At 72.0% G+C, this 113,860-nt stretch carries 97 protein-coding genes and 1 tRNA gene (1 of these 98 only partly in view); 42 read left to right on the top strand and 56 right to left on the bottom strand.

The features are described from left to right. Together ACIPK4_RS11885 and ACIPK4_RS11880 are read right to left on the bottom strand one after the other, a co-directional pair. Positions 1–1,113, bottom strand: partial view of an alkaline phosphatase PhoX gene (locus tag ACIPK4_RS11885; protein ID WP_402311379.1) — the 5' portion only. It extends 327 nt beyond the left edge of the window; 1,113 of the gene's 1,440 nt are visible here — the first part of the coding sequence; the start codon lies at positions 1,111–1,113; the stop codon falls past the left edge of the window. A gap of 313 nt (positions 1,114–1,426) precedes the next feature. Then, complete coding sequence (locus tag ACIPK4_RS11880; RefSeq protein WP_402311378.1) at positions 1,427–2,944, bottom strand: hypothetical protein; 1,518 nt, start codon at positions 2,942–2,944, stop codon at positions 1,427–1,429. 319 nt (positions 2,945–3,263) lie between these two features. Here ACIPK4_RS11880 and ACIPK4_RS11875 point away from each other — a divergent pair, with 319 nt between their 5' ends. From ACIPK4_RS11875 to ACIPK4_RS11865, 3 genes are all read left to right on the top strand, one after another. Further along, positions 3,264–5,105, top strand: a complete 1,842-nt coding sequence (locus tag ACIPK4_RS11875; RefSeq protein WP_402311375.1) for an endonuclease/exonuclease/phosphatase family protein — start codon at positions 3,264–3,266, stop codon at positions 5,103–5,105. Between the two features lie 70 nt (positions 5,106–5,175). Further along, positions 5,176–5,619 carry a GNAT family N-acetyltransferase gene (locus ACIPK4_RS11870; protein ID WP_402311372.1) on the top strand — a complete coding sequence of 148 codons (444 nt, stop codon included), beginning with the start codon at positions 5,176–5,178 and terminating at the stop codon, positions 5,617–5,619. Positions 5,620–5,776: 157 nt separating this feature from the next. After that, a complete protein-coding gene (locus tag ACIPK4_RS11865) occupies positions 5,777–6,031 on the top strand; it encodes a hypothetical protein (protein ID WP_054222724.1) in 255 nt (84 codons plus the stop codon). A gap of 148 nt (positions 6,032–6,179) precedes the next feature. Here the strand turns inward: ACIPK4_RS11865 and dapD are convergent, their stop codons facing one another. Next, positions 6,180–7,160 (bottom strand): 2,3,4,5-tetrahydropyridine-2,6-dicarboxylate N-succinyltransferase, encoded by a 981-nt coding sequence (gene dapD / locus ACIPK4_RS11860; protein ID WP_054222725.1) that lies wholly within the window; start codon positions 7,158–7,160, stop codon positions 6,180–6,182. 9 nt (positions 7,161–7,169) lie between these two features. Then, positions 7,170–8,408: an MFS transporter gene (locus tag ACIPK4_RS11855; protein WP_402311808.1), complete on the bottom strand. Its 1,239-nt coding sequence runs from the start codon at positions 8,406–8,408 to the stop codon at positions 7,170–7,172. A 103-nt stretch (positions 8,409–8,511) separates the two neighbouring features. On the opposite strand from ACIPK4_RS11855, the gene ACIPK4_RS11850 reads away from it, so the two are divergent. Then, positions 8,512–9,387, top strand: coding sequence for a winged helix-turn-helix transcriptional regulator (locus tag ACIPK4_RS11850; RefSeq protein WP_402311369.1), 876 nt, complete (start codon positions 8,512–8,514; stop codon positions 9,385–9,387). 199 nt (positions 9,388–9,586) lie between these two features. Here ACIPK4_RS11850 and ACIPK4_RS11845 read toward each other — a convergent pair whose 3' ends face one another. The 9 genes from ACIPK4_RS11845 to ACIPK4_RS11805 all read right to left on the bottom strand — a co-directional run bounded on the left by ACIPK4_RS11845 (position 9,587) and on the right by ACIPK4_RS11805 (position 17,795). Continuing rightward, positions 9,587–10,957 carry a DUF3616 domain-containing protein gene (locus ACIPK4_RS11845; RefSeq protein ID WP_054222727.1) on the bottom strand — a complete coding sequence of 457 codons (1,371 nt, stop codon included), beginning with the start codon at positions 10,955–10,957 and terminating at the stop codon, positions 9,587–9,589. Between the two features lie 232 nt (positions 10,958–11,189). Beyond that, positions 11,190–11,537 carry a metal-sulfur cluster assembly factor gene (locus tag ACIPK4_RS11840; RefSeq protein WP_030160393.1) on the bottom strand — a complete coding sequence of 116 codons (348 nt, stop codon included), beginning with the start codon at positions 11,535–11,537 and terminating at the stop codon, positions 11,190–11,192. Continuing rightward, positions 11,534–11,998: a Fe-S cluster assembly sulfur transfer protein SufU gene (sufU, locus tag ACIPK4_RS11835; RefSeq protein ID WP_030160391.1), complete on the bottom strand. Its 465-nt coding sequence runs from the start codon at positions 11,996–11,998 to the stop codon at positions 11,534–11,536. Before sufU ends, ACIPK4_RS11840 begins: the two co-directional genes overlap by 4 nt. A gap of 22 nt (positions 11,999–12,020) precedes the next feature. Then, a complete protein-coding gene (locus ACIPK4_RS11830; protein ID WP_376191814.1) occupies positions 12,021–13,277 on the bottom strand; it encodes a cysteine desulfurase in 1,257 nt (418 codons plus the stop codon). Next, positions 13,274–14,038, bottom strand: a complete 765-nt coding sequence (sufC, locus tag ACIPK4_RS11825; RefSeq protein WP_053785807.1) for a Fe-S cluster assembly ATPase SufC — start codon at positions 14,036–14,038, stop codon at positions 13,274–13,276. Before sufC ends, ACIPK4_RS11830 begins: the two co-directional genes overlap by 4 nt. Positions 14,039–14,045: 7 nt before the next feature. After that, the gene (locus tag ACIPK4_RS11820; RefSeq protein WP_402311364.1) at positions 14,046–14,363 is read right to left on the bottom strand and encodes a bifunctional 3-phenylpropionate/cinnamic acid dioxygenase ferredoxin subunit; all 318 of its coding nucleotides are present in this window, start codon (positions 14,361–14,363) and stop codon (positions 14,046–14,048) included. Beyond that, positions 14,363–15,541, bottom strand: a complete 1,179-nt coding sequence (sufD, locus tag ACIPK4_RS11815; protein ID WP_054222731.1) for a Fe-S cluster assembly protein SufD — start codon at positions 15,539–15,541, stop codon at positions 14,363–14,365. The genes ACIPK4_RS11820 and sufD overlap by 1 nt, the downstream gene beginning before the upstream one ends. Positions 15,542–15,621: 80 nt before the next feature. Then, complete coding sequence (gene sufB / locus ACIPK4_RS11810) at positions 15,622–17,037, bottom strand: Fe-S cluster assembly protein SufB (RefSeq protein ID WP_376191812.1); 1,416 nt, start codon at positions 17,035–17,037, stop codon at positions 15,622–15,624. Then, a complete protein-coding gene (locus ACIPK4_RS11805; protein WP_402311361.1) occupies positions 17,034–17,795 on the bottom strand; it encodes a helix-turn-helix transcriptional regulator in 762 nt (253 codons plus the stop codon). The genes sufB and ACIPK4_RS11805 overlap by 4 nt, the downstream gene beginning before the upstream one ends. A gap of 206 nt (positions 17,796–18,001) precedes the next feature. Here ACIPK4_RS11805 and ACIPK4_RS11800 point away from each other — a divergent pair, with 206 nt between their 5' ends. The 4 genes from ACIPK4_RS11800 to ACIPK4_RS11785 all read left to right on the top strand — a co-directional run bounded on the left by ACIPK4_RS11800 (position 18,002) and on the right by ACIPK4_RS11785 (position 21,932). Beyond that, on the top strand, positions 18,002–18,928 hold the full coding sequence (locus tag ACIPK4_RS11800) for an ABC transporter ATP-binding protein (RefSeq protein ID WP_402311358.1): 927 nt from the start codon (positions 18,002–18,004) through the stop codon (positions 18,926–18,928). Next, positions 18,925–19,692: an ABC transporter permease gene (locus ACIPK4_RS11795; RefSeq protein WP_402311355.1), complete on the top strand. Its 768-nt coding sequence runs from the start codon at positions 18,925–18,927 to the stop codon at positions 19,690–19,692. Before ACIPK4_RS11800 ends, ACIPK4_RS11795 begins: the two co-directional genes overlap by 4 nt. Before the next feature lie 85 nt (positions 19,693–19,777). After that, positions 19,778–20,938, top strand: a complete 1,161-nt coding sequence (locus ACIPK4_RS11790) for a hypothetical protein (protein WP_402311353.1) — start codon at positions 19,778–19,780, stop codon at positions 20,936–20,938. Positions 20,939–20,942: 4 nt separating this feature from the next. Next, the gene (locus tag ACIPK4_RS11785; protein ID WP_402311351.1) at positions 20,943–21,932 is read left to right on the top strand and encodes a heme A synthase; all 990 of its coding nucleotides are present in this window, start codon (positions 20,943–20,945) and stop codon (positions 21,930–21,932) included. 80 nt (positions 21,933–22,012) lie between these two features. Here the strand turns inward: ACIPK4_RS11785 and ACIPK4_RS11780 are convergent, their stop codons facing one another. The 3 genes from ACIPK4_RS11780 to ACIPK4_RS11770 form a co-directional block, all read right to left on the bottom strand. Next, positions 22,013–23,140 carry an amidohydrolase family protein gene (locus ACIPK4_RS11780; RefSeq protein ID WP_402311348.1) on the bottom strand — a complete coding sequence of 376 codons (1,128 nt, stop codon included), beginning with the start codon at positions 23,138–23,140 and terminating at the stop codon, positions 22,013–22,015. A 160-nt stretch (positions 23,141–23,300) separates the two neighbouring features. Next, on the bottom strand, positions 23,301–23,645 hold the full coding sequence (locus tag ACIPK4_RS11775) for a hypothetical protein (protein WP_376191795.1): 345 nt from the start codon (positions 23,643–23,645) through the stop codon (positions 23,301–23,303). 39 nt (positions 23,646–23,684) lie between these two features. Continuing rightward, a complete protein-coding gene (locus tag ACIPK4_RS11770; protein WP_082410379.1) occupies positions 23,685–24,632 on the bottom strand; it encodes a heme o synthase in 948 nt (315 codons plus the stop codon). Between the two features lie 254 nt (positions 24,633–24,886). On the opposite strand from ACIPK4_RS11770, the gene tkt reads away from it, so the two are divergent. The 5 genes from tkt to pgl all read left to right on the top strand — a co-directional run bounded on the left by tkt (position 24,887) and on the right by pgl (position 31,634). Further along, positions 24,887–26,974, top strand: coding sequence for a transketolase (tkt, locus tag ACIPK4_RS11765; RefSeq protein WP_402311345.1), 2,088 nt, complete (start codon positions 24,887–24,889; stop codon positions 26,972–26,974). 35 nt (positions 26,975–27,009) lie between these two features. Beyond that, positions 27,010–28,128 (top strand): transaldolase, encoded by a 1,119-nt coding sequence (gene tal, locus ACIPK4_RS11760; RefSeq protein ID WP_054222740.1) that lies wholly within the window; start codon positions 27,010–27,012, stop codon positions 28,126–28,128. A 5-nt stretch (positions 28,129–28,133) separates the two neighbouring features. Continuing rightward, positions 28,134–29,660, top strand: a complete 1,527-nt coding sequence (gene zwf / locus ACIPK4_RS11755) for a glucose-6-phosphate dehydrogenase (protein ID WP_054222741.1) — start codon at positions 28,134–28,136, stop codon at positions 29,658–29,660. Further along, entirely contained in the window at positions 29,657–30,751 is a 1,095-nt protein-coding gene (gene opcA, locus ACIPK4_RS11750) for a glucose-6-phosphate dehydrogenase assembly protein OpcA (RefSeq protein ID WP_402311341.1), read from the top strand. Before zwf ends, opcA begins: the two co-directional genes overlap by 4 nt. 100 nt (positions 30,752–30,851) lie before the next feature. Further along, on the top strand, positions 30,852–31,634 hold the full coding sequence (pgl, locus tag ACIPK4_RS11745; protein WP_376191787.1) for a 6-phosphogluconolactonase: 783 nt from the start codon (positions 30,852–30,854) through the stop codon (positions 31,632–31,634). Positions 31,635–31,712: 78 nt separating this feature from the next. Here the strand turns inward: pgl and pgi are convergent, their stop codons facing one another. The 13 genes from pgi to ACIPK4_RS11680 all read right to left on the bottom strand — a co-directional run bounded on the left by pgi (position 31,713) and on the right by ACIPK4_RS11680 (position 48,446). Beyond that, positions 31,713–33,368: a glucose-6-phosphate isomerase gene (gene pgi, locus ACIPK4_RS11740; protein ID WP_402311806.1), complete on the bottom strand. Its 1,656-nt coding sequence runs from the start codon at positions 33,366–33,368 to the stop codon at positions 31,713–31,715. 152 nt (positions 33,369–33,520) lie between these two features. Further along, entirely contained in the window at positions 33,521–33,856 is a 336-nt protein-coding gene (locus ACIPK4_RS11735) for an RNA polymerase-binding protein RbpA (RefSeq protein WP_007263454.1), read from the bottom strand. Positions 33,857–34,043: 187 nt separating this feature from the next. After that, positions 34,044–34,265 (bottom strand): preprotein translocase subunit SecG, encoded by a 222-nt coding sequence (gene secG, locus ACIPK4_RS11730; RefSeq protein ID WP_054222744.1) that lies wholly within the window; start codon positions 34,263–34,265, stop codon positions 34,044–34,046. A gap of 151 nt (positions 34,266–34,416) precedes the next feature. After that, complete coding sequence (gene tpiA, locus ACIPK4_RS11725) at positions 34,417–35,193, bottom strand: triose-phosphate isomerase (protein WP_376191784.1); 777 nt, start codon at positions 35,191–35,193, stop codon at positions 34,417–34,419. 6 nt (positions 35,194–35,199) lie between these two features. Further along, positions 35,200–36,411 carry a phosphoglycerate kinase gene (locus tag ACIPK4_RS11720; protein WP_402311337.1) on the bottom strand — a complete coding sequence of 404 codons (1,212 nt, stop codon included), beginning with the start codon at positions 36,409–36,411 and terminating at the stop codon, positions 35,200–35,202. Between the two features lie 144 nt (positions 36,412–36,555). After that, on the bottom strand, positions 36,556–37,563 hold the full coding sequence (gene gap / locus ACIPK4_RS11715) for a type I glyceraldehyde-3-phosphate dehydrogenase (protein ID WP_054222747.1): 1,008 nt from the start codon (positions 37,561–37,563) through the stop codon (positions 36,556–36,558). A 231-nt stretch (positions 37,564–37,794) separates the two neighbouring features. Then, complete coding sequence (locus tag ACIPK4_RS11710) at positions 37,795–40,749, bottom strand: M14 family zinc carboxypeptidase (RefSeq protein WP_402311334.1); 2,955 nt, start codon at positions 40,747–40,749, stop codon at positions 37,795–37,797. Positions 40,750–40,928: 179 nt separating this feature from the next. Continuing rightward, positions 40,929–41,918 carry a DNA-binding protein WhiA gene (whiA, locus tag ACIPK4_RS11705; RefSeq protein WP_030160342.1) on the bottom strand — a complete coding sequence of 330 codons (990 nt, stop codon included), beginning with the start codon at positions 41,916–41,918 and terminating at the stop codon, positions 40,929–40,931. Continuing rightward, on the bottom strand, positions 41,909–42,979 hold the full coding sequence (gene yvcK / locus ACIPK4_RS11700; protein ID WP_054222750.1) for a uridine diphosphate-N-acetylglucosamine-binding protein YvcK: 1,071 nt from the start codon (positions 42,977–42,979) through the stop codon (positions 41,909–41,911). The genes whiA and yvcK overlap by 10 nt, the downstream gene beginning before the upstream one ends. Next, the gene (gene rapZ / locus ACIPK4_RS11695; protein ID WP_402311332.1) at positions 42,976–43,959 is read right to left on the bottom strand and encodes an RNase adapter RapZ; all 984 of its coding nucleotides are present in this window, start codon (positions 43,957–43,959) and stop codon (positions 42,976–42,978) included. The genes yvcK and rapZ overlap by 4 nt, the downstream gene beginning before the upstream one ends. Continuing rightward, positions 43,956–46,010 carry an excinuclease ABC subunit UvrC gene (uvrC, locus tag ACIPK4_RS11690; RefSeq protein WP_402311330.1) on the bottom strand — a complete coding sequence of 685 codons (2,055 nt, stop codon included), beginning with the start codon at positions 46,008–46,010 and terminating at the stop codon, positions 43,956–43,958. Before uvrC ends, rapZ begins: the two co-directional genes overlap by 4 nt. A 976-nt stretch (positions 46,011–46,986) precedes the next feature. Further along, on the bottom strand, positions 46,987–47,784 hold the full coding sequence (locus ACIPK4_RS11685) for a hypothetical protein (protein ID WP_402311328.1): 798 nt from the start codon (positions 47,782–47,784) through the stop codon (positions 46,987–46,989). Then, the gene (locus tag ACIPK4_RS11680) at positions 47,781–48,446 is read right to left on the bottom strand and encodes a papain-like cysteine protease family protein (protein WP_402311326.1); all 666 of its coding nucleotides are present in this window, start codon (positions 48,444–48,446) and stop codon (positions 47,781–47,783) included. The genes ACIPK4_RS11685 and ACIPK4_RS11680 overlap by 4 nt, the downstream gene beginning before the upstream one ends. A 249-nt stretch (positions 48,447–48,695) precedes the next feature. Here ACIPK4_RS11680 and ACIPK4_RS11675 point away from each other — a divergent pair, with 249 nt between their 5' ends. Next, the gene (locus ACIPK4_RS11675) at positions 48,696–49,670 is read left to right on the top strand and encodes a hypothetical protein (protein ID WP_402311324.1); all 975 of its coding nucleotides are present in this window, start codon (positions 48,696–48,698) and stop codon (positions 49,668–49,670) included. A gap of 22 nt (positions 49,671–49,692) precedes the next feature. On the opposite strand, the gene ACIPK4_RS11670 is transcribed toward ACIPK4_RS11675, so the two are convergent. Beyond that, positions 49,693–50,124 carry a Rieske (2Fe-2S) protein gene (locus ACIPK4_RS11670; RefSeq protein WP_402311321.1) on the bottom strand — a complete coding sequence of 144 codons (432 nt, stop codon included), beginning with the start codon at positions 50,122–50,124 and terminating at the stop codon, positions 49,693–49,695. Between the two features lie 212 nt (positions 50,125–50,336). Here ACIPK4_RS11670 and ACIPK4_RS11665 point away from each other — a divergent pair, with 212 nt between their 5' ends. Continuing rightward, positions 50,337–51,233, top strand: coding sequence for a carbohydrate kinase (locus ACIPK4_RS11665; RefSeq protein ID WP_402311803.1), 897 nt, complete (start codon positions 50,337–50,339; stop codon positions 51,231–51,233). On the opposite strand, the gene ACIPK4_RS11660 is transcribed toward ACIPK4_RS11665, so the two are convergent. Continuing rightward, complete coding sequence (locus ACIPK4_RS11660; RefSeq protein ID WP_402311319.1) at positions 51,223–51,828, bottom strand: TetR/AcrR family transcriptional regulator; 606 nt, start codon at positions 51,826–51,828, stop codon at positions 51,223–51,225. The genes ACIPK4_RS11665 and ACIPK4_RS11660 overlap by 11 nt on opposite strands. A 24-nt stretch (positions 51,829–51,852) precedes the next feature. Here ACIPK4_RS11660 and ACIPK4_RS11655 point away from each other — a divergent pair, with 24 nt between their 5' ends. After that, positions 51,853–52,542 carry an NAD(P)-dependent oxidoreductase gene (locus ACIPK4_RS11655; protein WP_402311316.1) on the top strand — a complete coding sequence of 230 codons (690 nt, stop codon included), beginning with the start codon at positions 51,853–51,855 and terminating at the stop codon, positions 52,540–52,542. A 62-nt stretch (positions 52,543–52,604) separates the two neighbouring features. On the opposite strand, the gene uvrA is transcribed toward ACIPK4_RS11655, so the two are convergent. Continuing rightward, on the bottom strand, positions 52,605–55,601 hold the full coding sequence (uvrA, locus tag ACIPK4_RS11650) for an excinuclease ABC subunit UvrA (protein ID WP_402311313.1): 2,997 nt from the start codon (positions 55,599–55,601) through the stop codon (positions 52,605–52,607). A gap of 188 nt (positions 55,602–55,789) precedes the next feature. Between uvrA and ACIPK4_RS11645 the strand changes: the two genes are divergently transcribed. From ACIPK4_RS11645 to ACIPK4_RS11635, 3 genes are all read left to right on the top strand, one after another. Continuing rightward, positions 55,790–56,488, top strand: a complete 699-nt coding sequence (locus ACIPK4_RS11645; protein ID WP_402311311.1) for a maleylpyruvate isomerase family mycothiol-dependent enzyme — start codon at positions 55,790–55,792, stop codon at positions 56,486–56,488. 9 nt (positions 56,489–56,497) lie between these two features. After that, positions 56,498–57,154, top strand: a complete 657-nt coding sequence (locus ACIPK4_RS11640; RefSeq protein WP_054221147.1) for an MBL fold metallo-hydrolase — start codon at positions 56,498–56,500, stop codon at positions 57,152–57,154. Positions 57,155–57,314: 160 nt separating this feature from the next. Beyond that, complete coding sequence (locus tag ACIPK4_RS11635; RefSeq protein ID WP_402311801.1) at positions 57,315–58,649, top strand: MFS transporter; 1,335 nt, start codon at positions 57,315–57,317, stop codon at positions 58,647–58,649. Positions 58,650–58,712: 63 nt separating this feature from the next. Here ACIPK4_RS11635 and ACIPK4_RS11630 read toward each other — a convergent pair whose 3' ends face one another. From ACIPK4_RS11630 to uvrB, 4 genes are all read right to left on the bottom strand, one after another. Then, entirely contained in the window at positions 58,713–59,696 is a 984-nt protein-coding gene (locus ACIPK4_RS11630) for a TerC family protein (protein ID WP_402311307.1), read from the bottom strand. Between the two features lie 239 nt (positions 59,697–59,935). Continuing rightward, positions 59,936–61,933: a TerD family protein gene (locus ACIPK4_RS11625; RefSeq protein WP_402311304.1), complete on the bottom strand. Its 1,998-nt coding sequence runs from the start codon at positions 61,931–61,933 to the stop codon at positions 59,936–59,938. A 105-nt stretch (positions 61,934–62,038) separates the two neighbouring features. After that, complete coding sequence (locus ACIPK4_RS11620; RefSeq protein WP_376195941.1) at positions 62,039–62,617, bottom strand: TerD family protein; 579 nt, start codon at positions 62,615–62,617, stop codon at positions 62,039–62,041. Between the two features lie 86 nt (positions 62,618–62,703). Next, a complete protein-coding gene (gene uvrB, locus ACIPK4_RS11615) occupies positions 62,704–64,872 on the bottom strand; it encodes an excinuclease ABC subunit UvrB (protein WP_402311302.1) in 2,169 nt (722 codons plus the stop codon). 246 nt (positions 64,873–65,118) lie between these two features. Between uvrB and ACIPK4_RS11610 the strand changes: the two genes are divergently transcribed. From ACIPK4_RS11610 to ACIPK4_RS11600, 3 genes are all read left to right on the top strand, one after another. Continuing rightward, positions 65,119–66,066: a glycerophosphodiester phosphodiesterase family protein gene (locus ACIPK4_RS11610; RefSeq protein ID WP_402311299.1), complete on the top strand. Its 948-nt coding sequence runs from the start codon at positions 65,119–65,121 to the stop codon at positions 66,064–66,066. A 53-nt stretch (positions 66,067–66,119) separates the two neighbouring features. Continuing rightward, positions 66,120–66,683: a methylated-DNA--[protein]-cysteine S-methyltransferase gene (locus ACIPK4_RS11605; protein WP_402311297.1), complete on the top strand. Its 564-nt coding sequence runs from the start codon at positions 66,120–66,122 to the stop codon at positions 66,681–66,683. A 386-nt stretch (positions 66,684–67,069) separates the two neighbouring features. Further along, positions 67,070–68,368: an MFS transporter gene (locus ACIPK4_RS11600; protein ID WP_402311294.1), complete on the top strand. Its 1,299-nt coding sequence runs from the start codon at positions 67,070–67,072 to the stop codon at positions 68,366–68,368. On the opposite strand, the gene ACIPK4_RS11595 is transcribed toward ACIPK4_RS11600, so the two are convergent. Further along, positions 68,358–68,720, bottom strand: coding sequence for a cupin domain-containing protein (locus ACIPK4_RS11595; protein ID WP_402311291.1), 363 nt, complete (start codon positions 68,718–68,720; stop codon positions 68,358–68,360). The genes ACIPK4_RS11600 and ACIPK4_RS11595 overlap by 11 nt on opposite strands. A gap of 186 nt (positions 68,721–68,906) precedes the next feature. On the opposite strand from ACIPK4_RS11595, the gene ACIPK4_RS11590 reads away from it, so the two are divergent. Continuing rightward, positions 68,907–69,833: a pseudouridine-5'-phosphate glycosidase gene (locus ACIPK4_RS11590; protein ID WP_402311289.1), complete on the top strand. Its 927-nt coding sequence runs from the start codon at positions 68,907–68,909 to the stop codon at positions 69,831–69,833. Continuing rightward, positions 69,830–70,729 (top strand): carbohydrate kinase family protein, encoded by a 900-nt coding sequence (locus tag ACIPK4_RS11585; RefSeq protein ID WP_402311287.1) that lies wholly within the window; start codon positions 69,830–69,832, stop codon positions 70,727–70,729. The genes ACIPK4_RS11590 and ACIPK4_RS11585 overlap by 4 nt, the downstream gene beginning before the upstream one ends. Positions 70,730–70,757: 28 nt before the next feature. Here the strand turns inward: ACIPK4_RS11585 and ACIPK4_RS11580 are convergent, their stop codons facing one another. Both ACIPK4_RS11580 and ACIPK4_RS11575 read right to left on the bottom strand, forming a co-directional pair. After that, the gene (locus ACIPK4_RS11580; RefSeq protein WP_402311285.1) at positions 70,758–71,423 is read right to left on the bottom strand and encodes a hypothetical protein; all 666 of its coding nucleotides are present in this window, start codon (positions 71,421–71,423) and stop codon (positions 70,758–70,760) included. A 165-nt stretch (positions 71,424–71,588) separates the two neighbouring features. After that, the gene (locus ACIPK4_RS11575; protein WP_402311283.1) at positions 71,589–72,242 is read right to left on the bottom strand and encodes a uridine kinase; all 654 of its coding nucleotides are present in this window, start codon (positions 72,240–72,242) and stop codon (positions 71,589–71,591) included. 91 nt (positions 72,243–72,333) lie between these two features. Here ACIPK4_RS11575 and ACIPK4_RS11570 point away from each other — a divergent pair, with 91 nt between their 5' ends. After that, positions 72,334–73,779 carry a WGR domain-containing protein gene (locus tag ACIPK4_RS11570; RefSeq protein ID WP_402311281.1) on the top strand — a complete coding sequence of 482 codons (1,446 nt, stop codon included), beginning with the start codon at positions 72,334–72,336 and terminating at the stop codon, positions 73,777–73,779. A 10-nt stretch (positions 73,780–73,789) separates the two neighbouring features. On the opposite strand, the gene ACIPK4_RS11565 is transcribed toward ACIPK4_RS11570, so the two are convergent. Further along, complete coding sequence (locus tag ACIPK4_RS11565) at positions 73,790–74,227, bottom strand: cupin domain-containing protein (RefSeq protein WP_402311280.1); 438 nt, start codon at positions 74,225–74,227, stop codon at positions 73,790–73,792. A 151-nt stretch (positions 74,228–74,378) separates the two neighbouring features. Here ACIPK4_RS11565 and ACIPK4_RS11560 point away from each other — a divergent pair, with 151 nt between their 5' ends. Next, complete coding sequence (locus ACIPK4_RS11560; protein WP_402311278.1) at positions 74,379–75,086, top strand: DUF2293 domain-containing protein; 708 nt, start codon at positions 74,379–74,381, stop codon at positions 75,084–75,086. A gap of 11 nt (positions 75,087–75,097) precedes the next feature. Here ACIPK4_RS11560 and ACIPK4_RS11555 read toward each other — a convergent pair whose 3' ends face one another. Then, on the bottom strand, positions 75,098–75,838 hold the full coding sequence (locus tag ACIPK4_RS11555) for a chaplin (RefSeq protein WP_402311276.1): 741 nt from the start codon (positions 75,836–75,838) through the stop codon (positions 75,098–75,100). Between the two features lie 127 nt (positions 75,839–75,965). Here ACIPK4_RS11555 and ACIPK4_RS11550 point away from each other — a divergent pair, with 127 nt between their 5' ends. Further along, entirely contained in the window at positions 75,966–76,514 is a 549-nt protein-coding gene (locus tag ACIPK4_RS11550) for a hypothetical protein (RefSeq protein WP_054222791.1), read from the top strand. Here ACIPK4_RS11550 and ACIPK4_RS11545 read toward each other — a convergent pair. Both ACIPK4_RS11545 and ACIPK4_RS11540 read right to left on the bottom strand, forming a co-directional pair. After that, complete coding sequence (locus ACIPK4_RS11545; RefSeq protein ID WP_402311274.1) at positions 76,495–77,700, bottom strand: SWIM zinc finger family protein; 1,206 nt, start codon at positions 77,698–77,700, stop codon at positions 76,495–76,497. The genes ACIPK4_RS11550 and ACIPK4_RS11545 overlap by 20 nt on opposite strands. Continuing rightward, positions 77,697–80,504, bottom strand: coding sequence for an SNF2-related protein (locus ACIPK4_RS11540; RefSeq protein WP_402311797.1), 2,808 nt, complete (start codon positions 80,502–80,504; stop codon positions 77,697–77,699). Before ACIPK4_RS11540 ends, ACIPK4_RS11545 begins: the two co-directional genes overlap by 4 nt. A gap of 268 nt (positions 80,505–80,772) precedes the next feature. Here ACIPK4_RS11540 and ACIPK4_RS11535 point away from each other — a divergent pair, with 268 nt between their 5' ends. Further along, positions 80,773–81,033 (top strand): DUF6343 family protein, encoded by a 261-nt coding sequence (locus ACIPK4_RS11535; protein WP_376195955.1) that lies wholly within the window; start codon positions 80,773–80,775, stop codon positions 81,031–81,033. 31 nt (positions 81,034–81,064) lie between these two features. Here the strand turns inward: ACIPK4_RS11535 and ACIPK4_RS11530 are convergent, their stop codons facing one another. The 4 genes from ACIPK4_RS11530 to rpsA form a co-directional block, all read right to left on the bottom strand. After that, positions 81,065–81,469, bottom strand: a complete 405-nt coding sequence (locus ACIPK4_RS11530; protein WP_402311270.1) for a tetratricopeptide repeat protein — start codon at positions 81,467–81,469, stop codon at positions 81,065–81,067. Positions 81,470–81,535: 66 nt separating this feature from the next. After that, the gene (coaE, locus tag ACIPK4_RS11525; RefSeq protein WP_402311268.1) at positions 81,536–82,225 is read right to left on the bottom strand and encodes a dephospho-CoA kinase; all 690 of its coding nucleotides are present in this window, start codon (positions 82,223–82,225) and stop codon (positions 81,536–81,538) included. Between the two features lie 81 nt (positions 82,226–82,306). After that, positions 82,307–83,245 (bottom strand): PAC2 family protein, encoded by a 939-nt coding sequence (locus tag ACIPK4_RS11520; RefSeq protein WP_402311266.1) that lies wholly within the window; start codon positions 83,243–83,245, stop codon positions 82,307–82,309. A gap of 228 nt (positions 83,246–83,473) precedes the next feature. Continuing rightward, on the bottom strand, positions 83,474–84,982 hold the full coding sequence (rpsA, locus tag ACIPK4_RS11515; RefSeq protein ID WP_030292147.1) for a 30S ribosomal protein S1: 1,509 nt from the start codon (positions 84,980–84,982) through the stop codon (positions 83,474–83,476). A 357-nt stretch (positions 84,983–85,339) separates the two neighbouring features. Between rpsA and ACIPK4_RS11510 the strand changes: the two genes are divergently transcribed. Both ACIPK4_RS11510 and ACIPK4_RS11505 read left to right on the top strand, forming a co-directional pair. Next, positions 85,340–86,188: a class I SAM-dependent methyltransferase gene (locus ACIPK4_RS11510; protein ID WP_402311263.1), complete on the top strand. Its 849-nt coding sequence runs from the start codon at positions 85,340–85,342 to the stop codon at positions 86,186–86,188. 7 nt (positions 86,189–86,195) lie between these two features. After that, the gene (locus ACIPK4_RS11505) at positions 86,196–88,919 is read left to right on the top strand and encodes an ATP-dependent RNA helicase (protein WP_402311261.1); all 2,724 of its coding nucleotides are present in this window, start codon (positions 86,196–86,198) and stop codon (positions 88,917–88,919) included. Here the strand turns inward: ACIPK4_RS11505 and ACIPK4_RS11500 are convergent. Then, positions 88,909–89,889, bottom strand: a complete 981-nt coding sequence (locus ACIPK4_RS11500; RefSeq protein ID WP_402311258.1) for a DUF3068 domain-containing protein — start codon at positions 89,887–89,889, stop codon at positions 88,909–88,911. The genes ACIPK4_RS11505 and ACIPK4_RS11500 overlap by 11 nt on opposite strands. A 13-nt stretch (positions 89,890–89,902) precedes the next feature. Next, positions 89,903–90,043 carry an SPW_0924 family protein gene (locus tag ACIPK4_RS11495; protein ID WP_376195961.1) on the bottom strand — a complete coding sequence of 47 codons (141 nt, stop codon included), beginning with the start codon at positions 90,041–90,043 and terminating at the stop codon, positions 89,903–89,905. 184 nt (positions 90,044–90,227) lie between these two features. Between ACIPK4_RS11495 and ACIPK4_RS11490 the strand changes: the two genes are divergently transcribed. Next, positions 90,228–91,100: a DUF4184 family protein gene (locus ACIPK4_RS11490; protein WP_402311255.1), complete on the top strand. Its 873-nt coding sequence runs from the start codon at positions 90,228–90,230 to the stop codon at positions 91,098–91,100. Positions 91,101–91,139: 39 nt separating this feature from the next. Here ACIPK4_RS11490 and polA read toward each other — a convergent pair whose 3' ends face one another. Beyond that, entirely contained in the window at positions 91,140–93,860 is a 2,721-nt protein-coding gene (polA, locus tag ACIPK4_RS11485; protein WP_402311252.1) for a DNA polymerase I, read from the bottom strand. Positions 93,861–93,993: 133 nt separating this feature from the next. Here polA and ACIPK4_RS11480 point away from each other — a divergent pair, with 133 nt between their 5' ends. The 8 genes from ACIPK4_RS11480 to ACIPK4_RS11445 all read left to right on the top strand — a co-directional run bounded on the left by ACIPK4_RS11480 (position 93,994) and on the right by ACIPK4_RS11445 (position 103,891). Continuing rightward, complete coding sequence (locus ACIPK4_RS11480) at positions 93,994–96,264, top strand: FdhF/YdeP family oxidoreductase (RefSeq protein WP_402311249.1); 2,271 nt, start codon at positions 93,994–93,996, stop codon at positions 96,262–96,264. Between the two features lie 54 nt (positions 96,265–96,318). Then, positions 96,319–96,792, top strand: a complete 474-nt coding sequence (locus tag ACIPK4_RS11475) for a hotdog fold thioesterase (protein ID WP_327282902.1) — start codon at positions 96,319–96,321, stop codon at positions 96,790–96,792. Positions 96,793–97,060: 268 nt separating this feature from the next. Then, positions 97,061–97,471, top strand: a complete 411-nt coding sequence (locus ACIPK4_RS11470; protein WP_402311246.1) for a hypothetical protein — start codon at positions 97,061–97,063, stop codon at positions 97,469–97,471. A gap of 533 nt (positions 97,472–98,004) precedes the next feature. After that, positions 98,005–99,240: a branched-chain amino acid ABC transporter substrate-binding protein gene (locus tag ACIPK4_RS11465; protein WP_376195966.1), complete on the top strand. Its 1,236-nt coding sequence runs from the start codon at positions 98,005–98,007 to the stop codon at positions 99,238–99,240. Positions 99,241–99,376: 136 nt separating this feature from the next. Next, on the top strand, positions 99,377–100,309 hold the full coding sequence (locus ACIPK4_RS11460; protein ID WP_054220619.1) for a branched-chain amino acid ABC transporter permease: 933 nt from the start codon (positions 99,377–99,379) through the stop codon (positions 100,307–100,309). A 5-nt stretch (positions 100,310–100,314) separates the two neighbouring features. After that, a complete protein-coding gene (locus tag ACIPK4_RS11455; RefSeq protein WP_376203373.1) occupies positions 100,315–102,039 on the top strand; it encodes a branched-chain amino acid ABC transporter permease in 1,725 nt (574 codons plus the stop codon). Between the two features lie 5 nt (positions 102,040–102,044). Further along, on the top strand, positions 102,045–103,178 hold the full coding sequence (locus tag ACIPK4_RS11450; RefSeq protein ID WP_402311795.1) for an ABC transporter ATP-binding protein: 1,134 nt from the start codon (positions 102,045–102,047) through the stop codon (positions 103,176–103,178). Continuing rightward, complete coding sequence (locus tag ACIPK4_RS11445) at positions 103,175–103,891, top strand: ABC transporter ATP-binding protein (protein WP_054220621.1); 717 nt, start codon at positions 103,175–103,177, stop codon at positions 103,889–103,891. Before ACIPK4_RS11450 ends, ACIPK4_RS11445 begins: the two co-directional genes overlap by 4 nt. A 73-nt stretch (positions 103,892–103,964) precedes the next feature. Here ACIPK4_RS11445 and ACIPK4_RS11440 read toward each other — a convergent pair whose 3' ends face one another. Continuing rightward, a complete protein-coding gene (locus tag ACIPK4_RS11440; protein ID WP_054220622.1) occupies positions 103,965–104,615 on the bottom strand; it encodes an ANTAR domain-containing response regulator in 651 nt (216 codons plus the stop codon). A 99-nt stretch (positions 104,616–104,714) separates the two neighbouring features. Here ACIPK4_RS11440 and ACIPK4_RS11435 point away from each other — a divergent pair. After that, positions 104,715–104,789 (top strand) — tRNA-Leu (locus ACIPK4_RS11435). A 109-nt stretch (positions 104,790–104,898) separates the two neighbouring features. Next, positions 104,899–105,648 carry a transcriptional regulator gene (locus ACIPK4_RS11430; protein ID WP_402311240.1) on the top strand — a complete coding sequence of 250 codons (750 nt, stop codon included), beginning with the start codon at positions 104,899–104,901 and terminating at the stop codon, positions 105,646–105,648. Positions 105,649–105,718: 70 nt separating this feature from the next. On the opposite strand, the gene pyk is transcribed toward ACIPK4_RS11430, so the two are convergent. The 3 genes from pyk to ACIPK4_RS11415 all read right to left on the bottom strand — a co-directional run bounded on the left by pyk (position 105,719) and on the right by ACIPK4_RS11415 (position 108,510). Continuing rightward, positions 105,719–107,146, bottom strand: a complete 1,428-nt coding sequence (gene pyk, locus ACIPK4_RS11425; protein WP_376203367.1) for a pyruvate kinase — start codon at positions 107,144–107,146, stop codon at positions 105,719–105,721. A 150-nt stretch (positions 107,147–107,296) separates the two neighbouring features. Further along, positions 107,297–107,809 (bottom strand): GNAT family N-acetyltransferase, encoded by a 513-nt coding sequence (locus ACIPK4_RS11420; protein ID WP_402311237.1) that lies wholly within the window; start codon positions 107,807–107,809, stop codon positions 107,297–107,299. Continuing rightward, positions 107,806–108,510 (bottom strand): SIMPL domain-containing protein, encoded by a 705-nt coding sequence (locus ACIPK4_RS11415; protein WP_402311234.1) that lies wholly within the window; start codon positions 108,508–108,510, stop codon positions 107,806–107,808. The genes ACIPK4_RS11420 and ACIPK4_RS11415 overlap by 4 nt, the downstream gene beginning before the upstream one ends. A 155-nt stretch (positions 108,511–108,665) precedes the next feature. Here ACIPK4_RS11415 and ACIPK4_RS11410 point away from each other — a divergent pair, with 155 nt between their 5' ends. Beyond that, a complete protein-coding gene (locus ACIPK4_RS11410; RefSeq protein WP_402311231.1) occupies positions 108,666–110,483 on the top strand; it encodes a bifunctional metallophosphatase/5'-nucleotidase in 1,818 nt (605 codons plus the stop codon). Positions 110,484–110,663: 180 nt separating this feature from the next. Here the strand turns inward: ACIPK4_RS11410 and ACIPK4_RS11405 are convergent, their stop codons facing one another. Both ACIPK4_RS11405 and ACIPK4_RS11400 read right to left on the bottom strand, forming a co-directional pair. Next, positions 110,664–112,073, bottom strand: a complete 1,410-nt coding sequence (locus tag ACIPK4_RS11405; RefSeq protein ID WP_402311228.1) for a lysine N(6)-hydroxylase/L-ornithine N(5)-oxygenase family protein — start codon at positions 112,071–112,073, stop codon at positions 110,664–110,666. Beyond that, positions 112,070–113,467 carry a pyridoxal phosphate-dependent decarboxylase family protein gene (locus tag ACIPK4_RS11400; protein WP_402311225.1) on the bottom strand — a complete coding sequence of 466 codons (1,398 nt, stop codon included), beginning with the start codon at positions 113,465–113,467 and terminating at the stop codon, positions 112,070–112,072. The genes ACIPK4_RS11405 and ACIPK4_RS11400 overlap by 4 nt, the downstream gene beginning before the upstream one ends. Between the last annotated feature and the right edge of the window lie 393 nt (positions 113,468–113,860).

The raw sequence follows: 113,860 nt of genomic DNA, 5'->3' as shown, positions 1-113,860 counted from the left end.
CGTGCGCCGCTTCGGGTCGTAGAACCACACCTGGCCGTCGTGGGCGGTGCCGGGGCTCTCCTCACGCGCGTACGAGGAGACGAAGTACGCGCCGCCGTCGGCCCACCACATGCCCTCCAGCTTGCGGGCGCGGGTCACCGTGCCGTCCGCGAACTGCCTGCGCACCGACACCGTCCGCGCGTCGCGGTCCGGCACGCTCACCCAGTCGACGCCGTAGACCGTGCCGATCCGCGTCGCGCGCGAGAGGTCGTCCACGAAGCGGCCCGCGCTGTCGAAGCACTTGGCGGCGGCCAGCACGCCGGCGTCGGCCGCGAGGGTGCGGAGCTTGCCGCGTCCGTGGCGGAAGCCGCTCGGCGGGGTCCAGCGGTAGAACAGCCCGTTGGGGCCGGAGGCGTCCTCGGTCAGGTAGGCGTGGCCCTGGCGCGGGTCGATGACGACCGCCTCGTGGGCGTAACGGCCGAAGGCCTTGACCGGCTTCGGATCGAGGTTGGCGCGCCGGTCGTGCGGGTCGACCTCGAACACGTACCCGTGGTCCTTGGTCATCCCGTTCTTGCCGGCCAGGTCCTCGGTCTCCTCGCAGGTTAGCCAGGTGTCCCAGGGGGTGGCGCCGCCCGCGCAGTTGGTTGACGTACCGGCGACGCCCACCCATTCGGCGACCTCTCCGCCGCGGCGGACCTCGACGACCGTGCAGCCGCCGGCCGCGGCCGGGTCGTAGACGAGGCCCTCGGTCAGCGGGACGGGGTGGGCCCAGTTGGCCCGCCTGCCCTTGAGCTCGTGGTTGTTGACGAGGAGGGTGACCCCGCGGTGGCCCTCGAAGGCGGCCGTGCCGTCGTGGTTGGACGGGGTGGACTCGCCGGAGTCGAGGCGGGTGACACCGCTGTGGGTGATCACACGGTAGCTGAACCCGGCGGGGAGGGCGAGCAGTCCGGCCGGGTCCGGGACAAGCGGCCCGTACCCGGGCTCGCAGGGCCGGCCGTGCTCGTCGCGCAGGGTGCTGTCGTCGGCCGCCAGTGCTCCCGGGGCGGTGGCGAGGGCGCCGACCGTCCCGGTGAGCGCCACTCCCGCGCCGGCGATGACGGTGCGGGCGGTGAAGTCTCTACGGCTGAGCGGCATCGGGTCTCCAGGGGTGGGGAGGTGGTGCGCCTGTCGTGCGGTCGTCGGCGCACACGCTCCCGCCCGCACGTGAACGGCGGCTGAACTACCCGGGACGGGGAGCGGACCCCTTGCCGGTGGCCGCAATGGCCAACTCCGGCTCAGGAACGGCGCGTTCCGGGCTCCGCTCCCCCCGAGCCCCCTCGCCGATCGCCGCCCCGGTCCCCGCCGCCCCACCGGCACCGTGCGGCGCCCGGCCACCGGCACCGTGCGGTGCCCGGCCGCCGGCAGCGTACGGCGCCCCGGCCACCGGCACCGCGGGGTCTCCCCAGCGTCAGCCCTGTCGCGAACGTGCCTTGAAGGCGGCCTTCCGGGCCTCCTTGGCCGCCTTCCTGTCCGGGTGCATCCGGCCCATCGCCTCCAGCACGGACACCGTCGCCGGGTGCTCCACCCGCCAGACCTGGTCGAAGAACCCCGCGTGGTGGGCGGTCAGCGACTGCATCAGCAGCGGCAGTTCCTCCGTCTCCCCGTCCGCGGCGAGCTGCGCCGCGATCGTGTCGACGGTCAGCCAGAACACCATGGCCCCGTCCGGCGCCGGTACGTCGGCCACCCCGCGCTCGGCGAGCCACACCCGGGCGAGCCCGCCCAGCTCCGGGTCGTCCAGCACCGCCCGGACCGCCGGCTCGGCCTCCGGGCCGGCCGGTGCGAGGGCCTGCTGGCAGCGCAGCCGGCGCAACGGGCCGCCCTCGTCGGCGCCCCGGGCGGCGGCCAGCAGCTCGGCGACCGCGACCGGCACTTCGCGGCCCGCGAGCCACTGCTCGATCTCGGCCTGGGCCGCGCCCTCGGGGTAGCCGGAGACGGCGTCGAGCAGGGCGTCCGCGCCCTTGTCGGCCAGTTCACCCACGGCGGGGGCGGCGACCCCGGCCTCCAGCATGCGGGCGCGGATCCCGTACAGGCCGAGCGGGGTCAGCCGCACCATCCCGTACCGGGAGACGTCCTCGTCGTCGAGGGCGCCGGCCACCGGACCGGCCGCGAGCTCCTCGTCGTCGGCCTCCGCCATGAGCGCCTCGTCGACGGGCCGGAACTCGACGAGCCCGATCGGCTCCAGCTGCCGGAACTGGTCGTCGAGGCGCATCATCGCGTCCGAGACCTGCTCCAGCACGGCGTCGGTGGGATCGCGCATGTCCTCGGGGACGACCATCGAGGCGGCGAGCACGGGCAGCGGGACCGGCCCGTCCGATGCGCCGTGTTCGGAGACGGAGAGCAGGTAGAGGTTGGCGAGGACCCCGTCGAGGAAGTCCGCCTCGCGGCCGGGATTCCAGTCGAGCCGGTCGAAGTCGATCTCACCGCCCGCGTCCAACGCGTCGACGAGGTCATCCAGATCGGGCACGGCCGCGTCGGCGAGCACGGTGTCGAGGGCCGCCAGCCACAGGTCGAGCACGTCACCGGGCGCGCCGCCGGTCACCAGCGCCAGGTCCTCGCCGGGCACGGCGGTGCCGGACTCCTCCTCGGCGCCCCCACCGCCATCACCGCCGTCACCCCGGTCACCCCCGTCACCCCCGTCATCGGGTTCGGTCACGTCGACGAGGCCGGTGTCCACGGCGACCCGCCAGGCCTGGCTCGCGAGCACCGGCCCCTCCTCGTCGGCGGGGTCGAGTCCGAGCACGGCGGCGGCCTCGGGCAGCTGGACGGCGGCGAGTTCGCCGCCGACGCCGACGCGGGTGTCCGGTCCGGCCCAGCGGGCCAGCCGTACGGCGCGGGCGAACAGCGGGGCGGCAAGGGCCTCGCGGGCCAGTTCCGCATCGGAGGGCAGCCGTACCGGCGGCAGCGTGGGGTGCGGCTCTGCGGACATGGGGCGGTCTCCTCGCGGACGCGGTGGGGCGGCGGGCACGGCGCCCGTCGGGCGGCCGTCCGGCGAACCAGAGTAGACGCATTTCGGGCGCGCCCGGTGGGCCATCTCCTTTGGTTCATCCCACAGTCAGCCGCCGTATGCCCTGGAGACCTTGACAACTTCCCTGGTCACACAGGAAATTGACGCGCGTAGATCTATGGGGAACCGGCGGGACTCCTGCGGATCTCCTGCGGCTCAGCCGTGGAACCTCCGTACGAATCCGGCCAAAACCACGCATCACCCTTCGTTTTCCTTCCTCCACACACCGGAGTTCCTGACCATGCGCTCCTCGCATCCCCGTTCCGCCGCCGTCTCGGCACTCGTCGCCACCGCCCTGGCCACCGGTCTGCTGGCGGGCACCGCCGACGCGGCCGAAGGCGCCGCGTCCGCCGATCCGATACGCATCCACGACATCCAGGGCACCACCCGGATATCCCCGCTCAACGGCAAGCAGGTGGCCGATGTCGCGGGCATCGTGACGGGTGTGCGCACCTACGGCTCGCGCGGCTTCTGGATGCAGGACCCGGACGCCGACGACAACGACGCGACCAGTGAGGGCATCTTCGTCTTCACCAGCTCCGTCCCGACCGTGGCCGTCGGCGACGCCGTCAAGGTCTCCGGTCTGGTCGGCGAGTACACCCCCGGGGGCGTCTCCTCCGGCAACCAGTCGGTCACCCAGATCTCCAAGCCCGCCGTGACCGTGCTCTCCTCGGGCAACGCGCTGCCCGAGGCCACCGCGATCAACGAGTACAACGTGCCCGCCGCGTACGCCCCGGCGGGCGACCCGGCCGCCGCGAACAGCATCAACGGCCTGACGCTGGAGCCCTCGCGCTACGCCCTGGACTTCTACGAGTCCCTCGAGGGCATGAACGTGAAGATCGGCACCTCGCGGGTGGTCGGCGCCACGGACCCGCACGCGGAGCTGTGGGTCACAGTGAAGGGCTGGGAGAACACCGCCAAGCGCGGCGGCACGCTCTACGGTTCGTACGAGTCCCAGAACACCGGCCGGCTCCAGATCCAGCAGCTCGCGCCGCTCGCGCAGCAGCCCTTCCCGGTGGCGAACGTCGGCGACAAGCTGACCGGCACCACCGAGGGCCCGCTGGACTTCAACCAGTTCGGCGGCTACACGCTGGTGGCCCGCACCCTCGGCACGGTCACGGCGGGCACCCTCGCCCCCGAGAAGACCAAGGCCCAGGCGCCCGGCGAGCTCGCGGTGGCCACGTACAACGTGGAGAACCTCGACCCGACCGACCCCCAGGAGAAGTTCGACAACCTGGCCAAGGCGGTCGTCGAGAACCTCGCCTCGCCCGACATCGTGGCCCTGGAGGAGATCCAGGACAACAACGGCGCCAAGAACGACGGCACCGTCTCGGCCGAGGAGACCATCAAGAAGTTCACCGCGGCCATCGTGGCGGCGGGCGGCCCGGCCTACGAGTGGCGGACCATCAACCCCGAGAACAACAAGGACGGCGGCGAGCCCGGCGGCAACATCCGCCAGGTGTTCCTCTTCAACCCCGCCCGCGTCTCCTTCACCGACCGCGCCGCGGGCGACTCGCTGACCGCGACCGGCGTGACCAAGGAGAACGGCAAGGCCGCCCTGACCCACTCCCCCGGCCGGATCGACCCGGCCAACCCGGCGTGGGCCGACAGCCGCAAGCCGCTGGCCGGCGAGTTCGTCTTCCGCGGCCGCACGGTCTTCGTCATCGCCAACCACTTCGGCTCCAAGGGCGGCGACGAGGGCCTGACCTCGGTCCACCAGCCCCCGGTCCGCTCCTCGGAGGCCAAGCGGCTGCTCCAGGCGCAGGCGGTGAACTCCTTCGTCAAGGACCTCCTCGCGGCCGACAAGAACGCGGACGTCCTCGCCGTCGGCGACATCAACGACTTCGAGTTCTCGGGCACCGCGAAGGCGCTGGAGGACGGCGGGGCGCTGTACTCCGCGATCAAGTCGCTGCCGAAGGCGGAGCGCTACTCGTACGTGTACCAGGGCAACGCACAGGTGCTGGACCAGATCCTGACCAGCCCGGCGATCAAGAACTTCACGTACGACAGCGTGCACATCAACGCGGAGTTCTCGGCGCAGAACAGCGACCACGACCCGCAGGTGCTGCGCTTCCGCCCGTGACCCCGGCGCGGACCTGAGTCACAGGGGGCCCGGACGCGTCTGCTCCGGGCCCCCTGCCACACTTCCGGTCATGATCTTCCGTATCGCCACCCGTGATGACCTGCCCGTCGTACTGGGCCTGCTGGCGGACGCCGGCGAGGAGCGGGCCGAGGTCACCGAGGCGCACGAACGGGCCTTCGCCGCCATCGAGGCGGACCCCCGCAACGAGATGCTGGTCCTCGCCGAGGCCGGGACGGGGACGGTACTGGGCTGCCTGCAGCTGACGTACGTCCCCGGCCTCGGCCAGGGCGGATGCGAACGGGCGCTGGTCGAGGCGGTACGGGTGCGCGCCGACCGGCGGGGCGGCGGGCTCGGCGCGGAGCTGATGCGGCTCGCGGTGGTGCGGGCGCGCGGGCGCGGCTGCGGGCTGGTGCAGCTGACCAGCAACAAGCAGCGGGCGGACGCCCACCGCTTCTACGAGCGGCTGGGCTTCGCGCGCAGTCACGAGGGGTTCAAGCTGCGTCTGGAGCAGTGAGCGAGTGGGCGCCCGCGCCGCGCGGGGGCCTCTGGGGGGAAGTCGGGGACTTTCGGCCCTGGCGTGACGCTCGCCACATCGTGACCCATTCGACCCGGGTTGTGGTGTTGAGTGTCCCCACGCTCCACCATGTCCCCCCGCGCCCCCGGAGGACCGCGTGTTCGCCTCGCTCTCCCTCGCCCAGGAAATTGGCCTCGCCGTCCTGCTCGTGGCCGCCGCCGTGTGGGTGCTCGGCTTCGGCCACATGCTGTGGGACTCCCGCTTCCACCACGCGGAGCCCGGCGCTCACGAGGGCATCGCGGTGATCCCGGCCCAGCGCAGCGCGGCGACGCACCCGATGGAGTCGGTCGAACTGACCGAGGCCGAGGAAGAGGCCTTCGCGGGTCTGATCCGCAGCCTCCCCCTCCACTGACCCGCCCGCCTCCGGCGGCGCCCTCCCCCGCTCGGGGCGGGAGGACGTCCCCGGACGCGGCACGGGAGAGGCACGACGCCCTCACCGCCCCCTGTCGGGGCCGGTGAGGGCGTCGTGGCGTGCCGGGCCGCCGGTCCGGTCACGGCCGTCAGTTGTGGCTGTGCAGGACCTCGTTCAGGCCGCCCCAGACCGCGTTGTTCGGGCGGGCCTCGACCGTGCCGGTGACCGAGTTGCGGCGGAAGAGGATGTTGCTCGCGCCGGAGAGCTCCAGGGCCTTGACGATCTGGCCGTCCGGGAGGGTGACGCGGGTGCCCGCGGTCACGTACAGGCCGGCCTCGACGATGCACTCGTCGCCCAGGGCGATGCCCACGCCCGCCTCGGCGCCGATCAGGCAGCGCTCGCCGATCGAGATGATCTGCTTGCCGCCGCCCGAGAGGGTGCCCATCGTGGAGGCGCCGCCGCCGATGTCGGAGCCGTTGCCGATCACGACGCCCGCCGAGATGCGGCCCTCGATCATGGAGGTGCCGAGGGTGCCGGCGTTGAAGTTGACGAAGCCCTCGTGCATGACGGTGGTGCCCTCGGCGAGGTGCGCGCCCAGGCGGACCCGGTCCGCGTCGGCGATGCGCACGCCCTTGGGGGCGACGTAGTCCGTCATCCGCGGGAACTTGTCGATCGAGGTGACCTGGAGGTACAGGCCCTCGGCGCGCGCGTTCAGCCGTACGGTCTCCACCTGGTCGACGGCGACCGGGCCCAGCGAGGTCCAGGCGACGTTGGCCAGCAGCCCGAAGACGCCGTCCAGGCTCTGGCCGTGCGGCTTGACCAGGCGGTGGCTGAGCAGGTGCAGGCGCAGGTACGCGTCGTGCGCGTCCAGCGGCTTGTCCTCCAGGGAGGAGATCACGGTGCGGACGGCTACGACCTCGACGTCGCGGACCGCGTCCAGGCGGATCGCCTTGGCCGCGGCGGCACCCAGGAGCTGCACGGCCTGGTCGGCGGTGAGGCGCTCGGTGCCGGCCGGGCCGGGCTCGGCGACCAGCTCGGGGGCGGGGAACCAGGTGTCGAGGACGGTGCCGTCGGCGGCGATGGTGGCAAGTCCGGCGGCGACGGCGCCGGTGGTACGCGTAGCAGTCATGCCCGAAACCTAACCGGCGACGGCCCGAGGGTGCGAACCGGTCTCATGTGCCGGTCGTGCAGCGTGTCGCGCCGCGCGGCCTGCCTCGCGCCGCGCCGCGTACAGCACGGCCGCGCCCGCGCCCGCCGCCAGTGCGGCGCACAGCGGCCACAGCAGCCCCGGCGCGGCCGTGTAGAGGGCTCCGCCGAGCGGCGGCCCCAGGACGACGCCGCTGACCGAGACCCCGGCGTACAGGCTCTGGAACCGTCCCATGGCGTGCTCGGGCGCCTGGTCGGCGACGTACGCGGTGGCGGTGGTCTTGTACAGGATCTCGCCGAGGCTGAGCAGCACCATCATGGCGGCGGCGCTCTCGATCCCGACCCCGGCCAGCAGGGCCGCGTACCCGGCGCCGACCAGGAGGAGGCCGGCCCCGACGACGGGCAGCGGCGGCCGGGCGCGCAGCGCGACGGCCGCCGGGAGCTCCAGCAGCAGGATGACGGCGCCGTTGAGGGCGATGACGAGTCCGAACGAGCGGGTGTCGAACCCGTGGTCGGCGAGGAAGACGGGGAACGTGCCGTACTGCTGGCGGTAGACGAGGTCGGTGACCAGGATCGCGCCGAGCAGGACGAGAACGGCCGGGCGGGCCCGGAGCTCCTCCCACACGCCGCGGCCCAGACCCCCGTCCGGGGCCGCGGCGGTGCGTGAGGCGCCGCGGGCCGGGACGACCCGCGCGGTCCAGAGGGCGAAGAACAGGGTGCCGAGGCCGTCGCCGACGAAGAGCCAGTCGTACGAGAGCCCGGTCGCGATCAGGGCCCCGAGGGGCGGGCCGAGGGTGAAGCCGCCGTTGGAGACGCAGCGGACCACCGCGAAGGCCTGCCGGCGGGCCCCCTCGGGAACGGTGACGGCGACCAGCGCCGAGTTGGCGGCCCGGACCACGCCGGAGGCGTACTGGGCCAGCGGCAGGGCCGCGTAGAGCGCGGCGGTGGGCAGCAGCGGGAACGACATCAGGGCGAGGCCGCCTGCGGTGGACGCGGCGAGCAGCACCCGGCGGTGGCCGAAGCGGTCGCCGTACCAGCCGCCTGTGAGGTTCCCGGCGACGAGGCCGACGCCGCCGATGCCGGTGACCAGGCCCGCCTGGGCGGTGCCGAGGCCGCGCGGGCCGGTCAGGTACAGGAAGACGAAGACGAACGTGAAGCTGACGACGGCGTTGACGAACACCCCGGCCGCCAGCAGCCACACCACTCTGGGCACGTCCTTGAGGCCCTGCACCACGCCACCCACTCCCCCGCGGTTCCCCGGAAATCAGTAAGTTCCTTTTGGGAACGGACTATGTCAGCATGACAGCCTTGGGTCAACGGACAAAGGAGCCCCCATGGCCCAGCGCACACCCCTCGACGACGCGGACTGCGCCATCGCCCAGGCCCTCGACGTGGTCGGCGACTGGTGGACGCTGCTGATCGTGCGCGACGCGGCGCGCGGCGTGCACCGCTTCGACGCGTTCCAGCGCGAGCTGGGCCTGTCCCGCAAGGTGCTGGCCGAGCGGCTGAAGCTGCTGGTCGAAGCCGGGGTGCTGACGCGAGAGCCGTACCAGGAGCGTCCGGTACGGCACGAGTACCGGCTGACCCCGCGCGGGCGGGGGCTGCTGCCGGTCCTGGTGGCCCTCCAGGACTGGGGAGACACCTGGGTCCTGGGAGAGGGAGAGATGACGGCGACGACGCAGGAGGCCTCGCGGGAGGCGGAGCGGGTGCACGCGCTGCGCGGGACGCGGCTGCCGGAGCTGGTGCTGCCGGACCGGTTCGGGGAGGTCCGGGATCCCGTGGCGGACACGCCGTTCACGGTCCTGTACTGCTTCCCCGGTGCGTACGCCCGGGCCGCGTCCTATCCGCCGGGGTGGGCCGGGATCCCGGGGGCGAAGGGCTGCACCTTCGAGTCGTGCACGTACCGGGACCAGCTGGCGGAGTTCACGGCGGCGGGGGCGACGGTGCACGGGGTGTCGACCCAGCGGCCCGACGAGCAGCGGGAGTTCGCCGAGGCGGAGGGGCTGAGGTTCCCGCTCCTGTCGGACGCGGACCTCGCGCTGACCTCGGCGCTGCGGCTGCCGACGTTCCGGGCGGCGGGGGTGAGCCGGCTGAAGCGGTTGACGCTGGTGGTGGACCGCGAGCGCACCGTGCGCGAGGTGATCTACCCGATCCCGGACATCGAGGCGAGCGTCACGGCGGCCCTGACCGCGGTCCGCGCGGGCGCCTGACCCCGGCCGACGGGGCGGCGCCCGCCCGGGCCGGGGCCGCCGCCCGCGTCGGGGACCGGCGGGATCGCCGGGTCCGGCGGGGCAGGCCCGCCAGCCTCGACCGTGAACAGCGTGCCGATCGCGGCGGGGGCGGCCGTGCCGGCCCCGGCCCGCCCGTACGCAACTGCCGTGCGGCCTCGTCCCGGGGCCGGGGCCCGGGTCAGTTCAGCGTGAACCAGGCCGTCCGCGCCTTCTTCCACTCCGGGTGCGTGAGGTCCTTGGCGTCGACCCCGTCGCCGTACAGGTCCGCGGACCCGCTGTCCGTGATCAGCTGGACCCGCGCCCCCGCCACCGACAGGTCCGGCACGTCCACGACGGCCTCCCAGCCGCCCGGGTCCGCCGTCGGCAGGTCGGCCCGCTTGACCGGGGCGTGTCCCGCGACGCCGTCCCACTGGTAGAGCGCGTACGGGTCCGAGTTGTCGTCCGCGGCCCAGGAGCCGGCCAGGATCAGGTACTGGTTCGCCGCGTTCTTGCGGATGTCACGGATCGCCAGCCCGCCCAGGTCGAGCTCGATGCCCGCCCCGAAGGTGGCCTTGGTCCCGCTGGAGAGGACCTTGTCGAAGTTGGTCACCGGCACGATCAGCGCCTTGCCGCCCGGCACCGCCGGGGCCAGCGGGGCACGGAAGCCCAGGTAGGCGGTGGTGGTCGAGCCCGGGGCGAACTCCAGGCCCTCCACGTTGAAGCCGTCGATCTGCTTGGGGGCCTCGCCGGCGGCCGTGCCCGCCGCGAAGCCGTAGCGGTTGCCGTTCGCCGTGTCCCAGGCCACCAGGTCGTCGCGGAGCCTCTTGTACGAGCGCCCGTACGCGAGCTGCGTGGCGGATCCGGAGCCGCTGACGGTGGTGGTGAAGACCGTGTTCCGGGGCGCCTTGTACTCGCCGTCCTTGTTGTTGCCGAGCGAGCCCGTCCAGTAGATGGTGTTGCCGATCAGGGTCGCCCCCTCGATGTCCACCTCCTTGGTGACACCGAGCTGCGAGCTGAAGTCCCAGGTGCGGACCGGGGCGGCCGAGTGCGTGCGGTCGTACAGGCGCAGCACGTTGTTCTCGTCGTCGGCGACGACGGTGTAGCCGCCGCCGACGTCCACGGCGGCCGAGGAGTCCGAGGCTCCGGAGAAGTAGCGGGCGTCGGCCGGGTTCTGCACGGCGGCCGAGGCGGCGTAGGAGAGGGTCTTGGTGGCGCTCTTGCCGCCCAGCCCGGTCACCTTGACGGTGAGGTCGGTGTAGCCGCGGCCCCGCGCGGTGACGGCCAGCTGCCGCACCGCCCCGGTCCCGGTGACGCTCACGTCTGCGGTCCCGGCGACCGAGGCCCTGCTCGACGCGGACGCGCTGACGGTCAGCGCGGACGCGTCGGCGCCGCTCTGCCCCACGGTCACGTTCACCACGGGGTCCCCGACCGCGCCGACGGCGCCGGACAGGTACGACGCGGACAGGCCGATGGTCGGCGTCCCGTACGTCACCGCCTGGGCGGGTGCGACGGTGACCGTCCCGGCGACGACGAGCGCCGCGAGCCCTGCGATGCCAAGCTGCTTCTTCATCGGTGTCCCCACGAGTCGGGCCGAGCGCGATCCACGCGTCACGCCGTGACGGCCGTCGAGCAGGTTCGGCCACCGTGGCCAACTTCCGGTGCACTCCAATCGTCCACCGGACGAACACGCAGGGCCTCCCGGAAGCCGCGGGGCCGCGCCCCCGCGGAGGCGGCGGAGGCCCGCCGGGACACGCGAAGGGCCCCCGGCGCGGTGCCGGGGGCCCTTCGTGAAGCGATACGGCTCAGACGTTGAAGCCGAGTGCGCGCAGCTGCTCGCGGCCGTCGTCCGTGATCTTGTCCGGGCCCCACGGCGGCATCCAGACCCAGTTGATCCGGAGCTCGCTCACGATGCCGTCCGTCGCCGACTTCGCCTGGTCCTCGATGACGTCGGTCAGCGGGCAGGCCGCCGAGGTGAGCGTCATGTCGAGGGTCGCGATGTTCGCGTCGTCGATGTGGATGCCGTAGATCAGGCCCAGGTTGACGACGTCGATCCCCAGCTCGGGGTCGACCACGTCGTAGAGGGCCTCGCGGACCTCCTCCTCGGTGGCCGGCTTGATCGACGCCTCGGCGGGCGTCGCGTTCTCGGTCATGCCGTCTTCCTCTCCGCGGCGTCGCCCAGTGCCTGGGCGGTCGCGTCCTTCCAGGCCATCCAGCTCAGCAGAGCACACTTCACGCGAGCCGGGTACTTGGAGACGCCGACGAACGCGACCGCGTCCTCCAGCACCTCCTCCATGGCCTCGTCGGGCTCGATCTTGCCCTTCGACTGCATCATCTCCAGGAACACGCCCTGGATCTTCTGCGCCTCGGCCAGCTCCTTGCCGACGAGCAGCTCGTTCAGCACGGACGCGCTGGCCTGGCTGATGGAGCAGCCCTGGCCCTCGTACGAGACGTCGGTGAGCGTCTCGCCGTCGTACTTCACGCGCAGCGTGATCTCGTCGCCGCACGTCGGGTTGACGTGGTGCACCTCGGCGTCGCCGTCGCGCAGGCCACGCCCGTGCGGGTGCTTGTAGTGGTCCAGGATCAGTTCCTGGTACATCGAATCCAGCTTCACTGCGTCGTCCTCGCCGCCCTCGTCAGCCGAAGAAGTTCCGTACGTGCTCCAGCCCGTCGATCAGCGCGTCGACGTCGGCCGGAGAGGAGTACAGGTAGAAAGACGCTCGCGTGGTCGCGGGAATTCCGTAGCGCAGGCAGACCGGGCGCGCGCAGTGGTGTCCCACGCGGACCGCGATGCCCTGCTCGTCCAGGACCTGGCCCACGTCGTGGGGGTGGATGTCACCGAGCGTGAAGGAGATCGCGGCGCCGCGGTCCTCGGCCGTCATCGGGCCGATGATCCGCAGGTCGGGGACCTCCAGCAGGCGCTTGACCGCGTACTCGGTGATCGCGTGCTCGTGCGCGGCGATCTTGTCCATGCCGATGGCGCTGAGGTAGTCCACGGCCGCGCCGAGGCCGACGGCCTGGGCGATCGGGGGCGTACCCGCCTCGAACTTGTGGGGCGCCGGGGCGTACGTCGAGGCGTGCATCGACACGGTCTCGATCATCTCGCCGCCGCCGAGGAACGGGGGCAGGTCCTCCAGGAGCTCCTGGCGGCCCCAGAGCACGCCGATGCCGGTCGGGCCGCACATCTTGTGGCCGGTGAAGGCCACGAAGTCGGCGCCGAGCGCCTGCACGTCGAGCGGCATGTGCGGAGCGGCCTGCGAGGCGTCGATCAGCACCAGCGCGCCGACCTCCTGCGCGCGCCGGACGATCGCCTCGACCGGGTTGATCGTGCCCATGATGTTGGAGACCAGCGTGAAGGAGACGATCTTCGTCTTCTCCGTGATGACCTCTTCGATGTCGGACAGGTCGAGCCGGCCGTCGTCGGTCAGGCCGAACCACTTCAGCTTCGCGCCGGTGCGCTGCGAGAGCAGCTGCCACGGGACGATGTTGGAGTGGTGCTCCATCTCCGTGATGGCGATCTCGGTCTCGCGGTCGACCCGGTAGGGCTCGTCCGCCCAGCCGAGCATGTTCGCCACGAGGTTGAGCGATTCCGAGGCGTTCTTGGTGAAGATCACCTCGTCGCGGCTCGGCGCGTTGATGAAGGCGGCGACCTTGTCGCGGGCGCCCTCGTACAGCGCCGTGGCCTCCTCGGCGAGCACGTGCACGCCGCGGTGGACGTTGGCGTTGTGCTGCTCGTAGTACTCGTTCAGCGCGTCGAGCACCTGGCGCGGCTTCTGCGAAGTCGCCGCGTTGTCCAGGTAAACGATCTTCTTCCCGTCGTGGACCACGCGATCCAGAAGGGGGAAGTCCTTGCGGATCGCCTCGATGTCGAGGAGGCCAGGCAGCTGTGTCACGCGGTTGCGCCACCCTTCACGTACTTGTCGTAGCCCTCGGCCTCCAGCTGGTCCGCCAGCTCGGCGCCACCGGACTCGGCGATGCGGCCGTTCGCGAACACGTGCACGAAGTCGGGCTTGATGTAGCGCAGGATGCGCGTGTAGTGGGTGATCAGCAGCGTGCCGACCTCACCGGTCTCACGGACGCGGTTGACGCCCTCGGAGACGATGCGCAGGGCGTCGACGTCCAGGCCGGAGTCGGTCTCGTCGAGGATCGCGATCTTCGGCTTGAGGAGCTCCAGCTGGAGGATCTCGTGGCGCTTCTTCTCACCGCCGGAGAAGCCCTCGTTGACGTTGCGCTCGGCGAAGGCCGGGTCCATCTGGAGCTGCTCCATCGCGGACTTGACCTCCTTCACCCAGGTGCGCAGCTTCGGGGCCTCGCCGCGGATGGCGGTGGCCGACGTACGCAGGAAGTTGGAGACCGAGACGCCGGGGACCTCGACCGGGTACTGCATGGCGAGGAAGACGCCGGCACGGGCGCGCTCGTCGACGGACATCTCCAGGACGTCCTCGCCGTCGAGGGTCACGGTGCCACCGGTGATGGTGTACTTCGGGTGACCGGCGAGCGAGTACGCCAGGGTGGACTTGCCGGAGCCGTTGGGGCCCATGATGGCGTGCGTCTCACCCTGCTTGACGGTGAGGTCGACACCCTTGAGGATCTCGCGGGCGCCGTTCTCGGCCTCGACGGAGACGTGCAGGTCGTGGATTTCAAGCGTTGCCATGGATGCCTCAGGACTCCTGGGTGAGGGAGACGAGCACGTCGTCCCCTTCGATCTTTACGGGGTATACGGGGACGGGGCGGGTCGCGGGCAGACCGGAGGGCTTGCCGGTGCGCAGGTCGAACGAGGACCCGTGCAGCCAGCACTCGATCATGCAGTCCTCGACCTCGCCCTCCGAGAGCGAGACGTTCGCGTGCGAGCAGATGTCGTTGATCGCGAACACCTCCCCCTCGGTGGAGACGATGGACACCGGCGTGCCGTCGAGTTCCACCCGCTTGGGGGTGTTGTCCTCCAGCTCACTCAGCGCACAGGCCTTGACGTAGGTCATCAGACGGACGCCTCGAGCTCGGTCTCGATCTTGGCGAGCAGGCGCTCCTCGATGTCGTCGACACCGATCTGCTGGACGAGCTCGGCGAAGAAGCCGCGCACGACCAGACGGCGGGCCTCGTCGGCCGGGATGCCACGGGCCTGCAGGTAGAAGAGCTGCTCGTCGTCGAAGCGGCCGGTCGCGGAGGCGTGGCCGGCGCCGACGATCTCGCCGGTCTCGATCTCCAGGTTCGGCACCGAGTCGACCCGCGCGCCGTCCGTGAGGACGAGGTTGCGGTTCATCTCGTAGGTGTCGGTGCCCTCGGCGCTCTTCTCGATGAGGACGTCGCCGATCCACACGGCGTGGGCGCCTTCGCCCTGCAGCGCACCCTTGTAGACCACGTGGGACTTGCAGTGCGGGGCGTCGTGCGTGACCAGGAGGCGGTGCTCCTGGTGCTGGTCGGCGTCCGTGAAGTACAGGCCGAGGAGCTCGGCCTCGCCGCCGGGGCCCGCGTAGCTGACCCGCGGGTGCAGGCGTACCACGTCACCGCCGAAGGTGACCACGATCGACTTGTAGGTCGCGTCGCGGCCGACCAGGGCGTTGTGCTGGGAGCAGTGGACGGCGGTGTCGTCCCAGTCCTGCACGGACACGACGGTGAGCTTGGCGCCGTCGCCGACGAGGAAGTCGACGTTGGCGGCGCGCACGCCGTCACCGGTGTGGTCGATGACGATGACGGCCTCGGCGAAGGCCTGGACGTCGAAGACGGTGTGGCCGAAGGTCGTGCCGCCCTCGCCGTGCAGCGAGACGCGCACCGGCTCGGTCAGGACGGTCTCCTTGGGCACGGTGACGACCGTGGCCTTGGCGAAGGACGAGAACGCCTGGGCGGCGATCCGGTCCACCGGGGTGCCGGCCTTGCCGATGCGCGCGTCGTCGCGCTCCACCGACTCGACGGTGACGCCCTCGGGCGCGTCGATCTGGGCCTTCATGGTGCCGTTGGCGACCGCGGTGCCGTCGTGCAGACCACGCAGGCGCGCCAGCGGGGTGAACCGCCACTCCTCCTCGCGGCCGTGGGGGACGGGGAAGTCCGCCACGTCGAAGGACGGGGGTGCGCTCATCCGGGTGGCGACGGTGGACTCGGCGGCCACCGCGATCGCGCCGGCGGTGGTCGAACCCGCCGGAATGTTCTGAGCCTCAGCCATGGCTGTCGTGTTGCTCGCTCTCTTAAAAAGCAGTGCCTGCGTCGAAGAATGTGCTGCGTGAGCCGTGGGGCCGGCCGGGACTAGCCGACCGAGCCCTCCATCTGCAGCTCGATCAGCCGGTTGAGCTCCAGGGCGTACTCCATGGGCAGCTCGCGCGCGATGGGCTCGACGAAGCCGCGCACGATCATGGCCATGGCCTCGAACTCGGTCAGACCGCGGCTCATCAGGTAGAAGAGCTGGTCGTCGGAGACCTTGGAGACCGTGGCCTCGTGGCCCATGGAGACGTCGTCCTCGCGGACGTCCACGTACGGGTACGTGTCCGAACGGGAGATCGTGTCGACCAGCAGCGCGTCGCAGAGCACGTTCGACTTGGAGCCGTGGGCACCCTCGCCGATCTCGACCAGGCCGCGGTACGAGGTGCGGCCGCCGCCCCGCGCCACCGACTTGGAGACGATGTTGGAGGAGGTGTTCGGCGCCATGTGGACCATCTTGGAGCCGGCGTCCTGGTGCTGGCCCTCGCCCGCGAAGGCGATGGACAGGGTCTCGCCCTTGGCGTGCTCGCCCATCAGGTAGACGGCCGGGTACTTCATGGTGACCTTGGAACCGATGTTGCCGTCGATCCACTCCATGGTCGCGCCCTCGTACGCCACGGCGCGCTTGGTGACCAGGTTGTAGACGTTGTTCGACCAGTTCTGGATCGTCGTGTAGCGGCAGCGGCCGCCCTTCTTCACGATGATCTCGACCACGGCGCTGTGCAGCGAGTCCGAGGAGTAGATCGGGGCGGTGCAGCCCTCGACGTAGTGGACGTACGCGTCCTCGTCGACGATGATCAGCGTCCGCTCGAACTGGCCCATGTTCTCCGTGTTGATGCGGAAGTAGGCCTGGAGCGGGATGTCGACCTTGACGCCCTTGGGCACGTAGATGAACGAGCCGCCCGACCACACGGCGGTGTTCAGCGACGCGAACTTGTTGTCGCCGACGGGGATGACCGTGCCGAAGTACTCCTGGAAGAGCTCCGGGTGCTCCTTGAGCGCGGTGTCCGTGTCGAGGAAGATGACGCCCTGTTCCTCCAGGTCCTCGCGGATCTGGTGGTAGACGACCTCGGACTCGTACTGGGCGGCGACACCGGCGACGAGGCGCTGCTTCTCCGCCTCCGGGATGCCGAGCTTGTCGTACGTGTTCTTGATGTCCTGCGGCAGGTCCTCCCACGAAGCGGCCTGCTTCTCGGTGGAACGCACGAAGTACTTGATGTTGTCGAAGTCGATGCCGGAGAGGTCCGAGCCCCAGGTCGGCATGGGCTTCTTGTCGAAGAGCTTCAGGCCCTTGAGGCGGAGCTTCAGCATCCACTCGGGCTCGTTCTTCTTGGCCGAGATGTCGCGGACCACGTCCTCGGACAGGCCTCGCTTGGCAACCGCGCCGGCCTCGTCGGAGTCGGCCCAGCCGTACTCGTAATTGCCCAGACCCTCGAGCTCAGGGTGAGCAGTCTCCGTGGTCATGCGGGGTTCCTCCCGGCCGTGCGTGCAGATGCTGATGTGTCGGTCTGTGTGGTGCCCGCGCCTCGCGGGATGAACGTGGTGCACACCCCGTCGCCGTGGGCGATCGTGGCGAGGCGCTGCACATGCGTCCCGAGCAGGCGGGAGAAGACCTCGGTCTCCGCCTCGCAGAGCTGCGGGAACTGCTCGGCGACATGGGCGACCGGGCAGTGGTGCTGGCAGAGCTGTTCACCGCTGTGCGGACCGGGAGCGCTCTTCGCCGTAGCAGCGTACCCGTCCGCGCTCAACGCCTTGGCGAGGGCCTCGGTGCGCTCCTCGGGGGCGGCGGCGTCCAGGCTTTCCCGGTAGGTCTCGGCCTGTGCGTCCATCCGCGCCCTGGCGAAGGCGGCTACGGCCGCCTCCCCCTGCTCTCCTCCGCCGGCGGCCTGCGCGATCCAGCGCAGTGCGTCCGCGGCGAGGGAGTCGTAGGACTGGTCGAACGCGTCGCGGCCGCAGTCGGTCAGCGCGAAGACCTTGGCGGGCCGCCCCCGGGTGCGCGTGCCGTACACGCGCTGCTCACGCGGTTCGACCACGTCGTCGGCGACGAGCGTGTCGAGGTGGCGGCGGACGGCGGCCTGGGTGAGGCCGAGACGCGCGGCGAGGTCGGCGACGGTGGACGGACCGTGGTCCAGGATGGAACGCGCGACCCGGTTGCGGGTTGACCGCTCCCCGGTAGCGAGTTCCCCCTGGGGGGCCTCGATCATCCGTTCGCCGTATTTCACAACGCCATTGTTGCGTAATTAGTCGAGCCCCGACAAGCCGTGACGGACGCCACGCCTGGTGTCCTCCATCACTAAGGGTTACCTAACCTATCTACGGAGAGTGAGGGCGGGCCCGGACGCACCGGCCTGGCCAGCGGTGATGCACGGGCGGGGGAACCTCGCCCCGGCACCCCTGAGTGGCCCTACCGCTCCGTAGACTCACCCGCATGAGCAATGACCCCGCCGTGGCGATCCGCGGACTGGTGAAGCGGTACGGCCCCAAGACCGCCGTGGACGGACTGGACCTCACCGTCCGCAAGGCCTCGGTCACCGCCGTCCTCGGTCCCAACGGCGCGGGCAAGACGACCACCGTGGAAACCTGCGAGGGCTACCGCCGCCCCGACGCCGGCACCGTCCGCGTCCTCGGGCTCGACCCGGTCACCCAGGCCGAGGCGCTGCGCCCGCGGATAGGCGTCATGCTCCAGTCCGGCGGGGTCTACTCCGGCGCCCGCGCCGTCGAGATGCTGCGCCACATGGCCAGGCTGTACTCCGACCCCCTCGACGTGGACGCCCTGGTGGAACGGCTCGGACTGGGCGGCTGCGGCCGCACCCCCTACCGTCGCCTCTCCGGCGGCCAGCAGCAGCGTCTGGCGCTGGCCATGGCCGTGGTCGGCCGCCCCGAGCTGGTCTTCCTGGACGAGCCGACCGCGGGGCTGGACCCGCAGGCCCGCCGGGCGACCTGGGACCTCGTACGGGAACTGCGCGCCGACGGGGTCTCCGTCGTCCTCACCACCCACCACATGGACGAGGCCGAGCAGCTCGCGGACGAGGTCGCCATCGTGGACACGGGCCGGGTCATCGCCCACGGCAGCCCCGAGCAGCTGTGCCGCGGCGGCGCCGAGAACACCCTGCGCTTCACCGGCCGGCCCGCCCTCGACCTCGGCTCGCTGCTCAAGGCGCTGCCCGACGGCACCGAGGCCGCCGAGCTCACCGCCGGCGTGTACCGGGTCACCGGTTCCGTCGACCCGCAGCTGCTGGCCACCGTCGCCTCCTGGTGCGCGCAGAACGGGGTGATGCCGAACAGCCTCTCGGTGGAGCGGCACACCCTCGAAGACGTCTTTCTCGAGCTGACGGGCAAGGAGCTGCGCGCATGAGTGCCGGTACGTTCACCCCCAACCCGGGGGCCGCTCCCGTGTCCCGCATGATCCTGGCGCAGGCCGGGCTGGAGACCCGGATGCTGCTGCGCAACGGGGAGCAGCTGCTGCTGACCGTGATCATCCCGGCGCTGCTGCTGGTGCTGTTCTCCGCCGTCGACATCGTGGACACGGGAGCGGGCAGGTCCGTCGACTTCCTCGCGCCCGGCGTCCTGGCGCTCGCGGTGATGTCCACCGCCTTCACCGGGCAGGCCATCGCCACCGGCTTCGACCGCCGCTACGGGGTGCTCAAGCGGCTCGGCGCCTCGCCGCTGCCGCGCTGGGCGCTGATGGCCGCCAAGACGCTGTCCGTGCTGGTGACCGAGGTGCTCCAGATCGCACTGCTGACGGTGATCGCCTTCGCGCTGGGCTGGTCCCCGCAGGGGAACCCGCTGTCGGTCGCCGCCCTGGTCCTGCTCGGCACCGCCGCGTTCTCCGGGCTCGGGCTGCTGATGGCGGGCACCTTGCGGGCCGAGGCCACGCTGGCCGCCGCCAACCTGGTGTTCCTGCTGCTGCTGGTCGGCGGCGGGGTGATCGTACCGATGGAGAAGTTCCCCGGAGCCGTGCAGTCAGCGCTCGGGCTGCTGCCGATCTCGGCGCTGTCCGACGGGCTGCGCGAGGTGCTCCAGCACGGCGCCGCGCTGCCGTGGGGGGACGTGGCGGTGCTCGCCGCGTGGGCCGTCCTCGGACTGGGCGCGGCCGCGAGGCTCTTCCGCTGGGAGTGAATCCCCTCTCCCGGACGTTGATCCGGCTGGAGGATGGGCGCCGCCCCGCGGGGGCGGGGCACACCACGACTGCCGGGGGGCGGACATGGCGCAGCGGGAAGACGTTCTACGGCTGGACGGGCAATGGGCGAGGATCCGGTCGGGGGCCGATCGGGCGGCGCCCGCAGAGGCCGAGGCGCTGCTCACGGAGCTGATCGGCGCCCTGCGCGAGCCGGCGCGGACCGATCCGGAGTGTGCGGCGCGGCTCGGCCTGCGCCTGGGGGATCTGGCGGCCCGCCGGTTCGCCGGCGGTGACCGGGCGGGTGCGCTGGCGGCCGTCGAGGAGGGGCTGCGGCATGCGCAGCAGGCGGCGGGGCACGCGCCCGAGTACGCCCGCTGGTACGCCCGGGGCCTGATCAACCAGGGGGTCTGGCTGTCCTGGCCGCTCAGCGACGGGGACCGGCTGCCCCGCCACCCGCTCGGCCCCGCGGCCGAGACCGGCCCGAGCGCCATGGAGCGGGCGGCGGGCGAGCGCGCCCGTGACCTGACCCGGGCGGCCGTCGAGGTGTGGGCGGCCCTGGACCAGCGCGATCCGGTCAACCGGCGCGGTCTCGCCCAGGCGAAGGTGTTCCTCGGCGACCGCCTCGCGGAGCTGGGCGCCGGCGAGGAGGCGGTGGCGTGGGCGGTGGACGCGGAGGGCGGGTTCCGCCAGTTGCTGCTCGCGGCCCCCGGCCCCGAGGAGGCCCAGGAGGCGGAGGAGGCCCTCGACCACATCGGCCGCCAGCTCGAACTGCGGCTGCGCCACCTGTCCTTCGACTCCCTGGTGAGCCTGCGCGGGCGGGGGCTGCTGCCCGAATCCCTGCTGCCCCGGGCGGTGGTGGCGGCCCGGATCCAGGGAGTGGCCGAGCCCGAGATCGCGGCGCGGCTGCACCTCGACGCCGAACAGGTGCGCACGATGCTGGAGGTCACGCCCTGGCGTGCGGTGTGGCGCTTCGAGGTGCGCGGTCCTGACGGACTGTGGAACGTACAAGGACATCCCTGGCACAGCGCGGCAGATGTGAGGAACAGGACAGCGCAGGACGTAGGGGACGAATTGCTCCGCGGGTTCGCGGCATCCCCGGACTACCCGGGCGTCGGCGTTCCTTGGCGGGTCCGCGTGTGGTGGCACGAGGAAGGGGACCCGGCCGGGGCCCGGTTCAGCCGGGTCGTCGGGCCCGACACCTCGGCGGGCCGCGCGGCGGGCGGTTCCACGGGGACCCCCTCGTGAAAGTTTGCACAAGGCTCCGCGTACGATAAGGGCCGTGTTGACCCCTCTCGCTTACATCGCCAGCCGCTGGACCCCGTCACCCCGGATCGTCCGGCGGGCCGCGTTCGCCGCGCTCGTCATGAGCGTGGTCATCGTCGTCACGGGCGGTGCGGTGCGGCTGACCGGATCCGGTCTCGGCTGTGACACCTGGCCCAAGTGCACCGACGACAGCCTGATCGTGACCCCGGAGCAGGGCTTCCACGGGGCGGTCGAGTTCGGCAACCGGATGCTGACGTACGTGCTCTGCGCGGCCGTCGGCTGGGGCATCGTCGCGGCCCGCTCGGCCAAGCCCTGGCGCCGCTCGCTGACGAAGCTCGGCTGGCTCCAGTTCTTCATCGTGATGGGCAACGCGGTCCTCGGCGGCATCACCGTCCTGACGGGGCTCAACCCGTACAGCGTCGCCGGGCACTTCCTCCTCGCCACCTCCCTGATCACCGTCACCACGGTCACCTGGCAGCGCACCCGTGAAGGTGACACCGCTCCGCGGCCGCGCGTCCCCGGTCCCGTGCGCAAGCTCTCGTGGGCCCTGCTCGCGACCACCCTGGTGCTGATCGCGGCGGGCACGGTGGTCACCGGTTCGGGTCCGCATGCCGGCGACCGCAGCGAGATCAAGCGCATGCCGTTCGACTGGTCGGCCACCGCCCACGTCCACGCCGTGTCCGCCTGGGTGGTGTGCGCGCTCGCCGTCGCCATGTGGCTGGTGCTGCGCGTGGTGGACGCCCCGGTCGACGCCCGGTCCCGCGCGCGTGACCTGCTGATCGTGCTGCTCGCCCAGGGCGGCATCGGCTACGTGCAGTACTTCACCCACGTGCCCGAGGCCCTGGTCGCCACCCACATGCTCGGCTCCTGCCTGGTGTGGATCGCCGTGCTCCGCGTGGCGCTGAGCCTGCGGGAGCGGCCCGCCGCGCAGGCGGAGATCCCGGCGCAGGGCGACCCGCAGCTCTCCTCCGTCTGATCCGACCGATCCGACCGACCCGTCTGATCAGACCGATCCGCCGGGGCCCCGGGCCCCGGCGCGGGCCGGCCCGCTCCCGCTCAGCCGCGCCCGTCCAGCCGGTAGACCCGGCGGGCGTTGCCCGACGCGATCATGGCCGCCACCCGTTCGGCGTCCCGCCAGGACCAGGCGCCCTCGCCGACCCAGCCGCCCAGCACCCGGCCCAGTGCCTCCCGGAACGCCAGGGCGCCCACCGCGTGCAGCTCGGGCAGCCGGCGCCCGCCGCTGGAGAACAGCAGCTTGCCGAAGGGGGCGACCTCCAGCACCTCGGCCAGCACCCCCGCCGCCCGTGCGCCGCTCTGCCCGAGCGCCGCGCCCAGATCGGCGTGGACGTGCGGGAAGGCCGCCGCCAGCTGGGCGGCGTGCCGGTGGTACGGGTAGCCGCCCAGCAGCACCAGCCTGGTCCCCAGCCCCGCGGTGGCCCGTACGAACTCCGTCAGCAGTGCCGGATCGCCCTGCTCCGGCCGCTGCCCCGGCTCCCCCGCGCCCGCCCCGGTGTGCAGCTGGAGCGGCAGCCCCGTCGCCACGGCGCTCCACAGCAGGTGCCGCAGGAGTACGGGGTCCCGTACGGCCCCGCCCTTGGGGCGCTGGGCCAGCCACCGCCCGGCAGCCCCGCGCACCTCGCCCGGGCCCGGCGGCTCGGGGGCCCGCCCGAGCACGGCGGGATATCCGGCGTCCGCCCCGCAGGTGAAGGCCACGGCCGCGACGGCGGCGTGGTGGACGGCCTCGGCGAGATTGGCGAGGAAGGCTGCGACGGTGCCGGAGGTGTCGGCGACCTGCTCGGCCAGCAGTTCCAGCCGGACCACCTCGAAGGCGTCGGCGTCCCCCGCGAGCGCCAGCTCCTTGGGGAGGGTGAGGTCGCCGGGCACGCCCGTGTCGACCAGGTAGACGGCGACCCCGGAGCCGCGCAGCAGCCTGCGCCCGGCCTCGACGACACCCAGTTCGCGCCGCCGGGCCAGGTAGCGGGCGGGGGCGCAGTGGGGCTCCAGTCCGAGGAGCGGCGGGCACCAGCGGCGCACCGCGAACCCGGTCTGGGTGTCGAAGAAGGTGGTTCCTGCGGCGGGCGGGCCCGCCGAGCTGATCAGCTGGGCCTCGAAGGTGCCGAGGCCCAGCTCCGTGCGGAGCACTCCGTGGCAGTACTGGTCCACCAGGGGCGGCGTTTCGATCATCCGGGCATCCCGTTGCGGACGTGAGGAAGGGGCTTCCACACGTCCTAACGGGTGAGCGGGGTGTGAGGTGTTGCTCGCGCTGTTGACCGAGAGGCCACCTGGGGAGCGTCCGGGGGGTCTTCGGGCGGCGGCCGCTGGAGGGCGCAGCCCCCCGCCGGGCTCAGGCCGCCGGGTTCGACGCCCCGCCGAGCTGGATGCCGGCCATGCGCGACCACTCGTAGGGGCCGGTCTTCACGCGCGCGGCGAACTCGCCGTCGAACTCCTCGTGGAGGGTCAGACCGGCCTTCTCCGCGGCCAGCTCGGCCACCGCGTGGGTCGGGGCCACCAGGTCGCCCCAGCCGCCGTCGGTGCCGACGAGGACGATCCGGGTGCCCGCCTGGCCGATGTGCGCGATCTGGCCCTCGGCGCCGCCGTGCTCCTTGGCGAACGCGCCGATCTGCTTGGCCAGCTTCGCGGCCTTCCGGTCCTGCTTCTTGTCTGCGGTGTCCGCGGTGGTGTCTGCCATGGACAGCATGCTACCGGCGGGTAATGAGCGGAGGAAGTATCAGCGGAGGAAGGGATCCACGGCCACAGCGACGAACAGCAGCGACACGTAGGTGATGGACCAGTGGAACAGGCGCATCTCCTTGAGCTTCGCGCCCGTCACGCCCGCCTTGGCCCGCGCGTGGAGCGCGTGCGCCTCCCACAGCCACCAGCCGCCCGCCGCCAGCGCGACCGCCGTGTAGAACCAGCCGGTGTACCCCAGCGGGGTGAGCAGCAGCGAGACGGCCACCATCACCCAGCTGTAGAGGACGATCTGGCGCGCCACGGCCTTGTTGCCGGCCACGACCGGCAGCATCGGCACGCCGACGCGCGCGTAGTCCTCCTTCACCTTCATGGACAGCGGCCAGTAGTGCGGCGGCGTCCAGAAGAAGATGACCAGGAAGAGGATGACGGCGGCCCAGGAGACCTCGTTCTTGACGGCGGACCAGCCGATGAGCACCGGCATGCAGCCGGCGATGCCGCCCCAGACGATGTTCTGCGCGGTGCGCCGCTTCAGCAGCATCGTGTAGACGACGACATAGAAGAGGAGCGCGCCGAGCGCGAGGGCGGCCGACAGCCAGTTGACGAGCAGGCCGAAGAACAGCGTGGAGACCACCGCGAGGGTGATTCCGAAGGCCAGGCACTCGCGCGGGCTGACCATGCCGGTCACCAGCGGTCGCTGCGAGGTCCGGTCCATCAACGCGTCGATGTCGCGGTCGATGTACATGTTCAGCGCGTTGGCACCGCCTGCTGACAAGTACCCGCCGAAGCAGGTCGCGAGGACCAGCCACAGCGACGGCACGCCCTGCTCCGCGAGGAACATCACCGGCACTGTGGTGATCAGCAGAAGTTCGATGATCCGCGGCTTGGTCAAAGCCACGAAAGCCATGACCCGGGCCCCGAACGGCCGGTGACCGGGGCTCGTCCCGAGCACCCCCGCTGGACGGGATTCGACGGCCGTCACGCACACCCCTGACAGAGAAACCAGCAAGCTCCGGACATAAAGGTCCGCTGAAGGCTCGCACGTACCACGCCACTCTAGACGTTGCACTTACGTCGCCCCGCGCGGGGGTCGCCTCGTGTTGGTCCGATCGGACCGCCGACGTTGTGACGGACTGCAGGCACTCGAATAGCTGCATGCCGTCACGGGGGTAGGCTCGGAATCGCGCCGGTGCACCGTTCGTCACCGGGTAACAGACATGTGGAGAGGAGCCCTGACCCACGGTGAGCACCAAGCCGACGACCACAGAGCTCGACTGGACCGACCTCGACCAGCGGGCCGTCGACACCGCCCGCATCCTGGCCGCCGACGCGGTCCAGAAGGTCGGTAACGGCCACCCCGGTACGGCGATGAGCCTGGCCCCCGCCGCGTACACCCTCTTCCAGAAGGTGATGCGGCACGACCCCGCGGATCCCGAGTGGGTGGGCCGCGACCGTTTCGTGCTTTCCGCGGGGCACTCGTCCCTCACCCTCTACACCCAGCTCTACCTCGGCGGCTTCGGCCTGGAGCTGGCCGACCTGGAGGCCTTCCGCACCTGGGGTTCCAAGACCCCCGGCCACCCGGAGTACGGCCACACGGCCGGCGTCGAGACCACCACCGGCCCGCTGGGCCAGGGCATCGCCAACGCGGTGGGCATGGCCATGGCCGCCCGCTACGAGCGCGGCCTGTTCGACCCGGAGGCCGCCCCGGGCACCTCCCCGTTCGACCACATGGTCTACGCGATCGCGGGTGACGGCTGCCTCCAGGAGGGCATCTCCCACGAGGCGTCCGCCCTGGCCGGCCACCAGAAGCTCGGCAACCTGGTGCTGCTGTGGGACGACAACCACATCTCCATCGAGGGTGACACCGAGACGGCCGTCTCCGAGGACACCCTCAAGCGTTACGAGGCGTACGGCTGGCACGTCCAGCGCGTCGCGCAGCAGCCGAACGGCGACCTCGACCCGAAGGCGCTGTTCGAGGCCCTCGCCGCGGCCAAGGCCGAGACCGGGCGCCCCTCCTTCATCGCGATGCGCTCGATCATCGCCTGGCCGGCTCCGCACGCCCAGGGCACCGAGGCCGCGCACGGCTCGGCCCTCGGTGACGACGAGGTCGCCGCCACCAAGCGCGTCCTCGGCTTCGACCCGGAGAAGAGCTTCGACGTCTCCGCCGAGGTCCTCGCGCACACCCGCAAGGCGCTGGATCGCGGCCGCGAGGCCAAGGCCGCGTGGGAGAAGGACTTCTCCGCCTGGCGCACCGCCAACCCGGAGCGCGCCGCCGAGTTCGACCGCATCAACGCCAACGAGCTGCCCGCGGGCTGGGAGGACAAGCTCCCCGTCTTCGAGACCGGCAAGGGCGTCGCCACCCGCGCGGCCTCCGGCAAGGTGCTCGAGGCGCTCGGCTCGGTCATCCCGGAGCTGTGGGGCGGCTCGGCCGACCTGGCCGGCTCCAACAACACCACGATCGACAAGCACTCGTCCTTCCTCCCGAAGGGCAACCCGCTGCCGGAGGCCGACCCGTACGGGCGCACCGTCCACTTCGGCATCCGCGAGCACGCCATGGCCGCGACCATGAACGGCATCGCGCTGCACGGCCACACCCGCATCTACGGCGGCACCTTCCTGGTGTTCTCCGACTACATGCGCAACGCCGTCCGCCTGTCCGCGCTGATGCACGTGCCGGTGACGTACGTGTGGACGCACGACTCCATCGGTCTGGGCGAGGACGGCCCGACCCACCAGCCGATCGAGCACCTCGCCTCGCTGCGCGCCATCCCGGGCCTGAACGTGGTCCGCCCGGCCGACGCGAACGAGACCGTCATCGCCTGGCGCGAGATCCTGCGCCGCCACACCAAGGTGTTCGGCAAGGGTGCCCCGCACGGTCTGGCGCTGACCCGCCAGGGCGTGCCGACGTACGACCGCAACGAGGACGCCGCCAAGGGCGGGTACGTGCTGTTCGAGGCGGAGGGCGGCCAGGCGCAGGTCGTCCTCATCGGCACCGGCTCCGAGGTCCAGCTCGCCGTCGCCGCGCGCGAGGCGCTGCAGGCCGAGGGCATCCCGGCCCGCGTGGTCTCGATGCCGTCCGTCGAGTGGTTCGAGGAGCAGGACCAGGCGTACAAGGACAGCGTCCTGCCGCCGTCCGTCAAGGCGCGGGTCGCGGTCGAGGCCGGTGTCGGCCTGACCTGGCACCGCTACGTGGGCGACGCCGGCCGGATCGTCTCGCTGGAGCACTTCGGTGCCTCCGCCGACGCCAAGGTGCTGTTCCGCGAGTTCGGGTTCACCCCCGAGGCCGTGGCGGCCGCCGCCAAGGAATCGATCACCGCCGCCGCGCGCTGACACCGGTACACGAACCAGTAGGAGATGCAATTCCCATGACAGACGCACTCAAGCGCCTCTCCGACGAGGGCGTGGCGATCTGGCTGGACGACCTGTCCCGCAAGCGCATCACGTCCGGCAACCTGGCCGAGCTCATCGACCAGTCGCACGTGGTCGGTGTCACCACCAACCCGTCGATCTTCCAGAAGGCGATCAGCAGCGGCGACGGCTACGAGCAGCAGCTCGCCGACCTCGCGGCCCGCAAGGTCACCGTCGAGGAGGCCATCCGCATGATCACGACGGCGGACGTCCGCGACGCCGCCGACATCCTGCGCCCGGTCTTCGACCGCACCGACGGCCAGGACGGCCGCGTGTCGATCGAGGTCGACCCCCGGCTGGCCCACAACACCGCGGCGACCGTCGCCGAGGCCAAGCAGCTCGCCTGGCTGGTGGACCGCCCGAACACGCTGATCAAGATCCCGGCTACCAAGGCCGGCCTGCCGGCGATCACCGAGGTCATCGGCAGGGGCATCAGCGTCAACGTCACGCTGATCTTCTCGCTGGAGCGCTACCGCGAGGTCATGGACGCCTACCTGGCGGGCCTGGAGAAGGCGAAGGCCTCGGGCCTGGACCTGTCCGAGATCCACTCGGTCGCCTCCTTCTTCGTGTCCCGCGTCGACTCCGAGATCGACAAGCGCCTGGACGCCATCGGCTCCGACGAGGCGAAGGCCCTCAAGGGCAAGGCGGCCCTCGCCAACGCCCGTCTGGCCTACGAGGCCTACGAAGAGGTGTTCTCCTCCGACCGGTGGAACGCCCTGGAGCGGGTCGGCGCCAACAAGCAGCGTCCGCTGTGGGCCTCGACTGGCGTCAAGGACCCGGCGTACAAGGACACCCTCTACGTGGTCGACCTGGTCGCCCCGAACACGGTGAACACCATGCCGGAGGCCACCCTGGAGGCCACCGCCGACCACGGCGAGGTCACCGGTGACACCGTGCGCGGCACCTACGAGCAGGCGCGCGCCGAGCTCGACGCGGTCGCGAAGCTCGGCGTCTCGTACGACGATGTGGTGCAGCTGCTCGAGGACGAGGGCGTCGAGAAGTTCGAGGCGGCGTGGAACGACCTGCTGAAGTCCACCGAGGCGGAGCTCGAGCGCCTCGCCCCTACGGAGGCCTGAGCACTTTGTCTGTAGACGGAGCGAACCCGCTTCGTGACGCACAGGACCGGCGGCTCCCGCGCATCGCGGGGCCGTCCGGCCTGGTCATTTTCGGCGTTACGGGTGACCTGTCGCGCAAGAAGCTGATGCCCGCCATCTACGACCTGGCGAACCGGGGGCTGCTGCCGCCGGGCTTCTCGCTGATCGGCTTCGCCCGCCGTGAATGGGAGCACGAGGACTTCGCACAGGAGGTGTACGAGGCCGTCAAGCAGCACTCGCGCACCCCCTTCCGGGAGGAGGTCTGGCAGCAGCTGGTTCAGGGCTGCCGGTTCGTGCAGGGCGACTTCGACGACGACGCCGCGTTCGAGACGCTGAAGTCGACGATCGACGAGCTCGACAAGGCGCAGGGGACGGGCGGCAACTTCGCCTTCTACCTGTCCGTGCCGCCGAAGTTCTTCCCCAAGGTGGTCCAGCAGCTCAAGAACCACGGGCTGGCCCAGAAGGAGGGCTCCTGGCGGCGTGCCGTCATCGAGAAGCCCTTCGGGCACGACCTGAAGAGCGCCGAGGAGCTCAACAAGGTCGTCCACGAGGTGTTCCCGCGTGACGAGGTCTTCCGGATCGACCACTACCTCGGCAAGGAGACCGTCCAGAACATCCTGGCGCTCCGCTTCGCCAACACCATGTTCGAGCCGATCTGGAACCGGTCGTACGTCGACCACGTGCAGATCACCATGGCCGAGGACATCGGCATCGGCGGCCGGGCCGGGTACTACGACGGCATCGGCGCCGCCCGTGACGTCATCCAGAACCACCTGCTCCAGCTGCTCGCGCTGACCGCGATGGAGGAGCCCGGCTCCTTCCACCCCAAGGCTCTGGTGGCGGAGAAGCTCAAGGTCCTCACGGCCGTCGAGCTCCCCGAGGACCTGGGCAAGCACACCGTGCGCGGCCAGTACTCGGCGGCGTGGCAGGGCGGCGAGAAGGTCGTCGGGTACCTCGAAGAGGAGGGCATCGACCCCAAGTCGAAGACCGACACCTACGCGGCGATCCGCCTGGAGATCAACAACCGCCGCTGGGCGGGCGTCCCGTTCTACCTGCGGACGGGCAAGCGCCTGGGCCGCCGCGTCACCGAGATCGCGGTGGTCTTCAAGCGGGCCCCGTACCTGCCGTTCGAGTCGGGCGCGACCGAGGAGCTGGGGCAGAACGCCCTGGTCATCCGGGTCCAGCCGGACGAGGGCATCACGGTGCGTTTCGGCTCCAAGGTTCCGGGCACCTCCATGGAGGTCCGGGACGTGACGATGGACTTCGCGTACGGCGAGTCCTTCACGGAGTCGAGCCCCGAGGCGTACGAGCGGCTGATCCTCGATGTCCTGCTGGGTGACGCGAACCTCTTCCCGCGCCACCAGGAGGTCGAGCTGTCCTGGAACATCCTCGACCCGATCGAGGAGTACTGGGACAAGCACGGCAAGCCCGCGCAGTACCCGGCGGGCACCTGGGGGCCGGTCGAGGCGGACGAGATGCTCGCACGAGACGGACGGAGCTGGCGCCGGCCATGAAGATCGACCTCACGGAGACCACCTCCAGCAAGATCAACGCCGCGTTGGTGCAGGCGCGCCGGGACATCGGCACGCCGGCCATCGGCATGGTCCTCACGCTGGTGATCGTGACCGACGAGGAGAACGCGTACGACGCGCTCAAGTCGGCGAACGACGCGTCCCACGAACACCCTTCGCGGATCGTCGTCGTCATCAAGCGGGCCAGCCGCTCGCCGCGCAGCCGCCGCGACGCCCGTCTCGACGCGGAAGTCCGCGTCGGGGCGGACGCCGGCACCGGCGAGACGGTGGTGCTCCGCCTTCACGGTGAACTGGTCAACCACGCCCAGTCGGTGGTTCTCCCGCTCCTCCTGCCGGACGCGCCCGTCGTGGTCTGGTGGCCGGACGGCGCCCCGTCGAACCTGGCGGGCGATCCGCTGGGTGCGCTCGGACAGCGCCGGATCTCGGACACGTACGCCAGCGAGAGCCCGCAGCAGGCGCTCGGGGAGCGGGCCGCGGCCTACGCCCCGGGTGACACGGACCTGTCCTGGACCCGGATCACGCCGTGGCGGTCGATGCTGGCCGCCGCGCTGGACCAGCAGGCCGTGAAGGTCACCTCGGCGGTCGTCGAGGGCGAGGACGAGAACCCGAGCTGCGAGCTGCTGGCCATGTGGCTGGCGGACCGCCTCCAGGTGCCCGTCCGGCGGACCGGCTCGCAGGGCCCCGGCCTGACCTCGGTCCGGCTGGAGACCAAGGACGGCGACATCGTCCTGGACCGGGCCGACGGCTCGCTGGCCACGCTGTGCATGCCGGGTCAGCCCGACCGTGCGGTGGCGCTCAAGCGCCGCGACACGGCCGAGCTGCTCGCGGAGGAGCTGCGCCGGCTCGACCCGGACAACACGTTCGAGGCAGCGCTGAAGTTCGGCGTGTCGCGCCTGGAGGCCGCTGCGGCCGCCGACGCGGCCGCCGCTCCGGCGAAGGCGGCGCCAGCCGAGGTCACGGCCACGGACTCCCCCGAGACCGTGACCGGCCCCAAGGCCGACGCCGGGCCCGCGAAGCCCGCGGCCAGGTCCGGCAAGCCCGCCAAGCCGGCCGGGAAGTCCTCGGCCAAGTAGCCGACAGCCGCTGCGCGGAGCCGTCCCCGGCAGGGGATCCGGCTCCGCGCAGCGGTACCCGTACCCACCGCACTATCAAGAAGGCGGCACCACCATGGGTATGACGACTCCCCAGGTCGTCGTCCACCGGGACAAGGAGCTGATGGCTCAGGCCGCGGCGGCCCGGCTCATCACGAAGATCGTGGACGCGCAGGCGGCCCGGGGCAGCGCCTCGGTGGTCCTCACCGGCGGCCGCAACGGCAACGGGCTGCTGGCCGCGCTGGCGGCGGCCCCGGCCCGCGACGCCGTCGACTGGTCCCGGCTGGACCTGTGGTGGGGCGACGAGCGGTACGTCCCGGCCGACGACCCCGAGCGCAACCACGTTCAGGCCCGGGAGGCCCTCCTGGACGCGGTGGCGGTGGACCCGGCCCGCGTCCACGCCATGCCGGCCTCGGACGGCCCGTACGGGGCGGACGTGGACGCCGCGGCCGCGGCCTACGCGGCCGAACTGGCGAAGGCGGCGGGGCCCGAGGACCACGGCCCGGTCCCCACCTTCGACGTGCTGATGCTGGGCGTCGGCCCGGACACGCACGTCGCGTCGCTCTTCCCCGAACACCCGGCCTCCCGCGAGACCGAGCGCACGGTGGTCGGGGTGCACGGCGCGCCCAAGCCCCCTCCGACGCGGGTCTCGCTGACCCTGCCGGCGATCCGGGCGGCCCGGGAGGTCTGGCTGCTGGCGGCGGGCGAGGACAAGGCGGGCGCGGTCGCCATCGCGCTGGGCGGCGCGGGAGCCGTGCAGGCGCCCGCCGCGCAGGCGTACGGCCGCTCGCGCACCCTGTGGCTGCTGGACCGCACGGCCGCCGCGAAGCTCCCGGCGGGCCTGTACCCGCCGGCCGCGTCCTGACGGCACGGCGCCCCGGACACCGAAGGGCCCGCTCCCCCCGGGGGGAGCGGGCCCTTCGTCATGACCGGGCGGCGACGGTCAGCTGCGGCCGCGCAGCTCGCGGTAGGCGGCCACGAGGGCCTTCGTCGAAGCGTCCAGGCCCGGCACCTCCGCGCCCTCCGTCAGGGCCGGCTCGACCCGCTTGGCGAGGACCTTGCCGAGCTCGACGCCCCACTGGTCGAAGGAGTCGATGTTCCACACCGCGCCCTGGACGAACACCTTGTGCTCGTACAGCGCGATCAGCTGGCCCAGCACCGCCGGGGTGAGGTCCTGCGCCAGGATCGTCGTGGTCGGGTGGTTGCCCTTGAAGGTCTTGTGCGGGACCAGCGGCTCCGGCACACCCTCCGCGCGCACCTCCTCCGGCGTCTTGCCGAAGGCCAGCGCCTGCGTCTGCGCGAAGAAGTTCGCCATCAGCAGGTCGTGCTGGTCCGCCAGCTTCGGCTCCAGTTCGCCGACCGGCCGGGCGAAGCCGATGAAGTCCGCCGGGATCATCTTCGTGCCCTGGTGGAGCAACTGGTAGTACGCGTGCTGTCCGTTGGTGCCGGGGGTGCCCCAGACGACGGGACCGGTCTGCCAGTCCACCGGCTTGCCTTCGCGGTCCACGGACTTGCCGTTGGACTCCATGTCCAGCTGCTGGAGGTACGCGGTGAACCGGGAGAGGTAGTGGCTGTACGGCAGGACCGCGTGGGACTGCGCGTCGAAGAACTCGCCGTACCAGATCCCCAACAGGCCCATCAGGAACGGCGCGTTCTGCTCCGGCGGAGCGGTGCGGAAGTGCTCGTCCATCGTGCGGAAGCCGCCCAGCAGCTCCCGGAAGGCGTCCGGGCCGATCGCGATCATCAGGGAGAGCCCGATCGCGGAGTCGAAGGAGTAGCGGCCGCCGACCCAGTCCCAGAACCCGAACATGTTGGCCGGGTCGATGCCGAAGGCGGTGACCTTCTCCTCGTTGGTCGACAGCGCCACGAAGTGCCGCGCCACGGCCGCGGTGTCACCGCCGAGGCCGGCCAGCAGCCACGCGCGCGCCGACTCGGCGTTGGTGATGGTCTCGATGGTGGTGAAGGTCTTGGAGGCGATGATGAACAGCGTCTCGGCGGGGTCCAGGTCCCGTACCGCCTCGTGCAGGTCGGCGCCGTCCACGTTGGACACGAACCGTACGGTCAGCGCGCGGTCGGTGAACGCGCGCAGCGCCTCGTACGCCATCGCCGGCCCCAGGTCGGAGCCGCCGATGCCGATGTTGACCACGTTCGTGATGCGCCGGCCGGTGAAGCCGGTCCACTGCCCCGACCGGACCTGGTCGGAGAACGCCGCCATCTTGTCGAGGACCGCGTGCACCCCGGGGACGACGTTCTCGCCGTCCACCTCGACCACCGCGTCCCGCGGCGCGCGCAGGGCGGTGTGCAGGACCGCCCGGTCCTCCGTCGTGTTGATCTCCTCGCCGCGGAACATCGCCTCGCGCAGCTCTGCCACGCCGGTCGCCGCCGCCAGTTCCTGCAGCAGCTCCAGCGTCTCGTCGGTCACGAGGTGCTTCGAGTAGTCGATGTACAGGTCCCCGACCCGCAGGGTGTAGCCCGTACCCCGGTTCGGATCCGCCTCGAACAGCTCTCGCAGATGCGTCTGCCCCAGCTCTTCGCGGTGCTTGCCGAGTGCCAGCCACTCGGGCGTCCGGTTGAGCCTCGTCCTGTGCTCTGCGTTCATCTCGGACATCAACCCGTTTCTTCCGTCCTGTCGTGCCCCGCCGATCACCAACTTAAAGGATCGGAAGCGGCCCAACGCACGCAAAGGGCCCGGCCCGCTGGAGAACAACTCCTGCGGGCCGGGCCCGATGTCACACCTTCACCGTCGCGTCGTCAGATCTCGCCGCGGAGTTTGGCCAGCGCCTCGGCGAGGATCGCCTCGCCGTCGGCGTCCGTGCGCCGCTCCCGTACGTACGCCAGGTGCGTCTTGTAGGGCTCGGTGCGCGGCGGCGCCGGGGGGTTGTCCCGGTCCTGGCCGGCCGGGAACCCGCAGCGCGGGCAGTCCCAGGTGTCCGGCACCTGCGCGTCGCTGGCGAAGCTCGGCTGCGTCTCGTGCCCGTTCGAGCACCAGAAGGAGATGCGCAGGCGGGGCGCGGATTCGCCGCGCTCGGCCTCACCCATCGGCCCCGCTCCGACCCGACTGCCACGGATCGCGTTGCCACTTGCCACGGTCGTAACTCCCTGCGTGATGGTGCCGCGAAGCGTGAGTGGATTCCGCTGCGGGCGCCCCAGTCTACGTAAGGCCCAACGCACGTCCATCACATGGAGTTACTCACTCCGCGCCGCGGACGCCGTCCTCATGATAGGCGGGGTGGAGCCGACCGGACCGGCGGAATGGCCAGAACCGTCGGCTTCCCTACTTCATCAGGATGCCGAGCGCCATGATGCAGGCGAACCAGAGGAGACCGACCACGACGGTGATGCGGTCCAGGTTGCGCTCGGCCACCGAGGAGCCGCCGACCGACGACTGCATGCCGCCGCCGAACATGTCGGAAAGGCCGCCGCCCTTGCCCTTGTGCATCAGCACGAGCAGCATCAGCAGGGCGCTGAAGACGATCAGGGCGATCGAGAACCCCATAATCACGGCTGATTCCTACTTTCTGGCTTTTCTGGCTTTCCGGCTCTGCTGGATGTGCGCGGGGGCCAGTGGCTGGTGGTTCAGCCTCCTGGCCCCCGCAAGGGTACGACGGATCCGTCCTACCGCCTACTCGCTGCGACGATCACGCAGGTCACTGGTCGCGGAACCGGACGATCTTCACGAACTCGTCCGCGTCCAGCGCCGCGCCGCCGATCAGCGCGCCGTCGACGTCGGGCTGGGCCATGATCGCCGCGATGTTGCCGGACTTCACGGAGCCGCCGTACTGGATGCGGACCTTGTCGGCCAGCTCCTGCGAGTACAGCTCGGCGAGGCGGGTGCGGATCGCCCCGCAGACCTCCTGCGCGTCCTCGGGGGTGGCGACCTCGCCGGTCCCGATCGCCCAGACGGGCTCGTACGCGATCACGATGGACTCGACCTGCTCGGCCGGGACGTCCTTGAGGCCGCCGTCCACCTGGGCCAGGGTGTGGGGGACCTGCTGGCCGGCCTTGCGGACGTCCAGGCCCTCGCCGACGCACAGGATCGGGGTGATCCCGTGCCGGTAGGCGGCCTTGACCTTGGCGTTGCAGAGCTCGTCGGTCTCGCCGTGGTACTGGCGGCGCTCGCTGTGGCCTACGGCCACGTACGTGCACTTCAGCTTCGCCAGCATCGAGCCGGAGATCTCGCCGGTGTAGGCGCCGGAGTCGTGCGCCGAGACGTCCTGCGCGCCGTACTTGATCTTCAGCTTGTCGCCGTCGACCAAGGTCTGGACCGAGCGCAGGTCGACGAAGGGCGGCAGGACCGCGACCTCGACGGCGTCGTAGTCCTTGTCGGCGAGCGCGAAGGCGAGCTTCTGGACGTGCGCGATGGCCTCGAGGTGGTTGAGGTTCATCTTCCAGTTGCCCGCCATCAGCGGGGTACGCGTGGTCATACGGGTTCAGACCTCCAGTGCGGCGAGGCCGGGGAGCGTCTTGCCCTCGAGGTATTCGAGGGAGGCGCCACCACCGGTCGAGATGTGACCGAAAGCGTTCTCGTCGAAGCCGAGCGTGCGCACGGCCGCGGCGGAGTCGCCCCCGCCCACCACGGTGAACGCGCTGCTGTCGACGAGGGCCTGCGCGACGGCGCGGGTGCCTCCGGCGTAGTCGGGGTGCTCGAAGACGCCCACGGGACCGTTCCAGAAGACGGTCTCCGCGTCGGCGATCTTCGACGCGTACAGCTCACGGGTCTTGGGACCGATGTCCAGACCCTCCTTGTCGGCGGGGATCTTGTCCGCGTCGACGGTCTCGAAGTCGGCCGGGGCCTTGGTCTTCAGGTCCGGGAACTCCGCGGAGACCAGGACGTCCACCGGCAGGACCAGCTCGACGCCGTTCTTCTCGGCGCGCGCCATGTACTCCTTGACGACGTCCACCTGGTCCTTCTGGAGCAGGGAGATGCCGACCTCGTAGCCCTTGGCGTAGAGGAAGGTGTACGCCATGCCGCCGCCGATGAGGATGCGGTCGGCCTTGCCGAGCAGCTGGTCGATGACGGCCAGCTTGTCGGAGACCTTCGCGCCGCCGAGGACGACCACGTACGGGCGCTTGACGTCGGCGGTCAGCTTCTTCAGCACGCCGACCTCGGTGGCGATCAGGTAGCCGGCCGCGTTCGGGAGGCGGGCGGGCAGGTCGAAGACCGAGGCGTGCTTGCGGTGCACGGCGCCGAAGCCGTCGCCGACGTAGACGTCGGCCAGCTCGGCGAGCTGGTCCGCGAAGGCGCCGCGCTCGGCGTCGTCCTTCGAGGTCTCACCGGCGTTGAAGCGCAGGTTCTCGATGACGGCGACCTGGCCGTCGGCGAGGGCCGCGACGGTCTCCTTGGCGGAGGATCCGACGGTGTCGGTGGCGAACGCGACGTCCGCACCGAGCAGTTCACCGAGTCGCTTGGCGGCCGGAGCGAGCGAGAAGGCCGGGTCCGGGGCGCCCTTGGGGCGGCCCAGGTGCGAGGCGACGACCACGCGGGCGCCGGCTTCGGCGAGCTTCGCGATGGTCGGCTGCACGGCGCGGATGCGACCGTCGTCGGTGATCGTGTCGCCCGAGAGCGGCACGTTGAGGTCGGCGCGGACGAAGACCCGCTTGCCGGCGACGCCTTCGGCGAGCAGTTCGTCGATCGTCTTCATGTGTTTCTACTCCTTATCCCCATACACGGGTTCTGCCGGTGCGGGGCCGATCGGTCGAGGCAAACGACAGGGCCCGTGCAGCGCTCCATCGCGCTGACCGGACCCTGCGTTCACGTCGTGGTGCCTAGCCCTGCTACCTGAGACTTAGAGCTGACCGCCGACGAAGACGGTCAGGTCGACGAGGCGGTTGGAGTAGCCCCACTCGTTGTCGTACCAGCCGACGACCTTGACCTGCGTCCCGTCCTGAACCATGGTCAGGGAGGAGTCGAAGGTGCAGGAAGCCGGCCAGTTCACGATGTCGGAGGAGACGATCGCGTCCTCGGTGTAGTCGAGGATGCCCTTCAGCTGACCCTCGGCCGCCTTCTGGAAGGCGGCGTTGATCTCTTCCTTGGTGGTCTCGCGGGAGAGCTCCAGGACGAGGTCGGTGACCGAGCCGGTCGGGACCGGGACGCGCATGGCGATGCCGTCCAGCTTGCCCTTGAGCTGCGGGAGGACCAGCGCGGTCGCCTTCGCGGCACCCGTCGAGGTCGGAATGATGTTCTCGGCGGCGGCACGGGCGCGGCGCAGGTCCGAGTGCGGGAAGTCCAGGATGCGCTGGTCGTTCGTGTACGCGTGGACCGTCGTCATCATGCCCTTGACGATGCCGAAGTTCTCGTCGAGGACCTTGGCCATCGGCGCCACGCAGTTGGTGGTGCAGGAGGCGTTGGAGATGACGTGGTGGTTGGCGGCGTCGTACTTGTCCTGGTTGACGCCCATCACGATGGTGATGTCCTCGTCCTTGGCCGGAGCCGAGATGAGGACCTTCTTCGCACCCGCGGCGATGTGCTTGGCGGCATCGGCCTTCTTCGTGAAGATGCCGGTCGACTCGATGACGATGTCGGCGCCGAGCTCGCCCCAGGGCAGGTTCGCGGGGTCGCGCTCGGCAAAGGTCTTGAAGGTCTTGCCGTCGACGGTGATGCTGTCGTCGGTGTGGGAGACCTCGGCCTTGAGGCGTCCCAGGATGGTGTCGTACTTGAGAAGGTGCACCAGGGTCGCGTTGTCAGTCAGGTCGTTGACACCGACGATCTCGATGTCCGCTCCCTGCTCAAGGAGCGCCCGGAAGTAGTTGCGGCCAATTCGGCCAAAACCGTTGATGCCTACGCGGATCGTCACGAACCGATCTCCTCGTTGGTGCGCCGGCCTGTCCCGCCGGCGAGCTGTATGGGATGTCCCCGACCGCTTACGACCCTACCTCTCCGTGAGCTTTTGAGTGACATCGGCCGGGACCTGAGATTCCCCCTGTCACAGGGGGTACGCCGCCGGGGCCCGTACCGTGCGCTCCGGTACGGGGCCCGGGGGGCCTCGGCCCCCGTCACTCAGGGTGAGCGTCGGGGGCGTCGTCGATCAGCGGTGTAGCGAGCGGAGCGCCTTACCGACGAGTACGGCTCGGTCCGCCGCCGCCGGCAGGTGTTCCAGGCCGAAACCGAGGAGCACCGTGTTACGCGTAGTGACCGACGCGTAGGACTTGAACAGCTCCCCGGACCGGGTCCAGTCGCCCGGGACCACCGGACTTCCGGCAGGGGCGCCCTGGGCGGTCCAGACGCCCAGCGAGGTCTCGAACCCCTCGACGGCCTGGTCGGCCCCGCCGACGGAGACGCGCGCGTCGTCCGCGAACAGGCCGCGGCCGCCGGAGCCGCCGTCCGAGACGTACGAGAGGGAGACCTCGACGGTCTTGCCCGCGTACGCGCTCAGGTCGAAGGTGACCTGCTTCCAGCCGTCGGAGGAACCGGTGAAGCTGTTCCACCGGCCGCTGGTGCCGCTCGCGGTGCAGCCGGCGCTGTCGAGGGTGAGGTAGTGCTTCAGGAACGGGTGACCGTTGACGTAGAACCCGGCCTCGCACTCCGTCGGCACGGTGGTGCCGGTCAGGCCGCCCGCCTCGGGCAGCGTGGTCCAGTCCTCGGCGCCGGTGGTGTGGGCCTCCAGGATCGCGTGGTCGTAGCCCGGCTCGGTGTTCCAGTTGAGGGCCATCTTGAGCTGCGGCCTGTCCGCGGCGGTGACCTTGGTCAGGTCGACCGTGCGGGTCAGCCGCTTCCACTCGTCGTCCGCATGGGTGGCCGCGGCCATCCCCGCCCCGGTGTAGGGGGCGTACGGGTTCACGACCCCGGCGTACTGGCCCGCCTGCGCGCTCTTGAACTGCGGGAACTGCGCCGCCGGCAGGGAGTCGGAGGTGACCGCGTAGGACCCGGGGGCGTTGAACGGGTTGCCCGCCGCGTCCGCCAGACCGCCCGTGGCCCCGGCGAGGGCACCCGTACCGGTGAAGCCGGTGGCGCCGCGGGCACTCGTACGGCTGTAGGCGCCGAGGTAGTACTGGCTGAAGTCGTTCGTGACGGCGCGCCCGACCTGGGCGTTGCCACCCGCGAGCTCACCGGCCTCGATCAGCCTGCCGCCCTCGTTGAGGAAGTCGCGCACGGCGAGCTGGGTGTCGCCGCCGGGGGTCTTGGCGCCGGTGTAGTGGACGGCCGTGCGGAAGTGGGAGAGCACGCCGAGGTGGTGCGGGGCGCCCTGCGCGGCCACGTCCCAGACCGCCGCGGACCTGCCGTTGGCGCGCAGGGCGTCGACGTACTCCTGCGCGTGCTGTGCCGGGGCGCCCTCCTCCGCGATCACCAGCACGTCGGCGCGGGGCCGCTGGGCCACCGTGTACGTGAAGTGCTCGCTGGAGACCTGCTTGCCGGAGCGGTCGCGGCCGGTGAACCAGACCTCGACCTTGTCGCCCGGCTTGGTGCCGTCCACCTTTGCCCGGTACTCGTCGAACCAGTTGTTGTCGTCGCCGCCGTAGACGTCGCCGCCCTTCCAGGCCTTCAGTCCGTCGTCGTGCGTGCGGCCGCCGTTGATGCGGAACTTGAGCTGCTTGTCCTTCAGCGCCTTGCGGGCGGTGACGGAGACCGTCTGGTCCTCGCCCTTGGCCGCGTAGGAGGTGGTGAAGGGGTCCGGGGTGAAGTCCGCGGCGCTCAGGCCCACGGAGGACTTCGGCTGGTCGGGGTGGGCGGCGCTCTCGCCGACGGCGAGCGCGAACGGGACGTTCTTGGCGAACTCCGCCTGGATGAGCTTCTCGTCGTCCGGGAAGTTGAAGCCGGACTGGCAGTCCTCGGGCTTCCACCGGTCGTTCGGGTCGATCGCCGAGGCCGTCTGACAGGTGGTCATCTCAGGCGTGAACATCATGACGCCGTTGACGTTGGCGGCGTGGCCGTCGGCCTCGCCGTTCGTCGTGTAGAGCTCGGAGGAGACCTGCGGGTGGTAGCCCGGGATCGCCGAGTTCTCCGGGGTGCCGGCGAGCGCCCTGTACGCGACGTCGTCCGGGGTCGGGGTGGCGACCTGCCAGCCCACGCCGTAGAGCAGCAGCTCGGCCGCGGAGTGGTAGTTGACGGCGTACCGGAAGCCGATGCGCTTCTCGAACCTGTCGAGGGCGACGGTCTCCGGCTCGGAGGAGGCCTTGGGGCCGCGGTAGGTCTCGCTCGACTGGTTGGGTGAGGAACCCTCGTTGTCGTAACCCCACTTGTAGGCGAAGTTCCGGTTGAGGTCGACCCCGTCGCCGGGGGTGATCTTGCCGTCGCCGTTGTTGTCGCGCAGGTTCTTGCGCCACAGCCGGTCGCCGTCCGGGGAGTGCGTGTAGTCGTACCCGTCCGGGTTGGCGGACAGCAGGAACCACAGCTCGGTGGAGTCCACGAGCTTGGTGATCCGCTGGTCCTTGCCGTAGTTGTCGAGGGTGTGGTGCATCAGCCGCCGGGTCATCTCCGGGGTGATCCACTCGCGGGCGTGCTGGTTGGACATGTAGAGCACGGAGGGCTTGTCGCCGTCCTTGGTGGTGCGGGCGTTCTTGGTGACCTTCAGGGCGAGGATGTCCTTGCCCTGGACGGTCTTGCCGATGGAGACCACCTTGGCGAGGCCGGGGTTGGCCTGGGCGGTCTTGAGGATCTCCTCCTGGAGCCCGCCCTTGCCGCTGTAGGGGCGGAACACCCCGTCGCCGACGACCTGGGAGCGGGCCGCGCTCGCGGGGACCTTGTGCTCGGCGAGTTTGACGCCCTGGCCTGCGAGCTCCTTCGCCTGCCCGCCGGTGAGGAACAGCTCGACCTTGGCGGTCCCGCTCTCGGGGGCGCGTTCGGTGAGCTCCTGGGCGTCCTGGCCCGCGGCGAGGAGGAGCGGGATCTGCTCCTTGGTGACGTCCGCGTCGTAGACCCGCACCTCGTCGGCGCCGGGTGCGGCGTCCGCTGCGGGCTGGGCGTGGGCCGCCGGGAGGGCGGCCAGTGTGGTTCCGAAGACGAGTGCGCTTGCGGCGAGGATCGATCTCGCGCGGTGCCTCATGTGCCCCCCTGGGCGTCGTCTGCCACGAAAGCGTTCGGACGACAGGCTCACGATCAGGCGATGCTCATGTCAATGGGGCGTGTCTCAAAGGGGCCCGCACGGGTGAGGTGCGGGCCCCTTTGAGAGTACGGCCGGGCGTTCGTGGCAGGTACGGGCGCGAGCCGGCCGGCCGTCGCGAGTCAGCCCGCCATGTTGTCGGCCAGGTCCTCGCTGAGGTTCGACTCGGTGCCCGGGATGCCGAGGTCCTGCGCCCGCTTGTCGGCCATCGCCAGCAGACGGCGGATGCGTCCCGCGACCGCGTCCTTCGTCAGCGGCGGGTCGGCGAGCGCGCCCAGCTCCTCCAGGGAGGCCTGCTTGTGCTCCATGCGCAGCCGCCCGGCCGCGGCGAGGTGCTCGGGCACCTCCTCGCCGAGGATCTCCAGTGCACGCTGGACCCGGGCGCCGGCGGCCACCGCGGCCCGCGCCGAGCGGCGCAGGTTGGCGTCGTCGAAATTGGCGAGGCGGTTGGCGGTGGCGCGCACCTCGCGCCGCATCCGCCGCTCCTCCCAGGCCAGCACCGACTCGTGGGCGCCGAGCCGGGTCAGCAGGGCACCGATCGCGTCGCCGTCGCGGACCACGACGCGGTCCACCCCGCGGACCTCGCGCGCCTTGGCGGCGATGGACAGCCGACGGGCGGCGCCCACCAGGGCCAGGGCGGCCTCCGGACCGGGGCAGGTCACCTCCAGGGACGAGGACCGGCCCGGCTCGGTGAGCGAACCGTGGGCCAGGAAGGCGCCGCGCCAGGCCGCCTCCGCGTCGCAGGTGGCCCCGGAGACCACCTGCGGGGGAAGACCTCGGATGGGGCGGCCGCGGCCGTCCACGAGGCCCGTCTGGCGCGCCAGCTGGTCACCGCCGGCCACGACGCGGACGACGTACCGGCTGCCGCGGCGCAGCCCGCCGGGAGCCATCACGACGAGGTCCGAGGAATGGCCGAAGATCTCCAGGATGTCCTTGCGCAGGCGCCGGGCAGCGATCCCGGTGTCCAGCTCCGCCTCGATGACGATCCGCCCGCTCACCAGGTGCAGCCCGCCCGCGAACCGAAGAATCGCCGAGACCTCCGCCTTCCTGCAGCAGGTCCGGGTGACGGGGAGCCGGGAGATCTCATCCTTCACCGCTGGCGTCATCGCCATGGGCCGATCCTTCCATGCATCCGAAAAATACGGTCGTACGCGGCGGCGAGCAGCTCCGGGTCGTGCTTCGGAGAGCCGTCTTCCCTGGCCACCGGCGCCAGCTCGACCGCGGCACCGAACCGTTTTGCGGCATCGGCGAGGGACTCGCGGTCGGGCACGGCGGCCTCGTCGGCCAGCACCACGTCCAGGGCGAGTTTAGGGGCGTGTCGGGCCAAAACCTCCAAATGACGCTGCGGAGAGAAGCCCTCTGTTTCGCCGGGCTGCGGCGCGAGGTTCAGCGAGAGGACCCGCCGGGCCTTGGTCTCGATCAGCGCGTCGAGCAGTTCCGGCACCAGCAGGTGCGGGATGACGGAGGAGAACCACGATCCCGGACCGAGCACGACCCAGTCGGCGTCCAGGACCGCGGCGACGGCCTCCGGCACGGCCGGCGGATCACCGGGCACGACCTGTACGGAGAGCACCTCGCCGGGGGTGGTGGCCACCGTGGCCTGGCCCCGGACGGTGTCGACCTCGCCCGGGCGCGTCTGGTCGTGGCCGCGGACCAGCGCCTGGAGCTCCAGCGGGACCGCCGACATCGGCAGCACCCTGCCCTGCGCACCCAGCAGCTTGCCGACCAGGTCGAGGGCCTGGACGGGGTCGCCGAGCTGTTCCCACAGGGCCACGATCAGCAGGTTGCCGACCGCGTGCCCGTGCAGGTCGCCCTCGGACTGGAAGCGGTGCTGGATGACACGGGCCCAGGTCTGGCCCCAGTCGTCGTCACCGCACAGCGCGGCCAGCGCCTTGCGCAGGTCGCCGGGCGGCAGCACGCCGAGCTCCTCGCGGAGCCGGCCGCTGGAGCCGCCGTCGTCGGCGACGGTGACCACGGCCGTGAGCTCGCCGGTGATCCGGCGCAGTGCCGCCAGGGAGGCCGACAGGCCCATGCCGCCGCCGAGGGCGACGACCTTGGGTGCGACCACCTTGGGGGCTGCGCCGCGGCGCAGCCCGGTGCGGCCGGCGCCGTCCTCGCCCCGCCCCGAGGTGAGGCGGCGCAGGCGGCGCAGCCGCAGGGTGCGTCCGGTCACTCGCGCCCCATGTCCCGGTGGACTACGACGGTCTCGACTCCCTCGGAGGCGAGGCGGGCAGCGAGCTTCTCGGACATGGCGACGCTGCGGTGCTTGCCGCCGGTGCAGCCGACCGCGATGGTCACGTACCGCTTGCCCTCGCGGCGGTAGCCGGTGGCGATGAGCTGGAGCAGCTCGGTGTAGCGGTCGAGGAACTCCTTGGCGCCGGGCTGGCTGAAGACGTAGCCCGACACCTCCGGGTTGAGGCCCGTGAAGGGGCGCAGCTCGGGGACCCAGTGCGGGTTCGGGATGAAGCGGCAGTCGACGACGAGGTCGGCGTCGACGGGCAGGCCGTACTTGTAGCCGAAGGACATGACGGTCGCCCGCAGCTCGGGCTCCTCGTCGCCCGCGAACTGGGCGTCCATCTTCGCGCGCAGCTCGTGCACGTTCAGGCTGGAGGTGTCGATGACCAGGTCGGCGTCGCCGCGCAGCTCGCGCAGCAGGTCGCGCTCGGCGGCGATGCCGTCGGTGATGCGCCCGTCGCCCTGCAGGGGGTGCGGGCGGCGGACCGACTCGAAGCGGCGGACCAGCGCGTCGTCGGAGGACTCCAGGAAGACGATGCGCCGGGTGACGCCCTTGCTGTCGAGGTCGGCCAGGGACTCGCGCAGGGCGTCGAAGAACTGGCGGCCGCGGACGTCGACGACGACGGCGATGCGCGCCACGTTGCCCTGCGAGCGGGCGCCGAGCTCCACCATGGTGGGGATCAGTGCCGGCGGGAGGTTGTCGACGACGAACCAGCCGAGGTCCTCCAGACACTTGGCCGCCGTACTGCGGCCGGCCCCGGACATGCCGGAGATGATCACCAGCTCGGGGATGGCCGCCTCGGCGGCGTCCCCGGGCTCCGCTGTCGTGCCGGTACTCACCTGTGCTCCGTCTCGGTCGTGCTCGGTCGTGTGCTCGGTCGTCTGGTCGGTCGTCTGGTCGGTCTCGCGCTCGGTCATTGCTCGGGCCCCCGTTCGGACGATGTCCCCCGGCCTGCGCCGGGAGGTGCCCCCACCGGTGGGGCGGGGTGCTCATCCTCAATGATCTCTCCTGTCGCCGTATTGACGGCAGGACCAGCGGGAACCGACCGGGCGAGGGCCGCGGCCACGGTCTCGGCCGTCTTGCGGCCTATGCCCGGGACCTCGCAGATCTGCTCGATTGTCGCCTGTCTCAGCTTCTTCACCGAACCGAAGTGCTTGACCAGGGCCTGCCTGCGGCTTTCCCCCAGGCCGGGCACGTCGTCGAGCGGGCTGGCCTTGAGCCGCTTTCCGCGCTTGTTCCGCTGGTACTGGATGGCGAACCGGTGGGCTTCGTCGCGGACCCGCTGGAGCAGGTACAGCCCCTCGCTGGTGCGGGGCAGCACGACCGGGTCGTCCTCGCCGGGCAGCCAGACCTCCTCCAGGCGCTTGGCCAGCCCGCACACGGCCACGTCGTCGATGCCGAGTTCCGCCAGCGCCCGCTGGGCGGCGGCCACCTGCGGCTGCCCGCCGTCGACCACCACGAGCTGCGGCGGGTAGGCGAACCGCTTCGGCCGCCCGTCGTCCTCCGCGAGGGGGTGTTCGCCGTCCTCCGCGGCCTCCGCGTCCTCCGGGGACCACTCCCCCGTCTTCAGCTTCTCCTGCAGGTAGCGGCGGAAGCGCCTCGACACCACCTCGTGCATGGACCGGACGTCGTCCTGCCCCTCGAACGATTTGATCGCGAAGCGCCTGTACTCGCTCTTCCTGGCCAGCCCGTCCTCGAAGACGACCATCGAGGCCACCACGTCGTCGCCCTGGAGGTGCGAGATGTCGAAGCACTCGATGCGCAGCGGCGCACCGTCCAGGTCGAGGGCCTCGGCGATCTCCTCCAGGGCCCGGGAGCGGGTGGTGAGGTCGCTGGCGCGCTTGGTCTTGTGCAGGGCCAGGGACTGCTGCGCGTTGCGGTGGACGGTCTCCATCAGGGCCTTCTTGTCCCCGCGCTGCGGGATGCGCAGGCTGACGAGGGAGCCGCGCCGCTCCGCCAGCCACTGGCTCAGCGCGGGCGTGTCCTCGGGGAGGGCCGGGACCAGCACCTCCTTGGGAACGGCCTCGCCCTTCTCCTCCCCGTACAGCTGCTGGAGGGCGTGCTCGACCAGTCCGGCGGTGTCGACGGCCTCCACCTTGTCGGTGACCCAGCCGCGCTGGCCGCGCACGCGCCCGCCGCGGACGTGGAAGATCTGCACGGCGGCCTCGAGCTCGTCCTCGGCGACCGCGATCAGGTCCGCGTCGGTGGCGTCGGCGAGGACGACGGCGTTCTTCTCCATGGCCCGGCGCAGGGCCCCCATGTCGTCACGCAGCCGGGCGGCCTTCTCGTACTCCATCTCCTCGGCGGCCTCGTGCATCTGCTTCTCCAGCCGGGAGAGGTACGTCCCCGTCCGCCCGGCCATGAAGTCGCAGAAGTCCTCGGCCAGTTCGCGGTGCTCCTCGGGGGTGACCCGGCCGACGCAGGGGGCGGAGCACTTGCCGATGTAGCCGAGCAGGCAGGGCCGGCCGATCTGCGCGGACCGCTTGAACACCCCGGCGGAGCAGGTGCGCACGGGGAACACCCGCAGCATGAGGTCGACGGTCTCGCGGATCGCCCAGGCGTGCCCGTAGGGCCCGAAGTACCGCACGCCCTTCTTCTTGGGCCCCCGCATGACCTGGACCCTCGGGTACTCCTCGTTCATCGTCACGGCGAGGGAGGGGTAGCTCTTGTCGTCCCGGTACTTGACGTTGAACCGGGGGTCGTACTCCTTGATCCAGGAGTATTCGAGCTGGAGCGCCTCGACCTCGGTGGAGACGACGGTCCACTCGACGGAGGCGGCCGTGGTGACCATGGTGGCGGTACGGGGGTGCAGCCCGGCGACGTCCTGGAAGTAGCTGGCCAGGCGTTGGCGCAGGCTCTTGGCCTTCCCGACGTAGATCACCCGGCGGTGCTCGTCGCGGAATCGGTACACCCCCGGGGAGTCCGGGATCTGCCCCGGCGCGGGACGGTAACTGGAAGGGTCGGCCATGCCAACACCCTACTGGCGGCGGCCGACAACGAACCCCGGCCATCCCCCCCTCCCCGGAGGTGTCCCGGCCCGCGGCTCCGCGCCGCGGGCGGCGGAGCCGGCGACGGGGATGGCGCGATGGCGCGACGGGCGTGCTGCGCATCGCGGCGTTCCGCAGCGCGGCCCTGCACCGCTGCCCCCGGCCCTGGAGCGCCTCACGGCCCGCCACCCCGGGATCCGGCCCGAGGTGCGGGTGGTGCGCGAGCTCGGTGCGGGGGCCCGGGGACCGCCCCGCCGCGGCAACCGCGGGCCAGGGCCGTCCCCTCCCCGCCGGGTCACTCCTGCGCCGCCGGTGCTTGAGGCGTGGGGGCTCAGGGCCTGCCGACGTGTCGAGGCGGGGGCCCATCTCGGCCCGCCGCGGTCACTGCGTCGCCGTCGGCGTTCGAAGTGCGGGGTATGCGGGGGCCGCCCCGGCACCCCGGCCCGGGGCCGAACCTTCTCCCTGGCTGCCCACCCTCCGAACCCGGCCGTCCCGGCGTCCGGAGCCGCGAGCTGTTCCCACCCCGCCTGCGCGTGGGGCACGGGCCCCCGGAGCGGAGTTCCGGGGGCTCCCGAAGCGCCCGGCTCCGGGAGCGGGGCCGGGCGTGAAGGGCGGGTGCCGGGCGGAGCCTGGTGAACAACGCGGAAGGGCGGGGCGGGAGACGGCACCAGCCGGGGCCCGGACGGCCGGTCGGCCGCCCGGGCCCAAGGTCCGCCAGGGCGGTGGCACGGCCCCGGCCCGTCAGGGCAGAGGCACGGGCCCGGCCGTCAGGGGGGATCACGCGGGCCCACCCCGCCAGGGCGGTGGCACGGGCCCGGCCCGTCAGGGCAGTGGCACAGCCCCACCCCGCCAGGGCGGTGGCACGGGCCCGGCGCGCCAGGCAGGGGCACGGGCCCGGCCCCGTCAAGGCGGTGGCACGGGCCCGGCCCGTCAGGGCAGGGGCACGGGCCCGGCCCGTCAGGTGGTGGCGCGGGGCCGGCGGGACCTGCGCACCGCGGTCACGCCGAGCGCGGAGACCGCCAGCGCGCCCGCCGCGACCCCGGCGGCCGGCGCCACCGAGGGACCGGCGGGGGCAGCGGCCGCGGCCGCGTAACCGCCCGCCCCGCCCCCCTTCGCGTACGCGGACCCCGGCAGCTTGTCCCCGTACGCCCGCACCACCCGCGCCCGGTAGGCGTCGAGGCTGGTGCCCCCCGCGCCGACGGCCCGCTCGGCGTCCTCGTCCAGCGGCAGCACCCTGCTGCCCGCGGCCACGTACCAGGCGTCGATCTGCGGTTCCCGGAACACCGTCCCGCCGGGCAGTTTCGCGGCGCCGAGCTGCGCGTAGCGGAATTCGTCGTCGCCGGTGGCAATGTTCACCACCTGCCATCCCGCCTCGGTCCTGGCCGTCCACAGCGCGGCCCGCTGCCCGTCCGAGGCGACCGCCTCGCTGGCGAGGAACTCCAGCCGGGCCACGGGCGCGCCGGCCCTGCCGGCCACGAAGTCCGGGGAGAGGTAGCTGACGGGTATCGCCTCGCCCTCGATCCGCGGCCGTACCGCATCCGGCGCGATCTTGCCCTCGCGGGCGAAGAAGCGGGAGAGCGTGGCGAGGGTGTCGGGCGCGGCGGCGGCCCGCCCGGCCGCGGCCCGGCTCTCGGCGGTGACGGACCGGGGCTGCGGCACGGGGGTCGCCGAGGCCTGCGGGGCCGGAAGGGCGACGAGGACGGCGGCGGTCGCGGCGAGGACCGCGGCGGCGGCGCGCTGGGTCATGGCGGTCACGCTCCGATCCGGTAGAGCGAGTGGGTCCAGGAGAAGGTGCTGTTGTCGACGTACCAGGCGTGGGAGGCCCAGTTGTAGCGGTCGCTGGACGGCCACGGGTCGCCCCAGTAGACCCAGTTGTCGGCGGTGTCGTAGCCGTAGATGACGTGCATGTGGCCGCCGCCGTTGGACCACTGGATCCGGGTCTCGACGGGCCGGTTGGCGTCGATCTCGCTCTGCACGGTGGTGTAGCGCAGCCAACCGCTCACGTACGAGCCGGGGTTGATCCCGGCCCAGTCCAGGGCGGTCTGGACGTTGCCGAGGGTGGCCTGGTTGTTGGGGCAGTCGTAGCCCTGCTGGCGGTTGAAGGCGGCGTTGCAGAACTGGTTCTGGGTGTAGGTGCGGCCGAACCAGCCGGCGATGGTGTTGCCGCTCGCGGCCCAGCACCAGTTGCTCTTCTGCTGGGCCTGCATGGTGATGTTCAGGCGCTTGTACGCCAGGGCGGAACCGGCGGCGGAGCCGGCCTCGGCGGCAGCGGCGGCGGAGCCGGTGTCGGCGGCAGCGGCGGCAGGGGCGGGGGCGGGAGCCGTGGTACCGGCGGCGGTGGCGGTACCGGTGGGCAGGACGAAGAGCACGGCGGTGAGGGCGGCGGCCAGGGAAAGCCGCCGGTTTCGGTTGCGCATCGCGTTCCTCCCGTGTGGGGATCCCCCCGGTGGGGCCGGGGAGGTGGGGATGGAGGAGCGCGTCCGGACGCTGGTGAGGAGCATCAGGGTGTTGTCGCGACCAGGTCAACAGGCTTCAATACGCCGTGACATTGCAGTGTGAACGGCGGGACCGCAGTGTGAATGACTGCCGTCCTTTCACCTGGACCTCCGGCGCCACCGGCCGCCCTCCCGCCCCACCGCGCGTGAACGTTCACAGGAGGAGCCGTCATGCGGTCGACCGGACAGAACGCGCAGGGCAGCGGCCGGACCGGCGCACAGGCGGACGCCCGGGAGCTCGGGCACCTGCTCCGCGCCGGTCCCTTCCACCTCGCGCTGCGCGCCGCCCTCACCGCCCGCGGCCTCCCCCTGCACCGGGTCCAGCAGCGGCTCGCGGCCCGCGGCATCAAGCTCGGCGTGACCAGCCTCAGCTACTGGCAGCAGGGCGCGCGGCGGCCGCGCCGCCCCGAGTCCCTGAAGGCCGTACGGGCCCTGGAGCAGATCCTGGAACTGCCCGGGGGGACCCTGCTGCGGCTGCTGGCCGCCCCGGAGGACGCCGGGTCCGGGGCGGTCCGCCCGCCGTCCCGCTCGTACCGGGCCCTGGTCAGCGTCGGCGCGGCCGTCGAGGGCCTGCTGGCCGGCATGGAACTGCCCGCCGACGGCGGCCTGCACACCGTCGGCCACCACGAGCGGGTGCGGATCGGCGCGGGCGGCGAACTGCTGGGCCGCGAGTCGCAGCACGTCGTACGGGCCCACCGTGACGGCGTCGACCGGTACCTCGCCGTCCATCACGGCGACCCCGGCTGCGACCCGGCCCGGGTCCGCGTCCGGGCGGACGAGAACTGCCGGACCGGCCGCGTCCGCTGGCACCGGGAGGCCGAGGTGCTGGTCGCCGAGCTCCTCTTCGACGCCCGGCTGCGCACCGGGGACACGTACGTCTTCGGCTACGGCTTCGAGGACGGGACCGGCGGCCGCTGCACCGAGTACGTGCGCGGGTTCAGCTACAGCGGCGGGCAGTACGTGCTCCAGGTCCGCTTCGACGAGGCCGCCCTGCCGGTGCGCTGCCGGCGGTTCGGCCGGTCCGGGCCCGGGGCGCCGCGCAGCGGACTCGCGGACCTGACGCCGAGCGGGCGCCACCGCGTCGTGCACCTGGTGGAGCCGGAGGTGCGGCGCGGCCTGCTGGGCATCGACTGGGACTGGGCGTAGGGCCGCCCTCCCGCGCGCCGGATCAGCCCGCGATGAGCTTGCCGCCCTCGGCCCTGACCGGGACGGCGGGCAGCGGCTCGGCGGCCGGGCCGCGCAGCACCTTGCCGGTCGTCACGTCGAAGCGGCTGCCGTGGCAGGGGCAGTTGCCCTCGCCGTCGTCGATCTTGTCCAGGACGCAGCCGGCGTGCGTGCACTGCGCGCTGAACGCCTTGTACTGGCCCGCCGCCGGGCAGCTGACGACCAGCTTCTGCTCCCGGAACAGCTTGGCCCCGCCGACCGGGACCTCGGACGCGGCGCCGAGCTCCACCGGGGCGGCCGGGACCGCCGGGGAGCCGGAGCCGCCGGTGCCCTCGGTGGAACAGGCCGCGAGCGCCGCCCCGCCTCCGACGGCCCCCGCGATCGCGGCGGCGCCCTTGAGCACGGTACGGCGGGCGGCGGACTGCGACGCGGACATGCGGTTCTCCTGGCCTGGGGGTTCTGCTGGTACGGGTGGGGCTGCTGGTACGGGTGGAACTGCGGGTACGGGTGGACCTGCGGGTACGGGTGGACCTGCGGGTAAGGGTGGAGCTGCTCGGACTGCAGGCCGCAGGGGTGCGGCCGGTGCCGCCGGGCACCCCGACGATACCGCCGCCCTGTTCCGCCGCCCGATGGGATACCTTCCCCCGCGTGATCGTCGTCGGTGGAGAAGCCCTGATCGACCTCGTGCCCGTGGCGCAGCCGCCGGGCGCGCTCGTGCCGCGGCCGGGCGGGGGGCCGTACAACACCGCGCTGGCGCTGGGCCGGCTCGGTGCGGAGGCCGCCTTCTGCTCGCGGGTCTCGACGGACGGCTTCGGCGAGAGCCTGCTCGCCGGGCTGCGCGCCGCCGGGGTGGACCTCTCGCTGGTCCAGCGCGGTCCGGAGCCCACCACCCTCGCCGTGCCCTCGCTGGCACCGGACGGCTCGGCCGCGTACGAGTTCTACGTGGAGGGCACGGCCGACCGGCTGTTCGCCCTGCCCGAGGCGCTCCCCGCGGGCACCCGCGCCCTGGCGCTCGGCACCTGCTCCCTGGCCCTGGAGCCGGGTGCGAGCGCGTACGAGGCCCTGCTGCGCCGGGAGTCCGGGCGCGGGCTGCTGACGCTGCTGGACCCCAACATCCGCCCGGCGCTGATCGCGGATCCGGCGGCGTACCGGGCCCGGTTCCTGGGCTGGCTGCCGTACGTGTCCGTCCTCAAGCTGTCGGAGGAGGACGCCCGGTGGCTGGGCGGCCGGGTCTCGGACTGGCTGGCTGCGGGGCCTTCGGCGGTGGTGCTCACCCGGGGCGCGCAGGGCCTGGTGGTCCGGACCCGGGAGGGCGACGAGTACACGGCGGCGGCCCGGCGGGTCGTCGTGGCGGACACGATCGGCGCGGGCGACACCGTCAACGCCGCCCTGCTGCACCGTCTGGCGAGCCCGGCGGGCCCGGCGGGTCCGGCCGGCGGCCCGGTGGACTGGCCGGGGGTCCTGGCGTACGCGGCCCACGCGGCGGCGCTGACCTGCACCCGGGCGGGCGCGGAGCCGCCGTACGCGGCGGAGCTCAGCGGATAGCGGCCCACAGGGTCCGGGCCACGGCGGGGGCGAACTCCTCGACCGGCGGGACCACCTCGGGGCCGGAGAAGTGCAGGAAGAACGCCCGCTGGAAGCAGGCGCCGAGCAGCAGCGCCGCGGCGGCCTCCGGATCGGCGTCGGGGCGCAGCCTCCCCCGTTCGAGCTCGCGGCGCAGCCGGCCCGTGAGCGCGTCGCGCACGACGTGGGGGCCGGTGCCGATCTCCTGGACGCCCTCGCGGTGGCGGGTCAGCAGGGCGGGCTCGGCGAAGAGCGAGGCGGCCATGGGCATGGCGTCGGCGTAGAAGAGCGAGGCGTGCCGGGCGATGGCGGTGAGCCCCTCCTCCACGGACCGCTCGGCGTGGTCGCGGGCGAGCTCTCCCATGAGGGGGCCGGCATTGGGGGTGCGCTCCATGAGGACGCGCACGAACAGCTCCTCCTTGTTCGCGTAGTGCTTGTAGAGCGCGGCTTCGGAGCAGCCGGCCTCGCGCGCGATCGCCTTGGTGGTGGTGTTGGCGAGGCCGATGGTGCGCATGAGCGTCTCGGCGGCGTCGAGGAGCCGCTCGGGAGTGGGCCGGCTTGACTTCGTGGTGAGCATTCACTCACGCTAGCGGAAGAAGGGGTGAGTAAATACTCACCCACCCTCGAATGGGAGCCGGCGATGAAACTGACGGTGTTCGGAGCCACGGGCGGTGTCGGCCGTGAGGTCGTACGACAGGCCCTCGACGCGGGCCACGAGGTGACGGCGGTGGTCCGCGACCCCGCCCGGCTGGGCGTACCGGCGCACGGACGCCTCCACGTGGCCGTGGTGCGCGATCTCACGGACGAGGAGGCGCTGGTCCCCGTCCTGACGGGACGGACGGCGGTGATCTCCGCACTCGGCGCGGCGAGCAACAAGCAGGCCCGGCTCGCCCCGGTCACCGGCCCGTCGGTGCGGGCCATCGTGTCGGCGATGGACCGGGCGGGCGTGAGGCGTCTCGCGGCGGTGAGCGCCGCCCCCGTCGGACCGGACGTGGAGACCGACGGGGTCATCGCCCGGAAGGTCTTCCTCCCGGTGCTGCGGTGGGCCCTGCGCGACCTGTACGCGGACCTGGAGGTCATGGAGGCGGCGATCCGGGCGAGCGGCACCCAGTGGACGGTGGTCCGCCCGCCGCGGCTGCTGGACAAGCCGCGCACCGGGAACTACCGCCGGGTCATCGGCGCCAACGTCCCCGACGCCCGGACCATCTCGCGCGCGGACGTCGCGGACGCCCTGCTGGCCTCCCTGACGGACCCGGCCACGGCGGGCCACGCGGTGGGCGTGGCCGCCTGACGGACGGCCGGACCCCGGCCGGCGGGCCCCACGGGGGTGGGACCGCCGGCCAGTGTCGGGCGTCAGGCCTTGCGGGCCCGTGCCGTGGCCTTCTTCGCCGGGGCCGCCTTCTTCGCCGCCGCGGTCTTCTTGGCCGCCGCGGCCTTCTTCGCGGGGGCGGCCTTCCCGGCGGCCGCCTTCCTCGCCGGGGCGGCGTCCAGCGCCGCGTCCGAGACCCGCTCCGCGCCGAGGATGTCGCGCAGGAACTTGCCGGTGTGGCTCGCACCCACCGAGGCGATCTGCTCCGGCGTGCCCTCTGCGACCACCAGGCCGCCTCCGTACCCGCCTTCGGGGCCCATGTCGATGACCCAGTCCGCGGTCTTGACGACGTCCAGGTTGTGCTCGATGACGATCACCGAGTTCCCCTTGTCCACCAGCCCCGACAGCACCTTGATCAGCTTCGAGATGTCCTCGAAGTGCAGACCCGTCGTCGGCTCGTCCAGGACGTAGACCGTCCGGCCCGTCGACCGCTTCTGCAGCTCCGACGCCAGTTTCACGCGCTGCGCCTCGCCGCCCGACAGCGTCGGCGCCGACTGGCCGAGCCGGACGTACCCGAGCCCCACCTCGTTCAGCGTCTTCAGGTGCCGCGCGATCGTCGGCACGGCCTCGAAGAAGTCCAGCGCCTCCTCGATCGGCATGTTCAGGACTTCGGCGATGGACTTGCCCTTGTAGTGGACCTCCAGCGTCTCCCGGTTGTACCGGTCGCCGTGGCACACCTCGCACGGGACGTACACGTCCGGCAGGAAGTTCATCTCGATCTTGATCGTGCCGTCGCCCGAGCAGTTCTCGCACCGGCCGCCCTTGACGTTGAAGGAGAAGCGGCCCGGCAGGTAGCCGCGCACCTTCGCCTCCATCGTCTCGGCGAAGAGCTTGCGCACGTGGTCGAAGACGCCCGTGTACGTCGCCGGGTTGGACCTCGGGGTCCGGCCGATCGGCGACTGGTCGACATGCACGACCTTGTCGACGAGGTCGTCCCCGTCCACCCGCGTGTGCCGTCCCGGCACCGACCGGGCGCCGTTGAGCTCGCGCGCCAGGTGCGTGTACAGGATGTCGTTGACCAGCGTCGACTTGCCCGAGCCCGAGACGCCCGTCACCGCCGTGAGCACGCCCAGCGGGAAGGACACGTCGATGTCCCGCAGGTTGTTCTCCTTGGCGCCATGGACGGTCAGCTTCCGCTCCCCGTTCACGGGCCGGCGGATGTCCGGCACCGGGATGGACCGCTTCCCGGACAGGTACTGCCCGGTCATCGAGTCGCCGTTCTTCAGCAGCTCCTTCAGCGAGCCGCTGTGCACGACCTTGCCGCCGTGCTCGCCGGCGCCCGGGCCGATGTCCACGACCCAGTCGGCCACCTTGATGGTGTCCTCGTCGTGCTCGACGACGATCAGGGTGTTGCCCATGTCCCGCAGCCGCACCAGCGTCTCGATCAGCCGGTGGTTGTCCCGCTGGTGCAGGCCGATGGACGGCTCGTCGAGCACGTACAGCACGCCGACCAGGCCGGACCCGATCTGCGTGGCGAGTCGGATGCGCTGGGCCTCGCCGCCCGAGAGGGTGCCCGCGGCCCGGTTGAGCGACAGGTAGTCCAGGCCGACGTCGACGAGGAAGCGGAGCCGCTCGTTGACCTCCTTCAGGACCCGCTCCGCGATCTTCTTGTCGCGGACGTCGAGCCGCATCCGCCCCAGGAAGTCCGCGCACTCGCTGATCGACATCGCGGCGACCTCGGCGATGGACTTGTCCATCACCGTCACCGCGAGCACGATCGGCTTGAGGCGGGTGCCCTCACAGGTCGGACAGGGCACCTCGCGCATGTAGCCCTCGAAGCGCTCGCGGCTGGCGTCGCTCTCGGACTCAGCGTGCCGGCGCTTGACGAACGGGACGGCGCCCTCGAAGGCCGTCGTGTAGGCGCGCTCGCGGCCGTACCGGTTGCGGTAGCGGACCTCGATCTGCGTCTTGTGCCCGTACAGCAGGGCCTTCTTCGCCCGCTGCGGCAGCCCGGCCCACGGGATGTCCGTACGGAAGCCCAGCTCCCCGGCGAGCGCGCCGACCAGCCGCTGGAAGTAGTCCTTGGTGTGGCCGAGGGACCACGGGGAGACCGCGCCCTCGTCCAGGGACTTGTCCTCGTCGGGGACGATCAGCTCCGGGTCCACCTCCATGCGCGTACCGATGCCGGTGCACTCGGGGCAGGCGCCGAAGGGCGAGTTGAAGGAGAAGGAGCGCGGCTCCAGCTCCTCGAAGGACAGGTCGTCGTACGGGCAGTAGAGGTGCTCGGAGAACATCCGCTCACGCTCGGGGTCGTCCTCGGCGAGGTCGACGAAGTCCAGGATCACCATGCCGCCGGAGAGCCCGAGGGCGGTCTCCACGGAGTCGGTGAGCCGGCGCTTGGCGCTCTCCTTGACGGTGAGGCGGTCGATGACCACCTCGATGGTGTGCTTCTCCTGCTTCTTCAGCGTGGGCGGCTCGGAGAGCTGGATGGTCTCCCCGTCCACCCGCGCCCGGCTGTAGCCCTTCGTCTGCAGGTCGGAGAACAGGTCGACGAACTCGCCCTTGCGCTCGCGCACCAGCGGCGACAGCACCTGGAAGCGGCTGCCCTCGGGGAGGGCGAGGACCTTGTCCACGATCGCCTGCGGCGACTGGCGCGAGATGGGGCGGCGGCACTCGGGGCAGTGGGGCTTGCCGATGCGCGCGAAGAGCAGGCGCAGGTAGTCGTAGACCTCGGTGATGGTGCCGACCGTCGATCGCGGATTGCGCGAGGTCGACTTCTGGTCGATCGAGACCGCCGGGGAGAGGCCCTCGATGAAGTCCACGTCGGGCTTGTCCATCTGCCCGAGGAACTGGCGGGCGTACGACGAGAGCGACTCGACGTAGCGGCGCTGGCCCTCGGCGAAGATCGTGTCGAAGGCCAGGGAGGACTTGCCCGACCCGGAGAGTCCGGTGAAGACGATGAGTGAGTCGCGGGGCAGGTCGAGCGAGACGTTCTTGAGGTTGTGCTCGCGAGCGCCACGAACGATGAGACGGTCGGTCACGCCGGTCCGCACCTTTCTTGAGAGAAGCGGGGGCACGAGCCCCGGACTGTCCAGGGTATGGGGGGCGCCTCTGCGATGGAGAAGAGCTAGGACTTCGAGCGTATAGCACGCGCATTCGATTTACGGCACTCCGCAGACGGGTTCACCCGTTCGTGTGGCCGGGGTCCCACGGCACTAGGCTCGGAGCCATGACTGATCATGTGCACGACCTGCAATCTGTACGTGAAGCCACGGACCGACTGCTGACCGCGGTCGCGAAACTGGACAACGCCGCCCTCGCCGGGGAGTCACACCTGCCCGGCTGGACCCGCGGCCATGTGCTGGCCCACCTGGCGCGCAACGCCGACGCCCTCGTCAACGTCCTCGCGGGCCGCCCGATGTACGAGAGCGCCGAGGCCCGCGACTCCGACATCGAGCGCGACGCCCCGCGCGCCCTGGACGTCCAGCTCGCCGACCTGCGCGAGACCCACTCCGGCTTCCTGGCGCAGAGCGAACGGGACCAGGACTGGTCGCGCACCGTCGAGCTGCGCAACGGCGTCACGGACCTCGCCTCGAACGTCCCCTTCCGCCGCCTCGTCGAGGTCGAGCTGCACCACGTCGACCTGAACATCGGCTACGAGCTCTCCGACCTCCCGGAGGAGTTCACCGCCCGCGAGATCGCCTTCCTCGCCGACCGCTGGTCCGGAAGGCCCGAGCTCCCCCCGGTCACCCTCCAGGTGGAGGGCGACGGCAACGGCTCCACGTGGCACACCGGCGGCAGCGAGGGCGGCCCGGTCACCCTGGTCGGCACCGGGGCCGAGCTGCTCGGCTGGCTCGCCGGGCGCTCGGACAAGGGCGCGCACCTCACCGTCGTCGGCGGCCTCCTCCCCGCCCTTCCCCCGCTCTAGGATCAGCACATGACGTACAGCGGAGCAGTCAAGGTCGGCGGTCCGGCCGACGTGCACGAACTCCCGGACCTGATGATTTCCAAGGTCGCGGTGGGCCCCATGGACAACAACGCGTACCTGCTGCGCTGCCGGGCCACCGACGAGCAGCTGCTGATCGACGCGGCCGCCGAGCCGGAGACCCTGCTGCACCTGATCGGCGGCGACGGCATCGCGTCCGTCGTCACCACCCACCGGCACGGTGACCACTGGGGTGCGCTCCAGGCCGTGGTCGAGGCGACCGGGGCGCGCACGTACGCGGGCGCCGACGACGTCGAGGGCATCCCGGTGGCGACCGACGTGCCCGTGGCGGACGGGGACGTGATCCGGGTCGGCCGGGTCTCCCTGACCGCCCGCCACCTGGTCGGACACACCCCGGGCTCGATCGCGCTGATCTACGACGACCCGCACGGGCACCCGCACGTGTTCACCGGCGACTGCCTCTTCCCGGGCGGCGTCGGCAACACCAACAACGACCCCAAGGCCTTCGCCAGCCTCATCGACGACGTGCAGCACAAGCTCTTCGAGCAGCTGCCGGACGAGACCTGGGTCTACCCGGGGCACGGCAACGACACCACGCTCGGCGCGGAGCGGCCGCACCTGGCCGAATGGCGCGAGCGCGGCTGGTAACACGCGCCCGGTCCCGGTCAACACCATGACAGGAAGCACTCCTTCCGGTCGAAGATGACCGAACGCACGTCCTGGGGGTGTGGGGCGGGGTAGTTGCTGCACCATGCAACAGGACCCCTCCCCCGCCCTCCCCCGGACGGCGGTGCCCCGCCCGCCCTCGATGCTGCGCCTGGCATGGGCCTCGCTCGCCGGCACCGCCATCGAGTTCTACGACTTCTTCGTCTACGGCACGGCCGCGGCCCTCGTGCTCGGCCCGCTCTTCTTCCCGTCCTTCTCCCCGCTGGCCGGCACCCTCGCCGCCTTCGGCACCTTCGGCATCGGCTTCCTCGCCCGTCCACTGGGTTCCGTGGTCTTCGGGCACATCGGCGACCGCCACGGCCGACGCCCGGTGCTGCTCGGCTCCCTGCTGCTGACCGGCCTCGCCACGGTGGCGGTCGGCTGCGTGCCGACGTACGCGACCATCGGCGCGGCGGCGCCCCTGATACTGCTCGCGCTGCGCTTCCTCCAGGGTCTGGGCCTGGGCGGCGAGTGGGGCGGGGCGGTCCTGCTGACCGCCGAGCACGCTCCCGAGCAGCGGCGCGGGCTGTGGGCGAGCTTCCCGCAGGCCGGTCCCGCGGTGGGATTCCTGCTGGCCAACGGCATGACCCTCACCCTGTCCGCGACCCTCTCCGACGGGCAGTTCGCCGCCTGGGGCTGGCGCGTGCCGTTCTGGGCGGCGGGCGTACTGGCCCTCGCCGGGCTGTGGCTGCGCCGCTCGGTGGAGGAGACCCCGCAGTTCCGGGCCCTCGCCGACACGGGCCGGCGGTCCGACGCCCCGCTGTCCGAGGTGGTGCGTGGGCACTGGCGGCTGCTCCTGCTGACCGGCGGGGCGCTGTCCCTCGGGTACGCGGTGTTCTACGCGGTCACCACCTGGTCCCTCGCGTACGCCACCGAGCACCTGCGGGTGGACCGCACGGTGATGCTGGCCTGCGTGATGGCGGCCGTCGCGGTCAAGGGGCTGATGACCCCGGTGGTGGCGGTGCTCGGCGACCGGCACGGCCGCAGGCCGCTGTGTCTGGTGGGCAGTGCGATGTGCCTGGTGTGGATGTTCCCGTTCGTCGCGCTCCTGCGGACGGCGGACCCGCTGCTGATGACGCTGGGCTGCCTGGGCGGGCTGCTGGGCATGGTGACGATGTTCGCCGTGGTGGGCGCGTACCTGCCGGAGCTGTACGCCCCGCGGATCCGCTGTACGGGCGCGGCCGTGGGCTACAACCTGGGCGGTGTGCTGGGCGGGGCGCTGACCCCGCTCGTGGCGACGGCGCTGGCGGACGGCTCCGGTCCGCCGTGGGGCGTGGCCGTGTACCTGAGTGCGGTCGCCCTGGTCAGCCTGGTCTGCTTCGCGCTGCTGCCGGAGACGAACCCGACGCTGGTCCGGTCGCGTACGGGCCTCGGCAAGGAGTCGGGTCCGGACACGGGTGCGGGAACGGGGGCGGCCGAGGCGGCCGCCCCCGCATAGCCCGCGGCGACGGGCGTCAGGCATCCGGCGTCAGGCGTCAGGCGTCAGGCGTCAGGCGTCAGGTCAGGCGTCGATGCTCTCCGGGCGGGCGGCGGCTTCGGCGGCCGCCTGCTTCTTCGAGGCGATCAGGCTGGTGACGGTGGTGATCACCAGGACACCGCAGATGACGCCCAGGGAGACCGGGATGGAGATCTGGGGGACGTGCACCCCGGACTCGTGCAGGGCGTGCAGCACCAGCTTGATGCCGATGAACCCGAGGATGACGGACAGGCCGTAGCTGAGGTGGACCAGCTTCTTGAGCAGGCCGCCGATGAGGAAGTACAGCTGGCGCAGACCCATCAGCGCAAAGGCGTTGGCCGTGAAGACGATGTACGGGTCCTGGGTGAGGCCGAAGATCGCGGGGATCGAGTCCAGGGCGAACAGCACGTCGGTGGTGCCGATGGCCAGCATGACGACCATCAGCGGGGTCAGGACGCGCTTGCCGTTCTCGCGGATGAAGAGCTTGGTGCCGTGGTAGCGGTCGGCGACGCCGAACTTGTGCTCGATCGACTTGAGGAGGCGGTTCTCCTCGAACTCCTCTTCCCCCTCGTCCTTGCGGGCCTCCTGGATCAGCTTCCAGGCGGTGTAGATCAGGAACGCGCCGAAGATGTAGAAGACCCACGAGAACGAGGTGATGATCGCGGCGCCGGCGGCGATGAAGACGGCGCGCAGGACCAGGGCGATCAGGACGCCCACGAGCAGGACGCGCTGCTGGAGGTGGGAGGGCACGGAGAACTTCGCCATGATCAGGACGAAGACGAACAGGTTGTCCACGCTGAGGGACTTCTCGGTGACGAAGCCCGCGAAGAACTCCTGGGACGCCTGGCCGTTGCCGAAGAAGAGCAGGCCGAGCCCGAAGAGTGCGGCGAGGACGATCCAGACGACCGTCCAGATGCCCGCTTCCTTGACCGATACGTCGTGCGGTTTGCGGCCGATGAAGAAATCGGCGCCGATGAGGATGCCCAGACCGAGAATGGTCAGCACCCAGAGGGTCAACGAAACATCCACTGTTTATTCGCCTCCGGCAGATGGCTCAGCACACATGTCAGCGTCATCGCTGCCGGAGGTCTCTTCCACCCGGGCGGCCTGGAGGCCGTGGGCCGGCGCCCCGGGGCCGACTGCGCGCACGCGGCCGCAGTGGTCCGTATTGACGGGTACGCCGTAGCAGGAAAGCAGGAATACTCCCCTCCGCGGGCTCCAGGTTACCCGTCAGACCCCCAAAAGGTAAAGAGAACGCCAAGGGAGGGTCATGGACGGGCATTGCGCCGGGTGGCGGCGATCCTTTCCAGGGTCTGCTCCAGGACCCGGCTGTCCCGCGGCGGCAGGTCCGGTTCGAACGTCCAGGCGTGGCCGACCCACGGGTCGGCGAGGTGATTGTCCGGGACCGGCGACAGCCGCATCAGCGAGCGCCACAGCGGGTCCAGCAGCGGCCCGTAGGCCGACGCCTCGTCGCGGTCCGCCACCATCAGCAAGTGCACGCCGACCGCCGGGCCCTCGTCGGCCAGGTACCGCAGCCGTGTCACGGCCCGGTCGTCGAATCCGTGCGGGAAGTCGTGCACGATCAGCAGCTGGTCGGCGACGTCCACGTCGGGCGGCAGGTCCTCGGGGGCCCCGGCCCGCACGGCCATCTGCACGAGGTCCACCCGCCGGGTCAGCTCCTCCAGGGTCCGGGTGACCCCGGCGGCCCCGGTGGCGGGCGGCCCGGACAGCACCCCGGACGCGACCAGCGGAGCCAGGGAGGCGGCGCCGGCCCCGGCCGCGTCGACGACGTGCACGGAGAGTCGGTCGCCGGGGTGGACCGCGAGCAGCCGGACCGCGTGGGCGACGGCCATGTCCATGGCGGCCCGGCGCAGCCGGTCGGTGTCCATCGCCATCGCGGCCTCGGAGCCCGTGCGGCCGTTGTCGATCCACAGCCCGCGCTCCAGCGGGACCCGCACCAGCATGGGGATGCGCAGGTCGGGCCGCTCGGGCAGGTGCAGGTCGCCCAGGCGCAGGGCCATCGGCGCCTCCTCGGGCACCTCCTGGCCGTGCCAGACGGGGTTGGCCCAGCGGGCGTACGCGGCTGGCAGCGCGGGCTCGACCACCTCGGACTCGGCGGTCAGCTGGGCGAGGTCCCGGTCGAGCACGGCCTTGGCCTGGGCGACGAGCTCGTCGTGGCGGCCGCGGGCCTCGTCGCGGGCGGCGTTGCCGGCGCCCGCGAGGCGGTTCCGGGGGTCGGACAGCGCCCCGTCGAGCTCGCGGTCCATCCGCGACTCGGCGAAGTCGCATGCGCTGCGGTAGGCGGCCACGGAGCGGGCCAGGTCCTCGAACATGCCCCAGACCTGGTTGTAGAGCCGCTCCTCCATGGACCAGCCGGAGGCGTCGCCGGCGACCGGGACGGGCGGCCGGTCCGCCTCCGGGGAGGGGACGGCGCGCGGGCCGGGCTCGGGGGGCTCGGTGCTGGTGCGGCGGCGGCGCGGGTGGGCGTAGTCGATGGTGGGCGGCCCGCCGATGGTGTCGGCGGCTCCGGAACCGGGCGCGACCGCGGGGGTGCCCGGGTACGGGACGCCGGTGACGGGGAGCGGCTCCGGGGCCGGCGGGGGCGACGGCGGCGGGGTCGGGGCTGGGGCGACCTCGGCGGCGGCGTCCTGCGGGCCCCGCAGGCCGTGCGGAACGGTCGGCGGGGCCGCTGTCGGCAGGGCGGCCAGGGTGATGTCGCCGGACGGCACCAGCCCGGTGGCCACGTCGACCAGGGCGGCGGCGGCCGGGCCGCCCAGCCCTGCGTCGGCCAGCAGCGCACCGAGCCCGTCGGCGTACCCCTGGCCCACGGCGCGGACCTTCCAGGCCCCTTGGCGCCGGTACAGCTCCAGGGCCACGACGGCCTTCTCGGAATCCAGCCCCGCCAGGGTGAACCCGGCGAGGTCTGCGCCCTCCGGCTCGGCCACGGCCACGTACGGGGCCGGGACCGCGCCGAACCGCACGGGACCGCCGGGCGGCAGGACCAGGACCACCCCGAGCCGGTGCACGGCCGGTTCGACGGCGTCGAGGTCGATGGTGAAGCGGTGTTCGCCCGCCACCGCCTCCGGCACCCTCAGTCCGGGCAGGTCCCGGGCACCGGGGTGAGCCAGCGCACCGGGGCCGGCCAGCCGGCCCGCGTCATCGCAGGCCGAGGCCAGGACGAGCACGGGCGTGCCCGCCGAGACCCTGATCTCCACCCGCGTCCCGGGCAGGGGGTGGTTCTGCCCCCGGACCAGCTCGGCCGTCATCGTGCAGCCCCTCCCCCGTGCCCTTGCGCGCGTTCTCTTCTTGTCCGGTCGTGTCCGGTCCCGCTCTTGTCCGGTCGTGTCCGGTCCCGCGGACCGGTTCCCGGCTTACAGGTGCGGCAGGATCGCCGGCATCAGGTCCTGGAAGGTCCGGCCGTTGGCCGGGTTGCCGAGGGCCGTCATCTGCCAGCCGCCGCCCACGCGCGACACCTTCGCCATGATCTGCGCGGTGTACTGGCCGCCGCCGTCCAGCGTGTAACGGGCCAGCTCCTGGCCGTTGGTCTCGTCGACGATGCGGCAGAACGCGTTCTGCACCTCCTGGAACGTCTGGCCGGTGAACGAGTTCACCGTGAAGACGATCTGGTCGATGTGCACCGGCACGCGCTGGAGGTCGACGAGGATCGACTCGTCGTCCCCGCCCTGGCCCGCGCCGCCGACGAGGTTGTCACCGGTGTGCCGGACCGAGCCGTCGTCGCTCTGCAGGTGGCGGAAGAACACCACGTCCACCGGCTGCTTCTCGGCGAAGAGCACCGCCGACGCGTCCAGGTCGATCTCCCGGGTCCGGGACCCGAACAGTCCGCGGCGCTTGGCCGCCTGCCAGCCGAGGCCCATGCGGACCGCGGTCAGCGTGCCCCCGTCCTGCTTCTGCAGACTGATGGCCTGACCCTTGGTCATGTTGACCGTCACGCGCTGTCCCCTCTCCCTAGCCCGCCCCCACATGGGTGCGCAGCTTGTACCTGCGGCTGCCGCCAACCCTACTGACCGGCCCCGGGTCAGGCGAGGCCCGCTTCCCTCATCTGTCGCAGCTCCTTCTTCAGCTCGCCCACCTCGTCGCGGATGCGGGCCGCGACCTCGAACTGGAGCTCGGCGGCCGCGCCGCGCATCCGCTCGGTCATCTGCTCGATGAGTGCCGCCAGTTCCTCGGCGGGACGGTCCGTCAGTACCGCGGCGTCCTTGGCCGCCTTGGCCGCCTTGGCGCCCTTGACCTGCTTGCCGCCCGCGGTGACCTGGCCCGCCTTGACCACGCCGAGCGACGGCACGGGAGCCTTGGCGGCCTTGCCGTCCTTCCCCTGGCGGTACCCGGTGCCGAGCAGCTGTTCGGTGTCCAGCTCCTCCCGGGCGATGGTGGCGACGATGTCGTTGATCTTCTTGCGCAGCGGCTGCGGGTCGATGCCGTTCGCCGTGTTGTACGCGATCTGCTTCTCCCGGCGCCGGTTGGTCTCCTCGATGGCCTTCTCCATCGCCGGGGTCATCTTGTCCGCGTACATGTGGACCTGGCCGGAGACGTTGCGCGCGGCACGGCCGATGGTCTGGATCAGGGAGGTCCCGGACCGCAGGAAGCCCTCCTTGTCGGCGTCGAGGATCGCCACCAGCGACACCTCGGGCAGGTCGAGGCCCTCGCGCAGCAGGTTGATGCCGACCAGGACGTCGTACTCGCCCGCCCGCAGCTCGCGCAGCAGCTCGATCCGGCGCAGCGTGTCGACGTCGCTGTGCAGGTACCGGACCTGGATGCCCAGCTCCAGGAAGTAGTCCGTGAGGTCCTCGGCCATCTTCTTGGTGAGGGTCGTGACCAGGACCCGCTCGTCCTTCTCCACCCGCTGCCGGATCTCGTGGACCAGGTCGTCGATCTGCCCCTCGGTGGGCTTGACGACGACCTCGGGGTCGACGAGGCCGGTGGGGCGGATGATCTGCTCGACGAAGCCGTCGCCGCGGGAGAGCTCGTACTTGCCCGGGGTGGCGGACAGGTAGACCGTCTGGCCGATCCGCTCCTGGAACTCCTCCCACTTCAGCGGCCGGTTGTCGAGGGCGGACGGCAGGCGGAAGCCGTGGTCGACCAGGGTGCGCTTGCGCGAGGCGTCGCCCTCGTACATCGCGCCGATCTGCGGGACGGTGACGTGCGACTCGTCGATGACGAGGAGGAAGTCCTCGGGGAAGTAGTCGATCAGGGTGTTGGGCGCGGAGCCGGGCTCCCGGTCGTCCATGTGCAGCGAGTAGTTCTCGATGCCGGAGCAGGACCCGATCTGGCGCATCATCTCCAGGTCGTACGTGGTGCGCATGCGCAGCCGCTGCGCCTCCAGCATCTTGCCCTGCTTCTCCAGCTCGGCGAGGCGCTCGGCCAGCTCCGCCTCGATGCCGCGGACCGCCTTCTCCATGCGCTCGGGGCCGGCGACGTAGTGGCTGGCGGGGAAGACGTACAGCTCGCGGTCCTCGCTGATGACCTCGCCGGTCAGCGGGTGCAGGGTGGACAGGGCCTCGATCTCGTCGCCGAACATCTCGATCCGGACGGCCAGTTCCTCGTAGACCGGGAAGATCTCGATGGTGTCGCCGCGCACCCGGAAGGTGCCGCGGGTGAAGGCCACGTCGTTGCGCGTGTACTGGATGTCGACGAAGCGGCGCAGCAGCTGGTCCCGGTCGATCTCCTCGCCGACCTTGAGGGGGACCATCCGGTCGACGTACTCCTGCGGCGTGCCGAGGCCGTAGATGCAGGACACGGAGGCGACGACGATCACGTCCCGCCGGGTGAGGAGCGAGTTGGTCGCGGAGTGGCGCAGCCGCTCCACCTCCTCGTTGATCGAGGAGTCCTTCTCGATGTAGGTGTCCGACTGCGGTACGTACGCCTCGGGCTGGTAGTAGTCGTAGTACGAGACGAAGTACTCGACGGCGTTGTTCGGCAGGAGCTCGCGGAACTCGTTCGCCAGCTGGGCGGCGAGCGTCTTGTTCGGCGCCATCACCAGGGTCGGCCGCTGGAGCTTCTCGATCATCCAGGCCGTGGTGGCCGACTTGCCGGTGCCGGTCGCACCCAGCAGGACGACATCCTTCTCACCTGCACGGATGCGCTTCTCCAGCTCGGCGATGGCCGCCGGCTGGTCGCCGCTGGGCTGGTAGGGGCTGACGACCTCGAAGGGCGCCACCGTGCGTTCGATCTTGGATACAGGCCGCATGACTCCACCGTACGACCCCCCACTGACACTCACGCGGCCGCGCCGGGCCGCCGTGGCCCCGGGCGGGCCGGGCGGACGGTGTGGAAGTCCTCCTTTCTGGTCCGTTTGTCGTAGTTCGGTGGCGGCCCGGTGATCTTCAACCGCATGATCGCCGTAGAGGTCCCCCGTGTAGTGCAACGCCGCAACGTCTGTCAGTCCGCACGCGTCTGACGCGGGAACAGGGCTCCCGAAACGAGGAGAACGCACATGTACGTCCGACCCGCCGCCGCGGCCGCCGCCGCATTCCTGGGCTTCACCCTGACCCTGCTGGGCGGGACGGCCTCGTCCGCCGCCACCGGCCCCGCCGGCCCCTCCTCCCCCACCGGTTCCACCGGCCCCGCAGGCACCGCGGGCTCCCCGGGGCTGCTGGGCCCCGTCGTCTACGCCCACCGGGGGGCCTCGGCCTACGCCCCGGAGAACACGCTCCCGGCGATCGACCTCGCCAGGCGGCTGGGGTTCGACTGGGTCGAGAACGACGTCCAGCGCACCAAGGACGGCGAGCTGGTCGTGGTCCACGACGACACCCTCGCCCGCACCACCGACGTCGAGCAGGCGTTCCCGGACCGCAAGCCCTGGCGGGTCAAGGACTTCACCGCCGCGGAGATCGCCACGCTCGACGCGGGCAGCTGGTTCGGCGAGCAGTACGCCGGGGCCCGGGTTCCCACCCTGCGCGAGTACCTCGACCGGGTGCAGCGCAACCGCCAGCGGCTGCTGCTGGAGATCAAGAAGCCCGAGCTCTACCCCGGGATCGAAGAGCAGACGCTCCAGGTGCTGGACGAGGCCGGCTGGCTCGACGAGGACCACGTGCAGCGCCGCCTGGTCGTACAGAGCTTCAGCGCGGACTCCGTACGCATCGTGCACGACGTGCGCCCCGACGTCGTGACGGCCTTCCTGGGCACCCCGACCGTCGCCGACCTGCCGACGTACGCCCGCTTCACCGACCGGATCAACCCCTGGCACACCACCATCTCGGCCGACTGGGTCACGGCCGTGCACGGCCTGCTGGGCGCCCACGGCAAGGCGATGGAGGTGGACACCTGGATCGTCGACGACCCGGCGACGACGCGGAAGGTCCAGGGCATGGGCGTGGACGGGATCATCACCAACGCCCCGGACGTCGTACGGAACACGGTGCTCGGGGGCTTCGCGCAGTGAGCCGCCCGCGGCGGCCCGCCCGGGCTGTCGCACCCGCCCCTTACGGTGGAGGGGTGGACAGCACCGAGCGGCCCCGCGGGCCGCACCTCGAATGGACCGTCGTCGACAGCGACATCGGGCCCCTGCTCCTGGCCGCCACCCCGGAGGGTCTGGTCCGGGTCGAGTTCCATGCCGGGCCGGACCGGGTCGACAGGATGATCGGCTCCCTCGTCTCCCGGCTGGGCGCCGACGCCCGGCGTCCGGAACCGGGCCGGGAGGTGCTGCTGGCCGAGCCGATACGCCAGCTGAACGCGTACTTCGCGGGCTCGCTCAAGCGCTTCGAGCTGCCGCTGGACTGGCGGCTCAGCTCCGGCTTCAACCGCCAGGTGCTCCAGGAGCTCGACCGCTCGGTGCCGTACGGCGCGGTCGTCGGGTACGGGGAGCTCGCGGCCCGGGTCGGCCAGCCGGGCGCGGCCCAGGCCGTGGGCAACGCCATGGGGTCGAACCCGCTGCCGCTGGTGGTGGCCTGCCACCGGGTCGTGGAGAACGACGGGGGGATCGGCGGCTTCGGCGGCGGGGTGGAGACCAAGCGGACCCTGCTGGCCCTGGAGGGCGTCCTGCCGCAGCCCCTGTTCTGAGGAGATTGCCCTCGACGAGGCACGAGGCGACTCGGGAGACCGGGCCGGGAGACCGGGGCCGGAGACTGGGCCGGGGCCGGGCCGGGGCCGGGCCGGGGCCGGGCGGGAGGCCGGGCCGGGGCCGGGCGGGAGGCCGGGCCGGGGCCGGGCGGGGGCCGGGAGACCGGGCCGAGGCCGGGCCGGGGCCGGGCCGGGAGACCGGGCCAGGAAGCCGGGCCAGGAAGCCGGCCCAGGAGGCCGGGCCGGGGGTGGGGGCCGGCGCGGGGCGGATATCCCGTTCCGTCGGGCGGTAAGGGGTGGGAAACTGCCGCGGTGACTACTGCCACCGCCTCGGGCGGCACCGCGCCCGTACACCGCCCCGTGCCGCTGCGACGGGGGTGTCCGGCGTGAGCGCCATACCCGGCACCGACCGGCCCGCCCCGCCCGCCGGCCCCGCGGACCTGCCCCGCCTCCAGCGCCGCATCTCCGGAGTGCTGATCGCCAGCCAGATGCTGGGCGGCCTCGGCGTGCCCATCAGCATCGCCCTGGCCCCGGTCCTCGCGACGCAGGTCAGCGGCACCGAGTCGCTGTCCGGCTTCGCCTCCACCGCCGCCGTGATCGGCACCGCGGCGGTCTCGCTGCCGCTCGCCGCCCTGATGACCGCACGCGGCCGCCGGCCGGGGCTGATCCTCGGGTACGGGATCGGCGCCGCCGGTGCGGGGCTGGTGGTCCTCGCCGCCGTCATCAAGAGCTTCCCCCTGCTGATGCTCGGCATGGCCGCCTTCGGAGCGGCCTCCTCCGCCAACCTCCAGGCCCGGTTCGCGGCCGCCGACCTCGCCGCCCCGGACCGCCGGGCCCGGGCCGTCGCCGTCGTCGTCTGGGCCTCGACCCTCGGCGCGGTGCTCGGCCCCAACCTGTCCGCCCCGGCCGGCCGCAGCTTCGCCGGGACCTCCATACCCGAGACGGCGGGCCCCTTCGTCTGGGCCGGCGCCGTCTTCGTCCTCACCGGCACGCTGATCGGCCTGTTCCTGCGGCCGGACCCGCTGCTGACGGCCCGGGCCCTGGCCGCGCCCGCCGAGCAGGGCCCGGGCGCCCGCTCGCTGCGCGCCGGGGTCGCCGCCGTCAAGGCCTCGCCGCGGGCGCGCCTCGCCCTGGTCACCGTCGCCGTCTCGCACACCGCCATGGTTTCGATCATGGTGATGACCCCGGTCGACCTGGGCCACCACGGCGCCACCCTGGAGCTCGTCGGCCTCGTGATCAGCGGTCACATCGCCGGCATGTTCGCCTTCTCGCCGGTCATGGGCTGGCTCGCGGACCGGGTCGGCCGGCTGGCGGTCATCGGCCTGGCGGCCGGTCTGCTGTCGCTGGCGGCGCTGCTCGCCGGCACCGCCGGGCCGAGCCACGCACAGAGCGCGCTCGGTCTGTTCCTGCTCGGCCTCGGCTGGTCCGCCGGCATGGTCTCCGGCTCGGCCCTGCTCACCGACTCGGTGCCGCAGGCAGCGCGGGCCGCCGTACAGGGCCTGAGCGACCTGACGATGAACACCTGCGCGGGCGTGGGCGGCGCGGCCGCCGGCCTGGTCATGTCACACGCCGGCTACGGCTGGCTGAACGCGATCGGCGCGGGCCTGCTGCTGCCGATGGCGGCGCTGGCCCTGTTCACCGCGCGCCGCCACCCGGCCGCCGCCACCGCGGAGGTCAGTAGCTGATGTGGTAGGCCTTGCGCAGCGTCTCGTGGACGGTCCAGGTGGTCTTGTCGCCCTCCCGGAGCACACAGGCGGAGCCGGGGCCCACCTCCAGGGTCCGGCCGCCCTCCACCTCGATGGTGGCGCGGCCGCTGACCACGACGAACAGCTCGTTCGCCTCGGTGTCGGTGACCACGCCCGGGGTGATCTGCCAGATGCCGCGCAGCTGCTTGCCGTCGGGGGACTCCCACAGCACCTTGCCCGTCACGACGGGCTCGCCCGAGAGGATCTGGCCGGGGTCGAGGTCCTCGACCTCCAGCGCGGCGTCCGGTACGGATACGGCGAACGAGGCGGGTCCGTGCTCACTGGTGCTCATGCCGAGTCACCCTAATCCGGCCGTCCGGCGCGGCGGGGTGACCAGAACGTCCAGGTTCGGCCCGCCGGACCGGGCAACCTGTCCAGACGGCGCCGCGCGCAGGCCGCCGGGGCGCGGCAGCGCAGGGTTTCGGACGGCGGGCCGGGAGCGCGTTTGGGGGCGCACGTCTCGTGCCATGGATGGGACATGCACACATCACCCGAGGTCCCCGTCCTGTCCGAAGAGGTCCGTGAGGCGCTGGAGCGGGGCCTTCCCGTCGTGGCGCTGGAGTCGACGATCATCTCGCACGGTCTGCCCCGCCCGCGCAATCTCGCCGTGGGCGCGGAACTGGAGGCGCTGGTACGCGCCGAAGGTGCGGTTCCGGCCACGATCGCGGTCGTCGACGGCGTGGCGTACGCCGGTCTCGACAAGGCGCAGCTGGAGCGGATCGCCGGCGGCGAGGGCGTGCGCAAGCTCGGCCACCGGGATCTGGCGCCGGCGCTCGCGACGGGTGCGACCGGGGCCACGACGGTGTCCGCGACGGCGTTCCTGGCCGCGCGGGCGGGGCTGCGGGTCTTCGCCACGGGCGGGCTGGGCGGCGTGCACCGGGAGTACGCGCAGACGCAGGACGAGTCGGCGGACCTGGCGCTGCTGGCGCGGACGCGGATCACGGTGGTGTGCGCGGGGGTGAAGTCGATCCTGGACGTGCCGGCGACGCTGCAGCGGCTGGAGACGCTCGGGGTAGGGGTGCTGGGCTACGGGACGGAACGTTTCCCCGGGTTCTACCTCTCCAGTTCCGGTGAGCCCGTGGACTGGACCGTCCACCGGCCGGAGGAGGTGGCGGCGGTGATGGCCGCCCAGGACGCCGTCGGCGGCCCGGAGTCGGCACTGCTCGTGGCGAATCCGGTGGCGGAGACGGAGCAGTTGGATCCGCAGGTGCACGACCGGGTCCTGGCCGAGGCCCTCGCGGAGTGCCGGGAGCGGGGGATCACGGGACAGGCAGTGACCCCGTTCCTGCTGGGGTTCCTGGTACGGGCCACGGGCGGGGCGTCGCTGGAGGCCAACCTGGCGGCGGTCCGCGGCAACGTGACGCTCGGGGCCAGGATCGCGGGGGCCTGGGCGGCGCGCGCGTGACGGCGTCCGGGGCGCTGCTGGTCATCGGGGACGTGGTGACGGACGTCGTCGCGGTCCATCCGGAACCGCTGACTCCGGCCACGGACACGGCCGCCCGGATCCGGACCCTGGCGGGCGGCGCCGGAGCCAACGCGGCCTGCTGGGCGGCCCACGCGGGGGCGCCGGAGGTACGCCTCCTCGCGCGGGTCGGCACCGAATCGGCCCGGTGGCACGAGCAGTTGCTGCGGGAGGCGGGGGTGCGGCCGCGGCTGGTGGTCGATCCGGCCGAGCCGACCGGGACGGTGGTGGTGCTGGTCGGCAAGGACGCCGAGCGGACCTTCCTCACCGACAGCGGCGCCGCGCTGCGGCTCTCCCCGCAGGACTGGGCTCCGGCGCTGCTGGACGGGGTGGCGCACCTGCACCTGTCCGGCTACCTCTTCTTCGCCGACACCAGCCGTGAGCTGGCCCTGCTCGCGCTGCGGGCGGCGCGGGCCCGGGGGGTGCCGGTGAGCGTGGACCCGGCTTCGGCGGGTTTCCTGGTCGCGCTGGGTCCGCAGCGCTTCCTCGATGACGTTGCGGGGATCGGCGTACTGCTGCCCAACGAGGACGAGGCGCGGCTGCTGGCCGGGCTGCCGGAGCCGGCCGGTGCGGCCCGTGCGGCGGCGGAGCTCAGCCGGCACGTGCCCCTCGTCGTGGTCACCCGGGGTGCGGCCGGGGCGCTGGTGGCGGAGGGGGGCCGGGTGACCGCCGAGGTGGCGGCGCAGACGGCCGAGGCACTCGACTCGACGGGCGCGGGGGACGCGTTCACCGGCGGGTTCCTGGCGGCCCGCCTCGCGGGCGCGGTCCCGGCGGCGGCGGCCGAGGCGGGGTGCCGTGCGGCCGCGCAGGCGGTCACCCGGCTGGGCGGGCGACCGTAGGGTCCTCGGCTGCGGGGTGGCGGGCCGGTCACATGGTGTACTCCTCCTGACCGAGGGTGTCGATCACGCCCGCCTTGTTCACGCCGTAGTGGAACACCAGCCCCTTGTTCGGGTGGGTTTCCAGCCACGAGGTGAGCTCGTGCGTGGTGATCGGCTTGTTCGTCGAGCCGGAGAGGATCGGGTCGTGGGCGCCGATCTCGGCGTCGTCCGCGATCGGGATGTAGGTCTCCTCGCCGACGGTCACGAAGGGGGTGGCGCCGCCCGCGACGGGGCAGCCCCAGTGGCCGTGCCTGACGATCAGGCTGTAGGCGCCGCCCTCGGGGGTGTAGCGGTAGACGGCGATCTCGTTCGGCGAGACCGGGTCCTTGGGGGCGCAGGTGGGCCCGGGAGCGGGCGGCTTCGGCTTGACCGGGGCGCCGGCGGTGGCGGTCGGGGCCGGCTTCTTCGAGGGCGCCGCGGCGGGAGCGGACGGCGGCGCCGCCGTGCCGGCCGGGGCGGAGGAGGCCGACGTGGCCGAAGGGGTCGCGGCGCTCGCACCGGGCGCCGTGCCCGCGGGGCCCGTTCCGGTCCCCGCGGCTCCGTCGTCCCCGTTGCAGGCCGTCAGGGCCAGGGTCCCGCAGAGCAGCAGAGCGGCGGCGCAGGCCCGCCGCCGCGGCCGTCTCGGACCCTGAACCGCCTTGCCGCGTCCGCCCATTACCGTCTCCCTCTGCCAAGGCGCCACCCGGTGGCCGCCGTCGAAGCGTGCCGTCAACGTAGCTCCCGGTCCCGGCCGCGGCGACGGCCGGAACCGGTTCGTCACGGAGCCGCGATGGCGCTGTTGCGGATCCCGGACGTCCGTGACGGGGCGGCGGTCCTGAGGTCAGCCCGTGAGGCCGGTGAGACCGGTCCAGGCGGGGTGGCGGGGGTCGTCGGCCCGGACCACCGCGTCGGCCCGGGCCGCGGGGTCGGTCTCCGCCTCGTAACGGGCGAACGCGGGCAGGGTCCAGCGGGCGGACTCCTCCGTGCGACGGGCCAGCGCCCCCGGGGAGAGCCGGATGTGGACGCTGAGGTCGAAGGGGAACCAGTGGCCCAGCAGCAGCGGACCGTGCACGATCACCACGCCGCCCGCCGGGAGTTCGGTGTACGGGCGGCGGGTCGCCCGGTCGGTCACCGGGTCCCAGAGGTCGGGCAGCACGCGGCCGGTGCCGCCCGGATCGGTCGGGCCGAACACCTCGCGCCACAGGGCGGCGGTGTCGTACCAGTTGCCGAGGTAGGAGTCCACGTCCTCGCGGCCGAACTCGAAGCGCAGGGAGGCCGGACGCAGGAATCCCCCGGCGGCCACCACCAGGACCTGGCGGCTGCGCTGCCGCAGCGCCTCGGCGAGGTGGCCGGCGAGCACGTCGGTGCCGGCGGCGGGCGCGCCGTCGACGCCCACCCGCTGCCACGTCCCGGACCCGGCCGGGGGCTTGTGTTCGTCGAGGTGCCCGGCGAGGCGCTCGGCCATCCGCTGCCATGTGATCGCTTCCAGCTGCACGGGCCCATTGTCAGTGGTGGGCCTTAGCGTTTTTCACGAGGGATCACCGGCGGGAAGGAGCCGTTGGCCCGGCCTTGGGGAGGGGTCTGTCATGGCTCGCGAGACGACGTATCTGGAACTGTCGCAGGACGGCGGCGGGGCGCACAAGTTCTACGAGGTCACCGTGGACGGCACGGCCGTGTCGGTGCGGTACGGCCGCATCGGCGCGGACGGCCAGCTGCAGAGCTCGTCGTTCCCGACCGTCGAGAAGGCCCGGGCGGCGGCCGCGAAGAAGATCGGGGAGAAGGTCCGCAAGGGGTACGCGCCGGCCGTCGCCGGGCAGCGCGCGCCCCGGGCGGTGACGCGCCGCCAGGTCACCTCGGCGCCGTCGACGGCGCGGGCGGTGGCCCCGGTGCTGTGGCGGTTCCGTACGGGGTCCTCGGCCTTCGGGATCCATGTGGACGAGGACCGCTGCTGGGTGGGCAATCAGGCGGGGGACGTGTACACGCTGAGCCACGCGGGCGAGGTCCTGGCCCGGTACTCGCTGCCGGACGGGGTGAAGTGCCTGGTCGCGGACGACTTCTGGATATACGCGGGCTGTGACGACGGCACGGTGTACGACCTGTCCTCGAAGGTGCCGTTCGGCGCCTACGACATCGCGGCGGACGTGGACATCTTCTGGCTCGACATCCACGAGGGCGTGCTGAGCGTGTCCGACCGCGACGGCGGGCTGACGGTCATCGACCACGAGGACGAGTTCCAGTGGTCGCGGCGGTCGTCGGGTGCCAACGCGTGGATGGTCCGGGCGGACGAGCGGGCGGTCTACCACGGCCACAACAAGGGCGTGACGGCGTACGCGGCCGACGGCGGGGCGCAGTTGTGGCACCGGCCGACCAACGGCAACGTGCTCTTCGGCTGGCAGGAGGACGACGCGGTCTACGCGGGCACCGGGCGCCACACCGTACAGCGGCTGTCGAAGGCGACGGGTGCCGAGGAGGCCTCGTACCGCTGCGATTCCGCGGTGTACGCGTGCGCGACCTCGCCGGACGGGCGGCACGTGTTCGCCGCCGACAACGCCGCGTCGGTGTACTGCTTCGACGCGGACGGACAGCGGGTGTGGAAGCTGGGAACGGGCGGCGGTTCGGCCCTGTCCATGCAGTACCTGGACGAGCGGCTGTACCTGGTCACCACGGACGGGTCCCTGATCTGCATGGACGCGAGCGAGGCGGCGATCCTCGCGGCCCAGCGGGGCTCGGTGCCGACGGCCGTGGACGTGAAGTCGGCGGCTGCGCTTCCGGTGTTCACGCCGGCGGCGTCCGCCTCGGCGGTGGCGACGGTCTCGGTGGCGGCGGCGCCCGCGGACGGGGTGGTCGTGGAGTGCGTGCAGCGGGGCGGCCGGGTCCGGGTGCAGGTGGTGTCGGGCGGCTTCGAGCCCTCGTGGAACGTGCAGTTCCCGCGCGGGATCCGCGAGCCAGGCGCCCGGTACGTGGTGGACGGGCTGCACGCGGCCTCGGGAGGGTTCTACCGGGTGCGCGGGGAGATACGCCGCCTGGTCTGAACGGGCCGGCTCACGGGAGGAAGACCGGGCAGTCGCAGGGGGCGGCGCCGGGCGGGGCGTCCGCGGGTATGGAGAAGGCCTCGCCCTCGGCGAGCGTGCAGGTCACGTACAGCACGACCGGCACGGTGCCGAGGTTGCGGCCGAGGTGGAGGTGCTCGATGCCGGGCGGCTCGACGAAGCTGGTCCCGGGCCGGTGCACGACTTCCGAGTTGTCGTGCAGGATCCGGGTCAGCGTCCCGGACTTGACGAGCGCGATCAGCGGAACGCGGTGGAAGTGCCAGCCGGTGCAGCCACCGGGCGCTATGACGACCTCGCGGCCGGCGAGGTGCTCCGCCGTGCCCGCCGCCGCCTCCGTGCCCGCCGCCGCCTCCGCGGCCTGCGCGGCCTGCGCCGCCGCCACGGTTTCCGTGGCTCTCGCGCGTCGTGCCGTCGTCTGCCGTCCAGCCATGTGTGTGCCCCTCCCCCACGGGCATCACGGCCCTCCGCAGCCCCGACGCCCCACCGTAAGGGACTTCCGGACATCCAGGGAGAGTTGCAGGAACCAGGATCACCGTGCGCGGCGAGGTGATAAGCGGACCGGACGGCGGTATCACCTCGTCATGAGCCTCGTGGTGTTCGAGTCGCTGAAGCAGATCCACTGTGCGCAGTGCCGCCAGGGGCCGCTGCGGCATCTCGTCCGTGAGGCCGGCGTGCCCCGCTGCCTGGACTGCGCCGATCTCGGGCACCTGGTCTACCTGCCGCGCGGGGATGCCGCGCTCACCCGGCGCGCCCGGGAGGCCAGTTCGCTGTCCGCGGTCGTCGTCCGCTTCAACAAGCGGCGGCGGCGCTACGAGCGCCAGGGTCTCCTCGTCGAGGAACCCGCCCTGGCGCGCGCGGAGCGCGCCTGCCTCGCGGACGCCGAGGCGCGGGCCCGCCGCCGGGAGCGGGACCGGCTGCGCCGTGCGGTCGAGGACACCCGGTTCACCGCGGCCTTCGCCGCGGAGATCCGGCGGCTGTTCCCGGGCTGTCCCGCCGAGCGGGCGGAGGCGATCGCCGCGCACGCCTCGGTGCGCGGCAGCGGCCGGGTGGGCCGTACGGCGGCCGGCCGGGCCCTCGACGAACAGGCGGTGTCGGTGGCGGTCCGGGCCGCGGTGCGGCACACCGACACCGAGTACGACGCACTGCTGATGGCAGGCGTCCCGCGGTTCGCGGCCCGGGCCCGGCTGGCGGCGCGGATCGACGCGATCCTGGACGGTTGGCGTACTCCCCCGCCGCCCCCGCTCGCCGCCGCACCCGCCTCGGCGCCCGCTTCCGGGCCGGGCCCGTAGCGTACGGTCTGCTACCGGAGGCGGAAGCGACGGTAGAGCAGCATTCCGCCGAGCAGCAGCGCCCCGCCGCCCGGCAGCAGGTAGCCGGCCCCGTCGGCTCCGGTGTGGGCGAGCGCCGGGCCGTGCTGCGGCGGCGCGGCCGGAGTGACGGGCTGCTCGACGACCGGGGTCTGCGGCTGCGTCTGCGGCGCCTGGGGTGGCGTCTGGGGCGGCGTCTGGGGCTGCGGCGGCTTGCCGCCGCTGGGCACGTCGCCGTTGACGGAGGTGTTGCCGGCCGAGGTGTTGCCGATCCCGACGACGCTGACCGAGTTGCCGCTGAGGTTGACCGGGACATCGACCGGGAGGTGGATCCCGTTGCCGGACAGCAGCCCGGGCGAATCCTTTCCTCCCCCCTCGGCGTGCGCTCCACCGCCCGAGCGGGTCCCGCCGCCCGCCGTGTTCCCGGCGCCCGGCTTCGACGGGTGCGAGGACACCGACCCGGAGTGCCCCTCGACGTCGTGCCCGGAGTCGTTGGTACAGCGGTTGCCCGCGGCCGAGTTGAGCAGTCCGACCACGCTCACGGTGTTGCCGCACACGTTCACCGGTGTGTGCACCGGCAGTTGCACCAGGTTCCCGGACAGCAGCCCCGGCGAACGCTCGGCCGCCCCGCTCGCGTCCGCGTCGGCGTGGGCGAATCCGCTGACACCCGCGACCGCCAGTCCACCGCCCGCAACCACCGCCGCGATCAAGCCATTACGACGACTGTGTCGCATCAGTTTCCCTGCCTTCCGGAGGAGTTCGCGGGTATGGCACCCGCACCGGAAACAACGCGGTAAACCCATTCGGGTTATAGAGGCGGTAGGCATTTCACCCCATCGTGTACTGGGTACTGCCTACTTCATGACCGATCGCCCGCTGCTGCTCCTCGACGTGGACGGCCCACTGAACCCCTTCCGGTCCCGGCTCGCCGGGCTCCGCGGATACACGAGCCACCGGATGCGCCCGGCCGACTGGATGGCCAACGTGGACCCGGGCTCGCGCACGGCCCGGCGCGGGCTGCGGGTCCGCCTGCACCCCGCGCACGGCGCCCGTCTGCAGGCCCTGCCCTTCGAACTCGCGTGGGCCACCGCCTGGATGCACCAGGCCAACACGATGATCGCCCCGCGCATCGGACTACCCGGCGATCTTCCCGTCATCGAATGGCCGGAACTGTTCGCCGGCGACCCCGACGGCCTGTTCTGGAAGACGCGCCCGCTCCTCGCCTGGGCGGCGGGCCGTCCCTTCGCCTGGGTCGACGACATGATCACCCCGCAGGACCGCGCCTGGATCGCGGCCCACCACCCGGCCCCGGCTCTCCTCCTGCGCATCCACGCCCGCCACGGTCTGCGCGACCGCGACTTCACCACGTTGACGCGGTGGGCCGAGGAGGTCAGCGCCGCAGGGCGGTGAGCGGGTCCGGGGAGGGGACTCCCGTCGGCCACCAGTCCTCGGTCTCCGGGCGGGACTCGTAGGCGTACCAGAGGCCGTCGCGGCCCAGCCTGAGCTGGCGGGTGTGCGAGGTGAGGCGGTTGCGCTCGGGGCGGAAGGCGCCCTGGGAGGCGGCCAGGAGCACCGGGCGGGCCCGGTCGAAGGGGCCCGCCGGGGGGTCCCAGGGCTCTTCGAGCGCGGCGAGCGCGGCCCGCCCGCCCTGGCGCCAGGCCGCGGCGGCCCGGGCCAGGTCGGTGGTGGTCCGGCCGGTGGCCCGGGCCAGGTCCCGGTAGAGGGTGCGGGCCGCACCGGTGAGGCCGGCGGTGTGGTGCGCGGAGGCCAGGCGGACGGCGTCCTGCCACAGGGTGAGGCCGGCGATCGGGTCCTCGGCTGTGGTGAGCAGCACGAGGGCGCGGGCGGCGGCGTCCGTGGCGAGCTGGTCCAGGGCCAGCGGGTCCGGGGCGGCCGGGTCGGCCGGGTAGGCGGGCGGCAGGCCCGCCGCGCCGGGTGCGGCCAGCGGCGCGGGCAGCGGCGGCAGACCGGTACGGGCCAGCGCGGCACGGGCCGGGACACCGGGGAGGTCCGGTGTGGTGTCGGGTCGTTCGCGGGCGGCGTGGGCGGCGTTGCGGCGGGTCAGCTCGTCGAGGAGCTCCCGTTCGCCCCGGCCGCGCAGGAGCAGCAGGACGAACGGGTCCTCGTCGAGGAGCCGGGCCGCCCGGTAGCAGAGGGCCGCGGCGTGCTTGCACGGCGGACGGGCGGTGTCCGGGCAGGAGCAGCGCGGGACGAGCTCGCCCGCGCCGGGCAGGACCGTCCCCGCCAGGGAGTGCGGAACCTCCCGCTCCAGCAGGCCGGCGAGGGCCGTCGGGTCCGCGGCCACCGCCTCCAGGAGTTCGTCCCACTCGGCGTCGGCGAAGGGGCTCAGCGCCAGTTCGGTGCGGTACGGGCGGGCCCGGCTGCCCCGTACGTACGCCACGATCCGGCCCGGGGTGACGGTGACCGCGTCGACGTGGCCCTCTTCGGCGTACGCGCGGCCCCGCGCCAGGCGGGCGGGGTCGCGGGACACCGCTTCGAGCGCCGACACCCAGGCCCGGCCCCACCAGCTGGCGGCCTGCACCCCGGCGGGCACGGTCTCGAAGGTGCGGCGGCGGTCGTCCCGCGCGGTGATCATGCGGGCCTCCGCAGGGAGACGAGGTCGGCCAGCTCGCGGTCGGTCAGCTCGGTCAGCGCGGACTCCCCCGAGCCGAGCACGGCATCGGCCAGGGCCCGCTTCGCCTCCAGCATCTCGGCGATCCGGTCCTCCACGGTGCCCTCGGCGATGATCCGGTGGACCTGCACGGGCTGGGTCTGGCCGATCCGGTAGGCGCGGTCGGTGGCCTGCTCCTCCACGGCCGGGTTCCACCAGCGGTCGTAATGGATGACGTGGCCGGCCCGCGTCAGGTTCAGCCCGGTGCCCGCCGCCTTCAACGAGAGCAGGAACACCGGGACTTCGCCGGACTGGAAGCGGTCCACGAGCTCCTCCCGGCGCGCCACCGGGGTCCCGCCGTGCAGCAGCTGGTGGGCGATCCCCCGGGCCGCCAGGTGCCGCTCGATGATCCGGGCCATCGTCACGTACTGGGTGAAGACCAGCACCGAGCCGTCCTCCGCCAGGATCGTGTCCAGCAACTCGTCCAGCAGGGCCAGCTTGCCCGAGCGGTGCGGGATCCGAGGCTGCTCCTCCTTCAGGAACTGCGCGGGGTGGTTGCAGATCTGCTTGAGCGAGGCCAGCAGCTTCATGATCATGCCGCGCCGCTCGATCCCCTCGCTCGCCTCGATCACGGCCATCGCCTCGTCCACCGCGGCCTGGTACAGCGAGGCCTGCTCGCGGGTGAGGGAGACCGGATGGTCGGTCTCCGTCTTCGGGGGCAGCTCGGGGGCGATCCCCGGGTCGGACTTCTTGCGCCGCAGCAGGAACGGCCGGACGAGCGCGGCCAGCCGGGCGACCGCCGCCTCGTTGCCCCCGTCCTCCTCCTGCTGGTGCTCCACCGGGCGGGCGTGCCGGGCCCGGAACGTCGTCAGCGGGCCCAGCAGGCCCGGCGTCGTCCAGTCGAGCAGCGCCCACAGCTCGGAGAGGTTGTTCTCCACCGGGGTGCCGGTCAGCGCCACCCGGGCCGGCGCCGGGATCGTACGCAGTGCCTTCGCCGTCGCCGAGTGCGGGTTCTTCACGTGCTGCGCCTCGTCGGCCACGACCATGCCCCAGGGCTGTTCGGCCAGCCGGGCGGCGCTCGCGCGCATCGTCCCGTACGTGGTGAGCACGAACCCGCCGGCCAGACCGTCGAGGCTGCGGCTGCCGCCGTGGAACCGGCGCACGGCGGTGCCGGGTGCGAACTTCTCGATCTCCCGCTGCCAGTTGCCCAGCAGGGACGCGGGGCAGACGACGAGCGTCGGCTCGGGGCGGTCCCGGTGCAGGTGCAGCGCGATCAGCGTGACCGTCTTGCCCAGGCCCATGTCGTCGGCGAGGCAGCCGCCGAGGCCGAGCGAGGTCATCAGGTCCAGCCAGGCCAGACCGCGGGCCTGGTAGTCGCGCAGGGTCGCCTTCAGCCCGACGGGCTGCGGCAGCGGGGCCTGTTCGCCGGTCAGCCGGTCCCGCAGGGCGGCCAGCGCCCCCACCGGGACCGCCGCCACCGGCTCCCCGTCCACCTCGGCCGTCCCCGTCAGCACGGTCGCCAGCGCATCCACCGGGTCCAGCAGCCCCAGCTCCCGCTTGCGCGCCTTGCGCACCAGCTCGGGATCGACCCGGACCCACTGGTCGCGCAGTCGCACCACGGGCCGGTGGGCCTGTGCGAGGGCGTCCATCTCCCCGGGGGTGAGCCGGTCGCCGCCCAGCGCGAGCTCCCAGGAGAACGCGAACAGCTGCCGGGCGTCGAAGAAGGCCGTGCCGTCGGTGGCCGAGCCCGGCGCGGTGGACCGTACGACCGCGGTCGCGGACAGCGTACGGGCGAGCTCGCGCGGCCAGTGGACCAGGACCCCGGCAGCCGCCAGCCGGCTCGCGGCCGTACCCAGCAGGTCTTCGAGCTCGGGGTCGGAGAGGGCCAGGACGTCGGGGACCGGCTGGTCCATCAGTCGCAGCAGCGGCGGCCAGACCCGGGCGGCCCGGCGCAGCGCCAGTACGGCGTCGATCCGGGCGCGGGGCCCGAACCCGGCGGCGGCCGCACCGGCCCACAGCAGCCCGGCGTCGGTGACGAGGGTGGGATCGGCGAGGCTGTGCACCTGGACCACGGCGGCGCCCGCCCGGCGGTTGTCCTCCTCCTCCGCCTCGTCGAAGAGGCGGAACGAGGACAGGTCGAGCCGCAGGGAGATCCCCACGCCGGTGTCGGCGCCGGCCGCGACCTGTGCGGCCCAGTCCTGTATGCCGGGCACCCGCTGCGGCTCCCGCGCGGCGAACGGCCGCCCCGCGGCCACCGGCGCGGCCGGGGTGCGCGGCAGGCAGTCGGCGACGGCGTCGAGGAACGCGCGGACCAGGGCCTCCGGCTCGGGCAGCTGGAGCGGGCGGCGCCCGGCCAGAGGGGTGGCGTACCCCTCGTACGGGAGCGCGGCGGCCACCGCGCGGAGGTGGCCGACGTCCTCGGCGTCGAGCGGCCCGGCCCGCCAGGCGTCGATCCCTTCGGGGGTGACCCCCGGCAGCAGCCGGCCGCGGGCCACCAGCGTGAGCGCGTGGCGGGCGGCGGTGCCCCAGGCGCGGGTGGCAGGATGGGTGGCGGCTCTGAGCGGGGCGCGGGCGAGCAGGGGCAGGGCGTGGGCCACCGGGAGGCCGACGGCGGGGACGGTACGGCTGCGGACGCCCTGGCCGTGCGGCCGTACGACGGTGAGCACCGTCGGGGTCCCGCCCGGGAGCTCGGGCAGGGCGTCCCCGTCGGGCGCCCAGAAGGCGATGCGGGCCTCGCGGGGGACGGCGGCGGGCAGGAACACGGCGGGGTGCCGCAGCAGCGCGTCCAGCGGCTGATCCGGCTGCGGCTGCTGTGGTCGATGCCGCTGTTGCGGCGGGTCCGGCTGCGGTGTCACGGTGTCGCCTCCCTCCCCTCGCCTCCCTCCCCTCGGTTCCCTCGGGCCAGACGGGTCGCGCCTGTCCCCGAAGTCTAGGCGCGGGCACTGACAACGCCGCTGAGCTGCACAGATGCCGAGTCCGTCGCCGCGCCGCGCCGCCGCGGACCCGCCGGTGGGACCATGGATCCGAGGCGAGGGCGATGGATCCGAGGCGATGGTCATGCGTTCCGGAAACGAGCCGGTGACAGCCCGCAGTCCACTGCGGCTGCGGTTCTGGCTGAGCCTGTGGGGGCTCGTCTGGGCCGTCGCCGGGACGGCCGCGTTCTCGCTGGTCGGCCGGCCCGGCTGGGCGGCCGCCTGCGGGGTGCTCGCCGTACTCGCGCTCGTGGACCTGGTCGTCGTCCTGCACCACATCCACCAGGGCCCGCACTACCAGCCGGGCCCGGACGTCCCCCCGTACGAACCTCCCCGCGGCCGGTGACGCACCGGACGGGGGCCGCTCCGGAGGCGGCCTACTCCTCGAAGCGGGCCGCCGCCAGGTAGTCGGGGCGCGGGTCAAGGGCCGCCGCCAGGCGGAAGTGCTTGCGCGCCTGCTCCGGACGGCCGGAGCGCTCGTGGGTGCGGGCCAGCGCGAAGTGCGCGAAGGCGTTGTCCGGCTCCCGCTCCAGCACCAGCTCGAACTCCAGCTCTGCCGGACGCAGTTGGGCGGCGGCGAAGAAGGCGCGCGCCCGCAGCAGCCGGGCCGCCGTGTTCTCCGGGTGCGCGGCGATGACCGAGTCGAGCAGTTTCACGGCGCCCCGCGGGTCCCGCGCGGCCAGCAGCTGCTCGGCGGCCCGGTAATCGATGACATGTGTTTCCGGGGACGAGCCGGACGGCGGAGACGGCTGCGCCGGTATGGGCGGCGTGGTGTCGGACACGGTCTGATCCTTCCCTCTGCAGGCGCGTTCAACGCCCCGCACCCCGCCCCCTATTCCATGAGCACGTCAGGCCCCGGGAGCACCGGCGGAATCGGAGGCATCGGCAGCACCAGACGTACCGGCGGCATCGGAGGTATCGGAGGCACCCACGGCACCCGCGGCCGCCTCCCGCCGCCGGAGCTCCGCCCACACCCTGCGCACCTGCGGTTCCAGGGCCTCCAGCGGCCCGTCGTTGTCGATCACGAGGGTGGCCACCGCCAGCCGCTGCTCGCGCGTGGCCTGCGCGGCCATCCGGGCCCGCGCCTCGTCCTCGGCCATCCCGCGCAGCGCGGTGAGCCTGGCCAGCTGCGTCGCGGGCGCGGCGTCCACCACGACCACCAGGTCGTACAGCGGCGCCAGGCCGTTCTCCGCGAGCAGCGGTACGTCGTGCACCACGATCGCGTCGGGTCCGGCGGCGGCTTCCAGCTCGGCCGACCGGGCCCCCACCAGCGGGTGCACGATGGCGTTGAGCGTCTGCAGTTTCGCCGGGTCGGCGAACACGATCGACCCGAGCTTCGGCCGGTCCAGCGTCCCCTCGGCGGTCAGCACGGACTCCCCGAACGCCGCGACGACGGCTGCGAGCCCGGGCGTCCCCGGTTCCACGACCTCCCGCGCGATGCGGTCGGCGTCCACGACGACCGCCCCGTACCCCGCCAGCATCCGCGAGACCTCGCTCTTGCCGGCACCGATTCCGCCTGTCAGGCCCACCTTCAGCATGTCCAGCAGACTAGACCCCGCGCCCCGGCCCCCGTACGGCCCCCCACCCCGCGCCCACTCGGGCACGGGCGGGCGGGTCCGTCAGCCCTCGCCCTCGCGCTCGGCCAGGAACCGCTCGAACTCGCGGCCGATCTCGTCGGCCGACGGGATCTCCTGGGGCTCGGCGATCATGTTGCCGCGCGTCTCGGCGCCGGCCGCCGCGTCGTACTGGTGCTCCAGACCCTGGACCAGGGAGACCAGCTCCTCGTCGCCCTCGCGGATCTGCCGGTCGATCTCCGTCTGGGTGCGGTGCGCCTCGGTGCGCAGCGCGTGCGCGACCGCCGGCAGAACGAGCCCGGTCGCCGCCGTGATGGCCTCCAGCACCGTCAGCGCGGCGTCCGGGTACGGGGAGCGCGCCACGTAGTGCGGGACGTGCGCGGCGACACCCAGTACGTCGTGTCCGGCCTGGCCGAGGCGGAACTCCACGAGGGACTCCGCGCTGCCCGGGACCTGGGCCTCGTCGAACGGGCTGCGGTGCCCGGGCATGAGGTCGGTCCGGTTGCCGTGCGGGGTGATCCCGACGGGCCGGGTGTGCGGGACGCCCATGGGGATGCCGTGGAAGTTGACGGAGAGCCGGACGCCGAGGCGTTCGACGATCTGCCGGACGGCGACGGCGAAGCGTTCCCACTCCACGTCCGGCTCGGGGCCGGAGAGCAGCAGGAACGGCGCGCCGGTGGCGTCCTGGACGAGGCGCACCTCGAGCCGGGGCTCCTCGAACTCGGTCCAGTGGTCGCGCTGGAACGTCAGCAGCGGGCGCCGGGCGCGGTAGTCGACCAGGCGGTCCGCGTCGAACCGGGCCACGACCTGGTGGGGCAGCGTGTCGAGCAGCCGCTCGACGATCTGCTCCCCGGCCTCACCTGCGTCGATGTACCCCTCGAAGTGGTAGAGCATGACCAGCCCGGCCGAGTCCTGGGCGAGCGCCAGGTCGGCCACCGCCAGGCCCTTGGCGTCCCATTCGTACAAACCCTTTGGATCGAGCACCGTCACCACTCCTCCTCGCCGTCTTCTCTGCGGACAACGTCCAAGGGGGCTGCCCCATTCCCCAGTTGGCCCCTTTCACAGGAACGCAACGCAGAGGACGCAACGCAGGTGACACGACGCGGGTGACATGACGCAGGCCGCCACACGGGCGACGCAACAAGGCCCGCCCCCCTGAGGGGACGGGCCTTGTCTTCAGCTCAGCTCACACCGGGGTGTGATGCGCTGCGATCAGCTCTGGCCGCCGGCCAGCTTCTCGCGGAGCGCGGCCAGGGCCTCGTCGGAGGCCAGGGCGCCCGAGGTCTCGTCCGACTCCGAGGAGTAGGAACCACCCGAGATGCCCGCACCGGCGTTGCCACCGGCGGCCGGGGCGGCAGCGCCCTCGGCGGCAGCGGCCTCGTCGGCCTCGCGGCTCTTGATGACCTGCGCCTGGTGCTGCTCGAAGCGGACCTGCGCCTCGGCGTACTGGCGCTCCCACGTCTCGCGCTGGGTCTCGTAGCCCTCGAGCCAGTCGTTGGTCTCGGGGTCGAAGCCCTCGGGGTAGATGTAGTTGCCCTGGTCGTCGTAGGACGCGGCCATGCCGTACAGGGTCGGGTCGAACTCGACCGACGCCGGGTCGGCACCGAAGGACTCGTTGGCCTGCTTCAGCGACAGCGAGATCCGGCGACGCTCGAGGTCGATGTCGATGACCTTGACGAAGATCTCGTCGTTGACCTGGACGACCTGCTCCGGGATCTCCACGTGGCGCTCGGCCAGCTCGGAGATGTGGACCAGACCCTCGATGCCCTCGTCCACGCGGACGAACGCACCGAACGGAACCAGCTTGGTGACCTTACCCGGGACGACCTGACCGATCTGGTGGGTCCGGGCGAACTGCTGCCACGGGTCCTCCTGCGTCGCCTTCAGCGACAGGGAGACACGCTCGCGGTCCATGTCGACGTCGAGGACCTCGACGGTGACTTCCTGGCCGACCTCGACAACCTCGGACGGGTGGTCGATGTGCTTCCAGGACAGCTCGGAGACGTGGACGAGACCGTCGACGCCACCCAGGTCCACGAAGGCACCGAAGTTGACGATCGAGGAAACGACGCCGGAGCGGACCTGACCCTTCTGCAGGGTGGTGAGGAACGTCTGGCGGACCTCGGACTGGGTCTGCTCGAGCCAGGCGCGGCGGGACAGGACCACGTTGTTGCGGTTCTTGTCCAGCTCGATGATCTTCGCCTCGAGCTCCTTGCCCACGTAGGGCTGGAGGTCGCGGACGCGGCGCATCTCGACGAGGGAGGCCGGCAGGAAGCCGCGGAGGCCGATGTCGAGGATGAGACCACCCTTGACGACCTCGATGACGGTACCGGTGACGATGCCGTCTTCTTCCTTGATCTTCTCGATCGTGCCCCAGGCGCGCTCGTACTGGGCGCGCTTCTTGGACAGGATCAGACGGCCTTCCTTGTCCTCCTTCTGGAGAACCAGGGCCTCGATCTCGTCGCCGACCTTGACGACCTCGTTCGGGTCGACGTCGTGCTTGATCGAGAGCTCACGGCTCGGGATCACGCCTTCGGTCTTGTAACCGATGTCGAGCAGGACCTCGTCCCGGTCGACCTTCACGATGACGCCGTCGACGATGTCGCCGTCGTTGAAGTACTTGATCGTCTCGTCGATCGCGGCGAGGAAGGCTTCCTCGTTACCGATGTCGTTGACCGCTACCTGCGGGGTGGTAGAGGTGGTCTCGGTGCTGCTCGTCATGTGGGAAAGGGCTCCGGTTACGGACAGAAAGTCGTAGGTACTGCTACGCCGGGAGCCCTTATCGGCATCTGCCGAAGAAGCCGGACAGCCAAGGAAGCCCAAACTCCGCCGTGAAGCGGACCGGGCCTCGAAAACCGAGGGGTCATCAACAGATGCAAGCGCAGCCTGCTAGGTCTGAGGAGCACAGGCTCGCAGCGCAACTTGTAGCATACGGGGGCAGCCGGACAGGGTCAATGCGCGAAGGCGCACACCCCGGGCGGATCACCGCACAACCGGCACAATTCGTGGGCGGGTGGGCGCGGATGGCCCCTTCCTGCCTCGTTCGAACTCTTTCCGCAGACTACGACGACAGGCCCCATGAACCAAGAGGACTACGCCCCCGAAGAAGCGTACGAAGCCGCCGGCGGCCCCGGCGAGGACGCCGAGGCCACACGGCGTGACGCCGACGACGCGGAGAGCAGCCGAGCCAGCCGGGGCTGGTGGGACCGCAACGCCGACGAGTACCAGAGCGAACACGGAGCGTTCCTCGGCGACGACCGCTTCGTCTGGGGGCCGGAGGGCCTGGACGAGGCGGACGCCGCCCTGCTCGGCCCGGCGGACTCCCTGAAGGACAAGGACGTCCTGGAGATCGGCGCCGGGGCCGCCCAGTGCTCGCGCTGGCTGGCCGCCCGCGGCGCCCGCCCGGTCGCCCTGGACCTCTCCCACCGCCAGCTCCAGCACGCCCTGCGCATCGGCGACGACGTGCCGCTCGTCGAGGCCGACGCGGGGCGGCTGCCGTTCCGTGACGCCTCCTTCGACCTGGCCTGTTCCGCGTACGGGGCCGTCCCCTTCGTCGCGGACCCCGTCAACGTCATGCGCGAGGTCCACCGCGTCCTGCGCCCCGGCGGCCGCTGGGTCTTCTCCGTCACCCACCCCGTCCGCTGGGCCTTCCCCGACGAGCCCGGCCCGGAGGGGCTGTCCGTCTCCGCCTCCTACTTCGACCGGACCCCGTACGTCGAACAGGACGAGCAGGGCCGCGCCGTCTACGTGGAGCACCACCGCACCCTCGGCGACCGGGTCCGCGACGTGGTCGCGGGCGGGTTCCGCCTGGTCGACCTGGTGGAACCGGAGTGGCCCGCGTGGAACACCCAGGAGTGGGGCGGATGGTCCCCGCTGCGCGGCAACCTGATCCCCGGCACCGCGATCTTCGTCTGCGAGAGGGACTGAGACACCGGTGACCCGACAGCTCCGCCAGGCCGACCTTGACGCCCTTCCCGTACGGGAGGCCGTGCCCGCGCTCGTCTCCGCGCTGGACGCGCACGGCGCTGCGGTGCTCTGCGCCCCGCCCGGCACCGGCAAGACCACGCTGGTGCCGCTGGTCCTGGCCGGGCTGGTGGGCGCCGGGCCCCGGCGCCGGGTCGTCGTCGCCGAGCCGCGGCGGATCGCCGCCCGGGCCGCGGCGCGCCGGATGGCCTGGCTGCTGGGCGAGGAGGCCGGCGGCTCGGTGGGCTTCACGGTGCGCGGCGAGCGGGTGGCCGGTCCGGACACGGTGGTGGAGGTGGTCACCACCGGTGTCCTGCTCCAGCGGCTCCAGCGGGACCAGGAGCTCTCCGGGGTGGACGTGGTGGTCCTGGACGAGTGCCACGAGCGGCACCTCGACGCCGACACGGTCGCCGCGTTCCTCCTGGACGTGCGGGAGACCCTGCGCCCGGAGCTGCGCCTGGTCGCGGCCTCCGCGACGACGGACGCGGCCGGCTGGGCCCGGGTGCTCGGCGGCGCGCCGGTCGTGGAGGCCGCGGGGGTCTCGTACCCGGTGGAGACGGTCTGGGCCCCGCCGCCGCGGCCGGTGCGGCCGCCGCACGGGATGCGGGTGGATCCGGCGCAGCTGGCGCACGTGGCCTCGGTGGTGCGGCGGGCGCTGGCGGAACGCGGTGGTGACGTCCTGTGCTTCCTGCCCGGCGTCGGCGAGATCGCCCGGGTGGCGGGGCTGCTGGGTGGGGGCGCCCACGACGGAGTCGGGGGGAGGGTGGACGCGGAGGTGCTCCAGATACACGGCCGGGCCCCGGCGGCGGTCCAGGACGCGGCGCTCTCCGTCGCCCAGCACCGCAGGGTGATCCTTTCCACCGCCGTGGCCGAGTCGAGCCTGACCGTGCCCGGCGTACGGGTGGTCGTGGACTCGGGACTGGCCCGGGAGCCCCGGGTGGACCATGCCCGGGGGCTGGGCGCGCTGGCGACCGTACGGGCGTCCCGCGCGGCCGGGCGCCAGCGGGCGGGCCGGGCCGGGCGTGAGGCGCCGGGGACGGTGTACCGCTGCTGGGCGGAGGCGGAGGACGCACGGCTGCCCTCCTTCCCCTCGCCCGAGATCCGGATCGCCGACCTGGCGCAGTTCGCGCTGCAGGCGGCCTGCTGGGGCGACCCGGACGCGTCGGGTCTGGCCCTGCTGGACCCGCCGCCGGCCGGGGCGATGGCCGCGGCGCGGGAGGTCCTGCTGGCGGTCGGCGCGGTGTCCCCGGCGGGGCAGGTGACGCCGCGCGGGCAGCGGATGGCCCGGCTGGGCCTTCACCCGCGCCTGGCCCGGGCCCTGCTGGACGGCTCCGCCGTCCTGGGGGCCCGCCGGTCGGCGGAGCTGGTGGCCCTGCTGAGCGAGGAGCCGCCCCGGGAGTACGGGGACGACCTGGCCGGAGCCTGGCGGCGGGCCCGCGCGGGCGGCGACGGGTACGCCTCCCGCTGGCGGGCGGAGGCCCGCCGCCTGCAGCGCCCAGCGGCCGCCGCCGAGACCGGGCCGCAGGGTGCAGCGGCCGCCACGCGGGGCTCTTCCTCCACCCCGGCCCTTCCCGGAACCGGCGCTTCGCCGCCGGCCCCTCCGGGGGCTGCGCCCCGGGAGCCCCACGCTGCGAACGGCGGCGGCCGGAATCCGGACCCGTCGGCGTCCGAGGCGCGGGGCCCGGGGTGGAGCCCCGGCAGCGGCGCCGCCTCCGACGACGCGGCCGCCGGGCTGATCGCCGCCCTGGCCTTTCCCGAGCGCGTGGCGAAGGCCAAGGGCGGCGGGGCGTTCCTGATGGCCTCCGGGACGGCGGCCGAGCTGGGGGAGGGCTCGCCGCTGCGCAGCGCGCCGTGGCTGGCGGTGGCCGTCGCCGACCGGGGGCCGCACTCCGCGTCCGCCCGCGTCCGACTGGCCGCCGTCCTCGACGAGGACACCGCCCGGGCCGCCGCCGCGCACCTGCTGGCCTGCGGCGAGGAGGTGCACTGGGAGGACGGGGACGTGGTGGCCCGGTCCGTGCAACGGCTCGGAGCGATCGAGCTGGCCGTGCGCACGCTGAAGAGCCCCGACCCCGGGCTCGTGCGGGCCGCGCTCGTCGACGGGCTGCGCGCCGAGGGGCTCGGGCTGCTGCGCTGGTCCGCGGACGCGCAGGCGCTGCGGGCCCGGCTGGCCTTCCTGCACCGCACCCTCGGCGGCGCCTGGCCGGACGTGGCGGACGACCACCTCCTGCTGGAGCGGGCCGGCGACTGGCTGGAACCCGAGCTGTCGCGGGCCCGGCGGCGCGCCGATCTCGGGCGGATCGATGCCGGGCAGGCCCTGAACCGGCTGCTGCCCTGGGCGACCGGTGAGGCCGTCCGCCTGGACGAGCTGGCCCCGGAGCGGATCGAGGTGCCCAGCGGTTCCCGGATCCGGGTGGACTACTCCGCGGAGCACGGGCAGCCGGTCCTGGCCGTGAAGCTCCAGGAGCTGTTCGGGCTGGCCGAGACCCCGCGGGTGGCCGGGGTGCCCGTCCTCGTCCACCTGCTGTCGCCGGCGGGGCGGCCCGCCGCCGTGACCGCCGACCTGGCCTCGTTCTGGCGGGGCGGCTACCGGGCCGTGCGCGCCGAGCTCCGCGGCCGGTACCCCAAGCACCCGTGGCCGGAGGATCCGGCGACGGCCGAACCCACCCGGCACACCAACGCCCGCCTCAGGCGGTGAGCCCCTCCCGGGCCCCGTCGTCGCGGCGGCCGCAGGCCTCCAGCCACAGGGCCAGCCCGAACAGCACCAGCCCGCCGGCCGCCAGGCCGACCGGGGCGTACGTGTGCAGCGCGAGGACCTTCGTACGGTTCGACCTGACCAGGTCGACGGTGTGGTCGGCGTAGTCCTGACGCATCTTCACGTCTCCCGCGAAGACGGTGAGCCTGCCGTCGGGGGCACCGGCCGCGATGCCGCCGCGCATCTCCTGCTCGATGACCTGCTCGGCGTTGACGGGCGCCCCGGTGACCGGGTCGACCCAGAACATCGCCTTGACCCGGTACCAGAGGCTGGTACCGGTGCTCTGTTCGAACGTCGCGGGGTCGATGCCCTCGATCGGCATCTTCTTCGGCAGGGAGACCTTCGTCCACGGCACGGTCTGCTCGTAGTAGTAGACGTCCATCCCCCGGTAGGTGCGCGGGCCGACGTAGTGGACCGGCGAGGAGGTGCGGGTCTGGGCGTCGAAGTAGAGGTAGTCGCGCGGCTCGGCGAAGAAGGGCCACTTGAACTCGATGCCCTCGCGCTTGACCGGGTCTGCGTCGACCATCTCGCCGGTGGCGTGCACCGGGTCCTGGGTGTGGGCGTCGAAGATGTAGCGCTCGGGGATCTGGGAGACCATCTTCCCGTCGGGGCCCATGATGTACGAGAGGGTGTCCCAGACGACGACGTCCTTGCCGGCGCTCGCCTCGATCTCCTTCGACGCCTCGACGTTGCCCTTCAGGGTCTGGACGATGGTGACCTTGTCGACCTTCTTCGGCTGCATGCCGGCGGTGTAGTCGAGGAGGGTCGCGTCCTTCGCCTCCAGGACCATCTCCTGGTACTGGTTCGGCGGGATCTTGGCGAGCCGGGGGTACGCGTACCAGCGCAGCAGCGGTGCGAGGGCCACGCAGAACACCGCCAGGGCCAGCAGGACGAGGCTCGCTCTGCGTCGCATGTCCGGGCCCCCTCTACTTTCCGGGCGCGGCGGGCGCGGTGGTGAGCAGCGGCTTGGGCGAGGTCTTGCCTTCGGGCACCCCGAACGCGGTGACGGCGAAGACGAGGGCCAGCGCGGCGGCCAGCCCGATGGCGGCGGCGACGAGAGCGCGCATGCCGGGCCTCCGAAATCTGATGGGGTGTCAGGGCGGAGGAACCGTAGCAACGCGGAGCCGAGATGAGAACCGTCGGACCGGGAGCACCGGCGGGCCGTTCCTCGACTTCCGCACGCCCCGCGCAGCTCACGCATACTGTCCGGACCGTTCGGGGCGCATCGGCCCGAAGTAAGGAAGAGGTGTCATGCCGTTCACCCTCAGCCATGCGGCGGCCGTGCTGCCGGCCGTCCGCCGGACGGGACGGGCCCGCGGGCCGCTGGTCGCATCGGCGCTCGTCCTCGGGTCGTTCGCACCCGACACGTTCTACTTCGGGGACGCCGTCGTCTCCGGCGTCATGCGGTACGGCGCCTTCACGCATTCGCTGCCCGGGGTGTTCACCGCCGACGCCGTGCTGACCGCCGTGCTCGCGGCGTGCTGGCTGCTGCTGCGCGAGCCGCTGATCGCGTTCCTGCCGCGCCGCCGCCAGGGCCGGATCCACGCCCTCCTGCGCGGCGAGGACTGGCGCAACCCGCGGGGCGGCGGCCGGCGCCCCGCCCCGCTCGCGCTCTGGTTCTACCTCTCCGCCGTCGCCGGTTCGCTCACGCACGTGGTGTGGGACAGCTTCACGCACCTGGACCGGTGGGGCACCAACGCCCTGCCCGCCCTCGGCGAGCCGCTCGCCTACGGCCTGCCCCTGTACTCGTACCTGCAGTACGGGACGTCCGCCGTCGCGGCCTGCGCCCTGCTGTGGTTCACGGGGACCGCCGTGCGGCGGCTGCCCGACCGGCCCGCCCCCGCGTCCGTGCCGGTCCTCGGCCGGGCGCAGCTGCTGGGCGCGGCCGCCCTGGTCACGGGGTGCGTGGCGATCGGGGTGACGATGCGGGTGCTGCGCTTCTTCACGTTCTACGACCGGATCCGCACCCCGCTCGACATCATCCCGACGGTCTGCTTCGGCGCGGGCGGCGGCCTCGCCGTGGGCCTGCTGCTGTACGGGGCCCTCGTACGGCTCGTGCACCGGCGCGCGGGCGCCCGTACGGACGCCGGGGACGAAACGCGGACGCCCGTCCCCACCGCGTAGCGGGGACGGGCGCGGTACGGGCCGCACGGCGGCCCTGCCTCAGTGCGCGGCGGACTCCCAGTCGGCGCCGACGCCCACCGACACGTCCAGCGGAGCGCGGAGCTCGACGGCGGCGCCCATCTCGCGGCGCACCAGCTCCTCGACCTCCTTGCGCTCGCCCGGGGCGATCTCCAGCACGATTTCGTCGTGGACCTGGAGCAGCATCCGCGACTTCAGGCCCGCTTCGGTGATCGCCTTGTCCACGCGCAGCATGGCGACCTTGACGATGTCGGCTGCGGTGCCCTGGATGGGGGCGTTCAGCGCCATCCGCTCGGCGGCCTCACGGCGCATCCGGTTGTCGCTGTTGAGGTCGGGCAGGTACCGGCGGCGTCCGAAGACCGTCGCCGTGTAGCCGGTGGCCCGGGCCTCGTCGACGACGCGGCCCAGGTAGTCCCGGACCCCGCCGAACCGCTCGAAGAAGGTCTCCATCAGGCCGCGCGCCTCGGCGGGCTCGATGTTCAGCTGCTGCGAGAGGCCGAACGCGGACAGGCCGTACGCGAGTCCGTACGACATCGCCTTGATCTTGCGCCGCATCTCCGCGTCGACCGCGGAGCGCTCCACGCCGAACACCTGGGAGGCGACGGTGGTGTGCAGGTCCTCCCCGGACAGGAAGGCCTCGATCAGGCCCTCGTCCTCGGACAGGTGCGCCATGACGCGCAGCTCGATCTGGCTGTAGTCGGCGGTCATGAGGGATTCGAAGCCCTCGCCGACGACGAAGCCGCGGCGGATCGCCCGGCCCTCGTCGGTGCGCACCGGCACGTTCTGCAGGTTCGGGTCGGTGGAGGACAGCCGTCCGGTCGCGGCGACGGTCTGGCTGAAGCTGGTGTGGACCCGGCCGTCGGCGGCGATCGTCTTGACGAGGCCCTCGACGGTGACGCGCAGCTTGGCCTGCTCCCGGTGCCGCAGCATGATCACCGGCAGTTCGTGGTCGGTCTGCGTGGCCAGCCAGGCCAGCGCGTCCGCGTCCGTGGTGTAGCCGGTCTTGGTCTTCTTCGTCTTCGGCAGGTCCAGCTCTCCGAAGAAGACCTCCTGGAGCTGCTTGGGCGAGCCGAGGTTGAACTCGTGCCCGACCGCGGCGTGCGCCTCCTTCACCGCCTGCTGCACGGCCCCGGCGAACTGCTGCTCCATGGCCTCCAGGTGGTCGCGGTCGGCGGCGATGCCGGCCCGCTCCATCCGGGCCAGCAGCTCCGAGGTCGGCAGCTCCATGTCGTGGAGCAGCTCGGCGGCGCCGACCTCGGCGAGCTTGCCGGTGAACGCGTCACCGAGGTCGAGGACGGCGCGGGCCTGCGCCATCAGGGCTTCCGCCTCGGCGGTCTCGTCGGCGCCGAACGCCAGCTGGCCGTCGGCGGCGGCGGGCTGCAGCTCGCGGTGCAGGTACTCGTGGGACAGCACGTCCAGCGCGAAGGAGCGGCGGCCCGGCTTGACCAGGTACGCGGCCAGCGCCGTGTCCATGGTGATGCCGGCCAGGGTCCAGCCGTGCTCGGGGAACACCCGCATCAGGCCCTTGGCGTTGTGCACCACCTTGGGCCTCGCCGGATCGGCGGCCCACGCCGCGAACGCCTGCTCGTCGGCCTCGTCCAGCCCGGACGGCTCGAACCAGGCGGCGGCGCCGCCGGCCGCGGCCAGCGCGATCTCGCTCACGTTGCCCTGGCCGAGCGCCCAGCTGTCCACGGTGGAGACGCCGAGCGGCCCGCCCGCGTGGCTCGCCAGCCACGGGGCCAGCTCGCCCGCGCCCAGCACGCTCGTGTCCAGCTCCACCTCGGCGACCGGAGCGGGGGCCGGCTCCTGCGCGGCGCCCGGGTCCACCGCCAGCAGCCGCTCGCGCAGCGACGCGTTGCGGATCTCCAGCACGTCCAGCACGCCCGTGACGGCGGAGCGGTCGTACGGGAGGCGGGCCAGGTCGCCGGCCGCCTTGGGCAGCTCGACGTCCTTGACCATCTCGGTCAGGACCCGGTTGAGCTTCACGGCCTCCAGGTGGTCCCGGAAGTTCTGCCCGACCTTGCCCTTGACCTCCTCGGCGCGCTCCACGAGCTCCGCGAACGACCCGAACTGCGTGATCCACTTCGCGGCGGTCTTCTCCCCGACGCCCGGGATGCCCGGCAGGTTGTCCGACGGGTCGCCGCGCAGCGCCGCGAAGTCCGGGTACTGCTGCGGGGTGAGCCCGTACTTCTCCTCGACCTTCTCCGGCGTGAAGCGGGTCAGCTCGGAGACGCCCTTGGTCGGGTACAGCACCGTGGTGTGCTCGGACACCAGCTGGAAGGAGTCCCGGTCACCCGTGACGATCAGGACCTCGAACCCGAGGGCCTCGGCCTGCGTCGCCAGCGTGGCGATCACGTCGTCGGCCTCGAAGCCGTCGATCGCGAACCGCGGCACGTTCATCGCGTCCAGGAGCTCGCCGATCAACTCGACCTGCCCCTTGAACTCGTCGGGGGTCTTGGACCGGTTGGCCTTGTACTCGGGGAACTCCGTCGAGCGCCACGTCTTGCGGGAGACGTCGAACGCCACCGCGAAATGCGTGGGCGCCTCGTCGCGCAGCGTGTTCGCCAGCATCGACGCGAAGCCGTAGATGGCGTTCGTCGGCTGGCCGGTCGCGGTCGTGAAGTTCTCCGCGGGCAGCGCGAAGAACGCCCGGTACGCCAGGGAGTGCCCGTCCATGAGCATCAGGCGGGGGCGGCCCGCTGCGGTCGTCTGGTCGGTCTTCTTCGATGCGTTCTCTGCCACGCCCCCGATCCTAGGCGGCCCCGCTGACAATTCCGCCGTCGGTGATGTCCCCCGGGCGTGACAGGATCGGACGCCCACACGAATACGTACAGCGGCCGACGCCGCGATGCCCGACTGCTCAAAGGGGAGCGACATGGCCACGAAGCCGCCCGCAGGTGATCCCGTACAGGACGCGCCGCAGGTCGCGTCCCCGCAGCACGCCGCCGCCGGCCTCCCCGCCATCGGGCACACCCTGCGGATCGCCCAGCAGCAGATGGGCGTCGCCCGCACCGCACGCACCCTCCTCAAGGTCAACCAGAAGAACGGCTTCGACTGCCCCGGCTGCGCCTGGCCCGAAGGCGACAAACGCCACACCGCCGAGTTCTGCGAGAACGGCGCCAAGGCCGTCGCCGAGGAGGCCACGCTGCGCCGGGTCACCCCGGACTTCTTCGCGGAGCACTCCCTGGCCGACCTCGCCGGCCGCTCCGGCTACTGGCTGGGCCAGCAGGGCCGCATCACCGAGCCGATGTACCTGCCGGAGGGCGCCGACCACTACCAGGCCGTCCCCTGGGAGCGGGCCTTCGAGATCATCGCCGAGGAGCTGACCGCCCTCGGCTCCCCCGACGAGGCCCTCTTCTACACCTCGGGCCGCACCAGCAACGAGGCCGCGTTCCTCTTCCAGCTGTTCGCCCGCGAGTTCGGCACCAACAACCTGCCCGACTGCTCCAACATGTGCCACGAGTCCTCGGGCTCCGCCCTGAACGAGACGATCGGCATCGGCAAGGGCAGCGTCAACCTCGAAGACCTCCACCAGGCCGACCTGATCATCGTCGCCGGCCAGAACCCCGGCACCAACCACCCCCGCATGCTCTCCGCCCTCGAACAGGCCAAAGCGGCCGGCGCGAAGATCATTTCGGTGAACCCGCTGCCCGAGGCCGGCCTCGAACGGTTCAAGAACCCCCAGACGCCCCTCGGCATGCTCAAGGGCACCGCCCTCACCGACCTCTTCCTCCAGATCCGCATCGGCGGCGACCAGGCCCTCTTCCGCCTCCTCAACAAGCTCGTCATCGCGACCGAGGGCGCCACCGACGAGGCCTTCATCCGCGAGCACACCCACGGGTACGAGGACCTCGTCGCCGCCGCCAAGGACACCGACTGGGACGAGACCCTCACCGCCACCGGGCTCACCCGCCCCGAGATCGAGCAGGCCCTGGCCATGGTCCTGGCCTCGGAGCGCACCATCGTCTGCTGGGCCATGGGCCTCACCCAGCACAAGCACGCCGTCGCCACCATCCGCGAGGTCGTCAACCTCCTCCTGCTGCGCGGCAACATCGGTCGCCCCGGCGCCGGCGTCTGCCCCGTCCGCGGCCACTCCAACGTCCAGGGCGACCGCACCATGGGCATCTTCGAACGCCCCGCACCCGCCTTCCTCGACGCCCTCGACCGCGAATTCGGGATCACCTCGCCGCGCGGCCACGGCTACGACGTCGTCCGCTCCATCGAGGCCCTGCGCGACGGCAAGGCCAAGGTCCTCTTCGCGATGGGCGGCAACTTCGTCGGCGCCGCCCCCGACACCGACGTCACCGAGGCCGCGATCCGCCGCGCCTCCCTGACCGTCCACGTCTCCACCAAACTCAACCGCTCCCACGCGGTCACCGGTCGGCGCGCCCTGATCCTGCCCACCCTCGGCCGCACCGACAAGGACGTCCAGGCCTCCGGCAAGCAGTTCGTCACCGTCGAGGACTCCATGGGCATGGTCCACGCCTCCCGCGGCAACCTCGCCCCGGCCTCCCCGCACCTGCTCTCCGAGCCCGCGATCGTCGCCCGCATGGCCCGCGCCGTCCTCGGCGCCGCCTCCACCACCCCGTGGGAGGCCTTCGAGCGGGACTACTCCGCCATCCGCGACCGGATCTCCCGCGTGGTCCCCGGCTTCGAGGACTTCAACGCCCGCGCCGCCCGCCCCGAGGGCTTCCGCCTCCCGCACGCCCCCCGCGACGAGCGACGCTTCCCCACCAAGACCGGCAAGGCCAACTTCACGGGCGCGCCCGTGGAGTACCCGCGCATCCCCGCAGGACGGCTGCTCCTGCAGACCCTGCGCAGCCACGACCAGTACAACACCACGATCTACGGCCTCGACGACCGCTACCGCGGCATCACCGGCGGCCGCCGCGTCGTCATGGTCCACCCCGAGGACGCCGCCGAGCTCGGCCTCGCCGACGGCGCGTACACCGACCTCGTCAGCGAGTGGCGCGACGGCGTGGAGCGCCGGGCGCCCGGCTTCCGCGTGGTGCACTACCCGACCGCCCGGGGCTGCGCGGCCGCCTACTACCCCGAGACGAACGTGCTGGTCCCGCTCGACTCCACCGCGGACACCAGCAACACCCCCGCGAGCAAGTCCGTCGTCGTGCGCTTCGAACCGGCCTGATAGAACGACCCCAGGACAAGATGGTTAACGATCGTTGACGAACGGAGCCCGGCCATGGGTGAGCAGCACGCTGTGAAGTTCCCGCAGGAGGTCCTCGACGAGTACGCGGCCCTGGGCATCGACCTGCCCGCGCTGTTCTCGGCCGGCGACCTCGGGCAGCGGATGGACATCCGCATCCTCGAAGCCTCGGCCGAGCGCGTGGTCGGCACCATGCCGGTCAAGGGCAACACCCAGCCCTACGGACTCCTGCACGGCGGGGCCTCCGCCGTCCTGGCCGAGACCCTCGGCTCGGTCGGCGCGATGATGCACGGCGGCATCACCAAGGTCGCCGTCGGCGTCGACCTGAACTGCACACACCACCGGGGCGTCCGCTCCGGCACGGTCACCGGCGTCGCCACCCCCGTGCACCGCGGCCGCTCCACCACCACCTTCGAGATCGTCATCAGCGACGAGGAGGGCCGCCGGGTGTGCAGCGCCCGGCTGACCTGCCTGCTGCGCGACGCGGACCCGGCCGCCGCCGGGGCCTGAACCGGCGCCCTTCCCGAGCCCCCGCAGGCCCGGATCCCGCCCCGCCGAGGGGCCCGGATCCGGGCCTGCGGCGCGTACGGGCCGGCCGTGAGGCGTAGCCGGGCGGACACCGGGGTAAGTACCGGCGATGCCCGCGGCGGGCACGCGCGAGCCCGGCCGGGCGCCCGAGGCACCCCCCACGGCCCGGCAACCGCCCGGAATCCGCCAGTCCGCAGGCTCTGCCGCACCGACGGTTGTGTCACCGAAGGTGACGGCCTACCGTCCCCTCATGGGGACCCAGCCACGCATCGCGGCCCGGTACGGCGTCACCGCACTCCTTGCGGCGCTCACCCTGTCCGGATGCTCCACATCCGCACCACCCGCCCCGCAGACCCCGTCAACGCCCGTTTCCAGCCCCTCCTCTCCCGCACAGATCTGCACAAGTCTGGTGTCCTACTGGGCGAAAGAGACCCTCAGGGGCGGCAAGTGGGCCGGGCTGGACTGGGAGCAGAAGGGCCTGTCCAACGATCAGTACGCCATCCACGAGGACGCGGTCGCCGCAGGCCGTACCGAGGAGCGAACTGCCGGTCTGGACAAGGCACTTGAGCTCATCGACCGGTTCGTGGCGCAGCGCTGCGCCGCGCAGAACGGGGCCACGTGGAGCTCCGAGAACTGGCGGCCCCCGAGTCCGGACGGGTGACCGGAATCCCGTGCACGCTGTCCGGCTTCCGGGCACGGGGCGGCACACGCCCGATCCGCAGGTCGCGGGCCCTCCGGGGCCCGGGAGCAAGATCGATCCACTCGAAGTGGATCAAGAGGAAAAATTACCCTCAGTAATGCGGACGCCCCACAGAATCCCCTTTTTCCCCGGCGGAATGCCACCCGCCGGATTCTTTCGGACACAGCCAGCGACGCACGGCCCCTTTTGATCAATGACAGGAGCATGAGGCCCTCAAGCCCCTTAGAGGAACGGGGAATTCTCACGATGCGGACATTCCCCGAAGTCGCAGAACGCCCGATCTGTCCGTACTCCCGCCACACATTCTTGGCCTCGGCATAACAAGACAGTCACATCCTCCTTTCCCCGCTCCCCGCACTCGCCACCTCGGCCTAGAGTCACGGCCAGTCACCGCGCCGCAGGGCGCGACCCAGCACGGCCGTGGACATCCCAGTGCGGCCCGGCGACCCAACGGCACCTCATCTGAGGAGGCCGCGCCAGGGAAAGGAAGAATCGTGCGACACCGTTCTCTGCTCGTCCTCACCACCGTGATCACCACGGGAGCACTGACCCTCACCGCTTGCGGATCGCGCGACGAGGCGAAGGGCGGGGACAAGGCCGACGGCTCCAAGACCGTCGTCGTCATCGGCGTGGACGCCCCCCTCACCGGCTCGCTCTCCGCGCTCGGCCAGGGCATCAAGAACTCCGTCGACCTCGCGGCCAAGACGGCCAACAAGAACAACGAGGTCCCCGGCATCGAGTTCAAGGTCGAGGCCCTCGACGACCAGGCGGTCCCGGCCTCCGGCCAGGCCAACGCCACCAAGCTCGTCGGCAACAAGGACGTCATCGGCGTCGTCGGCCCCCTGAACTCCGGCGTCTCCCAGTCCATGCAGGGCGTCTTCGGCTCCGCCAACCTGGCGCAGGTCTCCCCCGCCAACACCAACCCCTCGCTCAGCCAGGGCGACAACTGGGGCAAGGGCGAGTTCAAGCGCCCCTTCAAGACCTACTTCCGCACCGCCGCCACGGACGTGGTCCAGGGCAAGTTCGCCGCCCAGTACCTCTTCAAGGACGCCGGCAAGAAGAAGGTCTTCGTCGTCGACGACAAGCAGACCTACGGCGCCGGCCTCGCCGCGATCTTCTCCGACGAGTTCAAGAAGCTCGGCGGCGAGGTCGTCGGCACCGACCACGTCACCGTGAAGGAGACCGACTTCTCCTCCACCGCCGACAAGGTCAAGTCCTCCGGCGCCGACTCCGTCTACTTCGGCGGCCAGTACCCCGAGGGCGGCCTCCTCGCCGACCAGGTCAAGAAGACCGGCGCCAACATCCCGCTCATGGGCGGCGACGGCATCCAGGACCCGGCCTTCATCACCGCCTCCGGCGAGGCCAACGAGGGTGACCTCTCCACCTCCATCGGCTACCCCGTCGAGAAGCTCCCCACCGCCAAGACCTTCATCGCCGACTACCAGGCAGCCGGCTACAAGGACCCCTACGCGGCCTACGGCGGCTACTCCTACGACGCCGGCTGGTCCGTCATCCAGGCCGTCAAGGCCGTCGTCGCCGCCAACAACGGCAAGCTCCCCAGCGACGCCCGCGCCAAGGTCGTCGAGGCCCTCGGCAAGGTCTCCTTCGAAGGCGTGACCGGCAAGGTCGCCTTCGACGAGTACGGCGACACCACCAACAAGCAGCTCACGGTCTACAAGGTCGAGGGCGGCAAGTGGGTCGACGTCAAGAGCGACACCTTCAACCAGTAATACCCCCGCACCACCCGAAGTACCCGAAGACCCAGGCCCCCCGGCCTGATCCTCCCCAAATGAACCACGCCGCGCGAGGGCGCAAACAGCGCCCTCGCGCGGACTCATATCCGACACGCACATCGGAGGCCCTGCGGTGCACGAACTGCCGCAACAGCTGGCCAACGGCCTTGCCCTCGGTGCCCTTTATGGCCTCATAGCCATCGGGTACACCATGGTCTACGGCATCGTCCAGCTCATCAACTTCGCCCACGGCGAGATCTTCATGATCGGCGGCTTCGGCGCCGTCACCACCTACGCCGCCCTCCCAAGCGGCACGTCCCTCCTGGTGGCGATACCGCTCATGATCATCGGTGGCGCGATCGCCTCCGTAGCCGTCGCAACCGCGGCGGAACGCTTCGCGTACCGCCCCCTCCGCAACGCCCCGCGACTCGCCCCGCTCATCACCGCGATCGGCCTGTCCATCGTCCTTCAGCAGCTCGTCTGGGGCTTCTACCCCGACGCCAAGAAGGCCGTCAGCTTCCCCGAGTTCACCGGCGAAGCCTTCAAGATCACCTCGAGCCTGTCCATCCAGCGCTCCGACGCCTTCGTCCTGATCCTCGCCCCCCTCTGCATGCTCGCCCTCGGCGCCTTCGTCCAGAAGAGCCGCAGCGGCCGCGCCATGCAGGCCACCGCGCAGGACCCGGACACCGCGAAGCTGATGGGCATCAACACCGACCGCATCATCGTCATGGCCTTCGCCATCGGTGCCGCGTTCGCCGCCGTCGCCGCCGTCGCCTACGGCCTCGACAAGGGCCAGATCAACTTCGAGATGGGCTTCATCCTCGGCCTCAAGGCCTTCACCGCAGCCGTCCTCGGCGGCATCGGCAACATCTACGGCGCCATGGTCGGCGGCATCGTCCTCGGCCTCGCCGAAGCCCTCTCCATCGCCTACATCGAAGACATCCCCGGCATGCAGCAGCTCGGCGGCGGAGCCTGGTCCAACGTCTGGGCCTTCGTACTCCTCATCGTCGTCCTCCTCGTGCGGCCACAAGGCCTCCTCGGCCAGCGCGTCGCGGATAGGGCGTGACAACCATGACCAACGAAGCCACCCTCCCGCTCGACGCCGAAGCCACCGGTGCCACCTCCCGCACCGCACTGCTCTACGCGATCGTCGGCGGCAGCCTCCTCGCCGTCGTCAGCACCTTCCTCGCCTGGACCTGGACCACCGAGTTCCCCGGCAACCTCACCATCAACGGCAACCCCGCCCAGCTGCAGCTCCTCACCCTGGTCGGCGCCGTCCTCACCGCCCTGCACGCGCTCTCCGCCCTCGGCATCAAGGGCCTCGGCTGGCTCACCCCCGCCGGCTCGCGCAAGGCGATCTGGATCCTCTCCCTCGGCACCCTCGCGACGACCCTCTTCACGGTCCTCGCCATCGCCTGGGTCCTCGGCGGACTCGTCCACCTGGAACCCGGCGCCTACGTCGCCGTCCTCGGAAGCCTCATCCCGGCCCTCGCCGCGTACAGGCTCCCCGACGACACCCGCAAGGCGGCGCCCGCGAAGAAGCTGTCCTCCTGGGCCGAGATCCTGATCATCGTCGCCGTGTTCGCCATCGGCCTCTACGTCGTCACCTTCGGCATCGACACCGACGACAAGGAACCGCAGCTCTTCACCGCGTACCTGATCCTCGTCGCGTTCGCCTCCTTCGCGGTCATGAAGTCCGGCCTCACCCAGCGCCTCAGCGACATCACCGCGAACAACCGCCAGATCACGGTCATCGCCGCCTTCGTCGCAGCCATCGCCTTCCCCCTCACCCAGCAGGGCGGCGACACCTACACGCTGATCGCGGTCAACATCCTGATCTTCGCGACCGTCGCCCTCGGCCTCAACGTCGTCGTCGGCCTCGCCGGCCTCCTCGACCTCGGCTACGTCGCCTTCCTCGGCGTCGGCGCCTACACCGCGGCCCTCGTGTCCGGAAGCGCGTCCTCCGCCTTCCACGTGCACTTCCCCTTCTGGGCCGCGGTCCTCACCGGCGCACTCGCCTCGCTCGTCTTCGGCGTCGTCATCGGCGCACCCACCCTGCGCCTGCGCGGCGACTACCTCGCCATCGTCACCCTCGGCTTCGGAGAAATCTTCCGCATCGCCATGGGCAACCTCGACGGCGTCTCCGGACCCAAGATCACCAACGGGCCCAACGGCATCACCAACATCCCCGACCTCGAAATCTTCGGCTGGAACTTCGGGGAGTCCCACACCGTCGCAGGCATCACGCTCGGCGCCTACGCCAACTACTACATGCTGATGCTGCTCGCGATGGTCCTCGTGGTCGTCGTCTTCAGCCGCGCCGGCAGCAGCCGCATCGGCCGCGCCTGGGTCGCCATCCGCGAGGACGAGACCGCCGCCACCGCCATGGGCATCAACGGCTTCCGCGTCAAGCTGATCGCCTTCGCCCTCGGCGCCACCCTCGCCGGCCTCGCCGGCACCGTCCAGGCCCACGTCCAGCACACCGTGGTCCCCGAGATGTACCAGTTCGCCGGCCCCGTGCCCCCGAACTCCGCGTTCCTCCTCGCCGCCGTCATCCTCGGCGGCATGGGAACCATCCGCGGCCCCATCCTCGGCGCCGCACTCCTCTTCCTGATCCCGGCCAAGCTGTCCTTCCTCCAGGACTACCAGCTCCTCGGCTTCGGCATCGCCCTCATCATCCTGATGCGCTTCCGCCCCGAAGGCCTCATCGCCAACAAGCGCGCGCAGCTGGAGTACCACGACGACACCGCTGACCAGGCCCCCGCGGACCTGGCCACCGCCAAGGCTGGTGCGTGAACACCATGACGACCACCACCGACACCACCCCCGCCCCCGCCGCCACCCCGGCCGGCGAGACCGTCCTCGAAGCCAGCGGCGTCACCATGCGCTTCGGCGGCCTCACCGCCGTCCGCTCCGTCGACCTCAAGGTCAACGCAGGCGAGATCGTCGGCCTCATCGGCCCCAACGGCGCCGGCAAGACCACCTTCTTCAACTGCCTCACCGGGCTGTACATCCCCACCGAGGGAACCGTCAGCTACAAGGGCACCGTCCTGCCGCCCAAGCCCCACCTCGTCACCAAGGCAGGCATCGCCCGCACCTTCCAGAACATCCGGCTTTTCTCCAACATGACCGTGCTGGAGAACGTCCTCGTAGGACGCCACACCCGGACCAAGGAAGGCCTCTGGTCCGCGCTCCTGCGCGGCCCCGGCTTCAAGAAGGCCGAAGCCGCCAGCGAAGCCCGCGCCATGGAACTCCTGGAGTTCATCGGCCTGGAGCACAAGGCGCAGCACCTCGCCAAGAACCTCCCGTACGGCGAGCAGCGCAAGCTCGAAATCGCCCGCGCCCTCGCCAGCGACCCCGGCCTCCTGCTCCTCGACGAGCCCACCGCCGGCATGAACCCGCAGGAAACCCGCGCTGCCGAGGAACTCATCTTCGCCATCCGCGACATGGGCATCGCCGTCCTCGTCATCGAGCACGACATGCGCTTCATCTTCAACCTCTGCGACCGCGTCGCCTGTCTCGTCCAGGGCGAGAAGCTCATCGAGGGCACCGCGGCCGAGGTCCAGGGCGACGAGCGCGTCATCGCCGCCTACCTCGGCGAGCCCTTCGAGGGCGACCCGGGCGCGGCGGAGGCGGCAGCGGTCGAAGCCGCAGAAGAGCGGGCGGAGACCGAGGCCCCGGCGGAGACCGAAGCCGACGCCGACGCACCGGCCGAGGCCGAGGCTGAGGCTGAGGCTGAGGCTGAGGCTGAGGCCGAGGCTGACACCGAGGCCGACGCCCCGGCGGAAGCCGGCGCAGAGGCCGACGCCGACGCCGACGCCACGGCGGACACCGACGCCGACGCCCCGGCCCAGCCCGCGGCCGAGGCCGAGGCCGCCGCGGACAGCACCACCGGCACCACCAGCACCACCAGCACGGACGGAGACCCGAAGTGACCGCACTGCTCGAGGTCAACGACCTCAAGGTCGCCTACGGCAAGATCGAAGCCGTCAAGGGCATCTCCTTCAAGGTCAACCAGGGCGAAATCGTCTGCCTCGTCGGCACCAACGGCGCCGGCAAGACGACCACCCTGCGCACCCTGTCCGGCCTGCTCAAGCCCGCCGGCGGCACCATCACCTTCGACGGCAAGCCGCTCGCACAGGTCCCCGCCCACAAGATCGTCTCCCTGGGCCTCGCCCACTCCCCCGAGGGACGCCACATCTTCCCCCGGCTGACGATCGCCGAGAACCTCCAGCTCGGCGCCTTCCTCCGCAGCGACAAGGAGGGCATCGAGAAGGACATCGAGCGCGCCTACGAGATGTTCCCCATCCTGGGCGAACGCCGCAAGCAGGCCGCCGGCACCCTCTCGGGCGGTGAGCAGCAGATGCTCGCCATGGGCCGGGCCCTGATGTCCCAGCCCAAGCTCCTCATGCTGGACGAGCCCTCCATGGGTCTCTCCCCGCTGATGATGCAGAAGATCATGGCGACCATCGCCGAGCTCAAGGCCACGGGCACCACCATCCTGCTCGTCGAGCAGAACGCCCAGGCCGCCCTCTCGCTGGCCGACCAGGCCCACGTGATGGAGATCGGCAAGATCGTGCTCTCCGGCACGGGTCAGGAACTGCTCCACAACGAGGACGTCCGCAAGGCCTACCTCGGCGAGGACTGATCCGGCACCACCCGCACGGACGTGAGGCCCGCCACCGGAACCCGGTGGCGGGCCTCACGCGTACGCGCACCCGCTACTTCGCGGCGTTCTTCTTCTCCTCGGCGTCCTCGATGACCGCCTCGGCGACCTGCTGCATGGACATGCGGCGGTCCATGGAGGTCTTCTGGATCCACCGGAAGGCGGCCGGCTCGGTCAGCCCGTACTGCGTCTGCAGGATGCTCTTGGCGCGGTCCACGAGCTTGCGCGTCTCCAGGCGCTGCGAGAGGTCCGCGACCTCCTTCTCCAGCGCCTTCAGCTCCGCGAACCGCGACACGGCCATCTCGATGGCCGGCACGACGTCGCTCTTGCTGAACGGCTTCACCAGGTACGCCATGGCGCCGGCGTCCCGAGCCCGCTCGACGAGGTCGCGCTGCGAGAACGCCGTCAGCATCAGGACCGGGGCGATGGACTCCTCCGCGATCTTCTCGGCCGCGGAGATCCCGTCCAGGACCGGCATCTTCACGTCGAGGATCACCAGGTCGGGACGGTGCTCCCGGGCCAGCTCGACGGCCGTCTGCCCATCGCCGGCCTCGCCGACCACGGAGTAGCCCTCCTCTTCGAGCATCTCCTTGAGGTCGAGACGGATGAGCGCCTCGTCCTCGGCGATGACGACGCGGGTCGTCAGCGGCGGAACGTGCGACTGGTCGGCGTCGGGCGTGGGCGTCGACTCGTGCTCGGCGGTCACGATGGCTCCTCGGTGCGGGGCATAACAAGCTCCCCCGAGCCTACCTAGCTGCGGTAAGGTGGACTCGCAGCGGGTCGGGGGTAACCTTCGATTCGTCGGGCCCCGGTAGCCCAATTGGCAGCAGGCGATGGATTCAAAACCCATTCAGTGTCGGTTCGAGTCCGACCCGGGGCACTTTCCTTCTTTTCCAAGGTCACGCGATATTCGCGTGACCTTCACTCATTTCGGCGAAGCGCAACGAATTGCGCCACGTGAGCGAATTGCGCCCGGCAGCGTCGGGCATATGTACGACGTAGCCACCCGCATGCACGCACTCGACCTGCTCGCCGACGGCCGCAGCATGAACTCGGTCAGCAAGGAAACCGGGGTATCACGTGCCGCGATCCGAGCGTGGAAGGTCCGCCTGGAACCCAGTCCACGCCTGCTCCCCAGTGCGGGCCCGTGTGCGGCGCCTTCCGACAGGGCCTCGTACGCCTACCTGCTCGGCGTCTATCTGGGGGACGGCTGCATCAGCCCGCACCCTCGGGGAGGCCACCACCTCCGGATCGCATGCGCCGACGCGTGGCCCGGGCTCATCGAGCAGTGCCGCGCGGCCGTCAAGGCGGTGCGGCCCGACGACAAGGTCTACCTGCTGCAGAGGCAGGGCTGCGTCGCCGTGACCAGTTACGGCCGGCACTGGACGTGCATGTTCCCGCAGCACGGGCCCGGCAAGAAGCACGAGCGGCGGATCGCGCTCGAAACGTGGCAGCAGGAGATCGTGGATGCGCATCCGTGGGAGTTCGTGCGAGGGCTGATCCACTCCGACGGGTGCCGGATCACGAACTGGACCGTGCGCAACGCCAAGCGGTACGAGTACCCGCGGTACTTCTTCACCAACAAGTCCGACGACATCCGGAAGCTGTGTACGGACACGCTCACCAAGGTCGGGGTCCAGTGGACGATCCTGGCTCGCGGGAGCGATCCCTTGAACGTCTCCGTCGCCCGCAAGAGCTCCGTCGCGCTCATGGACGCGCACATCGGGCCGAAGTACTAGCGCGCCCCGGGAAGGGGCGTGGCCGCGTCGGGCGGAACGAGGCCCGACGCGGGGGGACTGCCTGCGGGGGTCAGCGTACGGGGTCGCCGATGTGGTGGACGCGGACCAGGTTGGTGGAGCCGGTGACTCCGGGGGGCGAGCCGGCGGTGATGACGACGACGTCGCCGGGGACGCAGCGGCCGATGCGCAGGAGTTCTTCTTCGACCTGGGCGACCATGGCGTCGGTGGATTCGACGTGGGGGCCGAGGAAGGTTTCGACGCCCCAGGTGAGGTTGAGCTGGGAGCGGGTGGCGGGGTCGGGGGTGAAGGCGAGGAGGGGGATGGGCGAGCGGTAGCGGGAGAGGCGGCGGACGGTGTCGCCGCTCTGGGTGAAGGCGACGAGGAATTTGGCGCCGAGGAAGTCGCCCATTTCGGCGGCTGCGCGGGCGACGGCTCCGCCTTGGGTGCGGGGCTTGCTGTGTTCGGTGAGGGGCGGGAGGCCCTTGGCGAGGATGTCCTCTTCGGCGGCTTCGACGATGCGGGACATCGTTTTGACGGTTTCGACGGGGTATTTGCCGACGCTGGTTTCGCCGCTGAGCATGACGGCGTCGGTGCCGTCGATGACGGCGTTGGCGACGTCGGATGCTTCGGCGCGGGTGGGCCGGGAGTTGTCGATCATCGAGTCGAGCATCTGGGTGGCGACGATGACGGGTTTGGCGTTGCGCTTGGCGAGTTTGACGGCGCGCTTTTGCACGATGGGGACTTGTTCGAGGGGCATTTCGACGCCGAGGTCGCCGCGGGCGACCATGATGCCGTCGAAGGCGGCGACGATGTCGTCGATGTTCTCGACGGCCTGGGGCTTTTCGATCTTGGCGATGACGGGGAGGCGGCGGCCTTCCTCGTCCATGATGCGGTGGACGTCTTCGATGTCGCTGCCGCTGCGGACGAAGGAGAGCGCGATGACGTCGGCGCCGGTGCGCAGGGCCCAGCGGAGGTCTTCGATGTCCTTGTCGGACAGGGCGGGGACGGAGACGGCCACGCCGGGGAGGTTGAGGCCCTTGTGGTCGGAGACCATGCCGCCTTCGATGACGCGGGTGTGGACGCGGGGTCCCTCGACGGCGGTGACTTCGAGGGTGACGCGGCCGTCGTCGACGAGGATGCGTTCGCCGGTGGTGACGTCGGTGGCGAGGCCCTTGTAGGTGGTGCCGCAGGTGTGGCGGTCGCCCTGGACATCTTCGACGGTGATGGTGAATTCGTCGCCGCGTTCAAGGAGTACGGGGCCTTCGGCGAATCGGCCGAGGCGGATCTTCGGGCCTTGAAGGTCTGCGAGGATGCCGACGCTGCGGCCGGTTTCGTCAGCGGCTTTACGTACGCGCTGCTGGCGGTCTTCGTGTTCGGCGTAGGTGCCGTGGCTGAGGTTGAGGCGGGCGATGTCCATTCCGGCTTCGACCAGGGCTTTGATCTGGTCATATGAGTCGGTGGCGGGGCCCAGGGTACATACGATTTTTGCTCGGCGCATGGGGCGAGGGTATGCCCCTACCAGGCAGTAGGAAATTGGTTCCGGGTGACCACTCAACAACCTTTGGGCAAAAGGTTGTTGACAATTGTTGAATGTGCATGGGGGTGCTCTGATGAGCACCCCCGAACACGTTCTCGTGCGCGATTTCGGTCAGCTCGTGGGGGTGAGGGTGCGCTCGTAGCGGATGCCGGGGCGGCCGTCGACGGTGGGGGTGTCGACCTGGGTGAATCCGGTGCGTGTCAGCACGGCCCGGGAGGCCGCGTTGTCGAGGGTGGTGACGGCGGTGATGCGGCTGAGTCCGTACGTCGCGGCGGCGAGGCGGCAGATTTCGGTGACGGCGGCGGTGGCGAGGCCGCGGCCGGCGGCGTGTTCGCCGATGCGGTAGCCGAGTTCGGCGCCGCCGGCCTCGATGTCGATGAGGTTGACGCGGCCGGCGACGGTTCCGTCGGGGGTGACGACGAGGTGGAACCGGGAGAGGCCGGTGTCCTGTTCGTCGAGGAGGGCTTGGTGGCGGGCGGTGAATTCGGTGAAGTAGGCGTCGCCTCGGTCGGGGACGGTGCGGGCGAAGTAGGCCCGGTTCTCGCGTTCGAAGGCGAGGAGGGCGGGGGCGTGTTCGGCACGCAGGGGTTCCAGGGTCCACGGGCCCGGCCGGGTGGCGTTCACAGCTGCGGCGGGGTCATGGTGAAGCGGGCGTTGACCTGGGCGTGCACGGTTTGGCGTTGGGGTTCGAGGTCGAGGGGCGGGGCGGTGGTCTCGTCGGAGGCGCTGAAGGCCATGGTGCGCATGCCGGCTCCGGTGGCTGGGGTCTGGAAGGGGAGGGCGCCTTCGGCGCCGAGGTCGGCGAGTTCGACGAGGGCGGCGAGGTCGGCGCCGAGGGCGGTGGCGTATTCGCGGGCTCGTTGGACGGCTTCGAGTACGGCTTGGCGGCGGGCTTCGCCGTGGGCGGGTGAGGTGGGGCGCAGGGCCCACCAGGGGCCGTCGACGCTGGTGAGTTCGAGGTCGGCGAGGCGGGTGGTGAGTTCGCCGAGGGCGGTGAAGTCGCTGAGTTCGGCGGTGATGCGGACGGTGCCGTGGTAGGCGCGGATGCGTTCGGCGCGGCCGTGGCGGGTGAGTTCGGGGTTGATGGAGAAGGCGCCGGTTTCGAGTTTCTCGATGGCGTCGCCGTAGCTCTTGACGAGGTCGAGGACGGTGTTGTTGCGGCGGGTGAGGTCTTCGAGTGCGGTGCGTCGGTCGGTGCCGCGGGCGGTGACGGTGATGCCGATGCGGGCGATTTCGGGGTCGACTTCGAGGCGGGCTTCGCCGCGGACGGCCACGCGGGGGACTTCGGGGGTGCCGTAGGGCTGGTGTGCGGGGTCCTGGGTCATGTTTCCCACTGTCGCACTGTGGGTGTGGGTGGGTCGGTGGTCATCGGATCGAAACCTGGTGGGGGTGTTGCGGTTGTTACCGATCGGTCAGAATCTACGCGCGTTGTTGGCGCGTTGTCAGCGCGCGTTGTTCACGCCTCACAAGGGGAGATGGCATGGCGTTCGACCGTAGGACGTTTCTGGGAACTTCGGCGGCCACGGGTGCGGCTGTCGCGCTGGCGGGGGCCACAAGCTCTCCGGCCGCCGCGGCCGTGGAGGCTCCGGGGGTCGCCGGGGAGGCTTCGGCGAAGTCGCGGACGTACTCGTTCACGGTGATGGGGACGACCGATCTGCACGGGAATGTCTTCAACTGGGACTACTTCACGGACAAGGAGTTCGACGACAAGGCCCACAACGACGTCGGTCTGGCGAAGATCTCGACGCTGGTGAACCAGGTGCGGGCGGAGAAGGGGCGCTGCAACACCCTGATGATCGATGCGGGTGACACGATCCAGGGGACGCAGCTGTCGTACTACTACGCGAAGGTGGATCCGATCACGGCGCGGCGTGGTCCGGTGCACCCGATGGCGCAGGCGATGAACGCGATCGGGTACGACGCGGCGGCGATCGGGAACCACGAGTTCAATTACGGGATTCCGGTGCTGCGCAAGTTCGAGGAGCAGTGTGACTTTCCGCTGCTGGGGGCGAATGCGCTGGACGCGAAGACGCTGCGGCCGGCGTTCGCGCCGTACAGCATGCACCGGTTGCGGACGCCGCACGGGCGTGATGTGAAGGTGGCGGTGCTGGGGCTGACGAACCCGGGGATCGCGATCTGGGACAAGGCGAACGTGCAGGGGAAGATGACGTTCCCGGGTCTGGAGGAGCAGGCGGCGAAGTACGTGCCGAAGCTGCGGTCGATGGGTGCGGACGTGGTGATCGTGTCGGCGCATTCGGGTTCGAGCGGTAAGTCCTCGTACGGTGACCAGCTGCCGTACATCGAGAACGCGGCGGCGCTGGTGGCGGAGCAGGTGCCGGGGATCGACGCGATCCTGGTGGGGCACGCGCACACGGAGATCCCGGAGTACCGGGTGAAGAACAAGGCGACCGGCAAGGACGTGGTGCTGTCGGAGCCGCTGAAGTGGGGCCAGCGGCTGACGCTGTTCGACTTCGAGCTGTCGTGGTCGAAGGGCTGTTGGTCGGTGGCCAAGGTGTCGGCGAAGGTGCTGAACTCGAACACGGTGGCGGAGGACCCGAAGATCGTGCGGCTGTTGTCGGACGAGCACAAGAAGGTCGTGGCGTACGTCAACCAGGTGATCGGTACGTCGACGCAGGCGATGTCGTCGGCGGAGGGGCCGGTCAAGGACGTCGCGATCATCGACCTGATCAGCCATGTCCAGGTGGAGACGGTGAAGGCGGCGCTGGCGGGCGGGGAGTACGCGGCGCTGCCGGTGCTGTCGCAGGCTTCGTGCTTCTCGCGGACGGCGGCGATTCCGGCGGGCCAGGTGACGATCAAGGATGCGGCGGGTCTGTATCCGTTCGAGAACACCCTTGAGGCACGGGTGCTGACGGGTGCGCAGCTGAAGGACTATCTGGAGTTCTCGGCGCGGTATTACGTGCAGACGGCTCCGGGTGACGTGGTGGATCCGGCGAAGATCACGAATGCGGAGGCGACGCCGGATTACAACTACGACGCGGTGTACGGGCTGGCGTACGACATAGACATCGCGCAGCCGGCGGGTTCGCGGATCGTGAACCTGTCGTTCGGCGGGCAGCCGGTGGATCCGGCGGCGCGATTCGTGCTGGCGGTGAACAACTACCGGGCCTCGGGCGGTGGGAACTTCCCGCACGTGCCGCAGGCGAAGCAGGTGTGGGCGAACTCGGAGGAGATCCGTAACACGATCATCCAGTGGGTGAAGGCGAAGGGGACGATCGATCCGGCGCAGTTCGCGTCGGTGGACTGGCGGCTGACGCGGGCCGGGGTTCCGGTGTTCTAGCCGGTTCGGTTCGGTTCGGTCCCTTCGGTTCCGTTCGGTTCGGGTGGCCGGGTCCTGCTGTGGCAGGGCCCGGCTGCTTGCGTTCGGGGGCGGGGCGGGGACACGGGAATTGGCCGCGGGGCGCGGGGTCGTGGCCGTGGCCCTGGCCCTGGCCCTGGGACACGGGGTCGACCGGGGCCTTCAGGGGTGGTCGGCGAGGGGGCGGAGTTCGACGGTGGGGGTGGGGCGGGTGTGTTCGCGTTGTTCGAGGCCGAAGGTGGTGAAGGCGGTGCGGGTGGGCTGGGGGTAGGGCTCTTTGCCGGTCAGGGTGTTGAGGATGGCGGCGCTGCGCCAGGCGGCGAGGCCGAGGTCGGGGGCGCCGACGCCGTGGGTGTGGCGTTCACCGTTCTGGACGAAGATGCTGCCGGTGACGGAGGGGTCGCAGATCATGCGGTGGTTCTCGTCGATGCGGGGGCGGCCGGAGGAGTCCTTGCGCAGGTAGGGGTCGAGGCCAGCGAGCAGGCTGGTGAGAGGGCGTTCCTTGTAGCCGGTGGCGAGGACGACGGCGTCGGTGGTGATGCGGGAGCGGGTGCCCTGCTGGATGTGTTCGAGGTGGAGTTCGACTTTGGTGGTGGCGACGCGGCCGGCGGTCCGGACGCTGACTCCGGGGGTGAGGACGGCGTCGGGCCAGCCTCCGTGGAGGGTGCGGCGGTAGAGCTCGTCGTGGATGGCGGTGATGGTGGCGGCGTCGATGCCCTTGTGGAGCTGCCATTGGGCGGGGACGAGTTGGTCGCGTACGGGTTCGGGGAGGGCGTGGAAGTAGCGGGTGTAGTCGGGGGTGAAGTGTTCGAGGCCGAGCTTGGAGTACTCCATGGGGGCGAAGGAGGGGGTGCGGGCGAGCCAGGCGAGGCGTTCGCGGCCGATGGGGCGGGAGCGGAGGAGGTCGAGGAAGACTTCGGCTCCGGACTGGCCTGATCCGATGACGGTGACGTGGTCGGCGCCGAGGATGCGCTGCCGGTTGTCGAGGTAGTCGGCGGAGTGGATGACGGGGACGGTGGGGGCGTCGGCGAGGGGGCGCAGGGGTTCGGGGACGTAGGGGGCGGTGCCGATGCCGAGGGCGAGGTTGCGGGTGTGGGTGCGGCCGAGGGCTTCGGCTTCGCCGTCGGTGTCGAGTTGGGTGTAGTCGACTTCGAAGAGGTCGCGTTCGGGGTTCCAGCGGACGGCGTCGACCTGGTGGCCGAAGTGGAGTCCGGGGAGCCGGCCGGCGACCCAGCGGCAGTAGGCGTCGTATTCGGCGCGGTGGGTGTGGAACTGCTCGGCGAAGTAGAAGGGGAAGAGGCGTTCCTTGTGCTTGAGGTAGTTGAGGAAGGTCCAGGGGCTGGTGGGGTCGGCGAGGGTGACGAGGTCTGCGAGGAAGGGGACTTGGAGGGTGGTGCCGTCGATGAGGAGTCCGGGGTGCCAGCGGAAGTCGTGGCGCTGGTCGTAGAAGGCGGTGGCGAGTTCGCCTGCTCCTTGGTGGGGGAGGCCGTGCGCGAGGGCGGCGAGGGACAGGTTGAAGGGGCCGATGCCGATTCCGACGAGGTCGTGGGGTGCATCGAGCTGGGCGGTCATCGGTGGGTGCTGCCTTCCAGGAGGGTGACGAGGGTGTCCAGGTCCCGCGCGGTGGTGTGGGGGTTGAGCAGGGTGGCCTTGAGCCAGAGGCGGCCGTCGGCGGTGGCGCGGCCGAGTACGGCGTGACCGCCCAGGAGGAGGGTGCGGCGCAGGGCGGCGAGATGGGTGTCGTCGGTGTGGGTGGGGCGGAAGAGGACGGTGCTGATGGTGGGGGGCGCGTGGAGTTCGAAGCGGGGGTGCGCGTCGAGGAGGCGGGCGAGGTGGTGGGCGAGGTCGCAGGTGCGGTCGATGAGGTGGGCGAGGCCGTCGCGGCCGAGTGAGCGCAGGGTGGTGGCGATCTTGAGGGCGTCGGGGCGGCGGGTGGTGCGCAGGGAGCGGCCGAGGAGGTCGGGGAGGCCTGCGTCGGTGTCGTCGGGGGCGTTGAGGTAGTCGGCCTGGTGGGCGAGGGGGGCCAGCAGGGCGGTGTCGGGGACGGCGAGGAGGCCTGCGGCGACGGGTTGCCAGCCGAGTTTGTGCAGGTCGACGGTGAGGGAGTGGGCGCGGCCCAGGCCGGTGACGCGGGGGCGATGGCGGGGGCTGAGGGCGAGGAGGCCGCCGTACGCGGCGTCGATGTGGAGGTCGGCGCCGTGCCGGCCGCACAGGTCGGCGATGGCTTCGAGGGGGTCGATGAGCCCGGCGTCGGTGGTCCCGGCGGTGGCGGTGACGAGGACGGGCCCGCGGGCGGCGGCGAGCGCTTCGGCGAGGCGGTCCGGGTCGAGGATGCCGGCGGGGGTGGGCAGGGTGGTGGCGGGGGGCAGGCCCAGGAGCCAGGCGGCCCGGGGGACGGAGTGGTGGGCGTTGGCTCCGTGGAGGACGGTCAGGCCGGGTCCGTGCCGTTCGCGGGCGAGGAGCAGGGCGAGCTGGTTGGCCTCGGTGCCGCCGGTGGTGACGAGGGCGTCGGGGTGGGGGGTGTCGTAGAACTCGGCGGCGAGGGTGCGGGTGAGGAGGGCTTCGATCGCGGAGGCGGCGGGGGCCTGGTCCCAGGAGTCGAGGGAGGGGTTGAGGGCGGCGGCGGCGAGGTCGGCGGCGGCGGCGACGGCCAGGGGCGGCCCGTGGAGGTGGGCGGCGCACAGCGGGTCGGCGGGGTCGGCGGCGCCTGCGGCGAGGGTGTGTACGAGGGTCCGCAGCGCCTCGTGGTCGCCGTGGCCCTTTTCGGGGAGTACGTCGCCCAGTGCGGCGGCGACGCGGGCCGCGAGGGTGTCGGGGCCGCCGGCCGGGATCGGCCCGCCGCGCTCGCGGGCTCCGGTGTGCAGGGCGTCGAGGACGGTGTGGAGCAGGGGGCGCAGGGCGGTGGCGCCGTCGCGGCCGCCGGCGAGCGGGGGCAGTGGGGGTGGGGTGCCGGGCGGGGCTGTCATGCGGTGTCCTCACGGGAACGGGTCTGCGGCAGGGGCCGGCCCTGTCGTGGGGTGCCAGGCGGTGGGCGCTGCTGCGGTGACAGCCGGGGGGCCCGACGGGTACAACGACCAGACCCGAATGGGGTAACCGCCGGGCTTCGCCCCCGGACCGGAGCCGGGCCCCGCTCTGGCCCGAACCCCGAGCACACGGACCCGGCCCCCTGCCCGGCTCCGCGCCCGGGCCCCGGCCCGAGACCGGCCCCCGGGAAGCCGGCCGACACCGGGGGCCGGGGCGGACGCGCGGCCGCCGAGCCGCAGCGGCCGCAGGCCGCAGGCCGCAGGCCGCAGGCCGCAGGCCGCAGGCCGCAGGCCGCAGGCCGCAGGCCGCAGGCCGCAGGCCGCAGGCCGCAGGCC

This window comes from Streptomyces sp. NPDC086989 (assembly GCF_044745505.1).
Classification (GTDB): Bacteria; Actinomycetota; Actinomycetes; order Streptomycetales; family Streptomycetaceae; genus Streptomyces.
This window is presented reverse-complemented; position numbering and strand designations above follow the sequence as displayed.

What these genes read in the sequence shown, in the direction of transcription:
- ACIPK4_RS11880 (WP_402311378.1), bottom strand. Translation starts at nt 2,944, where the DNA reads ATGTCCGCAGAGCCGCACCCCACGCTGCCGCCGGTACGGCTGCCCTCC.
- ACIPK4_RS11875 (WP_402311375.1), top strand. Translation starts at nt 3,264, where the DNA reads ATGCGCTCCTCGCATCCCCGTTCCGCCGCCGTCTCGGCACTCGTCGCC.
- ACIPK4_RS11870 (WP_402311372.1), top strand. Translation starts at nt 5,176, where the DNA reads ATGATCTTCCGTATCGCCACCCGTGATGACCTGCCCGTCGTACTGGGC.
- dapD (WP_054222725.1), bottom strand. Translation starts at nt 7,160, where the DNA reads ATGACTGCTACGCGTACCACCGGCGCCGTCGCCGCCGGACTTGCCACC.
- ACIPK4_RS11850 (WP_402311369.1), top strand. Translation starts at nt 8,512, where the DNA reads ATGGCCCAGCGCACACCCCTCGACGACGCGGACTGCGCCATCGCCCAG.
- ACIPK4_RS11845 (WP_054222727.1), bottom strand. Translation starts at nt 10,957, where the DNA reads ATGAAGAAGCAGCTTGGCATCGCAGGGCTCGCGGCGCTCGTCGTCGCC.
- ACIPK4_RS11840 (WP_030160393.1), bottom strand. Translation starts at nt 11,537, where the DNA reads ATGACCGAGAACGCGACGCCCGCCGAGGCGTCGATCAAGCCGGCCACC.
- sufC (WP_053785807.1), bottom strand. Translation starts at nt 14,038, where the DNA reads ATGGCAACGCTTGAAATCCACGACCTGCACGTCTCCGTCGAGGCCGAG.
- ACIPK4_RS11820 (WP_402311364.1), bottom strand. Translation starts at nt 14,363, where the DNA reads ATGACCTACGTCAAGGCCTGTGCGCTGAGTGAGCTGGAGGACAACACC.
- sufD (WP_054222731.1), bottom strand. Translation starts at nt 15,541, where the DNA reads ATGGCTGAGGCTCAGAACATTCCGGCGGGTTCGACCACCGCCGGCGCG.
- sufB (WP_376191812.1), bottom strand. Translation starts at nt 17,037, where the DNA reads ATGACCACGGAGACTGCTCACCCTGAGCTCGAGGGTCTGGGCAATTAC.
- ACIPK4_RS11800 (WP_402311358.1), top strand. Translation starts at nt 18,002, where the DNA reads ATGAGCAATGACCCCGCCGTGGCGATCCGCGGACTGGTGAAGCGGTAC.
- ACIPK4_RS11795 (WP_402311355.1), top strand. Translation starts at nt 18,925, where the DNA reads ATGAGTGCCGGTACGTTCACCCCCAACCCGGGGGCCGCTCCCGTGTCC.
- ACIPK4_RS11790 (WP_402311353.1), top strand. Translation starts at nt 19,778, where the DNA reads ATGGCGCAGCGGGAAGACGTTCTACGGCTGGACGGGCAATGGGCGAGG.
- ACIPK4_RS11780 (WP_402311348.1), bottom strand. Translation starts at nt 23,140, where the DNA reads ATGATCGAAACGCCGCCCCTGGTGGACCAGTACTGCCACGGAGTGCTC.
- ACIPK4_RS11775 (WP_376191795.1), bottom strand. Translation starts at nt 23,645, where the DNA reads ATGGCAGACACCACCGCGGACACCGCAGACAAGAAGCAGGACCGGAAG.
- tal (WP_054222740.1), top strand. Translation starts at nt 27,010, where the DNA reads ATGACAGACGCACTCAAGCGCCTCTCCGACGAGGGCGTGGCGATCTGG.
- opcA (WP_402311341.1), top strand. Translation starts at nt 29,657, where the DNA reads ATGAAGATCGACCTCACGGAGACCACCTCCAGCAAGATCAACGCCGCG.
- pgl (WP_376191787.1), top strand. Translation starts at nt 30,852, where the DNA reads ATGACGACTCCCCAGGTCGTCGTCCACCGGGACAAGGAGCTGATGGCT.
- pgi (WP_402311806.1), bottom strand. Translation starts at nt 33,368, where the DNA reads ATGAACGCAGAGCACAGGACGAGGCTCAACCGGACGCCCGAGTGGCTG.
- secG (WP_054222744.1), bottom strand. Translation starts at nt 34,265, where the DNA reads ATGGGGTTCTCGATCGCCCTGATCGTCTTCAGCGCCCTGCTGATGCTG.
- tpiA (WP_376191784.1), bottom strand. Translation starts at nt 35,193, where the DNA reads ATGACCACGCGTACCCCGCTGATGGCGGGCAACTGGAAGATGAACCTC.
- ACIPK4_RS11720 (WP_402311337.1), bottom strand. Translation starts at nt 36,411, where the DNA reads ATGAAGACGATCGACGAACTGCTCGCCGAAGGCGTCGCCGGCAAGCGG.
- ACIPK4_RS11710 (WP_402311334.1), bottom strand. Translation starts at nt 40,749, where the DNA reads ATGAGGCACCGCGCGAGATCGATCCTCGCCGCAAGCGCACTCGTCTTC.
- whiA (WP_030160342.1), bottom strand. Translation starts at nt 41,918, where the DNA reads ATGGCGATGACGCCAGCGGTGAAGGATGAGATCTCCCGGCTCCCCGTC.
- rapZ (WP_402311332.1), bottom strand. Translation starts at nt 43,959, where the DNA reads ATGACCGAGCGCGAGACCGACCAGACGACCGACCAGACGACCGAGCAC.
- uvrC (WP_402311330.1), bottom strand. Translation starts at nt 46,010, where the DNA reads ATGGCCGACCCTTCCAGTTACCGTCCCGCGCCGGGGCAGATCCCGGAC.
- ACIPK4_RS11680 (WP_402311326.1), bottom strand. Translation starts at nt 48,446, where the DNA reads ATGCGCAACCGAAACCGGCGGCTTTCCCTGGCCGCCGCCCTCACCGCC.
- ACIPK4_RS11675 (WP_402311324.1), top strand. Translation starts at nt 48,696, where the DNA reads ATGCGGTCGACCGGACAGAACGCGCAGGGCAGCGGCCGGACCGGCGCA.
- ACIPK4_RS11670 (WP_402311321.1), bottom strand. Translation starts at nt 50,124, where the DNA reads ATGTCCGCGTCGCAGTCCGCCGCCCGCCGTACCGTGCTCAAGGGCGCC.
- ACIPK4_RS11660 (WP_402311319.1), bottom strand. Translation starts at nt 51,828, where the DNA reads ATGCTCACCACGAAGTCAAGCCGGCCCACTCCCGAGCGGCTCCTCGAC.
- ACIPK4_RS11645 (WP_402311311.1), top strand. Translation starts at nt 55,790, where the DNA reads ATGACTGATCATGTGCACGACCTGCAATCTGTACGTGAAGCCACGGAC.
- ACIPK4_RS11640 (WP_054221147.1), top strand. Translation starts at nt 56,498, where the DNA reads ATGACGTACAGCGGAGCAGTCAAGGTCGGCGGTCCGGCCGACGTGCAC.
- ACIPK4_RS11635 (WP_402311801.1), top strand. Translation starts at nt 57,315, where the DNA reads ATGCTGCGCCTGGCATGGGCCTCGCTCGCCGGCACCGCCATCGAGTTC.
- ACIPK4_RS11625 (WP_402311304.1), bottom strand. Translation starts at nt 61,933, where the DNA reads ATGACGGCCGAGCTGGTCCGGGGGCAGAACCACCCCCTGCCCGGGACG.
- uvrB (WP_402311302.1), bottom strand. Translation starts at nt 64,872, where the DNA reads ATGCGGCCTGTATCCAAGATCGAACGCACGGTGGCGCCCTTCGAGGTC.
- ACIPK4_RS11610 (WP_402311299.1), top strand. Translation starts at nt 65,119, where the DNA reads ATGTACGTCCGACCCGCCGCCGCGGCCGCCGCCGCATTCCTGGGCTTC.
- ACIPK4_RS11595 (WP_402311291.1), bottom strand. Translation starts at nt 68,720, where the DNA reads ATGAGCACCAGTGAGCACGGACCCGCCTCGTTCGCCGTATCCGTACCG.
- ACIPK4_RS11590 (WP_402311289.1), top strand. Translation starts at nt 68,907, where the DNA reads ATGCACACATCACCCGAGGTCCCCGTCCTGTCCGAAGAGGTCCGTGAG.
- ACIPK4_RS11580 (WP_402311285.1), bottom strand. Translation starts at nt 71,423, where the DNA reads ATGGGCGGACGCGGCAAGGCGGTTCAGGGTCCGAGACGGCCGCGGCGG.
- ACIPK4_RS11570 (WP_402311281.1), top strand. Translation starts at nt 72,334, where the DNA reads ATGGCTCGCGAGACGACGTATCTGGAACTGTCGCAGGACGGCGGCGGG.
- ACIPK4_RS11565 (WP_402311280.1), bottom strand. Translation starts at nt 74,227, where the DNA reads ATGGCTGGACGGCAGACGACGGCACGACGCGCGAGAGCCACGGAAACC.
- ACIPK4_RS11560 (WP_402311278.1), top strand. Translation starts at nt 74,379, where the DNA reads ATGAGCCTCGTGGTGTTCGAGTCGCTGAAGCAGATCCACTGTGCGCAG.
- ACIPK4_RS11555 (WP_402311276.1), bottom strand. Translation starts at nt 75,838, where the DNA reads ATGCGACACAGTCGTCGTAATGGCTTGATCGCGGCGGTGGTTGCGGGC.
- ACIPK4_RS11550 (WP_054222791.1), top strand. Translation starts at nt 75,966, where the DNA reads ATGACCGATCGCCCGCTGCTGCTCCTCGACGTGGACGGCCCACTGAAC.
- ACIPK4_RS11545 (WP_402311274.1), bottom strand. Translation starts at nt 77,700, where the DNA reads ATGATCACCGCGCGGGACGACCGCCGCCGCACCTTCGAGACCGTGCCC.
- ACIPK4_RS11535 (WP_376195955.1), top strand. Translation starts at nt 80,773, where the DNA reads ATGCGTTCCGGAAACGAGCCGGTGACAGCCCGCAGTCCACTGCGGCTG.
- coaE (WP_402311268.1), bottom strand. Translation starts at nt 82,225, where the DNA reads ATGCTGAAGGTGGGCCTGACAGGCGGAATCGGTGCCGGCAAGAGCGAG.
- rpsA (WP_030292147.1), bottom strand. Translation starts at nt 84,982, where the DNA reads ATGACGAGCAGCACCGAGACCACCTCTACCACCCCGCAGGTAGCGGTC.
- ACIPK4_RS11510 (WP_402311263.1), top strand. Translation starts at nt 85,340, where the DNA reads ATGAACCAAGAGGACTACGCCCCCGAAGAAGCGTACGAAGCCGCCGGC.
- ACIPK4_RS11500 (WP_402311258.1), bottom strand. Translation starts at nt 89,889, where the DNA reads ATGCGACGCAGAGCGAGCCTCGTCCTGCTGGCCCTGGCGGTGTTCTGC.
- ACIPK4_RS11495 (WP_376195961.1), bottom strand. Translation starts at nt 90,043, where the DNA reads ATGCGCGCTCTCGTCGCCGCCGCCATCGGGCTGGCCGCCGCGCTGGCC.
- ACIPK4_RS11490 (WP_402311255.1), top strand. Translation starts at nt 90,228, where the DNA reads ATGCCGTTCACCCTCAGCCATGCGGCGGCCGTGCTGCCGGCCGTCCGC.
- ACIPK4_RS11480 (WP_402311249.1), top strand. Translation starts at nt 93,994, where the DNA reads ATGGCCACGAAGCCGCCCGCAGGTGATCCCGTACAGGACGCGCCGCAG.
- ACIPK4_RS11475 (WP_327282902.1), top strand. Translation starts at nt 96,319, where the DNA reads ATGGGTGAGCAGCACGCTGTGAAGTTCCCGCAGGAGGTCCTCGACGAG.
- ACIPK4_RS11470 (WP_402311246.1), top strand. Translation starts at nt 97,061, where the DNA reads ATGGGGACCCAGCCACGCATCGCGGCCCGGTACGGCGTCACCGCACTC.
- ACIPK4_RS11455 (WP_376203373.1), top strand. Translation starts at nt 100,315, where the DNA reads ATGACCAACGAAGCCACCCTCCCGCTCGACGCCGAAGCCACCGGTGCC.
- ACIPK4_RS11450 (WP_402311795.1), top strand. Translation starts at nt 102,045, where the DNA reads ATGACGACCACCACCGACACCACCCCCGCCCCCGCCGCCACCCCGGCC.
- ACIPK4_RS11430 (WP_402311240.1), top strand. Translation starts at nt 104,899, where the DNA reads ATGTACGACGTAGCCACCCGCATGCACGCACTCGACCTGCTCGCCGAC.
- pyk (WP_376203367.1), bottom strand. Translation starts at nt 107,146, where the DNA reads ATGCGCCGAGCAAAAATCGTATGTACCCTGGGCCCCGCCACCGACTCA.
- ACIPK4_RS11415 (WP_402311234.1), bottom strand. Translation starts at nt 108,510, where the DNA reads ATGACCCAGGACCCCGCACACCAGCCCTACGGCACCCCCGAAGTCCCC.
- ACIPK4_RS11410 (WP_402311231.1), top strand. Translation starts at nt 108,666, where the DNA reads ATGGCGTTCGACCGTAGGACGTTTCTGGGAACTTCGGCGGCCACGGGT.
- ACIPK4_RS11405 (WP_402311228.1), bottom strand. Translation starts at nt 112,073, where the DNA reads ATGACCGCCCAGCTCGATGCACCCCACGACCTCGTCGGAATCGGCATC.
- ACIPK4_RS11400 (WP_402311225.1), bottom strand. Translation starts at nt 113,467, where the DNA reads ATGACAGCCCCGCCCGGCACCCCACCCCCACTGCCCCCGCTCGCCGGC.